The organism is Lysinibacillus sp. NPDC093692, assembly GCF_050280125.1.
Taxonomy (GTDB): Bacteria; Bacillota; Bacilli; order Bacillales_A; family Planococcaceae; genus Lysinibacillus.
This window is the reverse complement of the sequence record NZ_JBNNUW010000006.1, coordinates 114,576-229,918: the sequence shown is the minus strand read 5'-3', so window position 1 is coordinate 229,918 and position 115,343 is coordinate 114,576. Positions and strand designations below refer to the sequence as shown.

The following is a 115,343-nucleotide window of genomic DNA, read 5'->3' as shown; positions in this document are numbered from 1 at the left end:
CATACTGTAAGGCTATTTCGATAGCCTTCACTAATTCATCGCGATTTGTTGCCTTGCTAATTCCAACACTTGACCCTAAGTTTGCAGGTTTAACAAACATCGGCCAATCCAGTTTTTCTTCGCAACGAGCAAGGATAGCCTCCTGTTCATTAGCCCATTCACTACGAATGAAATACGTATATGGAACTTGTGGTAAGCCGGCAATTTCAAATAATTGTTTCATAACTACTTTATCCATGCCAGTTGCTGATGCTAACACACCATTTCCTACATACGGTAGATTTAGAACTTCAAGTAAACCTTGGACAGTACCATCTTCACCATTAGTACCATGAAGCAATGGGAAAATTGCGTCAAATTGTACGGATTTACCATCTTTATCAATTAAAAAATCTGTAATATTATTTTCTAAAATAGTGGCATTATCACCAAATTGTAATTCTTCAATTGTACTTGCAGGTTTTTTTAGACGCTCACCGCGGCGCCACTCCCCTTCAAGGGTAATGAAAATCGGATATACTTCATACTCCTCGAAATTCAAAGCTCCCGTGACTGCACATGCTGTCGATAATGACACCTCATGCTCGGCTGACTTTCCACCGTATAATAAACCGATTCTTTTTTTCATTTTTGTGCCCTCCACATACTTCTTGAGTACTATTAGTTTATCATGAAACGTCTTTATAAATGTCATCAATTTCGCCTTGCCGTAATTGTAGCTGACGCTTTGCTTTCGCTACATAAAACATTTGTAGCTGTCGCTACGTAAAACATCAAAACAATTACTGAATGACGTTAAAAATCTCACCGTAATTTTGACGGTGAGATTTAGTGTATATTCATTCTACGTACAAATGAATAGATCAATTATGCCTAGGCATAATTGCGTCAGGAATCAGCTTTGTACTTCGGCCTGCGTGACGCAGGTCAGTTAGTCGCTGAAAGAAGTTAAATAATATAAATCAATTCATCGTGCTCATTTTTCAAAATTGTACTTTTTAAATCATCCCATACCTCATCTGGATAGGAATACTCTGACAGATTGCGAATTTCGATACCATAAGCTACTTTAGGCTTTTCAATTCTATACAATGATAACAGTGCCCCATCTTTAGTAAAAGAACGATAAGCACGCAAAAATTCCGGTGAAATAGCAGGAATACTCGATTTCACCTTCCGTCGCCAAAAACCAGTGCTACGTTCCTTTTCACGAATCAAACTGTTCAAAACATTAGCAATGAGTAAATCGAAATCACTTAAATGGCGAAAATAAATTTTAGTCATTTTCTCTAAATCTGAAGAATAATAGACAAATCGATTTTGTAATTTATTAAAAAATGGCGAAGTAATCGGTTCCTTTTTATGACTTATGTAAAGCAGCTCTCCTTGTTCCATCGGTGTTAGTTGGTCTAGCCTCTTCTCATCCATAAAGTCTATCCAACATAATTCTTTGGATTCTGTAGCTTTTTTTACAAACTGAGGTACTTCCTCTTCTGATATATAATCGAACTGTGTATGCATATTAAAGGAACCATCTTCATAGGAATGTTTCAATAACAGTAAGTGATGCAGTGGTTCAAGTGCAGCCACAAATTGCGGGAATTTAAGCCCGCTAAAAACAACAAATTTATCGACCTCATTCATATGAACATAAATATGATACATAAAATCGTCAGCTGACTTCAATTTTTTAGCCACAACCATCACCCCATTCTTCACTATATTATAAAACTAAACTTGAATTTTTTGAAACATTTTATGTTAATAATCGTCATAACAATATTCACAGGCGTAAAAGTGTTTTTTACGTTATAATATGAATGTTAAAGATGCTATTGCATATGTTTTTTAACTACTCGGAATGAGCACATTTAGAACGAATATAATTCTATTCATTTCTTACAAATATTTGAGAGGATTCATCATATATATTTGGTAGTATATTGAATCGGAATTAATTTAAATCAAATTTACTCATTAAGAGATACTATTTTGATATAGGTGGCTTGTATGGAAAATAAACGAAATTTCGCGAATCGTTTTGACTGGACGCTCGCTTTTATACTACTTTGCTTTCTAGTCATAAGTTTGTTAGCCATTTCGTCGGCGCAAACATCAGGTCAGTACGGCATTAACTATGTTCCTTTACAATTGCGATGGTACGTCATTTGCTCAGTAATTATTGGAATAGTTATGTTTTTTGAACCTGACCAATATAAAAAATTGTCTTGGTATATGTACGGTGGAGGTATCTTCTTATTAGTACTGCTTATTTTCATGCCAGAAGGACCAGGACAAATCGGTGAAAAAATTAATGGTGCAAAAAGCTGGTTTAAAACACCTCTAGGAAATATTCAACCTTCTGAGTTTATGAAAACCTTTTACATTTTAGCACTTGCTCGACTTATTAGTAAGCATCACGAAGTTTATTCTTTTAAATCCTTAAAAACGGATTTCATATTGCTAGGTAAAATCATTGCTACACTATTACTACCTTTAGCTCTTATTCTGAAGCAGCCTGACCTTGGTTCAGCCTTAGTATTCTTCGCCATTACGGCTGCTGTTGTCATTGTAGCAGGTGTATCATGGAAAATTATTTTACCAACTTTTTTAGGTGGCGCTATAGTAGGTGGTTCTTTTTTATGGATGGCACTCTATATGCAAAGTTTTTTAGAGAACACATTCGGCTTAAGACCATATCAGTTTGCTCGAATCTATTCTTGGTTAGATCCGTATTCATATTCTTCTAGTGATGGATACCATTTAATTACTTCCTTGAATGCCATTGGTTCAGGTGAGATTTTCGGTAAAGGTTACCGCGGTCGTGAAGTTTACGTTGCCGAAAATCATACCGATTTTATTTTTACAGTTATCGGAGAAGAATGGGGTTTTATTGGTGCTAGTATCGTTATTTGTTTATTCTTTTTATTAATCTATCATTTAACAAAAACTACACTATTATTGAAAGATCCATTCTCAACATATGTATGTGCTGGTATTATTGCAATGATTACATTCCACGTACTTGAAAATATCGGTATGACTGTTCAGTTATTACCTATTACAGGTATTCCCCTACCGTTTATCAGTTATGGGGGAAGTTCATTGATGGGGAACGCTCTAGCCATCGGTCTTGTTTTCAGTATGCGTTTCCACTATCGTACTTACATGTTTACCACTCACGATGATGACGATTAATTGTGAATAAAAAAATGGGTAGCCTCATTAAGAGACTACCCATTTTTATTTGTAAAACGAGTTAAGCTTGAACTTGCGGTGTTTGCGTTGGTGGTGTGAGCACTTTTAAAAGTTCAAGTCGAGACTTTGTTACAGTGGCTGTTACACCCAACTTAGATAAATTCGAAACAATCTTTTTCAAATCTACTTCTTTTGTCATACATTCCACCTCAATCTTTCCTCGAATTTATATAACGTTTTATTTCCAAAAAAGTTTCATTTTTGCAAAGCGTATGATGTCTGACGAGTTAATCTCTTTCTATCATACCATTTAAATTTGCTTTAAAATTTTTCATTTTTGTTACAATGTAAATTTTTCCTCTTTTCAAACCATTTACCACTAAATAACAAAATTCAAACGCAATAAAATAAAATACCGATATACCCTCTAGTAGTATACCCTAGAAATAATTTAATACTCTATGCGACATTCGATACAAAAAATTAAAAATGGAATGAGTCCATTTAGTTACTTACGTTAGCTCGTCATTCTTTTTTTGTGTCAATATAATTCCATTGTTAACAGTTTGTCATTTTTTATACAGTGTTCAGCCTCTTTTCTCTACTGCACTCGCTCCTATTTTACAGCTGCCCTTAAGAAGTTGCCCAGCCTTCGCTATATAAAACCTTAGTATACACGTTAACAAAATATCCCCCCCTACTTTAGTAATGATCAAAGAAGTATTTAAGCTGTTTTATTCTTCCGCCTTCTTGTAATAACAATAATAAGAGAGGTAGAATATACATACTAAAATATTGTATGAAAGCAGGGGACTGTATGAAAAAGGCAATTTTATTATTAATGTCTGTCCAATTCCTCGTCTACCTTGGGTTTGGAATTATTATACCTGTCTTACCTGAGGTTATAGTTCAGCAAAGTTGGGATAATATACATGTAGGTGGCTTACTTACAGTGTATTCGCTCGCCAGTTTTTTCACTGCTCCTCTTTGGGGTATGCTGTCCGATAAGGTAGGTCGTAAGCAACTTATATTAATAGGTCTTGTAGGTTTTAGCTTAAGCTTTGTTATTTTTTCATTATTTATTAATAATTTAGTAATGTTATACATCTCACGCGTTGTTGGTGGTTTGTTCTCAGGAGCACTATATACAGCTGTAACAGGCTTTGTAGGAGATATGTCGAGTGAGGAGGATCGCAATAAATATATGGGTCTCATGGGCATGTCCATCGGGCTCGGTTTTATTTTTGGTCCAGCAATAGGTGGTATACTCGGACACTATAGCTTGCAACTACCCTTTATCGCTTCAGCAACACTAATTGCACTATTATTTATTTATGCAAGTTTCGTTTTAAAAGAACCTATAAAACGAAAAGATACAAATAAACGTGCCATTGTGCCAAAGGGTGCTACAAAAATGTTGCAGTACCGTGTACGTTATTTATTTATGTTCTCATTTTTAGTGACTTTTATGCTGGCAGGAGTGGAAGCGACTTTCCAGTTGTTCCAAATTGATCGAATTCAAATTACACCATTACAAATTGGTTATTTGTTCATGTTTAGTGGCTTTGTAGATGCAGCTATTCAAGGCGGTGTGGTTAGACGAATTAAAAACGGAAGCGAGACAAATTGGCTAATAGGTGCACAAATTGTCACAGCAATGGGTATGCTTTTATTCACTTTAACAGCTAACTTATTTATGGCCGGTTTAGCCCTCTGTGTTTTCACAGCAGGAAATGCACTCGCAAGAACATGTGTTGTATCTCTTTCAACTAAAGAATCTGGTGGTCAATACGGCACTGCCGCAGGTCTTTCCTATTCGATGGATAACCTAGGGCGCATTCTAGGTCCACTATTCTTCACTTGGCTATTTACTATGCATTCTAGTTTAGGCTATTATACTTCAGCAGCAATAGCCGTCGTTTCAATAAGTTTAATATTTATTTTTAAAGCATCAAATAAATCTTTACGACTTGAATAATTTGTTGATAAAAAGCCGTAACTTAATAGTAATTCAAAGCGTGGAAAACACATCAAGGAATATTGGAGCGGACTATCGGAGGGCTCTGCATGAACAAAATAACAAATTTTTTTCTTCCAAAAGAGCTAGAATCGTTTCGTTTTGAAATTGAAGAAACACTGATTTCAGCAATGATTATCACACCCTATAAGCGATCAACTACATTAACGGAAAGTAAATTTGCTGGAGAACCTTATTTACCATATTACCAGACGTATCCGAAAGATATTGCAGGTGAGCCTATGCGGCTATTAGCTCAAATTAACTTTGCAGAAATGCCACCTCTAAAGGATTTCCCATCTCAGGGTATTCTGCAATTTTTTATTTCATCTAATATTTTCGTGAATGCTGATCATTATCACGAAGATATTTTTCAGCAATTTTATAAAATACGTTTTTATCCTACCGTAAATTTTGAAGCAATACCCCCTAGTCAGGAGTTTTTAGCACAAGCAGCAGACGATCAGTTCCCTATTCGTCAGGAATTAGCATTACAATTTCAACCGATTCAAGAACCTGTTTCTGCTTTAGATTATCGAGCTTTACATTATTTACCTGACTTAATTCCTTCATCAGAAGATGTTGATTTACGGGAAATTTATTTACAACACTTCTTAGGGGCTGGAGCTAAAATTGGCGGTTACGCCTATTTTATAGAGGAAGATATCCGTCACGAATCACAGCTTCTTAAACGATATGATGTATTGTTACTCCAAATCGACTCTAATGATGAAATCGGTATTATGTGGGCAGATAGTGGTGTTGGAAAATTCTTCATTAACCAAGAAAAGCTCCTCCAAAAGGATTTCTCTGATATTTTATTTCAATGGGAGCATTACTAATCAGTTATCTTCATGCAGCAACAATTGTTTTTCTGTGCGAAAGCGTAGCGACAGCTACAATGTTTTTTCTGTGCGAAAGCAACGATACAAAACTATTTCAATACAATAAGGCAAAATGGATTTTGGATTACCTCGTTCTTATTTGGAGGTAATCCTTTTCCATGCTTACTAACCAAATTTCATCTCTTCTTTCCACTTATAAAGTAAGTTATACTAAGTGTATTGCACAAATATAGTAAAGGCAGGTGTAGGAATGAGTATTTTTACCGATGTTGGATATCTAGTACCTTTAATTATGTTTGTTAATATTTTGGCAGCAATGGTCATAATTTTTTTAGAGCGTAAAGATGCCACTTCTACATGGGCATGGATTCTCGTACTGTTTTTCATTCCATTAGGTGGGTTTATTTTATACTTGATGTTCGGGCGACAACTACGAAAAAAACATTTATTCCGTTGGGAAGGACGCAAGGATATCGGTATCGATAACCTCATTAGCTATCAGACAGAAGCGATTCGAGATAATACGTTCGAGTTTCGGATCGAAAATGCGGAAAATTATAAAGAAATGATTTACATGCATCTTAAAACAAATAATGCTGTATTAACGCAGGATAACCACATTGATATTTTTGAGGATGGCGCAAACAAATTTGAGCAGTTACTTGCAGATATTGATGCAGCAAAAGATCATATTCACATTCAATATTACATTTTCCGTTTAGATGACCTAGGTACACGCATTGTTAATGCACTTATTAAAAAGGCAAAGCAAGGAGTTAAGGTAAGAATCTTATATGATGAAATGGGCTCACGCAATGTTAAAAAACGCCATTTCAAAGAATTGCTTGCTGCAGGTGGAGAAGTCGAAGTATTTTTCCCATCCATTTTGCCACTTATAAACCCTCGTTTAAATTTTAGAAATCACCGAAAAATTGTTGTGATTGATGGTCGTATTGGTTATATTGGTGGTTTTAATGTTGGAGATGAGTACCTCGGTCTACAAAAAAAGTTTGGCTATTGGAGAGATACACATTTACGTATTGAAGGTAGTTCCGTCCATCCATTACAAACTCGCTTTTTACTTGATTGGAACCAAGCTTCTGCACAACAGAAAATGGGCTATTCAGATCGTTACTTCCCTGCTATTCCGAAAAAAGGCAATGTGGGCTTACAAATCGTGTCTAGTGGACCTGACTCTGACTGGGAACATATTAAAATAGGCTACTTAAAGCTTATTAATATGGCGAAAAAGTATATATATATCCAAACGCCATATTTCATCCCTGATGTTAGTTTTTTAGAGGCTATTAAAATTGCGACACTTTCAGGCATTGATGTAAGGATCATGATTCCAAATAAGCCTGATCATATGTTTGTTTATTGGGCTACATATTCATACGTAGGACAATTATTGCGTGCAGGAGCAAAAGTTTATATTTATGAAAAGGGCTTTATTCATGCTAAAGCAATTATTATTGACGATGAAGCATCTACTATCGGTACTGCAAACCTTGATGTACGCAGTTTCAGTTTGAATTTCGAAGTAAATGCCTTCATTTATGACTCAACGATTTCACATCAGCTTGCTGAGCTGTTTGAAAAGGATATTTTTGATTGCACTGAATTAACTTGGGAAATGTACCAAAATCGTTCCGCGTTAATTAAATTTAAAGAATCCATTTCACGCTTATTAACACCGATCTTGTAGAATGTAGAAAAGGAAGAGAGCTAGTTCGTATCATTACGAACAACTCTCTTCCCTTTTTTATTTCACACCTAGATATTCTTCTAGCGTTATATTTTGTTTTTTTATGTCTTTTGCTATGTCTACACCCACATAACGGTAGTGCCATGACTCATACATATAACCTGTGATGTCCTCTTTATTTTGGGGGAATCGTAAAATAAAACCATAGTCTTGAGCATGTGTAAATAACCATTGGCCTGCTGGTGTTTCACCGAATTCTTCAGTTAACCATAATTTATCTTTACCTACTTCCCCTATATCAAAAGCCAAACCGGTCTGATGTTCTGAATAACCAGGGCGAGCACTATAGCGATCAGCGGCAGCTTGCCCATCACGGTTTACATAGTTATTATATAATGTTGTTTGATATTCAAAAGATCGATAGCCACTAAAAGCTACTAAATCAAAACCTTGTTGTTTTGCAGCAGTAAGCATTTTATTTAGAGCTTGACGAGCCTCTGGACTTTCTTCAGGCGCAAAGGTAGATGGTAGCGGATATATTTTATTCGCTAATAAAATACCTTTAATATATGTCGGCTCAGTTGGTAATGTTTGATTTGGTATATAGCCATTTTCATCTACCTTCTGCTCAGGCTTCACCGGATTATCCGCTGTATTTTTCGGCTCTTCTTTTACAGGTGAATCTTTTTTAGTTGGTTCTGCTGCTTGTTGTTCATTTTCATCTGATGCATTACTTATCTGTTTATTTTTATAGTTATAAACTACGAAAATAGATGCGATAAGCGCCATCGAGATTAAAGCACCCAGGATGAGTGGAAAACGTTTCTTTTTCACTATTTTTTTACCCCTTTTAAAGTTATCCAGTACCACATGGTAGTATTCTCTTTCAAAGAATTTAGAAAGAACAGTCCTAGTAAGTACCGATACTATTTTGTACTATATTGGTATAGTCTCATTTTAGCACTGTTCACAATTTAGGGTGTAGATTTTCACCAATGATTTTCAAACTTCTTTCAGAGGGTGCCAAAACACCTGTACCTGTCGCTACTCTTTCGATACAAAAAACATTTGCTGAAAGAAGTTAAAGCCTCCGGCCGATCCCAGACACATTTATGCCGAGGCATAATTGATAAATTAGTCAGTGAGAATAATAATAAACACTACTATAGAAGCAATTGAGAAAAAGATTGCCATGTACTTCATCCATTTTGCTTCTTTTATATAACCTTGCTCTTTAAAACTTTTTGCTCTAAATCCATTCGATACGGCAAACATAATAGTCATTGCAAATACCGCAAAGTTAAAATTACCTAGGATAATAAATACGATAGCCGCGATACTAAAAATCGCGACTAGAATAGATGATAGCCACTTTGTATTCATCTTACTGTCCTCCTAAAAAAATCGAGGCTACATAGGCGCCTCGACAAATAATTTTATGAGTTTACTTTTTCCGGATGTTCCGAATAAAATTTTCGACCGATATATGTTTGAATAATCAATAATGCACCGCTGACCGACCAGTAAAGTGGTAGGGCTGCCATAGATGACATTGAGATAAAGACAATCATAATTGGTGAAATATAAATAAACATTTTCATTTGTGCTTTTTGTTGCTCTGGTACTGTCCATAATGATACACGTGCTTGAACTAAATAAACAATACCTGCGACAATTGTCATAGCGATATCAGGTGAACCTAAGCTAAACCATAAAAATTCATGTGTTTTCACATCTGTAGAATATAAGATAGAGAAATAAAGACCCATGATAATAGGCATTTGAATTAACATTGGTAAACAGCCCATGTTAAGTGGATTGATGCCATGTTTTTGATATAATGCCATCATTTCTTGCTGATGCTGCATTTGCTCTTCTTTTGTCTTAGCTTCCTTCATCTTTTTCTGAACAACTTCCATTTCAGGCTTAAACGCATCCATTTTCGTTTTCATCTTTTGTTGCTGACGGTAATTCTTTAACATAATCGGCATTAAAACTAAACGAATAAGAACCGTAATAGCGATAATCGCTAAACCATAGCTACCTGAAAAAATAGTGTTACCGAAAAATTCCAATAAAAATTCCATAGGTTTTACAAAGATACTATAGAAAAAACCTTCTTTGTTTTGCACAGCTTGACAGCCACTAAGAACAAAAACGGCAAGTCCAAGCATTGTAAACAGCTTCAAATTCCTCATTTTTTTCCACCTACTATTATTTATCAACTAAAATGAAGTATACATTATTGGGTCCATTATTATCAAATAGCAAGCATAAAAAAGATGCGAGCTTTAGCATCGCTAATACGTCCGCATCTATTTATTAATCTTTTTATGACTTTAAACGTTTTGAAGCTCTGATTCCGCCATCTCAAAACGATAAAACTCATGGTGTAGCTCGTCTCGGAAATGTTTAGGCGTTACCCCAGTATATTTTTTAAAGATGCGGGTAAAATAGCTTTGATTACAGAAATGGAATTGATCCGAAATAGAAGTTATACTTTTATTAGTGTGTCTAAGGTAGTACTGTGATTCCTCTACTCGACGAACATTTAGATATTCAACAAGTGTAATACCAACATGTTCTCTAAATATACGTGATAAGTGACTCGTACTTATATGAAAATTATTTGCGATGCTTTCCACTGTTAAGTCATTTTCCAATTCATCATTTATATACATTATTACTTTATTAACGGTCTGGTGACGAAAAGTCGGTTGCTTGCGATCTGCGATGAAGTAGACAAAAAAATCAATTAAATCATCAGCGAATTGTAAAAATTCTGCGTCTTTCATTTGATTTTCAATCATATCATTACAAGCAATGTTAAAAGCAAAAGCTTTTTTCGAAGGAACTTGATTGTCTAGCAATTTACGTGCAACAATTGACGACAAAACAGAAAAATAACTTCGAACAATTTTAATGACTTGTTTGCCAAAACGTATGGAAAGAATATCAATTAATTTATGCAAAGATTTCTTAGCCTTCGCAGATTCTAAATGGTAAATTTCAAATACTAATTTCGACTCAATATTAAAAAATTCTTCTACACCGATGTATTGGTTAATACTATCGATTTCCTGAAAGTATCTTTTGGATATCGTTTCTGACATAGAATGTTGATGTAATTGCATAATCTTCCCCATCTTTCCTCAGATTGCACGAATTGCTGTTACAATTCTTGACACCAATCTACTTATTTCAAAATAAGAAAATAGTATTTCCTTATCAATTGTACGAATTGAGTCATATTTCATATATTATATAATAAAAATAACCCAACTATACCATCAGTCACAAAAAAAAATAGACTATACAGTGAATTTTACCATATTCTGCGATTTCCTTTCAACCACATTTTGTCTTTCACTCTAGTTCTAATTTATCATATATGCATAGTAGAAACCTCGTAAACTTATGTCGCACAATTAAATTTTACCATATATATATCAAACTGAATTAGTAATTTTTTAAAATTTGTTACAAATTATGTAATGTTGTTTTACACCTAAATTTTTCATCAATCGACATTTCTCTTTTTTATTCCGAAATCTTCTCTATATAATTTATATGAATATGTAGTAAAATAGATGATAATACTATTTTTAAAAGTTTAGACGAGGTGTTAATAGTGGATCCAAAACAAATAGAAGAAATTATGGAGATTATTAAAGAGTTCTTTCCCGAGAATACTTCTATCGCAATCTCCGATACAAACGAATACTTGTACTACCAAGCAAGCAAAAAAGTGGATTTAAAGATCAAGCCTGGCGACCCAATTAAAGAAGGTTCAGCAGCTCATAAAGCGCTAAACTACGGACAAAAGATTAGCTCTTACATTGAGCCTGATGTATTTGGAGTAGCATATTACGGCATGAGTATTCCTTTAATGGAGGAAGGCGAAACTAAGGGTGCTATCACTGCAATCTTCCCACAAAAGCCATCAGCATTTTTAACGAACTACATTACTATTAAAATCGATGACTGCTGGTACCCAATCAAACATGATCAAGTTATTTATCTTGAAACACAGCTTCGAAAAACATTTGTTAAGACGATGAGTCGTGAAGGCTACCACCGCTTGAACCTAAGTGATCTTGAGCTATTTTTAGCACCTGACTCATTTATACGTTGTCACCGCTCTTATATCGTTAACATTGACTACATTGATGAAATTCAACCAGATTCTCATTCAACGTTTTTATTAATTATGAAAGACGGTACTCGTATTCCAGTTAGCCAACGCTACGCAAGTTACTTCCGTCGTTCTTTAGGTTTCTAATTTTTTATAAGTACAGCGAGCATTTTAATTGTTCGCTGTACTTTTTTTCTTACTGAAATTAAATGCTCTTCACCAACCAGTCGGAACGGAAATCAACCCCACATTATATTACTGAATTTTCAAAAGTAAAATCATCTAAAAACAATACACCTCTACATTAAAACGTTTTCTCTGTCGAAAATTCGTTTTTATGCTCATTTTTCCTGTTTTTACTCAATTTAATGCTATTTCTAAAGTAATTGTGACAATTTGGTGATAGTATTATTCAAATGGTTGGTGTCATACTACAACTAAATAAACAGAAAATTCTTACACGTTTTTTCTAGTTTTGTAATCGGTTTCCATAAAACTTTTTAGGGGAGGACTTTTTAATGGATGCAATTATTCAAAAACGCATAGGCTTAAAAGAACTTGAAAGTAAAATCGTTACTGCTGATGAAGCTGCAGCACTTATCTCAAACGGTGATGTAGTTGGTATGAGTGGATTCACTCGTGCGGGGGACGCAAAAGTTGTTCCTATGGCTTTAGTAGAGCGCGCTAAAAACGAAAAATTCAAAATTGATGTATATACAGGGGCTTCTTTAGGACCTGAAGTTGATAAATACTTAGCTGAAGCTGGTGTTATCCGCAAACGTGGACCATTCCAAGGAGATGCAGGTATTCGTAACTTAATTAACTCTGGGGATGTACTATATGTAGATGCTCACCTTTCACATAATGCTGAATTAGTTCGCCAAGGAATTATCGGACCAATTAAACATTTAATCCTTGAAGCTGTTGCTATTACAGAAGATGGCTTCATCATCCCAACAAATTCAGTTGGTAACTCACCTATCTTTGCTGAATACGCTGAGAATATTATTATCGAGTTAAATATCTCTCACCCAGAGGCTTTAGTAGGTATCCACGATATCTATGTACCAGCTGAGCAAGGTAAACGTGAAGCGATTCCAATGACTGATGCTATGCAACGCATTGGTGATATCGGTATCAAAGTTGATCCAGCTAAAATTAAAGCGATTGTTATTTCTGAAGAGCCTGATGCTCCTTCATTAATCGTACCACCAGATGAAGAAACACAAACAATGGCTAACATTTTATTAGACTTCTTCCGTGATGAAATTAAAGCGGGTCGCTTAACAAAACAATTAATGCCATTACAATCTGGTGTTGGTTCTGTTGCAAACGCTGTACTTGACGGCTTCGCTGATTCAGAATTTGAAGATTTAGTTGTTGCTTCTGAAGTACTTCAAGATGCTGTATTCAACTTAATTGATGCTGGTAAAGTTAAATTTGCTGCAGCTACTTCAATTACGCTGACTGAAGAATTACAGAAAAAAGTATACGGCAATTTAGAAAAATACGCTGATAAAATTTGCCTACGTACACAAGAAATTTCTAACCACCCAGAGCTTATCCGTCGTTTGGGTCTAATTTCAATCAACACTGCTCTAGAATTAGATATCTACGGTAACGTAAACTCAACTCACGTATCAGGTACTCGTATGATGAATGGTATCGGTGGTTCAGGTGACTTTGCACGTAACGCACGTCTAGGTATTTTTGTTACTAAATCATACGCAAAAGGCGGCGCTATCTCTTCAATCGTGCCAATGGTTTCTCACGTAGACCACACTGAACATGATGTTGATGTAATCGTAACTGAGCAAGGTATTGCTGACTTACGTGGTCTTGCACCACAAGAGCGTGTACCTTTAATTATCGAAAACTGTGCACACCCAGATTACAAAGAACAACTTTGGGATTACTATAACCGTGCTCTAGAAGCAACTGGCGGCCATCAAACACCTCATATTTTAGAGGAAGCACTTTCTTGGCACGTAAACCTTGCTAAAAACAAGACAATGAAAAAAGAAGTTTCTAAAGCTTAATTTTCATAATTCAGGAACGCCTCATTAAGTCAAAAAACTTATGAGGCGTTCTTTTTTTGTCGAAAATGGTATAATAAGAGTGATATTCATTCTCATTAACATATAATTTTGTATCGGAGGAGCTATGAAGAAACTTATTTATTTGATTATATTCTTTTCGTTTTTCGACCTATTTACTCAACTTCCTGTCATGAGTACATATGCAGAATCCTTAGGGGCATCAGCCTTCATTACCGGCCTAGCAGTAGGTATGTATTCCCTTTCCAATACATTTGGTAATGTTATCTCTGGTTTTTTAACAGATCGTAAAGGACCATTCGTTATTTTAATCCTAGGTCTCTTAACGACAGGCCTTTCACTATTCCTTTATAATTTTGTAGAAGATCCTATTATTCTATTAGTAGTCCGCTTTGTACATGGATTAGTTGCGGGCTTTATCGTTCCTGCTGCTTTCACATTTTTAGCGAATGCTACTGAGCAAGAAAAGAGAGGTAAGGGCAGTGCTATCTCTGGAGCATTTGTTGGTATCGCTGCAATAATCGGTCCTGCATTTAGCGGAATTTTAGCGAGCCGTACTAGCGTACCATTCGTTTTTAATATAACTGCATGCTTTATGCTCTTATTAGGGATACTTGCCTTCTTTTTACTAAAATCAAATCAAGTAAAAAAAGAAAAGTCTGCTCCAACTGCAAACATTCCCTTTTATGTACTTTTTAATAATCCAGGGACATTGAAAGCCTTCACCAGTGCATTCTTTTTAATGTTTTCTCAAGGAGTTATTGCCTATCTCCTTCCACTAAAAGTCCACTCTTTAGGCTTTGATTCACGTTTAAGTGGGACTTTGATGAGTACATTTGGCATTATTGCTGTTCTCATATTTATTTTGCCTACTAACCGTATTTTCGATAAGGTTGCTCCCATCAAAACATTATCACTTGGTATAGGTTTAATGGGGATCAGTCAATTATTAATTAGTCAGGCAGATTCAAGTACGTTACTTTATATTGCAATGGCTTGCTATGGAATCGGGTTTGGCTTCTTATTCCCATCAGTCAATTCACTTTTAATCGACTCTACGACGGCAGAAGTCCGCGGAAAAGCCTATGGTTATTTTTATGCCTTCTTCTCACTAGGAGTTGTCCTAGGTTCCTCATTACTCGGATGGCTCTCACTAGGTATTGTCAGTGGCTTTATATTTACCGGAATTGTATTATTAGTATTTGCAATGATCATCATATGTACACAAAAAAGACCTTCTCACGTAAAATGAGAAGGTTTTGTTGTTATTTCTCTTGTTCCTGAATTTCTCCATTAAAGTAATGGATACCTGTATGCCCTCCACCTTCAGCAACCATTTCATTTGAAGCTATTTTTGTTGGAGACGTTCCGGCTTCTGTCGCTACTTCAGTAGATATACGCTCTGTAATGTGTTCAGGCATCTCCATATTCGTTGTATTCAAATAAGATGCTACTTTAGATTTTGCATTATTAAACATACTCAATGCTTTATCTCGGTTTTCTTTTTTACTTAAATAAGATGCTGCTAATGTTAACCCTACTAGCATAACACCTGATCCTTTACGTTTCGCCATTATAAATCCCTCCCAAAAAAATAAAAACTAGCTCTGTAATATATCTTTTCCCTATTTTTTGAGGACTAAACATAATTTTTATATACGTTACAGCATATATAAAGAGAGAGTCATCTATTCCCCTTCGCTTCCATAATATAAACACATTTCTTAGTACATCTATATTTTTTCGCAAATAGTTAATTATTCTTCTACAAAATTTCATGGTAAGCATTTTTTTCATAATTACAATATTTTTGTGATTTTTTATGATTACAAAGGACAAGTAAAGGGAATTAATGAATTTATACTAATAACAGGAGAGTGATTATCATGAAAGATTTAGATTCAGTATATGATTGGGTAGACATGGCTTCCTTAGTAGGTGGAGCAGGCATCTTAACAATACTAATTTATAGTATTTTACTGTAAGGAGCTGCATGAATGGTCTATAAAAAATCAATTATGCCTTGGCGTAATTGCGGTTCAGAATCGGCTTTGTGCAAGCACAAAGCCGATTCTGTGACATCCTCCGGAGGATTTAACTTCTTTCAGTAAATGTTTTACAAAAACATTTACTGAAAGAAGTTAAAAGGCAATCCGCTTATTAATAAGCAGATTGCCTTATCTTTATTGTTTTACATCATTGTAAGCATCGGATTTTTCAAATGCTGCAACTACATAAGAACAAACCGCTTCCATTTTATTGCCCTGTTCACGTGCATACGCTGCGGCATGATCCAACAATTTTTTGGCCACCCCTTGGCCACGGAGCTTATCTGATACATATGTGTGATCCATGACCATTACTTGACCCTTTTGCTGCCATGTAATTTCCGCTAATCTTTCCCCTTCTTGCTCATAAACAAAAGCATGCTTTTTATCCGCTTGCTGTTGTAATTGAAATTCCATTTCTCACCACTCCTTTTTATCATAGTACCATAGCTTTTTATACTTTTACAAAGCTAGTGGGTGGCACTTTTAAAAAATATAAACCTTATAGAAAAATAAAAGAATCCGCTCACTTTCTCTAGCAATCAGGAGAAAATGTTGCAGATTCTTTTCTATCAATTTTGCCTTGGCGTAATTGCGTCCAGATTAATTAAACCATGATGCGATTGTATCCTTTAAATTAGCAAAGAAATTTTTCACACTTTCCCAGAATCCTTTATCTTCCATTATTGATCCAAATTTTTCTTTAATCGTACTGCTAATATCATCTAATTGTTCAGACCATTTACCAAAATCAATATCTAGTTTACTAATCTTGTTCATCAAATCAACTAGCAATTGACGGTCCTTATCACTTAAATTAATTTCAAGCTTGTTTAATTGCTCTTGCACAATCTTTTCAACTTCTTCTTTGGTCGCTGGCTTTGATTCTGCAATTTCTTTTTTGATTTCTGTTAGTAACTCTGCAACCTTGGCATCTTCCACTCCTGCCGATTGCGTAAGAGTAGTTGCTACTGATAGCTCGTCATTTGCAACATCTGTACGCTCAGTATCAAGCTTTTCACCTGTTGTTACTTCGTAAGCTTTATATATTCCCACAAGCGCTGAATGACCTGTTACTGCTTTAGGCGCAGCCACCTGTACTGTTGCATCTTCAATACCTGCAGTTAGCATGGCATTTGCATACATTTCAGATGTAACCTGTGTAATGTTTGATGGTGTAACAATTTCAATAACTAATCCTTCTCCTGCATTTTTACGCGTGATTTTGGCAGAAGAATACATACGAGAACTTGAATTACTATCTTTAATATATTTAGCTAAGTCTTGACCTGATACTGTTATTTCTTCAACTTCAGGCTCTTCGTTCACTTTTAATGACTTTTTAACAGACTCTTTTTCAGCCTCAGATAAGTTTGCACCATATACGACAATCGGTACTCCTAATTTTTCATCAATTGCTTTAGGTGGCGTATTATCAGCCGCAAAACCTGTTGCGGGTGCCATCACGCCAAAAACTAACATTGTCGCTGTTAGTATTTTTATCCACGTTTTTTTCAAATTGTGTGACCCCTTTCGTCCAAAAACTCATTTGGCCTGTAAAATACATGCCAATCAATTACTAAACAATTATTAGTACGAAAAAAAGACGAGAAGGTTTCAAAAGGCTCTCGTCATTTTCTTTAATTTCATTTAGTAGTCGTTCATACTCTTAGTGTAGAAGAATGTCCTCTACACTAAATTTCCTCTGTCCAACCATCCTGCTGTTTCACTTTACCAGCTTTCATAAGTGTACCTAACGCTCGTTTAAATGCACCTTTACTCATGTTAAACATTTCTTGAACTTCATCTGGTGAGGACTTATCGCCAAATGGCATTCTTCCTCCTACCTCTTGTAGGTAATTTAAAATTCTTTGCGCATCACCTGAAATACGCTCATGTTTACGTGGTAAAAGTGAACCATTCATCGTACCCTCATCTTTTACATCAATAATACGAACAACAACATCTTGTCCCAGACGAGGTTCTTCATTACGCTCTGATTCATGGACAAAGATACGGTACGGAATGTCTACACCTAATAAAAACGAGCCAACTGGTAATAAACGATATGGACGTGCCTTAATGTTTTTATTGTGCATGTCTTCAAATGCACCTTCATATAATTCCGAAATTTTTTCTTCAGTTGCCAAACGCCCAAATAAATCACCATTGCGATCTGTGCGCAATGTCATAAATAAATGGTCGCCTGGTGCTGGCCAAAGTTCGCTTATTGCAGGTAAATCTTCAGCTTTTACTAGCACCTCGCGTGAAGTACCGATATCTACAAAAGCCCCTTCACGCTCGACTACTTTTAGAACACGAGCCCAGCCATATTCCCCTTGTACGAAAGATGGGATAGCTGTTGTAGCTGCTAAATCACCACGACGATCTGCAAATAAAAATACTTCAAGGCGGTCACCTACTGCAAGTGGCTCTGTTACCTCTGAAGCATTTAAGGGCAGTTCGTCAACTCCATTTGTTAAGATCCATTTCGATGCTTGTTGCTCTAACACAGTTAATGTAACAACTTCACCTGATTTTAATTCGTTCATATTGTCTTCCTTTCCTTCTTACCATCATTTTCGCAAAAAAACTTATCCGCCGAAGGCTTTAACATCTGTAGCTGTCGCTTTGCTTTCGCTACAAAAGACATCTGTAGCTGTCGCTTTGCTTTCGCTACACAATCATTCGCTGATAGAAATTAAAAGTTATGATGGGTTTTAGATGCCTCTAGTTTTTTCGCGATGTCCGGATTTTCTTCCATTACCTGTACAAGATCCGCAATTCGATCGATTGAATTCCAACTTAAATGATGTTCGATACCTTCTACATCATTGTATATTCGCTCTTCATCTACACCAATGATTCGCAAAAATTGCTCTAGAAGCTCATGGCGCTGTACAAGACGTTTTCCAAGCTTTTCTCCTTTAGGTGTCAATGTAAGGCCACGGTATTTTTCATAAACTAAATAACCATCTTTATCTAATTTTTGAACCATTTTTGTAACAGAAGAAGGAAGAACAGATAATGCTTCAGCAATGTCAGACACACGAGCATACCCTTTATTAGTGATTAATAAATATATTTGTTCGATATGGTCCTCCATACTAGGTGTTGGCATATCCTATTCCCTCTCTTTCCTTTTCTTACTCTCTAGTTTACTACAAGCTTGCCTTAAAAGTTAACTGAAAATACATATGCCCGAAAAACAATACATGCGTAACATAAATTGCGCCTGGCAAAATTATTTGTTGCTGTCGCTTCGCTTTCGCACAAAAAACATTTGTGGCTGATTTTGCTTTTTATCATTCTAAATTTGTGTGAAATACTCGTTAAGTGAAGAAGTTGATTGGAGTGGAGGCTGGGCGACTCCTCGGGGATTAGCGATATAGAGGAACGAAGGCTAAAAGCATCACGTCCTGTGATAATGCCTTCGTGACCAATATCGGTGCTACAAAGCGCCCAGTCGGAACGGAATCAACCCTCGCTTTGCAAAAAACATACTCTATTGACATCTTCGTTGACCCAATAGTTTTTCAAAAACGTGAAGAACCAACTTCATATAGAAGTTGGTTCTTCCTTATGTCGAGGATACTTATTTACCACATGTAATGCATGAATAATCTCTTTATTGATCCGTTCGATATTTTCAGGAGTATTCATCACTTTGAATGCTTCATCTCGGGATTCCATAGATGTAACATACTTGCTTGGCAATACATTCAGTGTAAGTGCCACTGCGTCAAGTTCACAGATTTCACATTTACAAAATGTTTGATATTCCGGTCCTCGTAGTAGAAAACTTACTAAACCACGCACAATTTCCTCTGTAACATTTACTAAAATAGGATCTGACATATTCAAACCTTCGCCTCATTTATATTTAATTGTTACAATATTCCTGAAACCATAATAGCGTTAACAAAGTTTTTTTTCAAGAATCGCTAGTAATATCTATACCATTAATATCACTAGCTCCTCAGAATGACTTTTTTTCTATACACTTCCACCGGATTATATCTTATTTACCATTTCTTAGATTTGATTAATCGTAATGAATTCAACACAACTAGTAATGTAGCACCCATATCTGCAAAGATTGCAATCCATAATGTTAGCCATCCTGGGATAACAAGTAACAGGGCAACTAATTTTAGGGCTAGTGCAAATATAATGTTCTCTTTAATGATACGTAATGTTTTTCTACTTAAGCCAATTGTATACGGTAGCTTCGTTAAATCGTCGCTCATTAAAGCGATATCCGCAGTTTCCAGTGCTGCATCGGTGCCAGCGCCTCCCATTGCAATACCAACATCCGCTGCGGCAAGTGCAGGTGCATCATTGACACCATCTCCTACCATCGCCACTGCACCAAACTGTGCACGTAAATCTTTAATGGCCATTAATTTTTCTGCTGGTAATAAACTTGCTCTAACATCTGTCATATTTAAAGAAGTGGCAATTGCCTGTGCTGTTGGCTCTGCATCACCTGTTAGCATAACTTTATGCTTCACTTTTAAACCATTTAATTTATTTAAGACATCTTTACTTTCTTGACGTAATTGGTCAGCAATACCAATCATCCCAATAAACTGATCATTACTAACCGCTGCTACAACTGTTTTCCCCTGTTGTTGAAGTTTATGCACCTGTTCTTGTATCATTTCATCAACAGTTGTTAATGTAGCAATCCATTTTAAGCTTCCTACATAGATTATTTGACCGTCGACCGTCGCATAGGCACCCTTGCCTGTTACGGATTGAAAGTCTGTTGGTATAAACTCTGTCAAATCTTTCTCATGCAATGCCTGTAAAATAGCTTTAGCTAATGGGTGCTGGGATTGTTTTTCAACAGCTGCTACTAGCTGTAAAACATAATCTTCAGACATTTCCTGCGATGTTAAAATATCTGTTACAGCAGGTTGACCTTTTGTAAGTGTACCTGTTTTATCAAATGCAATTGCTTCAATATGACCAAGCTGCTCTAAATGAATACCACCTTTAATAAGAACACCTTGCCTAGCTGCGTTCCCGATTGCAGTAACAATAGCAACTGGTGTAGAAACGACTAATGCACATGGACACCCTACAACAAGGACCGCCAACCCTTGGTAAATCCAATGCTGCCAATCACCTATAAATAAAGGTGGTAGAACCGCTACAAGTAAAGCAACAAGCATAATTGCAGGCGTGTAATATTTCGCAAAGCGATCAACGAACTGCTGTGAAGGTGCTTTTTCTGCCTGTGCTTCTTCAACAAGATGAATGATTTTGGCAATTGTTGTGTCCTCTACTCGCTTTGTCACACGAACCTCTAAGGCTCCTTCTTCATTTAGTGTTCCTGCAAATACTTCGTCGTCGACTGTTTTACTGACTGGAATAGATTCACCAGTAATCGCTGCCTGATTCACCGCTGACAACCCACTCACTACAATTCCGTCCATAGCAATCTTCTGACCAGGTTTAACGATTAAAATGTCACCAATTTCAATCTCCTCAGTCGGTAGCTCCATCTCATGAAAATGCTCGCCATGTGCACGTTTTATCGTCGCTGTAGGAGGAGCTATATCCATGAGCTGACGAATCGATTGACGCGCTTTATCCATTGAATACGCCTCAAGCGCTTCACTTACTGCGAATAAAAAGACAACAACAGCCGCTTCTTCCCACTCCCCAATAATGGCTGCACCTATTACAGCAATAGTCATCAGCGTCTTCATATCAAATTCAAAGCGCGCTAGATTGCGGAAGCCCGTTTTAAAAATTCCAATTCCCCCAACTAGAATTGCGATAATAAACATCCCAATAGTTAGCGGGTCCGTTTCACCACGCATTGTTCCAAACATATATCCAAGCACTACGAATAACAAAGAGATTCCAGCTAATATATTTTCAGTTTTTCGATAAAAAGGTGTTGATTTTTCAATTGTTCTTGCCGTTGATTGGGATACTTTTATGCCATCGAAAGCACCTGCTTCTTCAAGTTGATCAGCGTTAATATCACCAATAACTGTTATTTTAGAAGCGCCGAAATTCACTTGTGCATCCTGAACCTCTGGAATAGCCTTCACGTTTTTTTCGAACTTTGCTGCACAGCTAGCACAGGATAAGTTTTGTAGCCTATATTCTTGTTTAGTTGGTGTCGCTGCCATTTCCAATCCCCTCTTTCACATGTTCGTAAGCAACCGTTACAATTTGATACACATGTTCATCAGCTAAAGAGTAGTACATTTGCTTTCCTTTTCGATATGACTTCGCTAAGTTATTATCTTTTAAATATCGTAAATGATGCGATGCTGTTGCTACTGACGAACCGATAATGGAGGCAACATCGCAAACACATAATTCATCTTCGACCGTTAAAGCATACGCAATTTTAAGTCTTGTTTCATCAGATAATGCCTTTAAAAACTTTGCTACTCTCGATAAATCTGGCATTTGCTGTTGTACTTTAATGACTGCTTCTTCATGGACACATGTTATTTCACATATTTCTTTTGGCATTTCTTCACCTCATTCAAATGTTTGTTTGATTGTTTTCACCATAACATAATATTCCATCATATTCAAACGAATATTTGAATGTAAATGATTTATATCACAAGTTGAAAAAATGTCTTTATATAAATTGCTAACTAATAAATATAAAAGTAAAAAAGCTATCACTCCAATGTGATAGCTTTGCATGTTATTGCGATAATGAAATTATGGTGACATATTAAACAAAGTTGAGATGAATAAGGCATGCTAAGCGGTTGATCTTCGTTCCGACTGAGCGACTCTTTGGGGATCAGCGATTTAGAGGAACGGAAATCACCCCCTCGCTTTGCCGAGAAACCATGTTGTCTTAATATAAAACCCTATAGATACTTATAGCCTCTTATCCTATTTTGCTTTTAATCGTAACGTTTTACCTTTAATATCATCTTTCCTCACATACGTTTGATGATAATCTCCATTAGCCCAATCCATTACTTGATCTTGATACCAAGCAGATTTTACATGTCCACTCTGTCCTGGACCCACGATATGATAAGCTGCGCTTAAATCACCGACATCTACTACAAAGCGCCATGATGCTCCGTGAGTAACATTTCCAGCTAAATCATTATCAGCAGCTTGAACAGTAACCTTCGAGCCTCCAATAGGAACCTTTTTAGCATTAAAATATGCCGCAAGAATTGGTGAAGCTTTACCTAATGTATGGTCAAAGGTAAGCTGATGGAAATCGCCCCACTTCCATTTCGAAGCATTTTTTCCGAATTGATCTTCTATTTGTGTGACAGTGAGCTCTAATGCCTTGTAAACAGTTGCATCTACTCCGCCCTGTTCCTCAATCCATATACTTTTCTTACCTGCATAAGCTGTACGTAAAAGCTGGTCTGTAATATTAAATTTCCCATACATTAATTCAAACATATCTTCTGGCATCTGATCTTTAAATAACACTTCTTGTAACTTCTCCATTAACGTATGGAACACTAATGGTGCACCAGAATCCTTTGCATCTACCATATCCCAATTCTCTAATAATTTTATAACATCTTTATATTTCCCATCTTTATCTTGTGCTTTTATCGATGGTAATAAATATGGTAGAAACTCACGAGCATATAGGTTGTGCTGATCCATTTGTAAATTCATCATATCTTCCACTGTTAACGAATCATTCGCCTCTAAAACTTCCTTAATGCGCTCAAAACGATAAGGCTGTGCCCAGAAATCTGTTATGTGATAAGGATATTCTTCCCCAATAACTTCATTATTTGCTGTCGCAATAAATCCTTCATCAGGATTTACTACAGTTGGGAGCTCATCCCACGGGATAAAGCCTTCCCATCCATAGTCACTAGAATCACCTGGTACTGGTAATTGCCCGTCTCCTTGTTTTCGAATTGGAATTTGACCATTCGCTTTATAAGCAATCGTACCGTCTTTTGATGCAAAGACAAAGTTTTGAGCCGGTGCCTTAAAATCCTCTAAAGCTTTTTCAAATCCATTCCAGGATTTCGCTTTATTGAAGCCTAGTATTGCACGTAGCTCTGTCGTTGGTTGCAGTGCCGTCCACTGCATCGAAAATTGTGCTGTAGGCTCAGTATCTTTAAAGGCTAAATCTGTCATGATTGGGCCGTGACGTGTGACTACAACTTCATAATCTACCGTTTCCCCGTCCTTTACCTTAATCGGTTCATCACGTACCTCCGCTTGCTCCCACTTGCCGTCATAGCGGAACTGTGTTGGATTATTCGGATTAGGCATTTCTATATATAAATCCTGTACATCAGGTCCAACATTCGTAACACCCCACGCAATGTTATCGTTGTGTCCTAAAATAATACCTGGAATACCCGCAAAGATTACGCCACTAACATTTTGCTCAGGAGATTGTAAATGCATTTGATACCAAATAGACGGTGTACTTAATCCTAAATGTGGATCATCCGCTAAAATCGGCGTACCATTTTTTGTTTTCTGCCCAGATACAACCCAGTTATTACTACCGTTAAATTCATTTGGCAACAGAACTGCATTAAAACGCCCTGCCACAGCTACTGGATTTTCTTTATTCGCCTCGATAATAGATGAAGCGTTTTTAGGATACTTTATAAATAATTCTTTAGCTTTTTCTTCATCAAAGTTTTGTAAAGCCCAATGTCGGAACGCAAGCGTATTCCAATTACCACCTAAGTCATAGGCCATATATTTACCAATAGTAAGAGAGTCTATAACGGACCAGTCCTCAGGTTCGTAACCTAGTAATGAGAATTCATAGCTTAATGTTTTATTTTTCTTTGCCTGTGCAATAAAAGCATTGACGCCATCTGTATACCACTCAAGTACCTGCCTGCTTTCTGGATCATAGGTACCTAATGATTTTTCAGCTGCATCCCGCAAGCTAAATGTTCGGAAAAATTTATCCGTATCAACAGTTGCCTCACCGATTATTTCCGACAAGCGACCGCTAGCTTGTCTTCGCGCTAAATCCATTTGAAACAGCCGATCCTGCGCTTGCACATAGCCTTGCGCACGATACAAGTCTGCATCTGTCTTAGCAAAAACATGGGGGATCCCCTTGTCATCCCTTGTGACAGTTACATCTTCATCTAGCACACTCAATGAAAGTTCTCCATCAATTACTGGTTTTGATTTATTCATAAACCAGGTAAATCCGATAAATGCGACAATAACTACTATAGCTAAACATCCCGCTATAGTCAGAAGCCATTTTTTCCATGTCAACTTTCTCACATCTCACCCCCCCCTTTTTGCAATATATTCTTTTACCTTTTAAAGATTCGAAGTTTAATGTTAATTGCTTTGCAGTATAAAAAAAATCGTATTTCCTTTTAGAAAATACGATTTTTTATGTTGTTGAAAAACTATTGTATCAGTAAAATTAAGTTGTCATTTTTTCTGTAAAATAAGGGGTTGATTTCCGTTCCGGCTGGGCGCTTTGTTGTTGCTGTCGCTTCGCTTTCGCACAGATAAACCATTTGTAGCTGCCGCTACGCTTTCACAAAGATTCCTTGACCATTTTATTTTTCATAGATACTAGTTATTAAGCTGTAATTCGATTGGACAATGATCACTGCCCATAATATGTGAATGAATACTCGCCACATTAATGTTGTTTTTTAGTCTCTCCGAAACAATAAAGTAGTCAATACGCCATCCGATATTGCGCTCGCGTACTTTATTCATATAGGACCACCATGTATAGTGATCTGTTGTATCTGGATACATATAGCGGAATGAATCTACAAAACCACTTGCCAATAGCTCCGTCATTTTTGCACGTTCTTCAAATGTAAAACCTGAATTACCATTATTCGATTTTGCATTTTTTAAGTCAATTTCCATATGTGCGACATTTAAATCACCACAGTAAACTATAGGTTTTTTGGAATCTAGTTCTTTTAAATAAAGCGCTAATCGATCCTCCCATTCTAAACGAAAAGGTAATCTAGCTAAATCACGTTGTGAATTTGGGGTATAAACATTCACTAAGTAAAAATCTTCATACTCAAGTGTAATAATTCTCCCCTCTTCCTGTGATTCATCCTCACCAACGCCATAACGTACTGAAATTGGTGTATGCTTTGTAAAAATAGCTGTACCTGAATAACCTTTCTTCTGTGCATAATTCCAATACTGCCCATATCCCTCAAGTGAGATTTCCACTTGTTCAGCCTGACACTTTGTTTCTTGAATACAGAAAAAATCTGCATCTACATGATTGAAAAAATCTAAAAACCCTTTACCTAAGCAGGCTCGAATTCCATTAACATTCCAAGATATAAACTTCATTTTCTGTTTTCACTCCTCAAAAAACGCCCTCCACCATTAGCGAAGGGCGTAGTATTCTATAAGTCGTCACCAACGATTTTTACTTCTGTTTCTAAATCGATGCCAAACTTTTCTTTAACTTCTCGTTGTACCATTTGAATTGTTGCAATATATTCAGTAGCCGTTGCATTACCTTTATTAACAATAAAGCCTGCATGCTTCGTTGATACCTCTGCATCACCAACGCCTTTTCCTTGTAAGCCACTATCTTGAATAAGCTTACCAGCAAAGTGACCAGGTGGGCGCTTAAAAACGCTCCCTGCAGATGGGTATTCTAACGGCTGCTTAGATTCTCGCTGAAACGTTAAATCAGCAATTTTTGCATCAATTTCTTCCTGTACACCTTTTGCTAATTGAAATTCGGATGATAATACATAGTATCCTTTCTTGGCAATGATACTTTGACGATAACCAAGTTCAAGATCTTCTTTTGATAGTATTAAAATTTCGCCTTCTTTTGTTAGCACTTTCGATGAAATAATAATATCCTTAATTTCACCGCCATATGCACCGGCATTCATTGCCATAGCCCCACCAACTGAGCCAGGAATACCACAAGCAAATTCAAAACCTGTTAAAGATGCTGCTGCTGCCAGTTTCGATACATCTTTTATAAGTGCACCACTTTGCGCATAAACATGGTCACCATTAATGCGAATTTCATCTAAAAACGAAAATGTAACAACGATCCCTCGATGACCGCCATCACGAACGACCATATTTGATCCATTACCTAACATTAATAAAGGTATATTATTTTTGTAAGCATAGCGAATAACCGTTGCTGCCTCTTCCTCTGTTTCAGCGAGAACGAAAACATCCGCTTTACCACCTAATTTTGTCATAGTATATTGCTGTAATGATTCATTCAACTTAATATTGGCCGGATTAACGCTCTGTGCTAAATCCGCCGCCCATTGTTCTTTTGTCATAAAAGCTAATTCCTTTCTAACGTCCTTTCTTACTCTACACTAGTATGGATTTAGAACCCTAATTTGACAAGTAAAAATGAAGGGTAATTTTTATCTCGCCTTAATAGGTAACGAGACTCTCCGTGCAGAGCCGATGAATAGGATAAAAAAAATTCATGGTCATTATATTACATATGTCCAATGTTTATCTACCCATCAGAAATTTCGAGATAGACTTCACACTTTTACAGCCAACTCGTTGCCCACAATTCGATATTGCGGATTGCTCCTTCTAGTGCCCAACCTTTATCCGTTAAAGAATATTCAACACGCACTGGTACTTCTGAATATACTTTTCTTTCAACAAGCCCTTCTTTTTCTAGCTCTTTTAAACGTTCGGATAATAAACGACCACTTACAGGTAATGCATTTTCAATCTCATTAAAGCGCTGTGGTCCATCTAATAATTGATATAAAATCAGCCCTGTCCAGCGTTTTCCAATTAAATCCATAGCTTTAGCTAAACGAGGACATAAATTTGACTCACTCATTTTTTTCACCTCTTATGTACTCTATTGTAACGATAATTTTTAAAAAAGTAAATTTGAAGTAACTTATTTACTACAAGTAATCTATTTACCTTTTCTTATTTGATTACTAAATGTAACTTGAAATGTTTTTTCATTTTTGGCATTATCTTTTGCTTTAACATCGTATCAAAGCTACTGATGGCATAAAAAATTAGCCACGGCTGCTCAATCAGAGCGTAGTCATGGTAGCTTATTATTTAATAAAAATGGCCACTTATTTCTATATAGATGCACATGATTTTATTATTATGACTATTCCCCTCTGTTAGAAGAAAAGTTACCGTACTGTAATGACTTTTAAGAAGCTTATTTTTTATATTTACAAAAATTTTATTTACGTCTACATATATTGAACAATTAGAAGATAAAAAGTTTGCTTTACATGGAAATTTAACTATTAAGGATCTAACAAAGCCCATCGATTGTTTTTACAACAGTATATACAGGGAACAGTGTAAATCCATGGGCGCAAGAAGAATGGATTCCTGATGAAGGCACAGATTGAATTTTATAATACTCTCCTAGAAACAGGTGGTGAATTGCCGTAGTGGATCTTGAAGTATTTCCTTTATAACAACTTCAAGCCAATATTTCGTAGAACGGAGGACTATGGTAGGGTTTGATGAATTCTCTTCAGGACACACTTTTATTTCAATGATGTTTTTTATCGTATTCGGTGTTATCGCATTTTCTATTATTAAAAGTACTTTACAATGGTCAAAAAACAACAATGAACCATTACTAACAGTACCCGCTAAAGCCGTAACAAAACGGTCTAATACTAGTGGAGGTTCTGGTAACTCTAGTGCACATACATCGTACTATGTCACGTTTGAAGTACAAAGTAGCGTTCGTCTAGAGATCAATTATGCCTCGGCATAATTGCGCCCGGAATCGGCTTTGTGCTTGCACAAAGAACTTCCTTCCGATTCTTTGACATCCGCCGGAGGCTTTAACTTATTTCAGCGGATGTTTGGACAACCGCTGAAATAAGTTAAAAATGAATGGTCGTGATTATGGACAGCTCACAGATGGTGACTTTGGCTTACTATCATTTCAAGGAACACGTTATCATGCATTTGAACGACAAAAAAGGAGAGCAGCGTTTAACAACGCCCTCTCCTTTTTAACATTTCATTATTACTTAATTAAATATTTACCAAAGCCGCCTTCAGTATCGCCTAAATATTCGATACTGCTACCTGCCGGAATGACTTTTTGTGCATCCTTTGCAGAATTGTAAATAACTTTTGTATTTGCTGGGAACGGTACAAATGACCAATTGTTATCCGCAGCAGGATTAATTGTTTTGTTTGTCATAATGTAGTCAATGACAGCTTGGCGATTTTCATAAGCATAGTTTGTTAAGTTAGAGCCATCTGCCTTTTTAAATGTAGCACCATAAGAACCACCAACACGGTAGTTGTTCGAAATGATAATAAATTCTTGTTTTAGATCGATTGGTTTACCGTTGTATTGCACGTTTTTAATACGATTTGCTTTTTCATCTAGTAAAATACCTCGACTATCATATTTCGCAGGTGATGTAACATCAATTTGATAAGTTAAGCCATCTAATACATCAAAATTGTAAGAACGTGCCTCTGGGTCAATAATATTTTGTTCTTTAGTTTGTTTTGGATCAATTGTTGCAAAAACACCAGCAGCCATTTCTAACCATTCAATAGCTTGCGCACCTGTTACTTTAATCGTTGCAAGCGTATTATCGTAATAATAGATGTCTGCCATATTTTTAATCGCTAGTGGACCTACAGGAATGTTTGTGTAATCTGCAGGGTTATTTCGAGATCCCGCTTTGAAAGGCGCACCAGCTGAAAGAAGCGGGATGTTTTCATCAGCAGTACCTTTTAATTCTTTTTCAATAAACCATTTTTGAGCTTGTGTCACAATTTGAATAGAAGGATCGTCTTGAACCATTGAGAAGTAGCTATGGATTGGTGCAGTTGTCTCACCAACAGGCTGACGAATATACTTTAACGTACCTTCATGCGCTTCTTTAATTACATTTAAAACTGTTTTAGATGGTTTTAGGCCTTCTTGTTTGATAGAACGGATAGAACCTTGTCCATCCTTCACAACCCATTTAGCGCCTTTTTGTTCTAGTTGTAAATCAATAACTCCAAGATAGCTACCATAGCTTCCTGCCATTACAGTTGGAACACCGTTAATTGTCCCTTTTTCTTGATCGACATTTTTCAGATTTTTATAGTCGCCTGGGAATGTCAAATGAGAGTGACCTGTAATTAAAGCATCGACACCTTTAATCTCAGAGATTTGGTACCCAACGTTTTCGTTACCTTTTTCGTAAGTATCTTCACCAATACCTGAATGTGAAAGTACTACAATTACGTCTGCACCTGCTTTTTGCATTTCTGGTACAACTTCTTTCACCGCTTCAACTGGTTCTTGCATTTCTACTTTGCCTGCTAAATGAATAGCATCCCATTCAACAATTTTCGTAGGTACAATCCCTGTAACACCCACTTTAAGCGTGTGCTTTTTACCTGTATTGTCTACTACCTCTTTATTAAGAATTACGTACGGTGTGTACATACGCTTTTTTGTTTTAGCGTCGTATGTGTTTGCATTTACGACTGGATATTTTGCATCATTTAATACTTCATCTAAAAACTTTAAACCATAGTTGAACTCGTGATTTCCTAAAGTTCCTCCATCATATTTCAGTGCATTTAGTGCTGCTATTGCTGGATGAACCTCACCTGGTTTCAAAGGATTCTCTAACGCTTTATAAGAGCCTAGTGGCGTTCCTTGAATTAAATCACCATTATCAAATAATAATGTATTTGGGTTCTCCTTACGAGCCTGTTCAATTAATGTAGCCGTGTTTGCTAGACCTACATCAGCTGATTCAGCATCTAAGAAATAATTGTAATTAGCAAGATTTGTATGAATATCTGTTGTTCCTAAAATTTGAAGATTTACTGTAGATGTTGATAATTTGTATTCGGCTACAAAGCGTTTAATAATACTTTGCATTTGCTCAGTTGTTACATAGGCACGCGGACGAATTGTGTTATCCCCAAAGCCTTGTAATAAGTTTGCTGCAACAGCATTTGCTAAATCTTGCTTATGTGCTTTAGCAATTTGATCCGCATCTTTAAACTTATCTAATACAGAAAGTGGTGCGTTATCTTTGGCTAATCCACGAGCAGAAATAACGAATGCTTGTTGTCGTGTCAATTTATCATTTGGACCAAACAACGTCGCCGTTTTACCTTTAATAAGATTCAGTTCCACTGCCTTTTCTACATACGGAGCTAACTCCTTAGAGATGTCAGTAAAGGCAGTTTTGGAACCATCCCCTAGCCCTACATTTAAGCTTTCTACTAATTCTTTCACGTAATCCCCGCGTGTCACATCGTTTGATGCAGCATTCGCAGATATTCCAAATGGTAATACCGCGAATAGAACGAGTAACATCGCTAAGAATTTAGTAATAAACTTTTTACCCATGGTAACAACCTCCTTATAAATCTAATATTTTCCTACGGTTTTTATTATATTATACTAATTAATAATTTAATTGAATAAATAGTCCCAATTGTATGTATTTTTAAACGAATAGCAAAACTCTTCTTCTGAAAATAATAGATTAATATCATTTATACAACCACATGTTAGTAAATGTAAATTCGAAGTACATGCAGAGTACCAATGGGTTAGACCTCCTTACCACTACCGTACCTCTATGAATAAAAAAAAGTTCTCTCAAATTAGAGAGAACTTTTTTTAAAAGAATTACTATATTTCCCTAATCAATACGCTAGAGAATAGTATTTATTATGCAGTTACAGTTTGTAAAGATTGAGCTACTTTTTTAACCGCTTCTAGGCCATTTGCAATAATTTCTTGCGCTTTATCTTGTGAAGCATTATGACCCTCAATGATAACCTCTTCGATAATTTCCATACCGAACATGCCAACAACATTTTTGATGTAGTTAACTGACATTTCCATTGGTTGTGCTTCAGGTGCAGAGTAGTAACCACCGCGAGCATTTAAAATAACTACTTTTTTGTCAGTCATTAAGCCTTCTAATTGACCGTTTTCATTATATTTAAATGTATAACCAGCCTGGAATACATAGTCAATGAAAGTTTGTAATTTCGCTGGGATTGTTAAGTTCCAAAGTGGGAAAGCAAATACGACAACATCAGCTGCAGTTAAAACATCCATAGCTTTTTGTTTTGCAGCTAAAAGACGTGATTCAATGTCAGTTAACGTTTCACCGTTTTGAACTTTACCAAAAGCATTGAAAAGATCTTGACCGAAATAAGGCATATCTTCTGCGAATACGTCAAAAGTCGTTACGTTGACACCTTGTACATTTTCCATAAATGTGTCGTACATTTTTGTTGAAATACCGTCTGGACGGTTGTTTGCTTTTACTACTAATACATTCATTATATAAATTCTCCCTTAAATTTCAAAGTTTAATATCTCGAATTCAAGATATATGAATATATTAAAAAACTTTGTGTAAAAAGTCAACGTTAGTATACTAAGACTTTTGACCGAAATGCGGATATTTCATAATATTCACACCATAACGAAGGGTTGATTTCCGTTCCGACTGGGTGCTTTGTAGCAGGATGTTGGTCACGAAGGCGTTATCACAGGACGTGATGCTCTTAGCATTAGTTCCTCTAAATCGCTAATCCCAAGGAGTTACCCAGTCGTAACGAAGGTCAATTTTTCCACATGATATGCGTTTTTGCACAGGTCATCCCTTTTTATAATTAGCTATTAAAGTATATATATTAGATATGAATAGACTTACTAATCTTATCAGCTCTTGATTTGCTCCAACAAAGTTAAAATTTACAGCTATCGTCCGTACAAACTCCACCGTCTCCTGAGCCTGCCATCTTTAATTCTGGTTGTAAGCCTTCTTCTTCGGCAACTTTACGTAAAGTTTCTTCAAATACTTCTTGAGGTTGTGCTCCAGAAATACCGTACTTACGATTTAATACAAAGAACGGTACCCCTCGTACGCCCAGTTGTAGCCCTTCTTGTATATCAGTCTCTACCTCTGTTTTAAAATCGTCGTTAGCAAGAACCTTTGCAACTTCTTCACGATTTAAACCTACTTGCTCGGCAATATCGATTAATACATCATCCTGACCAATTCGCTTTGCTTCAATAAAATAATTGTATAATAGTGCTTCAACAAGCGCTGAAACATCCCCTTGTTGTTCTGCCCATTTCACTAGCCGATGTGCTTTTAAAGTATTTTCTTCCATTGAATGATCAAAGTTATAATCTAGGCCAACTTCTTTTGCACGAGCCGCAACACCTTGCGTCATTTCTTTCGCTTTTTCTAGCGACATCCCATACTTTTTCGCCAATGCTTCATACGTAGACACATTTGTATCCACAGGTGTTGTTGGGTCAAGCTGATAGCTTTTATAAACGAGCTCTACCTGCCCTGCAAAACCAGTTTCCTCAATCGCTTGCTCTAATTGCTTTTTGCCAATATAACAAAACGGACATACATAATCTGACCAGATTTCAATTTTCATAGTTAGTCACGCTCCTTTTGCTACATTGTAGCGATAGTAATGATTACAAGGCAATTTTTATGCTTCATTGCATAATTTCTCAAATCAATCTACATACTGAACGTAAAAACAATGTGAGGGTTATGTATGACACAATCTCTTTGGCTCGGAACAATTGATCCCGTCTCCTTACCATCCCTTCCTGCATCAACAACTTGTGATGTATGTATTATTGGCGGAGGCTTGACGGGACTATATACAGCATATGTCTTAGCAAAATCAGGTGTAGATGTAGTCTTACTTGAGGCAAATTCCCATATCGGTCATGGTACGACTGGTCATTCAACAGGAAAACTAACTGCACAGCATAGCTTAGTTTATGCCAACCTTATTGAAAAACTTTCTGTAGATGAAGCGAGGCTTTATTATCAGCTCAATCAAATAGCTGTAGAAAAAGCATTACAGCTACTCCCTAAAGAAAGTATTCAACAAGTAGATTCATTGCTTTATTGCCAAACAAAAGAAGGCTACGCCCAATTATTAAAAGAATGGAATGCCTATAAAGTATTAAATATTAAGGCGAAAATCACTACTGACACAGAGCTTCCCTTTCCAATTACAAAAGCACTCAGCATGTCCCAGCAAGCACAAATTCATCCTGTAGAAGTGTGTAATTTCCTTGTAAAAGAAGCATTATCAATGGGCGCAAAAATCTATACAAATACCCGTGTTCAGCAATTAAACATACCACAAAATAGCTTACATACCGCAAATGACATGTCGGTTCAATACAACAAGCTTATTTTATGCTCACACTATCCAATCGAAGCCTTTAGAGGACTACATCTTTTCAAACTTTCTAACAGTCGCTCCTATATGGTTGCTGGTAAAATTACTGATACACTACAAGGTCAATACTTATGTGTAGATAATCCTACACGCTCTATTCGAACAGCTACCATTAACGATGAGCATTATTTAGTATTAGGTGGCGCTAATCATATTGCAGGTGAAACAACCAATACCCAGCCCTATTATGATGCTATTCAAAATGAAATGAAGGCTCACTTCGATCAGGATTCTATCTATCGCTGGTCTGCGCAGGACATCGAAACACCTGATATGGTCCCGTATGTTGGCAGGATTACACCGTCCTTGCCTAATGTTTTCATTGCAACTGGCTATCGAAAATGGGGCATTTCCAATTCTTTTGTAGCCGGAGATCTATTATCCTCCTTAATAACAGGTGCTGGGAATGAAGATGGCGCCATTCCTCTTTATTCACCAACACGTACGAAATTTGGTGCTCAATTTATGCAGATGCTAAAGGTAGGAGGTTTTGTAGCCAAAGAATTCCTAACAGGTTATGTGAAACATGCAAATACACCAACTTGCACGCATTTAGGTTGTAAAACAAAATGGAATGAAGCCGATGAAACTTGGGATTGCCCTTGTCACGGCTCTCGCTTTAATGCCAAAGGGGAAGTTCTTGAAGGTCCTGCTGTGCACCCTTTAAAGCTAGATTAATAAATGCGTTAAAACGCTCGTTTACATCAGCAAGCGTTGGAGAGCCCACAGCAAAAGCATTCCTATAATTTCCTTAACAATAAAAAAGAGGTTGCCTATTCCGAGGCAACCTCTTTTTCATTATTTCAATGCATCAGTTAAAACTGGGACGATTTGTTTTTTACGAGATACAACACCCGGTAAAAGAACGCGATTATTCACAAGCTCTGCGCCGAATCCTTTTGCTGCAGCCTCTGCTACTTGTCCAATTGCAACAGCAGTTGAATCATTGTTTAATATATCCGTTACAACAAAGAAGAATAAATCTAAACCATTTTCCGCTACATTTTTATTTAATAAATTTTCTAATTCCTCTTGGCGGCCAAGTACATCGTTAATGTCGACAGCATTTACTTGGGCCACTACAGATTTATATTCACCGAATTGGAATTCTTTCGCATCTAATGATAAAAGATCTTCTAATGATTTATCTGAAAGATCAGCACCTGCTTTAAGCATTGCTAATCCATATTCCGTGGCATCAACACCTGCAATTTTCGCTAGCTCTTCACCAGCTTGTACATCTTGCTCAGTGCAAGTTGGAGATTTGAATAATAATGTATCAGAAACGATGGCTGAAAACATTAAACCAGCAATGTTTGCAGGAACTGCTACGCCATGTTCTTTGAAGATTTTATTTAAAATCGTAGCCGTACAACCTACAGGTTCAGCTCGGTAGTATAGTGGGTCAGCTGTTTGGAAGTTTGCAATACGGTGATGATCAATCACTTCTGTAATTTGTACTTCTTCGATTCCGTCAGCAGATTGTTGGAATTCATTGTGGTCTACAAGGATTACCTTCTCCGCTTCTCCAGCTACTGATGAAATTAATCGAGGTGCCTCAAAGCCAAATTTATCTAAAGCAAATTGTGTTTCATTATTTACTTCACCAAGGCGTACCGCTTCAGCATCAACACCAATTTGCTGTTTTAAATATGCATATACAATAGCAGATGTAATTGTGTCTGTATCTGGATTTTTATGACCAAAAACTAAAACTTTACTCATTAAATTAATTCCTCCTAAATGGCAATAACATTTATAGTTTATTTTATCATACCTTATGAACAAACATGTTATAAAGTGAAAGTTTATCTATAAAGGGTCTACTGCCAATATACATCCAAAATCCCCCGTTTTAGGATAACCATACTATCATGTATTACTTACTTTTCCTATACATGCTAGAGTTAGGCTTTTTTAGTTCAGGAAAGAAGGCTAAACGCATGACGAAAAATACCTTTTTATAACATTTATAGATTATTATTAAATATAATATATTTATCTGTTAATAACACCCTATTTATAACATTTAATAATAAAAATACATAGTTTATAAAAAATATTTACTATAAATAGATATATAGTTGTGTTTTCGTATTTATGAAAACGTAATTTTATGCTATCATCAGGTAGTCTATATTTTTTAGGATATACAGGAAATGGGGATTACAATGACAAAGAAGATGGAAAAAAAGTATATTCCTTTAGCAAATTATTTTGAAGTAGCTTTACAACAAGAAATTACTTTATCATTTAGCGAACTCGAAAATATTATGGGACAAGCCTTGCCAAATGCAGCTTACTTAAATAGGAGCTGGTGGAAAAAAACAAAGCCCCCTCTCTCTCACTATTTGTCATGGACAAATGCAGGCTATTATGTCATGGATGTTAAGCTCGGTACCAGTGTAACTTTCTCGCGTACACAAATGAAGACTACGAGTAATGTTTCTACAAATGACGATAACCCACCTGCATACATAATTCGAGCAATTGAAGCATCTGACGCCCGATCATTTATTCATTTGCAAGAAGAAATTTTCCAACAAACTGACTTCATGTATAATATGGAAAACGAATTAGACCTTACAGTTCAACAACTTCGAAAAGATTTGGTCTATTGGAAACAATTGAAGAACCGTACGATTTTATGTTGTATAGTAAACGGCATTTTTGCTGGCTATGCCGTTATTCATGGATATAAACATTCTAAAGCTAAACATGTTGCATCAGTTCATCTAGCTGTTAAGGAGGAGCATCAGCGACAAGGTATCGGCTCAGCGCTGATGGAAGCAGTAGAACGTTGGTCTATACAGCGAGATATTTCACGCTTAGAAGTATCTGTCATGGAGCATAATGATTGTGCTTTAAATTTGTTCAAAAAATTAGGTTTTCAGCAAGAAGGCATCCGACAAAATGCCATTAAATTAAATGATACCTTTATTAACGAATATAGTTTAAGCAAAATTTTATAAGCTTCTTTTTCAAGGATGTCTAAAACTTATTTGGACATCTTTTTTTATGTGTAGCGTTGTAAAATGATTAGAAAACTTGCTTTTCTCTTACTGCATCTAAAAATAACAAATTATTTTCTACTTGTTCATAGGATTGTTGATATTTCTCATATTGTGCCTTGTCCTGGCTGACCATTTCTTCAATTAGCGCATGTAAAAAAGAGAACAATACTGGAATAACGTCCAATGTAGATTGCTTTTTTAGACCAAGTGTAAATAATGCACTTGCAAATTCCCGAATAGAAGAAAACGCAGAACCAGTAATGGCAATAATTCTTGCCTTTTTCTTCTTAGCAATTTCTACAATCGTTTGAATGTCATTTGAATGCTTGTCCCATGAAAAAACAATTAATGTCGTTTGTTCACTCATACTGTTAATTTGCTGTACAAGATCATCGGATTCTGAGCGAAGCTGTTTCACGTTTGGACGTAACGTTTTCATTGTATACGCTAACCAGTTTGCAATGGACGCAGCTTGACGAGTACCTAAAATATAAACGTTCTCTGCTTCGTGCATCCATTTAGAACTTTTTTGGAGCATATGATCATTTATCAAATGAATCGTATCTTGAATATTTTGTATATCACGTTGCATAACCTTACCAAAACTCGAAATATTAATCTTATTTGATGGATATGTAAGTTGAAGACTCTCATGACCATTTTGAGTCATTAAATAGCTTCTAATTTTGTCTTGTAGTTCTACATAGCCCGATAAATCCATCGCATAACAAAAACGAATCACTGTCGATTCACTAACATTTGCCTGTCTCCCTACTTCTGCTGCTCCATTACTAATTACAACTGTATGGTTATTCATTACAAACTGTGCAACTTTACGCTGTCCCTTCGACAGCCTAACAAATTTACTTTCTATTTCTTCATTAATACTCATTTCTAACAACCTTTCTTTCAATGAAATTATCACGAATGGAGATTGTTCCTACTGACTCTAAATTCGGTTAAAAATACAGTATCACGATTACAATCTGAATACAATGACTTTTCTGAAAAATCTTTAACACTTTAACTTGCTAATGTGGCAGTTTCATAAAATTGTTCTACCCTTAAGGTTTTTGATGAATTGATTCTAACAGATTTTTAAAAATATTTGAATAAAAATTAATATTCTCTAATTTTTATGTAATAAAATTATAAAAAATGTCTTGGACTAGACAATCGCCCATCCAAGACATGATTATTTTTTAATCTAATTCCATTTGTTTTGTTTCTTGTCCTAAGAAAATTACCCCAACAACTCCGATAATAATCGCTCCGCAGAAAATCGCGAAGATGAAGCCGATATCATAGCCTGCCGTTAATAAAATTCCTACTAACAAAGGGCCAAAAATACCACCGATACGGCCAACCGCTGCTGCCATTCCTGCACCTGTTCCACGAATAATTGCTGGATACTGCTCTGGTGTATAAGCATAGAGTGCACCCCATGCTCCTAAGTTAAAGAACGATAAAAACATTCCTGATGTTAATAGTACTACCATCGTTTCGGCATTACCAAAAATGAAAGCACTTACAGCTGTACCAATTAAATAGGAAATAAGTACAAACTTCCGTCCAAATTTTTCTATAAACCATGCAGCTGTAAAATAACCTGGTAGCTGTGCAAGCGTCATAATGAGAACATATTTAAAGCTCGTAATCATATCAAACCCTTTACTAACCATGACACTTGGTAGCCATAAAAACATACCGTAATACGAGAAAACAACCGTAAACCATAACACCCATAACATAAGTGTCGAGCGTACATATTTTTTCGACCATACTTCTTGAATATTTTGCACAACACTACGTTTTTTAGACTCTGCCTTTACTACAAATTGAGGTGAATCTGGTAAGTGCCAACGAAGATAAATTGCATATACTGCTGGAATTGCCGTTAACAATAAAGCAATACGCCATCCCCAGGTTGGAATAACAAAATACGAAATCAGTGCAGCGATTAACCACCCTGCTGCCCAGAAGCTTTCCAGTAAAACAACCACTCGCCCACGTTCTTTTGCTTCTACACTCTCAGAAACTAGCGTCGATGCGACTGGCAATTCGCCCCCTAGTCCCATGCCTACTAAAAAGCGTAGTGCCATAAAAGCAAATAATGTAGTTGTAAATGCCGATAAGCCACTTGCAATCGAAAATAAAACGAGCGTCCACATAAAAATTTGCTTACGTCCTACTTTATCGGCAAGCACACCGAATATAAGAGCTCCTACAGCCATCCCGATTGAATTGATGCTACCTATCCAACCAGCTTGACTTGGTGTTAATCCCCAATCAACTGCTAACGCAGCAATAACGAATGATAATATCCCTACATCCATAGCATCGAAAAGCCAGCCAACGCCTGCTACCCTTAAAAGCTTATTTCGAGAAATAGATTGTTGAACCTTATTTGTTGTAACAGTATTTGTCGTCATTTCAACCACCTGTCTTTACACTTGACTTTACATCGCTAGTTTACTATACAGTTATTTCAAGAAAGTGACAAGCAAAAATTCAAATTACCGAATTGTTTCGACAATTTCTCGAATTCTATTGAAAACATAGGGCCATTTGCGTTAAAATGTCTTTTATACAAAAACAACTGTTCTTCCTATAAGAACAAAAGGAGATCGTAACGTTATGTGGAAAGGCCTAATCGAGGAATATAAACAATTTTTACCCGTAACAGAAAGTACACCTGCTCTAACTTTAAACGAAGGCAATACGCCTCTTATACATTTAGTAAATTTATCTAAGAAACTTGGCATTGAACTTTACGGAAAGATCGAAGGTGCAAATCCAACAGGTTCATTTAAAGACCGTGGCATGGTGTTTGCCGTTGCTAAAGCAATTGAAGAAGGTAGCAAATGTGTTATTTGTGCTTCAACAGGTAACACTTCAGCTGCAGCGGCAGCTTATGCAACACGTGCTGGAATCCAATCCATAGTCGTGATCCCTAAAGGGAAAGTTGCCCTAGGTAAGCTAGCACAAGCGACAATGTATGGTGCAAAGATTATCGAAATCGACGGTAACTTTGATGATGCTTTAAACATCGTTCGTCAAGTAAGTGAAACAACTCCAGTGGCACTTGTAAACTCTGTAAATCCATACCGCATCGAGGGGCAAAAAACAGCATCATTTGAAATTGTAGATGCTTTAGGAGCCGCTCCAGATTATCTTTGTATCCCTGTTGGTAACGCAGGTAACATTACTGCGTATTGGAAGGGCTTTAAAGAATATGATGCAGAAAAGGGCTCTGGCTTACCTAAGATGTTTGGCTTTGAAGCTGAAGGTGCAGCAGCAATTGTAAACGGTGAACCTATTGCTAATCCTGAGACAGTGGCAACAGCTATTCGTATCGGTAATCCCGCAAGCTGGAAATTTGCAGAAGCAGCTCGCGATGAATCAGGTGGAATTATTGACTCGGTGACAGACGAAGAAATTTTAGCTGCTTACAAATTAATTGCAGGCACTGAAGGAATTTTTGTTGAGCCAGGTTCAGCTGCATCATTAGCAGGCGTTATTAAATCAGTTGAAAATGGCAAAATTGCGAAGGGCTCTAAAGTTGTTACGATTTTCACTGGTAATGGCTTAAAAGATCCTGATACTGCTATGAATATCTCGACTGTAGATGTTGTCTCACTTAAAAATGATGAGGAAGAAATTCGAAAATACATCGAGGGCGTACTATGAGTAACATGTGGCAAATCTCAGTTCCTGGGAGCACTGCCAATCTAGGCTCCGGCTTTGATTCAATAGGGCTTGGCTTGTCTCTTTACTTAAAGTTAACCGTGTCTTTACAGGATAGTTGGGAAATTATCCACCTCGATGATAATGGTCCTAAAGAGTTTGAGCTAGAAGAGCACTTACTATACGTGATTGCCAAAAAAATTGCAGACCAATACGGTAAGCAGCTACCCGCTTGCCGTGTTGAAATGGCAAGTGAACTCCCATTAGCCCGCGGTTTGGGGAGCAGTGCAGCTGTCATCGTTGCAGGAATTGAACTAGTTAACCAAGTATGTGATCTAGGCTTAACTGTTCAGGATAAACTCGATTTATCCTCACAAATCGAAGGGCATCCAGACAATGCAACAGCCTCGGTATTAGGAGGATTAACAATTTCCTCAATGGATGAAAATGGCGTTGTTGATACATTTCATGTTAATGATATAGAAACTTCCTTTGTTGTGTATGTACCAGATGTCGAACTAAAAACAAGTGAGGCTCGTTCTGTGTTACCAGAGCAATTTGACCGTGCATACGCAGTGAGAGCCTCTGCAAATGCAAATATGCTAGCAGCTTCATTAATGGTTCGTAATTATGAGCATGCAGGTCGTTATATGGAAGCTGATTTATTTCATGAACCTTTCCGTGCCCAATTAATCCCACAATATAAAGAAATCCGTGCATCCGCCAAGGCTAATGGGGCATTTGGAACAGCTTTAAGTGGGGCGGGACCAACAATGATTTCTATCATCCCTACAGCTATTGCGCATAATTTTGTAAATGCGATGAAAAATCAATTTCCAGAGCATCAAATTATCTTAACAAAAGCCGATGAACATGGTGTACAAGTGAAATTTAAACGTCTACTGCAAAAGTAGACGTTTTTTCTTGGAAGGGGGAAGTAGCTTGAAACCAATTATTTTCTGTGATTTTGATGGTACTATTACAGAAACAGATAATATCGTCTCACTAATGACTCAATTCGTTCCAGAGGAATCTGAAAAAATTGCTTCGGCAATGATGGAACAAACTATTACCTTTAAAGATGGCATTTCAGCAATGTTCGAGCTATTATCGACTAAACAAAAGGATGATGTTATCCACTATTTATTAGATACAGCCATTATACGTAAGGGCTTTGGTGATTTCGTTCGTTTTGCACAAGAGAAGCATATTCCGTTTTATATTGTTAGTGGAGGTGTAGACTTTTTCATTGAGCCACTGTTAGAAAAGTACGGTCCATTTTCTGGAATATATTGTAATAGTGCTGATTTTTCCGGACAGCAAATTAAACTCGTCTTTCCAAACGGCTGTGATGAAGAATGTACGAAATTTGAGACACAGGGCTGCGGTTGTTGCAAGCCAAGCGTTATGCGACAGGTTGCACAGGGCAATCATTTTAAAATCGTGATTGGAGATTCACTCTCTGATTTTGAGGCTGCCAAACAGGCAGATTTAGTACTTGCTAGGGATCATCTTATTAAACGCTGTAAAGACCTTCATCTTCCTTATGAGCCATTTGAAACATTCTATGATTGCTTAGAAATTGTAAAAAAGCTTATGGAAGCAGACAAGGCTGTTTCTTTATAAAAGGTTAAAGAAATAAGGGCGGTATGTTCAAAGATACCGCCCTTATTTCTATATAACAATAGGAGCCTTCTTAATTAGACGGCTCCCATTTCAATTTTATAATTTATTTTTTGCTTTAAAAATTCTCTTTCGACGTTCGTACCAAAAAACACAAATGACAAACCACGTATACCCCATACTCCATCCGGCCAATACATCAGAAGCAAAATGACGGGCTCCGGCAACTCGAGACAAACCAATAAGCACAGTTAAAACAACTGCCCCAAGCCAAAGTAATGCCTTACGTCCCCTGCTATTGTTCTCCGAAAAAACATAAGCAATTGTAAATAAATACAAGATACCGGTCATAGAATGTCCAGATGGAAAGCTAAAGGATGTTAATTGTTCTTCAATCTCCGGTCTTGGTCGTTGTACCCATTTTTTCAATAATTGATTAAGTACATTCCCACCTGCGATTGTTAACAAAACAAATAGTATGCCTCGGTTATTTTTCACCTTCCATGCTAAATACACTATTAAGACGATAGCGACAGATACTACAAATACCGGTTCTCCTATATAGTGAAAAAATTCTACAAAACGGTTACCGAAAAATAAATCAGCCATTTTTGTATCAAAAGTACTGATTATTTCACTTTGAAAAGTACCTCGTAACACAAAAAAGATAATGAGCGTTAATACCGCTAAAGGATAAGCCCATTTTTTCATTTATTACTTCACCTCAAAACTATATGCTACTATCATATTTTTCACATCATATCATATTTAAGCTTGCCTGAGGTAATTTGCTCTTTATCCCGCATTAAGGGGCAGTATAATTTACAAAATCAACTGCCCCTTAATGCCCGGTTTCTAACCTACCTTATTCCCTCTTTCTTGTGGTATGACAAAGGATCTTCCTTCTGCTTTATTAAAATAATTTGAGAGAGCTAATGCAACGACAAATAAGATTGCAACGATAGGTATTATTTTTCTAAACAAAATATGCACTTCCTCATTTTCGATTTGAATTATTTTAATAACACTGGATCGAATAACCAATCCTTCGGTCCAAAGTTTTTATCCTTCTCTCCTCTTACCTCACGGGATATATTATTTTTAATAATTAGTTCTCTAAACTTTCTACTGAACAAAGTTTTTCGGTATAAATATCTTCCGTCATGGCTCCATTCAGCCGAGAGGAATATATCGTTTTTTATATTGGTTAAGTCTTCGCGATGATAAATATCAGGACCATTGATTACCCCACTTAATCCGCAACGACATGGTGGCTGCTCTGTTGCAAAATACAATTTAACTCTTTCAGTGCTAGATTCAGGCAATACTTGTGTCGGTATAATTTGAAAAGCTTTCCGCTTCCCTTCTTTCGGTCCTTGATGGATAACCTCTAAAAGTTCAAAACCTTTAATATCTTCTTGTTTCATTAATGTCGCTAATTCCTGTGAAGCTACCCAATATCCGCTCACATGAACTAGATGACGATCTTTCATTTCCGTTGTATCTATCACTAATGGTGAAAGTTGTTCTTTTTCCATAAGTCCACAATGCTGGCAATGGGTGCTTATAGAAAATAAAGTTCCTTTATCATCTATAAACATATCAGGGGAGTTACCTGCCGAATTTAAGGTAAACAGTGAAGCTTGCTCATATTCGCTATCTGAAAAGTCAAAGTAAAAGCGTTCCCCAATAGAAACAATTCCTAATTCATGTTCCAATGATTTATATAGTGCCGCGACATGTTCGTATGTTACATCATCATTTAATGTAAAAATAGGATTAAATGATGCCTTTAAATTTCTCTTTCTTATTTCAGGCGCACCGACGAAAATACCATAGCGATTATAAACTTTAATGACTTGATCTTGACTAGATTCATCTATAGAAAATAAATTTTCAAGTTCTACTTTCAAAATACACGCCTACCTTTATATAAAGTTTTATGGTGAAGTATGTTGACTGGCTAGTAACTTTAAAAAAATCTACAATCTCTACTTTATTCTTAGATAACTAGGCTTTTATCGAAATCTTATATTATCGTATTACTTACTATAACAAATCTACTTAACCACGATTAACTTAAGCGTACCAGTACTTAGACCGATATTTCAACGTTGGATTTACGCCAATTTTTTGGCGGTCTTTGCCCCTATTTTTGGCGTGATTTGGCGGACATACAAAAACACCGCCAAAATTTGGCGGTGTTGCATAAAAAATATAGATAATCAGACTTATAGTTTAGGTATAATTAACTAAGTTAAATTACGGTATTTTAATACCACCTAAACTCTCCCTTTTTATTGAAAAATCTACCAGAAGGAATGATTATAACATACAGACAATCTATAGTAAATTCATTCTTTCTGCAAGATTCACAGCGTCTGTCCGTGAATCTACATTCAATAAAGAAAATAGCTGCGTTAAATATCTTTCAGTTGTTCGCTGAGGAATATTTAATTCTATGGCAATCGCTTTATTCGTATGTCCTTCTGCAATCAATCTTAAAATTTTCTTTTCTTTTTCATTTAAGTGTATATCAAGTTTTGCATCCTGCAATTTAAATTTATTATCGAGAAAATCCAAGAAATTTTGAGGTAACACAATTTCACCATTTGCAATGGCTCGAACAGTTCGTAAAATTTGCTCCTTAGACGCTGTTTTAGCTAAAATCCCTTCTATTTTCCGCTCTAAAATAAGTGGATAATAATCAGTAATATCATCACCAGTATAAAGGATAATTGAAGCATTTGACTGGATAGCTTTAATGTTACGTGCTAAATGTATACCATTCTCTAATGGCATATTTATATCAATTAAGTAGATATCATACGGTTTGTTTTTAATTCTCTGTATGACATGAGTCGCATCGCTTTCTGTATCAACTATAATATCTTCGTTTTCTTGAAATAAATTTTTCGTTCCCTCTAACACAATAGGGTGATCATCCACTATAAGCATCGTAATCAAGTGTATCACTTCCTTCTTTTACTGTAATTCTAATAAACATTCCTTCATTAACCTGTGAATCGATGTAAAACTGTCCGTTAAAGGCCTTTACACGCTCTTGCATACCTTGAATTCCCATTGACTCTCCGACAGTAATATCATCAACATTACAGCCTAACCCATCATCCTTATAGATGATTTCAAAACCATCGTCCATTTCCTGTAAACGTATTTCAACTGTTGTTGCATAGGAATGTTTTAAAGCATTGTTGAGTAATTCTTGAAATAGTCGATAAATCATTAAATTCATACGCTCATCCTCTAAATAAAGGCGATCTATCGTATAAATTAATTCAAAACTAGCTCTTTCTATTACTTTACGAATTAACTTTTCTAACGCAGCGTTTAGCCCTAATGTATCTAATAATGGAGGTTTTAAATTTTCGCAATAAGCCCTTAAATCATGTAAAGATGTAATCATCTGCTGATGAATTTTATCAAGTTTTTGCTGGATATCAGTTGTATCCTTCGCATTGACTAGGACATCAACCTCTCGGGCAATATGGAGCTGCTCTTGCAAATTGGTATCATGTAATTCTTGAGCTAATTGATATTTTTCCTCTTCAAATCTTAACCATAATAATTTGCTTAACCAAGGTAATTGACTATCATCTGCTTGCCTCATATGCCTTAGTTCCTCTAACAGCTCTTCTACCATCTTTGTATTTTCAATAAAATTATTTACATATAATAAAAGCAATTCAAGCCATAGAAGCTCTTCATCTTTTAAATGAATCGAATTTTTATGTTCCAATACTAAGGCTCTTTTATAATGAGCATCTTGATGGAGGAAGGCTAAGTAGACTTTGTCGATTCTCCGTATTTCTCCTAGTTTCAAATCCTCTATTAGCGCTGGATTAATTGAAAGCCTTCCCTCAACCGTTGAAGTAAATTGACTTGTGTCATAGTTATAAGTTAATACAAATACATTCTCTAACTCAAGATGTAATGAAACCTCTTGTGCAAACTTCTTTAGAAGCTCATCTATTTTAATCGTTTTACCAATCCTATCGACAGCCGTGTATAGCTGATGTATATAATCCCCTTTTGTCGAAAATAAAATTTTTCGTTTTCGATAATCTACCTTCTCTTTTATGTAAAAAAGGACAACTAACGATGTAAAAGTAAAGAGAGAAACACCTGATATTACGGGTATAGTTAAATATTTTCCTGCAATGCAATACAAACCAACTATAAACCATAAAGTAAATATTAATGCAAAGATTCCATAATAACGAAGTCTTGTAATATGGTATTCAATATCAAATAATCGTTCTGCTACCTGTGTAAAGATAAAGCTAAATGGAATAAGTAATAAAAATAAAGAGCTGACTTCACCTGAAAGAATATACGTATCAAAAAAAATGCTAGGGAGTGCATATAAAAAAAGGAATGGCAAAAACGGTATCATTATACTACTTAACAATACTTTCAACTGAGGTGATTTGTATTTGAAATAGCTTAGTAATAAAATACTAAGAATAATAATAAGGAGAATGAAGAAAAGGACTAACACTACGTCAGAAAGTAAAATGTAATAAGCAGGATAGAAAGTGCAAATGCAGCCCAGTGAAAAAGCGATTACAGGGAATACATAAAAGTATTTGATATTGTTTGTAAACAGCCAATTTATTTTTACAAATGAATAATAATCTCTTAAAAAATGTAATAATATAGCTAAACACAATACCATACTACTACGATTTACTATTATCCCAATTCCATTCACTCTACTAGATACTCCGCTGCTTACATAAGCCAATGAAACAGTTAACATAAAAAAAATAAGTAAGTTAGTAAGCTTTATACTTTTTTGATTGAAATATATATATATGGTAATGAATAGAGTTAGTAAATAATAACAAAATGGAAATAGTAATAAATAGTAAAATTGGTGAGGGATATCTGAATGGTTAATATGTATATCTTTTATTTCTCCATTTGGCTTCATTATGGTTATTTTATCAGCAGTTACTATCATAGATTTATATTTCAATTGATGTAGATGATCCATCGGCACATCATCTACTCTTAAAATAACATCAGATGGTGAAATATTTCTCCATCCCGCCCAGTCTTTGTAAAAAGGTTGCGTTACTCCCCACTCGCCATTCTCTTTTTCTATCTCAATTTCTAATAATGGCCCGCTATAACCCACATATATCAGATAAGAACCAATCATTAAATAGAGCATTATAGCAGGCCAAACTAACTTGCTACTCAACGATTTTATTTCCACGATCCACTTTCCAACTCTACTTCACTATTAAACGCATCTAAAATTGCTTTTTGCTCTATAGGCGAAACTCCAATTAATGAGGCTTTTTGTGCTTTTAATAGAGAAACTAGTTCTGGGTTATTTTCTAGATATTGAATTACATTTATCATGCATATAACTCCTCATTTCAATAGTTTTTTTAAGTAGTCTTTACCTAAATCGTTTATTGCCATGTTTTCAAGATTATCTAATGCTTTAAACTTGTAAACATTTTTAATAGTAATTGCATAACGTATCGCACCACCATTTGTCAACTCGTTTTCCATAGCATTATTATCTAAAAATGCATCTATATCGTCATTATAATAGCTTATCACAGACTTTGAAACATCATTTTTCTGTGATAAAAGATAAATAATAGGCAATGAGTATCTTTTATTAAGCAAATCATTTTTAGATCCCCAAGTTTTTAAACTTTGAATATCGTTTTTAATTTGTTGGATAATACCTATGTATTTCCCATACTCTTTAACATCAGAAGATGTCTCACCTTTTGCAAGTACTTCACCAATTAAGCAACCCATTGCTGTTAAAGAACCTGACTTTTGTTCAATCATTTGTAAATATGATTGCTCATCCCTACAAGTATTAAGTAAATCTAGTTGCTGACCATTTATACTTCGTAATGCATAATCATCAAGTATTTGAATAGCTGCACTTTTGTGTTCAAAGGAAGTCTCACGTATTGTTTTAGAAGCCATCACTAGCATAGCTAACGCAACATTTAATGATAATTCAGGTGTTTTAGTCCAACTGTAGTCTGAATCCTTGTCCTGCAAGTCATCGATGATATCAAACGATAAAATTAAAAGTTCAATAGCTGCGGCAACTTTATAGATGTCCTCGTTCAAACAATCTGCAAATGCTTCGTAATGCCAATAACATAGCTTACCAAATGAATAGCCAACTGCCTTTTTTTCTTCCTTAAAAATCTTTAGCATCGACCGTAGTTCATGACCTATCAATAACTCGTTTTCAATTAGAATATCCAATGCTTCATTAATTTTTCCGTCAAGCTCCTGCAATAGTCCTCTCCCCCCACAAGTATGTTATTAAATAGTATACATATTAATGGGAAATAATACTAGATATTAAACCCATAAGGGAATATTTTACATAAAATCATGGCAGAAATACCGCCAAAAAGTGGCGGTATTATATTATTGACCGCCATTTTTTGGCGTAAACCCACCATTGAAATGGCGTCCTTATCGATGATACGCTTAAATAGGGTAAGATTTTAAGATCATTTGCATCTGTTCGATTTAATCAAGTTAAATAGTTTATTTCCAAATATCAGAAAGAGAATTGAGACCATTTGCCATGTACTGAAGAGAAGGCTAGGCAACTCCATCATGATGAACAGCTAGGAATCATTTAAATCTATTAACAGGAAATACTCGAAACACAGGGAGTGATTGAAATGAAAAATGACGTAAATGAAAATGTTTTAATACTTACAGCTAATTTCTCCTGTACAATTTCAGTGACCGAAGAGGAAATCACGATTAAAAAACCTTCGAAAGAACAGCAATGTATAGAGCAAATAATTGTTGATGCCGAGCAACAAGCTTATAAAGAAACATTAGCAGAGTATAAAAGCAAATCTACATTTTCAAATTTTATTTGCAATATTCCTGGATTTGAGGATACTTTTCAGCAAAAGCTAGACGCTTTTATTGAACAATATGGAATTAAAAGAGTATCTGAAGAAAATCAGTCTATACCGCCTTTAGTAAGTCCATTTACCTCTGGATTAAACATACATACACCTATAATCTATACGTTACCAAGCTTTTATATTATAAATGCTAGAGGCAATTGCTCTAGCACTTCTATTAGAAATGCTACTGTCGGCTTGCCTGTTTATCGCTATAATTCAGAAATAGAAATGTCCTCTTTAGGGAAATATAATACTGCTGTAAAGGAAGCTAATTGTGCACCCAAACATTTTACCGAGGTCTCCATTAGTGATACTGATATTTCTTTTAATATTACGACAGCATTTAATGCATGGAATAAAGCGTCCATTAAGCATTAAGAAATGGGTATGGCACAGTTATAAATTTGTGCCTCCCTTCTTCCTTATGCGTCATTTCAATGCTTCTATTCATCGCTTAATTTTTTTATCCGCCACCCCGACTTCTTTTAGTCTAGTTAGCCATTCTTTCCTTCGCTCTCTGTCACTTTGCCTACCTATTGTTTTTTCTACGAGACCTTACATATTCATATAAAAAAAGGTGCCTCAAATGACTTTGAGACACCTCTAAAATATTAACCTTTTACATAATAAACTTCTTGTCCGCTTTCGATGATGTGATCAGGCTTCGGTTTACCAGCATTTGCTTTATGACCAGCAATATGCTCCGGACTTTTCTCCCAATTTTTCCATGCTTCTTCTGATTCCCAACGAACCACAATTAACACTTCTTCATCACCACGTCGTACTTTTTTCAAAAGTACTTGCTTATCAATAAAGCCTGGCTGTTGTTCAAGTAATGTTGGACCATCTTTTTTAGCACCAAAACGTTCAACTACTTTATCGGAATTCCCTTCCGTAACGACAATACGTTTAATTTGTACAAACATATTATTTAAACGCCTTTAGAACATCTTCAATTTTTTGAGTTTCAGAAGTTAAACCGCCATTAGCAAGATACCAAGTTTCTGGATTTAAGTAGAACACTTTTCCGTTTTTCACAGCTTTTGTTGCTCCAACGATTTCGTTTTCAATTGCAGCTTTTGTACCAGATTCACCGTTTGGATTTCTAACTGCATCGCTATCAACTACGAATAAAACATCTGGGTTTGTGTCACGTACATATTCAAAGCTTACATTATCACCATGTGTAGCTGCTTTAATAGTTTCATCAGCAGCTTTCACACCGTAAATATCATGAATTACACCAAAACGTGAACCTGTACCATAAGCAGATAGTGCACCTTCGCCACCTAATACGATTAAAGCTTTATCTTCCGATTTAGCAGTCTTTGCTTTAATTTCTTCTACTTTTGCTTCATATGCAGTAATTGCATCAGCGACTTCCTTTTCTTTACCAAAAATCTTACCAGCTAATTCTGTGTTTGTTTTGAATGATTCTAAGAAATTAGTATAGTCAGTCCCAACATATACTGTCGGTGCAATTTTAGATAATTCATCGTAAGCTGCTGCTTGACGACCAGAAATGAAAATAACGTCTGGATTCATTTCAGAGATTGCTTCAAAATCAGGCTCTTTTAAAGCACCAACATTTACGTATGATTTATCAGCATATTTGCTTAAGTATTTTGGAAGTGATTTTTGTGAAACACCTGCAACTTTAACACCTAAAACATCTAAAGTATCAAGGAAACCATAATCAAATACAACAACTTTTTCTGGCACTTTATCAAGAGTTACCTCTTTAAAAGTATCTTCGCCACTTGTACTACCTGGAATTGTAATTGGATAAGCTGTAGCTTCTTCCTTTTGCGTCTCAGAAGGTTTGTTATCAGTTGAAGAATCTTTCTCTTCTTTTTTTGCTTCGTCTTTAGAACCGCAAGCTGCTAATACTAATAGCATCATCGCCATTAATACAGTTAGTAATTTCCAATTTTTCATTGTAAAATTGCTCCTTTAAATTTAATTTATAGATAATAGATGGTTATCCCATCTTTACTATTTCTAAGAGTTGAAATACACACAAATGCGACAGCCATTCTGTTCTTGGACAGGAATATCCATATCGTAGATTTCCTTAAGAGCATCAGGACTGATGATGTCATTTGTTGGACCGTCTTTGACAACACGTCCATTTTTTAATGCAACAATATGATCAGAGTAGACGGAAGCAAAGTTAATATCGTGTAAAACGATGACAACTGTTTTCCCTAGCTCATCAACGAGCTTACGCAAAATCTTCATAATTTGCACAGAGTGCTTCATGTCTAAATTATTGAGTGGCTCATCAAGTAAAATATAGTCTGTGTCCTGTGCAATAACCATAGCGATAAATGCACGTTGACGTTGACCACCGGATAATTCATCCAAATAATTGTGCTGAATATCCTCTAAATTCATATATTGAATTGCTTCATCTACTTTTAGCTCATCCTCATGCTTTAAATTTCCTTTTGAATAAGGGAAGCGACCAAATGAAACAAGCTCACGAATTGTTAGGCGTACATTCATATAGTTTGACTGTTTTAAAATGGATACACGCTTCGCAAAATCATCCGATTTCCAACGACTTACATCTGATTCATCGAGTAATACTTCTCCAGTATCTGCATTAAGTAAACGGCTTACCATTGAAAGCAATGTTGATTTACCTGCACCATTTGGTCCAATAAAAGACGTAATTTTCCCTGGTACAACGTTAACACTGACATCTTGAATGACCGGTTTTTTTCCAAAAAACTTAGAGATTTCTTTTACTTGGATCATCCTGCAGACCTACTTTCCTTCAATAATATGTAGATGAAGTATACGCCACCTACGAAGTTTATAATAACGCTTAGTGTTGTATCGAAATTAAAAATACGTTCGACCATCCACTGTCCACCGACTAAAGCTACAATACTCATTACACATGAACCTGCTATTACCACAGAGTGCTTGTACGTCTTGAAAAATTGATACGATAAATTTGCTACGATTAAGCCAAAAAACGTAATAGGCCCAACAAGAGCTGTAGACACGGCTATTAACACCGAAGACAATATGAGCATACGCTGCACAAGCTTGTCATATGGTACCCCTAGGTTAATAGCTGTATCCCGACCAAGAGACATTACGTCTAATTGGTTCATATGACGCCAGCCATAAATAAAGGTAATGATGATGACAACAGCTGCAAGCCATACTAAATCCGAATTGACATTGTTGAAGCTTGCAAACATTTTACTTTGTAAGCTTAAAAATTCATTCGGGTCTATTAATACTTGGAAAAACGTAGTTACGCTTCCTAAAAATGTTCCGACAATCATACCGACAAGCAGTAAGAAATAAATCGGGCGCTTTCCTTCCTTGAACAATACACGATAAAAAATTAACGCAAAGATAACCATAGCTGAAACAGCTAATAAGAAATTATATTTAGCATTAATGACGAATACCGACATAGAGCCGAAGAAGTAAAAGATAAACGTTTGAACCAACATATATAATGCATCAAGCCCCATTACACTTGGCGTTAAAATACGGTTATGTGTAATCGTTTGGAAGACCACTGTTGAATAAGCAATCGCAATTCCCGTTAACGACATAGCAAACACTTTAATGAGGCGGCGCGGGAGTGCATAATGATAATTACCATTAAGTCCATAAAGTACATACAGTAAAATAGATGCTACGGCCAAACCTAGTAAAATCAACATTTTTGTACGGTTACGCATATGCTTTCCCCCTAAACAACATAATTAGGAAGATTGCACTTCCGATGACACCGACAGTCATACTAATCGGAATTTCATAAGGGAAAATCAGTACACGCCCTATAATGTCGCAGAATAATAAGAAAGACATTCCTAGTAGTGCGGTATGAGGCAATGTCTTAGCAAGATTATCCCCTTTGAACAGCGAAATTATATTTGGAATGATTAAACCAAGGAACGGAATCACACCAACTGTTAGGACCACCGTCGTTGCAATAAGTGCTACTAACACTAAACCTAAATTCACAATGAATTTATAGGAAAGACCAAGATTTTTTGCAAAATCCTCACCCATTCCTGCCACTGTAAAGCGGTTCGCATAAATGTAAGCTAATATAAGCACGGGTACACTTATGTATAAAAGCTCATAACGACCTTTCATCATTAATGAGAAATCTCCTTGTAACCATGCAGAAATGTTTTGGATAATATCCGCCTTATACGCAAAGAACGTTGTAATTGAAGAAAGGATATTCCCAAACATTAAGCCAATAAGTGGTATAAAAATCGCATCTTTAAACTTGATTCGATTTAATATTTGCATAAACAATAATGTGCCGGCTAAAGCAAATAGGAAAGCGAAGGAAATTTTTTGAAAATACGTGACGTTTGTGAAAAACATCATCGAAATTAGAACCCCCAACTTCGTAGCATCTAATGTACCTGCTGTCGTTGGTGACACGAACTTATTCCTACTTAAGCTTTGCATAATTAAACCAGCAATACTCATACCTGCACCTGCTAACAAAATTGCTACAAGTCTCGGTATACGACTAATAATAAATAGTCTAGTTTCTTCTGATTCGAAGTCTAATAGATCACTCGGTTTAATATCAACTACTCCGATAAATAGCGAAACTATAGACAGCACAACAGTTGCTGTTAAAAGATATCTTTTTTTCATTGTAATCCCCGGTAGATTCATTTTTGCTCGTATTAATCATTGAAAATGATTATCATTACTCACGATTCTCATTATAAGCTCGTTTCCATTCTCAGTCAACCTTCCATTGAGAATTATTCTCGTTTTATTTGAGAATCTTTAATAGAACGAGCATTCTTAACGGAATTCCTACTTTTTTTGGTTCCTCAAAGTTAAATATTTCTACTTTTTTGACACAATAAAAAGGTAATTGAGAATAAAATACTAATTTTTTCTCAATCACCTTTTAAATCAATTAATAATTACGTCCGGAGGCTTTTGGCCAACAAATGTCTTTTGTGCGGAAGCGCAGCGGGAGCAACAACACCAACAACATGATGTTGGTCACTCAGTCGTGCGTTGTTATTGCTTTCGCTACATAAAACATTCGCTGAAAGAAATTATGCTATTCGTCGAACGCCTTTGAGCCACGCAAAAACAATTAAAATGATTAATATAAAACCGACATACCCCATCACTGCATAAAGCTTGGCTACAAGCGTCGTAAAGCCAGCGAGACTTGCTAAAAAGCCCAATGCGCCGATAAAAAAGGCAGTAACCTTAAAACTAACCTTATTAGGTTTTAAAAACCTTACCATAAATGAATAGAACATCCCTACCGCTGTATTATAAATCATCCCTAATAAGGAAAAAGACATCAACAGACCAACTAGAGGATGAATTTCATTTGCTAAAGCTAGCATCGGTATATCTATGCCAACGATTACATTCATTTTGGCAAGAAGGGATAGGTTAATAAGAAGAATTAAAGCTCCAAGCAAAACCCCACCAATAATGCCTCCCATCCCCGCCACCTTCTCATTGCGAATAGATCCACACATAACAGTTAAAAGAGAAAAACACACACCGATATTAAAAGACGTGTACAGTAAAGCTGTAGTCCACCAGCTTTTAGTACTCACTTGTGCTTGTTGTGCGATAACAGCTTGTTCGACAAAGGTCAAATCCATCGTAGCTATTGAATAGACAGCTATGATCGAGACAATGGCTAGCAGATAGGGTGTAGCAAAAGCAATAATGTTTATAATACTCTTCACATTCATCATAACCGTTGCTATAGTCAGTACAATCATACAAATGCTCCCTAGCCAAACCGGCAGTCCAAACATTTGATGAAACGTAGCACCTGCTCCAGCAAACATGATTACTGCTACACCAAATAAGAAAAGGGACAGTAAATAATCCATCACAAAGCCTACAGTATTACCTGAAATTTGATAAATTAAATCCTTGTGCGATGTCGTACGTAACCTTGAGCTAATTTGTGCAATGCACATTCCTACTAAAGCAAATCCAAATGTCGCAATAAGAGCACCATATATCCCATGAAAGCCATAGCTCGTAAAATAAAGTACGATTTCCTGTCCTGATGCAAATCCCGCACCGACGATAATTCCTACATAGGCACCACCGATTTGCAAACTTTTTTTCAATCAGTTCTCTCCCTGTTTATCCTATTATCGGAATCATCACCAAAGCGTGTGGTGATGAACCTATTATTGATAGACCTTTCTGCTGATTGTTAGCTTATCGATTACCTTTATATTAGGTGTATATCCAATACCAATTGACTGTGGCACACGAATATAACCATCCTCTACAATTACTTCAGGTGTAATGATATCCTCATACCAATAATGACTTGAGCCCGCAGTATCCCCTGGTAGCACAAAATTAGCGAGCGATGTTAATGCAATATTATGCGCTCGTCCGATTCCTGCCTCTAACATGCCACCACACCAAACAGGAATTTTATTTTCCTTACATAAATCATGAATTCTTCTTGCTTCTGTTAAACCGCCTACACGTCCTATTTTAATATTGATAACACCACAGCTACCTAGCTCTATCGCTTTTCGAGCATCTTCATAGGAAGTGATGCTTTCATCTAAACAAATAGGCGTTTTTATCTTTCGCTGTAGCTTAGCATGATCGACAATATCATCTACAGCTAAAGGTTGCTCAATCATTAATAAATTAAATGCATCAAGTTGCTGTAATACATCCATATCGTTCAATGTATAGGCTGAATTAGCATCTACCATTAATGGCAGATCCGGCATTTCAGCTCGTATAGCACGAATAACTTCTACATCGTGACCAGGCTTAATTTTCATTTTTACTCGTTTATAGCCTTTATTTACATGGCTTTTTAACAGCTCTATTAATGCTTCGGTGGAAGATTGAATACCTACGCTAACGCCTACCTCTATTTGTTCCTTATGTCCACCTAATGCTTTTGCAAGTGATTGTTTCGTTTGTTGAGCATAAATATCCCATATAGCCCCTTCAATAGAGGACTTCGCCATGCAGTTACGACGAATAGAGGAAAACAAAGCACTAACTTCATCTGGATGCCCAACCTCTTTATGTAACAAGATAGGTATCAAGAAGTCTTCAAGCATATGCCATGTTGTTTTTAATGTCTCCTCTGTATACCAAGGCGCTACAAAGGCAACAGCTTCTCCCCATCCTACAGTTCCTGATTGATCTTTCGCTTCTATAAGTAAGAATTCCTTTTCATCAATTGTGCCAAAACTCGTTGTAAACGGTGATTTCATTGGCATTTTTATATGTCTAACTGTAATCTGTTCTAGTTTCACAAAATTTCACTCCTTATCCTTATTATAAAGCTAATAAGGAGCGTCTGACTAATAGATAGCTATGGACATATTCTTTGTGTTTTTTCATTCGAACGATTGCATAATCTTGTTCAAATAATGTCGTTAAAATAGTACGAACTTTATAACGCCAATCTTCTGCAAGCTTAGGACTTTCCACTTTCATCTTTTGTAAATATTGAGGTATGGGCAATAAATAAGCGTCTTTATAAAATAATTGCTCTCGCTGAAATTCACCTTCAATATCGAGCACTGGTAAGCCATCTACCGTTAAAGACCACGGTACTACTTCTTCGGCTCCCTCTTCCAGTTCATCTAATGAATCTTCCACTCGATCGCGTTCAATCCACCATTCTACGACAATTCGATCTGAAGGTAGCCCATCGTTAAAATCATCCCTGAGCGGACCATAATAATCATTTTCATACTGAAGACTAAAGGAATTGAGCTTCAAAAACGATAAATTAGCCATACATGCTTCTAGTGGATCAAATAGCCAAATCACAAGCTGAAACCCATGTTCTTTTGCATATTCCTGTTGGGCATGCTTTAATAATTCACCTACACCTTGTTCACGATATGTTTTTTCCACACCAATCATGTGTGAGTGTAAATACATTTTTCCATGTCCAAAGCCAACAAAGCAGTAGTTAAAGCCAATCAGCTTTTCGTCTAAATACGCCCCAAGTACTAATCCACCATTTTGTACAGCCGCTAACAATTGATGAGAGGGAATAGCCTGACTCCCCCAAATACTTTCGTTTAAAATTTGCACTTCTGCAACCTCTGTAGGTGTCATTACTTTTTGAATACGCACACTCTCTAACATTATGCTGACCCCTCCTTTGTATTCCCTGACTCCAATGCTAACAATACCGCTCTTGTAAGAATTTCAACTCCAGTTACTAACCTTGCCTGCTTAAATTTCATCTTTGGATGATGTAGTCCTGGTGCTAGTCCACAGCCTAGACCTAACATCGTAGATTTTAAATGTGGGCGTTGGACAGCATAATGATGAAAATCTTCTCCTCCAGGTGTATGAACTGGCCTTCTTAAATTCGACACCCCTGTTGCTTGCACGATTGCTTTCTCCATAAGAGATTGAGCAGTTGAGTCTACTTCAGCAGCTACTACATTTGCCACTGTACGTAATTCAATCTGCACTTTATGCAACAGCTTGGAAGAATCTATAACCCTTTTTACTCCCTGTACAAGTGCATCCATCACATCATTTTGTTGAGCTCGTATATCAATGGTGAACGCTGCACTCCCAGGAATAATATTGCCGGATTCTCCTCCTGCATGAAATTTAGTCATCTTAATTGATACAGGAACCATCGGATCTGTATGAATAGTTCGTAAATCTTCAATAATAGTTGCTCCTACTTCAATGGCATTCACGCCAAGATGCGGTCTAGCAGCATGGGCATCTTCTCCAATGATTTCTCCTTCTAATAATCGGGAAGCTCCATGGTGCAACGCGGCACAATATGTACCGTCTTCAAGCTCATGGACAGGTCTTACATGGACACCAAATAAAAAGTCTAAATCATCAATGACTCCTTCCTTTAAAACAGAGAAAGCACCTGTACCTTTCTCTTCTGCTGGTTGAAAAATTACACGAATTGTACCGTTGAATGATGGAGCAAGCTCTTTCAAAAGTAAGAGAGCACCGATTGCCATCGTCATATGTCCATCATGGCCACAGGAGTGATTCGCACGAAATTCACCATCTACTTCCTGCCATAACGCATCCATGTCCGTACGTAAACCGACTTTAGGTTGACCATTCCCTACATCAACATAAAGCCCTGTACTGTTTTTAAAGCGTATTGGTGAAAAACCTTCACGAGTTAGTAAATCGAAAATATAATTTGTTGTTTCTACCTCTTGCCAGCTTATTTCTGGATTCGCGTGCAAGTACGTGAAAATCTCCATTAATCTTGGCCTCAAACGATTCAAAGCTTCCTTCATAGCATCCAACCCCTTAAATTATCATACTATTAAGATTATTATAAATGAAAATAAAAACTTTTCTACACAGAAACGTCCCGCCTCCAGCAAATTAACTACATGCTACAGCTTTTCACATTCAGATTGTAGAAAGCTTTCCATATTGAATCCTAAAAAGTGGGGACGTTGTTAACCGCCTTTTATCCATTTTTTAATTAGAAGATGCTGATTTCCACCAAGGGCTACTATTAGTTAAAAATACGCTTATATTAATTGATCTTCGTTACGGTTGGGCGACTCCTTGGGGATCAGCGATAAAGGAACGAAGGCTAAAACCATCACGTCCTGCGATAACGCCTTCGTGACCAACATCCTGCTGCTGCCGCTACGTTAGCACTACGCTTTCGCGCAAAAAACATCTGTTGGCTCGAGACCCTGCAGCGAAGCGAAGCGGCTCATCGGACGCCCCCAGGAAGCTCTGCTCTGTGCGAAAGCGAAGCGGCAGCGACAAATGTTTTAACTGTACGAAAGCGAAGCGGCAGCGACAAAGCGCCCAGCCGGAACGGAAATCAACCTCACGTTATGTGGTAAGCAAAGTATCAAAGGTAATATTTCTTAATACAAAAAAATGCAAGTACAGTTATTTGAATAACTGTACTTGCATCTTTTGATTAATTAATACCTCGCATAGCTTTTGAAATAATTGGCGAAAGTACTAATATTATGATCCCGAAAACAATTGCTAATGAGCCTAAGAAACCGAAGTATGTGAATTCACTTACCACTTCATAGACTTTTACAAGTTGTGCGTTGATCGCTTGCGCTGCTGCGCTTGTTAAAAACCAAAGTGACATCGTTTGTGCAGCAAAAGCCTTTGGAGCCAATTTTGTAGTAACTGACAACCCTACTGGCGATAATAATAACTCCCCAACTACAACTAAAAAGAATGATAATACTAACCACCACGGACTTACTAAATCTGTACCACCAGATAAATACGCTGGAAGCATCATCACTAAGAATGACAATCCTGCAAAGAATAATGCATAAGCGAATTTACGCGGTGTAGATGGTTGCTTATCTCCCCACTTCATCCATAACATGGCAAATAACGGAGCCATTGTAACGACGAATAAAGGGTTTAATGATTGGAACCAAGAAGATGGAATATGAAAACCACCAATATCCAATCGTGTACGACTATCTGCATACGTTGCTAAAATAGTCGCCCCTTGTTCTTGGATTGCCCAAAACATTACAGCCGATAAAAACAAAGGAATATAAGCGAGCACGCGAGACTTCTCGTCCTTCGTTGTTTTCTCACTGCGATACATATAAATAAAGTACACCGTTGGAATTATAATACCTAGCGCCGTAATAATTAAACCAAAAACATTCACTGTTAGTACGCCAGTTTTGATACCAATTGCCCCAGCAATAATAATAAGTAGCGCTAAAATCCCAAATCGTGTAAAGACTTTTTTCCGTTCTTCAGGCAGTAACGGGTTGTTTACCTGTAACCCTGCTAACCCTAAATATTTTTTTCCTGTTAATTTAAAAATAATTAAACCAAATAACATCCCTATCCCTGCTACACCAAAGCCTAGGTGGAAATTATACTGTTGTCCAATTGTTCCGACAATTAATGGTGCAAGGAATGATCCCATGTTAATGCTCATATAGAAAATTGAAAAACCTGCATCACGACGACTATCTGTATCAGCATACATGTCTCCGACAATGCTTGAAACGTTCGGTTTTAATAAGCCTGTCCCAATGACAATAAAGAACATTGAAACAAATAAAATGCTTGCGCCACCAGGTAACGCTAGCAGGAAATGTCCAATCATAATGAACACGCCACCATAGAAAATAGTCCTACGTGTACCTAGTATTCGGTCAGCAATCCAACCACCGATAATCCCTGACATGTAAACCAATGATCCGTAGATAGCCATAATTGAGTTCGCTAGTCCACGATCTAGGCCTAAGCCGCCTTCATGCAATTCATAATACATAAAGAAAATCAGAATTGCTCGCATACCGTAGTATGAGAATCGTTCCCAAAATTCTGTAAAAAATAATGTAAAGAGCCCTTTAGGGTGTCCGACAAAGCCGTTTTGAGGGACGGATTTTACAATTTCATCTTTAGTAGACATAAAAATATCCTCTCCCGATTTCATTATTCAGTAATAATATTATTACCCAATTTTAAGGATAAAAACTATATTTCATCATACTAAAGTGTTTTAAAAACTTTTTCAAGAGTTTTAAAAAATGTTGGAATTTTACACCTTTTCTTTAAATTCAGACTCGTTTTACTATAATTATAGCAAACCTGTTGCTATCCCTGAATTTTTCTACTCTTTAATATCTACTAATTTATAAACATCTACAAAATTATTCTAAAATATTTTATAATCAGAGTATTTACTTTATTAACAAATAGGCTAGTATTATCTAAAATTTAATCCACAATGATATAAATTCGCTTTTTCTTTTGCAACAAAAAAACACGCTAGAAACACGAAGTGCTTCTAACATGTTTTTAGAACATGTTTGTGATCAACTAATTACATATTGTTGGAATTTTGCATAATCCGCTTCTTTTGCCTCTATTGTTAACAGCGTGCCATTTTCTTCATACGCTGTTTCATAGACAGAGGCATGTTCATTTAAATAAGAGACGATATTCCCCTGCTCATACGGAATGAGCATTTTACATGTTATATAATCAGAGAAAATATGCTGACGAATCATTTGCAATAATTCCTCTAATCCAGTCCCTTCCTTCGCTGAAATCCAAATATTATCACCGCTGATCACAGGGTATGGGACGTTTGCTATATCAGCTTTATTATACACATAAATTGTCGGAATCCCTTCAACGCCAACTGCTTTAAGCGTTTCATTTGTTACATCCATCATAAAGCCGTGCTCAGAATTGGAAACATCCACAACATGTAATAATAAGTCGGCATCACGAGCCTCTTCTAGAGTTGAACGGAATGCTTTCACTAGGTGATGCGGTAATTTGCTAACGAAACCAACTGTATCTGTTAATAGGAATGTCTTCTTATCAGGTAATTCTATTTGACGGACAGATGTTTCAAGTGTGGCAAAAAGCATATCCTTCTCAAACACTTGTTTATGATCTTCCTGCCCTATTTTCGTAAGTAGCTGATTCATAATGGTTGACTTACCAGCGTTCGTATAGCCAACAATGGAAACGACAGGGACGGCATTTTTACGTCGTTGTTTACGCTGCGTCTCTCGTTGCTCCTTCACATGCTCTAGGTCCTTCTTAATTTTCGCAATTTGATCCTCAATTTTACGACGGTCTAGCTCGAGCTTTGTCTCACCGGCACCACGGTTTTTAAAGCCACCTCCAGTGCCGCCACCTTGACGACTGAGAGAAGCATGCAAACCAACCAAACGAGGTAACATATATTGCAATTGCGCTAACTCAACTTGCAGCTGTGCTTCACTTGTTTTCGCACGACGTCCAAAAATATCTAAAATCAACATGGTTCTATCAATAACCTTTGTTTCTAAATCGCGCTCTAAATTACGGATTTGCGAAGGTGATAATTCATCATTAAAAATTACTAAATTCGCTTGTACTTCATCATAAAAGTTTTTTATTTCTTCAATTTTCCCTGTTCCAACATAATGAGATGGCGTAACTCGCTCTAAATTTTGTGTAACAATGCCAGCTACTTCAACATTTAAAGCTTCAGCTAAATTTTTTAGCTCCTCCATTGAATAATCAAAATGCTCATCATTCCGTAAATTCACACCAACTAAAATAGCTTTTTCTACCAATACATCAACTTCTTTAATTCTATCCATCCACAAACCTCCCACCAATGCCTTGATGCTACTACGACAAATTTTCTTCATCTTACCATATAATGTCCAAATTCGTGTTGTTTAGTAGTTATCTTATCTTTATTAACATGTATATCAAAAAAATGCGCCTTCTATACAAAAGGCGCACTACATTCATTTACTTACGTTCTTCTTTTAACAATACTTCAGTACGATTGAACTCGTCTTCAATATCTTTATTCGGTTTATATGTCACGATGCTGACAATCACCGCAACAATTAAGCATACGAAGAAGCCTGGAACAATCTCATATAACGATTCAGATAAGACCTTTATTTTCCCCCAAACGAAGGCGGTTGCAGCACCTGCTATCATCCCACTGAGAGCTCCGTAATTCGTTAATTTTCTCCAATATAGAGACAGCAATATTACTGGGCCGAATGCTGCACCAAAGCCAGCCCAAGCAAAGCCTACTAGGCCTAAAATAGAACTATCTGGATTCCATGCTAAAATCGCTGCGATAATAGCTACAACTAAAACAGCGAGACGGCCAACAAAGACATAATGCTTATCATCTGCTGTTTTATTAAATATAGCTTTGTAAATATCTTCTACAAGCGCTGACGAAGTAACAATTAATTGTGATGAAATCGTACTCATAACCGCAGCTAAAATGGCAGCTAGCATTATACCTGCAATAAACGGATGGAATAGGATTTGGCCAAGTACAATAAATACTGTCTCAGCGTCCTTTAACTCACCTGCATTTTGTTCATAATACGCCACACCTACCAAAGCTGTTGCAATCGCTCCGAACAAGCTTAACATCATCCAGCCAATACCGATACGACGAGCCTGTTTTGTTTCTTTAACCGAGCTTATTGCCATAAACCGTACGATAATATGTGGTTGTCCAAAATAACCTAGTCCCCATGCAAGTGATGAAATAATTGCCGCAGCAGTTGCAGTTGCTGGTAATAAGCTTAGATGTTCAGGATTTACAGCTTTAATAGAAGCTATTGTGTCTCCAATTCCACCTGTTAAAAACAAGCCAAATAACGGTACAGAAATAAGTGCAACAAACATAATTAGACCCTGTAAAAAGTCTGTATAACTAACCGCTAAAAACCCTCCAAACAATGTGTATGCCACAACAACAGCAGATACAATCAATAAACCAGTATGGTATTCATAGCCAAATGAACTATCAAAAAACTTGCCACCTGCAACCATTCCCGAAGAAACATAAAATGTAAAAAAGATTAAAATAATAATACCTGACGCAATTCTTATTAGCTTTGTGTTGTCACGTAAACGATTATCTAAATAACTCGGAATAGTAATTGAGTCATTAGCAACTTGTGTATATACACGTAGTCTCGGTGCTACAAGTAACCAATTCAAATAGGCACCAATCGTTAAGCCAATAGCAATCCAGGCCTCAACAATTCCAGATAAATAGATCGCACCCGGTAAACCCATTAACAGCCAGCCAGACATATCTGCTGCACCTGCACTTAGCGCTGTGACAGCAGGGCCTAGAGAACGCCCACCGAGCATGTAATCGGTTAAATTAGATGTTTTAACAAATGCATACCAGCCGATTCCTAGCATAGCTATCATATAAATGATAATTGAAAGTAATTGATACATGTTTGCAGACATATTTTTCCCCCTTATTTCCCCATGAATCTTTTTATTAAAAATTCTCTATATTTAAAATACCACAAACTTACAAGATAACCTATAATTATTCAAAGAGCGAATTCTAAAATTTATAATAGCAATGCAAATCACAAAGTATGTTAAACTAGTGCCATCTATAACACGATAAAGAAGGCGAAATGTATGACATTTGAAGAAATGAAAGCTCAGCTTATAGAGCAGATTTTACAACAGCAACTTGTTACTGCGACAATCAGTCAACCACGTATGAAATCAAACGAAGTAAAACGTATAAAGCTAAAACCTTTATTATTGAAGGATACTTACCATATACAAGTTGAATATCAATTTGAACGTATTTTAAAGCATGAAAATGTTTTATTAGAAGATTTCCCTGAGAAGTTAGAAGCATTTTTTAACGATTACCGCCAAGCACATATTGATTTTATTGATGAAAAAATACAAGTGCAGCTATCAAAAAAGAACAAAGTACTATGGAAATCTGATAAGTCCTCAACGCCAAAGCAAGTTAATTTAGCGCATAATCGCAAGAAAAACTATTTACTACCAGAGGATAAGCCATATCCATTTTTAATTCGTCTTGGCGTACAAACGGAAGAAGGAAAAATAAAAAAACAAAAATACGATAAGTTTAAACAAATCAACCGCTTCATCGAATTTATTGATGATGCATTAACATATTTACCAAAAGATCGTCAGGTTCGTATTTTAGATTTCGGTTCAGGCAAATCCTATTTAACATTCGCCTTATACCATTATTTAAAAATCGAAAAAGGCTTAGACATTCGTGTCACTGGTTTGGATTTAAAGAAGGAAGTCATCGAAGAATGCTCACAAATCGCACAAGATTTAGGCTATGAACAACTCGAATTTCTAGTAGGAGATATTAATGATTACAATGATGAGTCTGCCGTGGATATGGTAGTAACTCTACATGCTTGTGACGTTGCCACTGATATGGCATTAGCACGCGCTGTAAAATGGGGAGCAAGCGTTATTTTAAGCGTCCCTTGTTGCCAGCATGAGCTAAATCGCCAGCTTCATACACCAGCTCTTGATATCATGCTTCAGCATGGTCTCGTACGCGAGCGTTTTTCAGCGCTTGCAACGGACGCAATCCGAGCAGAAATTCTATCACTTGTGGGCTATGAGGCACAACTGCTGGAGTTTATCGATATGGAAAACACACCAAAAAACATTTTAATAAGAGCTTATCATACCGGCAAAAAGCCAAGCTCTGAACAGCGCGCTAGCTACGATGCGTTTTTAAAGTTACTAAATGCCAAGCCGTTTTTAGCGAATGAGTTACAAGCTTACCTATAAAATGTCGAGGTATTTGAGAGTGAAGTGCGGGTATTCGCTCCTTCCGCGGGTATATCATCGCGGGGCGCGGGTATTCGTCTTCCTTCCGCGGGTATTTCATCGCCAAGCGCGGGTATTCGTCCTCCTTCCGCGGGTATTTCATCGCCAAGCGCGGGTATTCGTCCTCCTTCCGCGGGTATATCATCGCGGGGCGCGGGTATTCGCTCTTCTTCCGCGGGTATTTCATCGCAAGTGCGGGTATTCGTCCTCCTTCCGCGGGTATTTCTGAATTTTCTTAAGCACAACATTAAAAAGGCGGTCCAATAACTTTTGGACCGCCCTTTCTATTATAGTTCTTGTCGTAAAGCTTGAATAACGTCAATTTTTGTGGCCTTTCGTGCTGGACGATAGCCAGAAATCATCGCTACACCAACACTAATCGCTGCAGCAATAATAACGAGCTGCCAAGGAATAAGAGAAAATGTAATGTCACTTTTACTAAATGCCTCTTCCCCTGTTGCAGCTTCTAGAATTACAGGCAGTGCAGCATTTGCTACGAAGCTAATAATATATGAAATAACTACAGCTATTAAAGTCCCAATAACACCAATGAACGTACTTTCCATTAAGAACAATCGTTGAATAAGCTTTGGACTTGCTCCGATCGCCTTTAAAACACCTATTTCACGAGTACGCTCCGTAACTGCCATTGTCATTGTATTGAAAATGCCAATCGAGGCGATCAAGACAGCAATTGTTCCTACAAAAATTAAGCCGATTTTTAAAACTAGGAAAAATACATTCATTTGATCCAACTTCTCAGTCACCGAATAAACGTTATAGCCATAGTCTTTTAGTTTGTCTAATATCGGTTTTACATTTTCCATACTATCAGCGAAAATATTGAATTCTGAATGAAACATGTCATCCTCATTAACAGTACCCGTTGCTGCTAAATTAGTTGCTAGCGTAGGCTTTTGCTCTGTATCCATATAAATAGAGTTATTGACCATCCAATCATAAGAAGGCTTCTTCATAACACCGACAATCGTATACTTTATTTTCTCTCCCTCTTCTGCACCATCAGAATGCGGCATTAATGCCAATTCGATTTCTTTACCAATTAATGAGTCCTTATACCCTTCCTCACTACCATTATAAAACGTGCCTTCCGCTTCAGCTTTTTTACTTTTCTCTTCAATAATTTTGCGCTCGGCATCATTTATTAATGTTTGAGCAAAATGATAACCTACTACGATTTCGTTTGGCTTTGTTGGATACTTCCCTTTCGCAAGCTTGCCATTTACTTGCTCAAAATCTTGCATATTCGCAACGTATACATCAGATAGTGTATCGCGACCTTCAAAAAATGAATGTCCGGATGCATTGACAGTAATCGTTTCAAGTACTGTTTTCACATGTTCTATACTTTTTATTTCATGGATTTGTTCCTCTGTAAATTGATCATTACCAAACACTTGAATCTTCGTAATATTTTCATCCGATAATATTTCATTACGTATGGAATCCTGCAGCCCAAACCCAACTGATGCGAGGACAATCAAAAATGCACAACCCATCGTTGCGGCTAGTACTGTCATAAACACACGTAATTTATTTTTCTTTATATGCTGTGTAACAAAATCTATTTGATCTTTAAATAACATGTTATGCTTCCTCCTTTACAAGTTCCCCGTCGTACATGCGGAAACGTCGATGTGCTATCGTTGCTACTTCCTCGTCATGAGTAATGATGACGAATGTTAAACCAAGCTCACGGTTTAGACTTTGAATGAGCAGCAATATATCTTGCTCTGTTTCTGAGTCAAGACTTCCTGTCGGCTCATCTGCTAGCAGAATAGGTGGATTTGTAATTAAGGCTCTCGCAATACTAACTCGTTGTTGCTGACCACCCGATAATTCATTCGGGTAATGGTCTGCTACCTCCGTTAAACCAACCTTGTCCATTAATATTTTCACCTTTTCAGTACGCATTGCTTTCTTGATACCTTGTAACTTCAATGGTAGTTCTATGTTTTCAGACGCCGTTAAGCCTGGCATCAGTTGAAAGTTTTGAAAGATAAATCCGAAATGTTGCAAGCGAAAGGCTGCACTTTCTACTTCAGTAAAATTAGCTGCTTCTTTACCGTTTACCTTAATAGACCCTTGTTCAGATTTCATAAATCCAGCTAGTATTTGTAATAAGGTAGATTTACCGGAGCCACTTTTACCAACAATTGCGACAATCTCTCCTTTTTTCACCTCAAAGTTGACACCTTTTAATACCGGAACCTGTTTTTCCTTGCCTTTCTTTCCAATTAAAAATGTATGTTGTAAGTTTTCGACTTGAATCATTTTCAAATAAACACCCTTTCACATTCTTTAAACCCATCACCATAACGTGTGGTTGATTTCCGTTCCGACTGGCGCTTTCCTGGAGGCGTCCGATGAGCCGCTTCGCTTCGTTCCGGGGTCTCGGGCCAATAGGATGTTGGTCACGACGGCGTTATCACAGGGCGTGATGGTTTTAGCCTTCGTTCCTCTATCGCTGATCCCCAAGGAGTCGCCCAGCCTCCACTCCAATCAACTTATATACATGGATATGTTTTTAACAAATATCATCCTAAATATATGGTGATGAGTAATTCTTTCTCCATTGTAGACAAGAATTCTTAATAAAGTTGAAGGATAAAAATGAAGATATTCTTAAGAAAAGAGAAAACTATGAGCAAAACAACCCCTTTACATTCCCTTTACAATTCTGACATATAAGTTATTCAAAATTTTACGTCTCCATAGCTTTCTTTTGTATTAAACAGAAAGTATAAATCCTTATAAAACCTATATTTAAAGCGTTTTCCTGTATTAATAAAAACAAATACAGAAGTTCCATTATTATTTTGTGAGCAAATTGTATATTACAGAATTGTAAAGTTTTATGGAGAATAGAAAAAAATTATGTAGATAAATTAAAGATTTTGTTATGATAGTAAAGTTTAGAGGCCAATTTATTTATATCCAGGAGGATTCGATTTACATGCTTAACTCAAAAAAACAAGACCCTTTCTTTATAGCTTTGCATAAAATTGCTGAAAATATGAGAGAGGCCGTACATTACGCAAATGATTTTCGTATTAACAGTGTAGCTGACTTAAAAGAGATTAGCATTACTATGAAAAATTACGAAACAGCTGGTGATAAGCTTATTCACGAACTAATCGTGATGCTAAACAAATCATTTATGACACCTATCGAGCGCGAAGACATTCTAGAATTTGCAATTCGTATGGACGACGTGTTAGATGGTACGGAGCATTGTATCGCTCATTTTGAAATGTTCTCTCTAACAGAAGTTGATGAATCAATGCGTACTTTCTTAGGCTATATTTCAAAAAGTGCTGATGAAATTGTGAAAGCAACAGAAGAGTTAAAGAAAAAGAATCTTATTGGCATGCGCCCACACGCAATTCTTATTAAGGACTATGAACGTGAATGTGATGAAGTACAACGTTCGTCTATTAAACAACTATTTTTAAATGAAAAAGATCCGATTCGACTTATTAAATATAAAGATATATATGAACAACTTGAAGATATCGCTGATCATTGCCAAAACGTTGCAAATACTATGGAAACAATTATCATGCGTAACGCGTAATTAGGAGATGGGCACTTACAATGAACACAATCATTATTCTAACCGTACTGGTCGTTATCTTTGCCCTAACATTTGACTTTATCAATGGCTTCCATGATACAGCAAATGCTATTGCAACTTCGGTTTCCACTAGAGCGTTGAAACCTCGCGTAGCTATCATGATGGCTGCAGTGATGAACTTTATCGGAGCTATTACTTTCGTCGGTGTTGCAAAGGCTTTAACAAAAGATATTGTAGATCCATTCGCTTTAAATGCCTTTAATGGAGATACAACTGGTTCAGTCGTTATTTTAGCAGCATTAATCTCCGCTATTATTTGGAACTTACTAACGTGGTATTTCGGTATTCCATCGAGTTCTTCACACACTCTGATTGGCTCCATTGCTGGTGCAGCAGTTGCATCTGCTGGCTTCGACGTTCTAAACTATGGCGGTTTCACTAAAATCATTATGGCCTTAGTGCTATCACCAATCCTTGCGATTTGCGCCGGCTTTATTATGATGACACTGTTTAAATTATTGTTTAAAAACTTAAATTTATATCGCACGAATAAAGGTTTCCGTACGATGCAAATTTTCACTGCCGCCATTCAATCTTTTACACATGGTACAAACGATGCACAAAAGGCAATGGGGATTATGACGATGGCGTTAATCGCCGGTGGTTTGTATACAGGAGATGAAATTCCTTTCTGGATACGAGCTGCAGCAGCAACTGCAATGGGGCTTGGTACTTCTATCGGTGGCTATAAAATTATTAAAACAGTCGGCGGTAAAATTATGAAAATCCGTCCAGTAAACGGAGTTGCAGCAGATTTAGCATCTGCGTCTGTTATCTTCGGTGCTACATTAATTCATTTACCAGTTTCTACAACACACGTTATTTCTTCCTCTATCATGGGTGTCGGCTCTGCACAACGTGTACGTGGCGTAAACTGGGGGATGGCGCGTAAAATCGTCACTACTTGGATTATTACAATGCCAATTTCTGCAGTTATGGCAGCTACGATTTACTTTTTATTATCGTTATTCTTTTAACTTCTTCCCACCTCTATAGATGGTGAGATAAATGCGGATTTCACGGAATTATGCCAAGGCATAATTGATTTTGATCGCATACTAAGACTCCTGTTCCTTATTAGGGACAGGAGTCTTTATATTATTACACGACAAAATGTGACACATCCTTTACACTATTTTAAAAGGGGGACAGTACCTAATATGAAAACTTTTTCAGCTTTTATAACGGCCCACGCTAAAGCTATCGTAGCCTTATGGTTCGTCATTTTCATTTCCATGGCTATGTTTGCTATACAACTTCCAAGTAAACTTCATGGCGACGGTTTCTTCGTGAAAGGAGATCATACCTACGTAACAAATGAGCTTGCCAAAACATTTGATTTACCTTCCGAGACAATTTTGGTCGTCTTCAATCCAGCAGACGATAAGAAAATTCAAGATACATTAAAAAAGTTGGAAAAAATTAAGGAGATTCATTCAATCCAGTCACCACTCGATGATGCTTCTTTACAAAAGAATGGTATAGCTTATGCCATGATTCATCTTAAAAATAATATTGATCAGCTACCGGATGTTGTGAAAGACATTCGTACATTAATAGAGGATGACGGTGTGAGCATTACTGGCGGACCTGTTATTTCAGCAGACATCAATACGGCCAGTCAAAAGGATTTAGCGTCAGCAGAGGCAATAGGCTTACCAATCGCTATCATAGTGCTATTACTAGCTTTCGGTACTGTCGTAGCCTCCATCTTACCTATCATTATTGGTGTTGTTACTGTTGTCACTGCGTTTGGAATTTTGACTTTGTTTAGTGGTAATGTCAATTTATCAATTTTTGTATTAAATATAGTACCCATGCTTGGACTTGCATTAAGCATCGATTTTGCCTTGTTATTTATTAACCGCTATCGCGAAGAACGTGCTCACACATCCATTGTACAAGCCATTCAAACGTCTATACAGACAGCTGGCCGTTCAATCATCTTTTCTGCAGCTTGTGTCATGATCGGCTTAGGTGCCATGATTGTCATTGACGTCGAGATTTTTCATAATATCGCTTTAGGAGGCGCAATTGTTGTATTTCTTGCAGTACTTTCCGGCTTAACCTTGCTACCTGCTACGATGATGTTATTAGGAGATCGCATTAATAAATGGCGCCTATTACGTGTAAAATCCGGTGGTACAAATCGTTGGCGTGGTTTTGCCGGCTTTGTCATGAAACATCCTGTTGCCATCGTTATTGCTGCTTTAATATTACTAGGCATTGGCATGATTCCATTGAAGGATATTAAACTTACAATTCCTCAGGTGGATTCATTACCGGCTAAATATGAGGCACGTGCTGCTTATGATCAGCTAGATGAGACGTTTGGACTTGGTGATACCTCAACATTATATTTATTGGCAGAACGTAAAGATGGTTGGGAAGATAATAAGGCAAGAAAGCTTATTTACACTATTCAAGAAAAGTTGCTTGATGACCCATTAGTAAATCATGTTTCAACCATTTATACGACGGCTAACATTAAGTCACCTGAGGAGCTGACTGCTTCTTTGAAGACTCCACAAGTGGCCGAACAAATAGAACCAATTCTAAATACGTTTACTAAAGATAAACAACTCTTTATCCCAATTACATTGGATGCATCCGGTTCATCCACTACCGCTCAAGAATTTGCTCGAACATGGAAAGATAAAGATTTAGGTGTCGATTTTGCGCTCGGAGGTCATGCGAAATTCAATCAAGAGATTTTCGATGAAATTGCTAGTAAAATTTTCTTGGCTGTATCTATTATTATCGTTTCAACGTTCTTTATTTTAATGGTCGCTTTCCGCTCTATTTTAATCCCACTGAAAGCGATTATTATGAATATCATTGGACTTTCATCAGCCTTCGGTATTCTCGTCTATATTTTCCAATATGGACATTTGGGCATTGAAGCCGGTACGATTGTCCTTATTATCCCAGTAATTGTATTTTGTCTTGTCTTCGGCTTAAGTATGGACTATGAAGTCTTTTTAATATCTCGCATTCAAGAGGAATATCAAAAAGGAGCGGATAATACACGTGCCACGATTGACGGTCTAACTTCTACAAGTCGTATCATTACGTCAGCAGCGCTTATTATGATTGTTATAACAGGGGCATTTGCTTTTACAGATGTGATGCCTGTGAAGCAAATTGGGGTTGGTATAGCTATTGCGGTCGCCATCGATGCAACTATTATTCGCCTCATGCTTGTTCCTAGTCTTATGAAGCTCTTTGGGGACTGGAATTGGTGGCTACCCTTTGCGAAGAAACAGAAATAAACAGACAACAATTTTGCCTCGGCATCCGAAATCGGCTTTGTGTTCGGACACCCGCTGAAAGAAATTAAAAAAATCCGCTCCCTCACTCAAAGGTTGCGGATTTTTTCTTATTTTGAATAAATACGGTCGTACCATTCTTTTGCAGCTTCTACCTCAGGCATTGTTAGCTGATGACCATAATTAAACCATACAGTTGTCACATCGGCCCCAGCTGACGTTAAAAGCGCCTCTAAATCTTCAGATTCCTGAGCAGTACACATTGGATCATTCGTTCCAGCACCGATAAAGACAGGGGTTGAAGAAAGTGTAGGCAATTTAATATCGCGTCTAGGAACCATTGGATGATGCAGTATTGCACCTGCTAGAGCATCCTCATAATGGAATAATAGGCTAGCAGCAATATTCGCGCCATTAGAATAGCCGATAGCAACAACTCGATTACGGTCAAAGCCATACTGCTGCGCTGCTTCTAATAAAAAGTCATTTAATTCCTTCGTACGGAAAATTAAATCCTCTATATCAAAAACACCTTCCGCTAATCTACGGAAAAAGCGTGGCATACCATTTTCAAGGACATTTCCACGGACACTTAAAATACTTGCTGTTTCATCAATTTCCTTCGCAAGGCCAATTAAGCTTTGTTCATTTCCACCTGTACCGTGTAACAGTAAAAAAATTGGTTTTGTTTCATCTGTTCCTTTATGAAAAACGTGCTGCATTTACAGTCCACCTCTCGATTATCTTGAATTCGAGATAATTGTAGCCTGTGGCAAAATTAAATTCAAGCTCTTTGACTTATTTATTTCGCGATTTTCACTATTTGGCTGTTCCTTATGATCTTTATAAAACTTTGTGATCGTAAATACTGAAAATAAACAAGCAGCTAGAACAACAACAATAACTATTCCCACTATTTTTTTCCCATTCATTCGTTTCGTATCCCCCGAATTACTTATTTCTTTTTACGAAAACCTTCTTCTAGTAAATATTCTTTCGCAGCATCGTGTGTACCAAAGGCTTCTTCTAAGTTTTCTCCATGATAAATATTCCACGAACGTTGCTCAAAGGCTAGCATTAATTGAGCACCTTCACGATTTTGCCATAGCTCTTCAATCGGCTCTTGCTCCTCTGCTTCTTCCGATAAATATTGAATGGCATCTTCAATAATTTCACGAAGTTGTTGTTCATCGTAGTCACGAATGTTTACTAGGCCTTTATCACTTGCTTCTTTCTCGTAGCGCAATAAATCACCGACAAATACGAAGCCGTTGCCATTTGGGTGTAGTTTTTCCACAACAATTGTCTTTTCATAAAGGCTATCCATAAAGTGATAATTTACGCGTTTCAATGAAATTTCCTTCTTTGTCAGTTCAGGAAATGAGTCGATGATGGCTTGCTTTTGTTCAAATGTTAGCATATAAAAATGCTCCTTTTCTATTCAATATCTCTTTTAGTATAACTTATTCTTCCTGTTATATTGAAGTAAAATAGGCAGTACTAAAAGTAAAGTTTCATGTCCATAACGTGTGGATTGATTGTTTAGGTTAATTTCCGTTCCGATTGGGTGCTTTCCTAGGGGCAGTGGCAGATGTTTTTTGCGCGAAAGCGTAGTGCCAACGTAGCGGCAGCGGTAGATGTTTTTTGCGCGAAAGCGTAGCGGCAGCGGTACCGAAGTAGGTCATGAAGATCAACTTATATACATGGCATACTCTTTAACAAAATTGATGATGAGACAAGAAATCAGAGTCTAATGATTTTTCCTATAAAGGCAAAAAATCCGCTTAAACTTCCTATGAAAAAAGCACGAGCACAATGATGTTGCTCATACCTTATTCACGGAGAGCGAAGCGGATTTACCTTATACAATTATGCTAGAATTCCTATGAAGGTTTTTCAGACACCCCACAAATTCATAACATTTTATCTTTTACAAACTGAATAACATGTGCAACGTATAGTTCCCGGTAAGGGACAAATTGCGCAGTACTAACAGGACGCACAATTTTCGCTCGTTGACCATCAGGGAAATATTCATAGCCTTCAATATTTAAAGTAGCTGTTTCTCCTAAAAAGAATGCCTCGGCCTCGTCAAGCTTTGCTCGAACGACCCCTGATACTTCCTCATACTGCAGGTTAAATGATTCCCAATCATGTTTGAATGGATATATAAAAACATGGCAAAATTCATTGTCAATCATGTTTTCTGAAACGATACTACAAGATGTCATGCCCATTTTAACTACTTCGTGTACGTCAACATCGAGTCCTAGCTCTTCCTTTACTTCGCGAATTCCTGACTCGACTGTCTCTACAGCTAATAAATGCCCCGCTGCTGTAATATCAAGCAAACCAGGATAGTCCTTTTTTTGTGCACTACGGATTTGGAAATAGATATAGTCCTCATTGACAAGCCAACAGTGGAATGTTTCATGCCATAGTCCTTTTTCATGTACCTCTGCTCTCGTTGCTGTCCCAATCTGTTCATGCTGTTCATTAAAAACTTTCACAATTTCTTGTTCCATTTTTTCCGACTCCTATACCGACTTCGTAGCCTTTTTCTTAATCACGTTCCGTTCATCATAAATATTGGATGCGATTACTTTTAATACTGCATAAAACGGTACAGCAATGATAATACCGATAAAGCCTGCAATATTACCTGCTGCTAAAATAACTGTAATAACGGTTAACGGATGGATATCGAGTGTTTTCCCCATTACATTAGGCGTTATAAAGTTACTATCAATTTGCTGTGCCACTAGTGTGACAACAGACACCCATATAACCAACACTGGATCCTGAACAACAGCCACGATCAGCGCTGGTGTAAAGGCAATCCATGGTCCTATAAACGGAATCATATTCATAAAGAAAGCAAATATAACAAGAAGCAATGAATATTCTAAACCTATAATTAAATATCCGACATACATAATAAGTGCAAGTAAAAAACTAATTTGTAGCTGTCCTTGTATGTAGCTACGTAAAACACTATCAATTTCACTTAACGTTTTCTTCACCCATTCACGGCGTTCACCACTAAAATATTTATAAATTGATGGTGCAAATTTTTCATGATCCTTCAACATAAATATAAAGAAAAACGGAATTAGAATAGCTAATAAAGAAACTGAAACCACTGATTGTAAAAGTGATACTAGTCCTTTACTTGCCGCAAAAGCAATATCCTGCACATAGTCCGCCATATTGTCGATAAGATCTTTTAACTGTGGCGGGAAATTATCCCTGTTTCTCAATACATAATCAGCTGCATCTTGAATACTAGCACTAATCTGCGGTACATTTTTCACTAAATTATTTACCTGTACGGCAATCGGATTACCAACGATCCACCCAAAGCTACCGACAAGCGCGATTAATCCAACGACGATCGTTAAAATGCTCGCCCATCTCGGCCATTTACGCTTCTCTAAAAATCTCTGAATCGGCTCTGTAACATAATACAAAACACCGCCCAGTAATAAAGGTACAAAAATAGCCTTTAAGATAATTACAAGCGGCGAAAAAATCCAATGAATCTCTATAAAATATTTAATGACTAATAGGGTAAGTAAAATCCCTACGCCTACTTGAAACCAAACTTTCCTCGTCACTTTAATTCACTTCCTTTTATCTCAGTTACTGAAAATACTACTTATATATTAACCATTTCGCAAGTATCCTATTAATTATTGTCTAAATATGAGAGTTTATCAATTATGCCTCGGCATAATTGTAGCTGCCGCTTTGCTTTCGCTACAAAAGACATTTGCTGAAAATAGTTAACACAAAAAAATTGCAACCCTCCAATGGGCAATCTCGCAAGCCCCTCAAATGCCAAAGCATCCGAGGAGGCTCATACGTTTTGCCTTCCACAGGAGTGTCGCAAATTTCCACAATGTAATAGTTTATAATTTTGTATCGTCTACTGAATTTAAGTAATCTTCAATATCGCCAATGACCGATTCAACACAGCCGTCCTCAAATGGTGAAATTAAGCCAGCTTCTTTTACAAGCTTCGTAAAGGACATAGAACCACCTAAATTACATAAATGAGTATAGTCCTTCCAGGCAGCTTCAAATTCTTCACGTGAACGTTTCCAGAACTGGAATGCACAAATTTGCGCTAACGTGTAATCAATGTAATAGAACGGACTTGCATAAATATGTGCCTGACGTTGCCATACACCACCCGCTTCTAGATAACTATTATGATCATAGTCACGGTGTGGTAAATATGTCTCTTCAATTTTTTTCCACGCAACTTTACGTTCAGCTGGTGTCATATTCGGATTTTCATAAATCACATGCTGGAACTCATCAACTGCAACACCGTAAGGAAGGAATAATAAGCCACTGCTTAAGTGTGTGAACTTATATTTTTCTGTGTCTTCCTTAAAGAATAGCTCCATCCATGGCCATGTGAAAAACTCCATACTCATCGAATGAATTTCACAAGATTCATAAGTTGGCCATAAATATTCTGGGATTCCGATGTCACGGCTTGAATAAACTTGGAAAGCATGTCCCGCTTCATGTGTTAACACATCGATATCACCTGAAGTACCATTAAAGTTCGAGAAGATAAATGGAGAGTGATAGTTTTCGATAAACGTACAATAACCGCCACTCTCTTTACCTTTCTTCGCCACTAAGTCCATTAATTCATGGTCAATCATAAAGTTGAAGAATTCACCCGTCTCAGGTGATAGCTCCTCATACATTTTTTTACCGTTCGCAACAATCCATTCTGGATCGCCTTTTGGTGTCGCATTTCCTGATACAAAGTTGAATGCTTCATCATAGAACTTAAATTCAGAAATACCAATACGCTTTGCCTGGCGCTCATATAACTTAGTTGCAATAGGTACGATTAAATCACGAACTTGGTCACGGAATTTCTTCACCATATCTGCATTATAGTCAATGCGATTCATTCGAACATAGCCTAGCTCGACATAGTTTTTATAACCTAATTTAACAGCGATTTCATGGCGCACTTTGACAAGTTCATCATATAGTCGATCAAATTCCTCTTCATGGCCAGCAAAAAAGCCAAAGCGTGCATCCGTTGCCGCCTTACGCATTTCACGATCAGTAGACTCTGCATACGGACCAAGCTGGGCGAGCGTTAATGTTTCACCATTAAAGTCAATTTGCGCAGAGGCAACAAGCTTATTATATTCTGAAACGAGCTTGTTCTCCTTTTGCATTAGATCAATGACTGCTGGTGAAAAACCTTTAATTTGATAGGTTGCTAAATCAAATAATTGCTGGCCCCATTTTTCTTCTAACTGCTCACGGAATGGTGAAGCGATTAGTGCTTTATAATATTCTGTTGTTACCTCTTCTAACTCAGGTCCAACCTCATCATAATAATCGCGTTCTGCGTGATAGAATTCATCATTCGTATCAATCGAAGCACGAATATACACCAGGTTCGCCATCGTGGCATAGTCATTACTCAATCCGTTTAATTTCTCAATTATTTCACTTTGCTCGTACATCGTTTTCGCATTTTTAAATTCGTCAATTAAAGATAATTGTTGCTCTTTCATTGCCTCAACTTTAGGACGGCTGTATTCATAGTCTTTAAATGTTTTCATAAAGTCCCCTCTTTCTGTCATATACCCCGTTATATTTCTATTATATGCCAAATCTATAGTATTAAGAAATAAATTAATAGCCAAATACATATGTTTTTAATAGTGCGGCCCTTTCCCGTAGCGTTAACTTCAATTCCACCGATTTTGGCGTTTTTGCCGCAACTACATCTACCTCAAAACCTAAAGTCTCCGCTAAATATTTTGCACGCTTTAAATGAAAATCATTAGAGACTATCGTGATTTTCTTAGTTTCTTTAGGCAAAAGTTCTTTACTAAATAATAAGTTCTCATAAGTTGAAGTAGATTGGTCTTCCACTACTATTCTATTCGTATCAATACCATTGTCCTGTAAGTATTTAAGCATGACTGAAGCCTCTGTCCGATCTTCATCTTCCCCTTTTCCACCTGACACGATCACTTTTACACGAGGATACTTTTTCAAATACTTTACTGCCTCTTCTAATCTATTTTTCAAAGAAAGCGATGGAATTCCACCCGGTTTTACCTTTGCTCCCAGGACAATCATGTATGTAGCTGTTCCGTTTGCAGCTGGCTGGACACCCTGTTTCATCTCCTCGCCGAGCCAAATATAAACAACACTACCCATAGCAAGCAATATAACCCCTAACCTTATTACCCATTTCTTCACAATTGACCCCCCCTTACCTTTTATTAACGTTTAGGCAAAAAAAAGGATGCTTGTACTGAAATTGCTGTACAAACATCCTAATTGATTATCTTAATATAAAGCGCTTAATAGAATCCTGTAACGCTGTTATTTCATCTGTTAAATCATTGGAAGATTCACTAACAACCTGAATGGCACGCTGTTGTTCATCAACGGATGCCGTAACTTCCTCTGATGCAGCAGCATTTTTCTCACTAATCATCGCAATACTTTCGATAGATTGCATAATGTTATTTTTTGAGCCATTCAAATATTCTACCCCAGTAGTCATTTCCTTAATAATAGAAATGATCTCTTCTACGGCCAATTCTATTTCCTTAAAGGATGACTCTGTTATGGCCACCGAATCATTTTGCTGACGAACAATGACGTTTGTTTTCTTCATCTCATCATTCACTAAATTAGTTTCACTTTCAATTCCCTTTAAGGTTGTACGCACTCGCTCTGTTGCTACAGATGTTTGATCCGCTAACTTACGTACCTCCTCAGCAACAACTGCAAAGCCTTTGCCATGCTCCCCAGCTCTAGCCGCCTCTATCGATGCATTCAATGCAAGTAGATTCGTCTGATCAGAAATCTCCGTAATCGTACCGACAATGCCTTCAATTTCCCTAACTTTCACAATTAAGCTATTAAATACAGCCTGGACATTATTAATCACTTCTGAAGACTCGTGTGATGTCTCTTTTAAGTTCTTTAAATTTAAAAGCCCGTCTTGATTTGATTGCTTCATATTTTGAGATGCATCTAGCATTACTTCATTTTTGTCATGCAATAATTCAATCTGTTGCGCAAAATCAATTGCTGTTCTATTCGTATCCTCTGCCTCTGAAGCTTGCATTGATGCGCCGTTTGAAACCTCATTTATCGCTTTTACTATTTCATCTCCATAAGCGTTTGTTTCCTCTGCCACAGATGTTAAATTTGACGATGTCGATTGAATTTCTACAATAGCTTCCTCTACATCTGTAATTAATGTTTTCAGTTGATCAACCATTTCATTAAAGCCTTCATTTAACTGACCGATCTCATCTGAACGTTGTAGATTTTCAATTTCTACAGTTAAATTCCCTTTGGCTACTTCACGTACACGTTTCGATAATTTTCGCACTGGTAAAGCTAAATGTCTTGAAACCATTATGACAACTATAGTACCTATAATGATGGCACCTAATAATGTAATACCAATAACGAATAATAATGAATTAGCCCCTTCATTAAAGTCTTGCATATATGTACCCGATACTATAATCCATCCCCAATTTGGATCCTTTGCAGAATAAATTATTTTATCAGCTAATACATCTTGCCCTGGTAGCTCAAACTCATATTTGGTATATCCCCCACCGGCAAGTGCTTTTTCGGTTACTTCCCGAATAAAGTAATTTCCGCTACTATCTTGATCGTTCCATAGGTTATCCCCTTCTCGAGTCGGATGGGTTGTTAATGTCCCTTTATCATCTAAAACATATAGATAACCATACTCCCCCAAGTCTCCAGGATAATTAATTGGCCTCTTTCCTTCACTATCCTTCGGTCCTAGAAATGCCTCCCGCACTTTCTCCTGTGCAACTTCTAAAGGAACTTCGCCCCTTTTAACACTCTCATTTGCTAACTCGATTAATTGCAAAGAAGATTCAACACTATTTTTAATAACTTGTTCACCAATATCATCCAGACCTTTTTTTGCTTTGCTATAGCTAACTAGGCCTATCACTAAGCTAGGGATAATTAATAATGCTAGTGAAATGATAATTAGTTTCCCCTGTATCGAACGTGAAAACTTCATGCTTTAGCCCCCCTTTTCTCCTCTTTCACTATGACTATCAATCTATATTATGTTATTATTCAGAATTTTTCACAATGGGTAAAACGTAATTTATGTTTGAATTCTTCGCCTTTTTACGAAAATATGCTTGATAGCTTAACGTGGGGGGGATTTCCATTGCTACTGGACCTATTTCCGGCGGCGTCCAGCCTTCACTCCAAATCTAACAAATATGATTCCAAACTTTTAATGACAAGCTTCAAATATGCATAATAGATAAAAAAACTATCTTTCTACAAGGATATGCCTTATAGAAAAATAGTTTTTTGATTTTTACCATCATTAAAATGTTTAGACACTATCTTAGTTCTCGCCTATGATATGATTTTAATCCAAATTACTAATGCTATTAAAGTAGTGAAAAGGGTTGGGATTGTTAAAATAATACCTATTTTCAAATACTGAACCCAGCCAATCTTTATTCCTTTTTGCTTCAGTATATGGAGCCATAACAATGTTGCGAGTGAGCCAATCGGCGTCATTTTAGGACCTAGATTTGTGCCGATGACATTTGCATAAATAAGCCCTTCTTTCATAATTCCAGTTGCACTAGTTTCAGCAATAGCTAATGCATCAATCATTACAGTTGGTAGGTTATTCATAATAGCTGACAAAATCGCTGCTACAAACCCCATCGTAATTGTCGCTACCATCAATCCTTGCTGTATAGCGTGCTCTAATAGACTTGCCAGCAATCCGGTCATTCCTACATTTTTCAAGCCGTAAACAACCACATACATACCGATAGAAAAGAACACAATATTCCACGGTGCCCCTTTCACAACTCTCTTTGTATCTACAGTATGGCTACGTCGGGCTAGTAGGAAAAAGATAGCTGCTACTCCACATAAAATAAATGACACTGGAATTTTGAAAACCTCACTCGTTAAGAAACCAACTAATAGAATGGCTATAACATACCATGATAATAAAAATAATCTCGAATCACGAATTGCAAGCTTTGGATTATCAACTGCCTCGAGTGAATATTCTTTTGGAATTGCACGGCGAAAGACAATATAAAGCACAACTATACTTGCTAGTAAAGAAACTAAATTCGGTATCAGCATATGTAGGGCATATTCCATAAATCCAATACCGAAATAGTCTGCCGACACAATATTTGTTAAATTGCTAATGACTAACGGTAAGGATGTTGTGTCCGCAATAAACCCACTTGCAATAATAAATGGAAAGATCATTTTATCGGTTAAATTCAATTTACGGATCATTGCGAGAACAATTGGTGTTAGTATTAAAGCTGCACCATCATTTGCAAATAATGCTGAAACAATAGCACCTAGACAGCAAAGGTAAATGAATAAGCGTATACCACTTCCCTTTGCCACTCGTGCTATATGTAGGGCAGACCATTCAAAGAATCCTATTTCGTCTAGAATAAGTGAAATAAAAATAATTCCTATAAACGAGAACGTTGCATTCCAAACAATCCCCGTCACCTCGACAACATCTTGCCAGGTAACAACTCCGAGCATTAATGCAATTGCAGCACCAAAACAAGCAGACCAGCCGATCGATATTTTACGCGGCTGCACTATTACAAAAAATAAAGTTATTAAAAATATTGCAATCGCTAAAAGAGCTTGCACAGTTTTCCTCCCTAAATCAATTATGCCTCCGGCGGAAGTTTGGACACCCGATGAAGTTAAAAACCAGTAGCTTTATTCGCTACTGGTTTCATATGTTTATATTATTCACCTAAATCTGCATTATGGTAAACGTTTTGAACATCCTCTAAATCTTCTAATGCATCAATTAATTTTTCAAATTTCGCAATGTCGTCACCAGCTAATGCTACTTCTGTTTGTGGAAGCATTGAAAGCTCTGCTACTGTAAATTCTTGAATGCCTGCTGCTTTTAGTGCTTCTTGTGCAGCAAAGAATTGATCTGGCTCTGCATAAATAATGACAGTCTCGTCTTCTTCAAGAATATCACGAGCATCAACATCTGCTTCCATTAAAATTTCAAGAACTTCATCTGCTGATTTACCTTCTAAACCGATAACCGCTGTTGAATCAAACATGTAGGCAACAGAACCACTGACACCCATATTCCCATTATTTTTACCAAATGCTGCACGTACATCAGAAGCTGTACGATTAACATTATTCGTTAAAGCATCAACGATTAACATAGTGCCTGCTGGTCCGAAACCTTCATAACGTAATTCGTCGAAGTTTTCATCGCCGCCACCCTTCGCTTTATCAATTGCTTTTTCAATAATATGTTTAGGAACACTGTATGTTTTTGCACGTTCTAGAACAACTTTAAGGGCACGATTTGATTCAGGATCTGGCTCGCCTGATTTAGCTGCCACATAAATTTCGCGTCCAAATTTTGCATTGATACGGCTTGTGCTTTGGTCTTTAGACGCTTTCTTTTCTTTAATATTGTTCCACTTACGACCCATTGTTTCCACTCTCTTTCAAATTATAAGTTGTTTATCAATTACGCCTTGGCGTAATTGCGTCCGGATTTTGAATTGTGATTTCGTATCTTTACTCTGAAAATAATAACACAAATGATGCTTACAAAGCTATATATGCCAATGTTTAAGGTAACTTTATTAAGTCATTAATTGCAAAAAATTGTTTCACTTAGAGCACTCTACAAATGTTTTTCCACTTTGATTTTTTCTAATAATGCCTGACAGCCTTCTAAAACTAAATCATAGGTTTCTTGGAAATCTCCTGTATAGTAAGGATCAGGCACGTCTTTTCGATGATCAGTTAAATCTAAAAAGCGAAAGATCTTTGTGGAATCCGGATTCCCTAGCATCGTTTGGATATTACGTATATTGCTTTCATCCATGCCAATAATGTAATCAAAATTTTCAAAGTCAGCCTTTTGTAATTGTCGACCTTGCATCCCTTTCGTTGAGATGCCATATTCTTTTAGCTTACCTTGCGTTCCTCTGTGAGGAGGATCTCCAATATGCCAAGAGCTTGTTGCAGCCGAATCCACCTCGACTTTATGACTCAAATGCTCTTTCACTACCAAATCACGCATGACCGCTTCAGCCATTGGTGATCGACATATATTCCCCAAACATACAAAAAGTACTCGAATCATTTTTATGTCCTCCTACAATCAATCTCATCTTGGCGTATCGTAGTTGTCGCTACAGTAAACACTTGCTAAATGTAGATAAAGCACTCAAAATCAACCGATTCTGAGTGCCTTCTAAGTTATCCCACATTACTGGCAGTATGCTACTACTTCAAAGGAATGTGAAGATTTTAGTTTGTGTTCTTCACACAGAGGGTTCACCTCTGAATGGTGTTTCACTTTATTTCTTTTCTGCTGCAACTCGCTTCTCTAATTCTTCAGTTAATGCTATTAATTCATGCTCAAGGTGATTTGTAAATTCCTCGCGCCCTTCTTTACCTTTACCCGTTACGTAAAATGGCTCGCCATAAATTAGATAACCTTTACCACGCTTAAAGACATCACCAGCATTACGCGCACCAATATAAGCTGCTGGTACAATTTGCGCTTTGGCTAACTGAGCTATTGTAATTGCACCTTGCTTTAAATCTGTACCTTCCGCATTTCGCGTACCAGATGGGAATATCCCAACCACTTTCCCCTCTTTCAATAGCTGCGAAGGGATTTTAATAACACTTGGGCCTGGATTATCACGGTCAACCGGAAAGGCATTTAAACGCTCTATAAGCCAGCCAAGACCCTTTATATCAAACAATTGCTTTTTAGCCATAAAGTGAATCTCTCGAGGGCATACTGCAACACCAAGATTTAAAATATCAACATAGCCCGTGTGTGTACACGCAATAATAAACCCACCTTCCTTCGGTAAGTTTTGCTCTTCATATACACGCGCTTTCGAGCCTGTTAATTTTAAGATTACTTTTACAACATTTGCTATAAATTTATACACTGTTTTCATTCCTACCTTATTCAATAGTTATCCCCATTGTAATCGAAAAGACCAGTATACTGCAATTACAGATGAAAATATCTAGACTCTTCCCACTAATACATCAACATCAATCGTAATTTCATTTAACAGGATATTGGATCCTTCTTTCTTATGCCAGCCCATTGGTGTCATTTCCAGCAGTGCTGGTACAAGCTCTTTAGCTAGCGGTACCGTATATGTAATACGTTCTACGCTAACATCGGTAAAGCTTTCTTTAAACCGAGCAACTATTTGTTCATTCGAATACGACTCTTTAGTAGAATCCGCATATAATTGCGCTCGAAGCTCATGTAAGTATCCACTTTGAGGTACAACCTTAACAACACAACCATTGTGAGTTAATAGTCGTTTAAATTCTTCATAATTGGCCGGCGATAAAATATTTAATATGGCATCGAAGCTCGATCTTGCAAATGGACTTTTCGCTAAATCACCAACACACCACATTTGCTCTGGATAATGTCGAGATGCAGCAAGGATGCCTTCCTTCGCTATATCAATACCAATTCCTATACCATGTTTCTTTACCATAATACGAGCTAAATGTGAACCTTCACCACATCCTGTATCAAGTACGGTTTCTGCATTAGCAATTAGCTCTCCGATTTTATCTTCTACTACATCATAAATACCACTATCAATAACCGCTTTTCGAGATTCAAAAAGCTCTTTATTGTACTTAGAAACGGCACCATGTGTCAGCATATTGATGTAGCCCTGTTTGGCAATATCAAAAGAATGATTTGAGGAACATACTAATCTACCTTGCTCAAAAACATCCATTGATTCCTGACAAATTGGACAAGCAAAAAGCTTTATATTTTTATCCATTAACGCTGCCCCTGCAGCTCTTTTAGAAAGTGCCCCCATTAATTTTCCTCCTTCGGTTCTGTAGGTGAAACAAGTGCAAAACGCTCCCACTTACGACTTTTCCATCTAAAGTATACGATAATAGCTCGCATCCATTCATCTACCGCAATTGCTAACCAAATACCTACTAGCCCCCAATGTAAAACGAATACAAACAAGTATCCGAGCGGGAGACTCATACATACCATTGATAAGAAACCAATTTTCACTGGAAATCTTGCATCCCCTGAGGCACGCAATGAGTTAATAACTACAATATTCATTGTTCGCCCTGTTTCAAGGAGAATACTTAATGCTAGGACAGATGCTCCGATGGCAATTACCTCTGGATTATCTGTAAAAACGTGCATAAGTTGCTTACGGAATATCGTTACAACTGCAACCATAGTGATTGTAAAAGCAAAAGCTGCGCGTACACTCGTCCAAAGCTGATGATAAGCTTGATCCTTTTTACCAGCACCGACGCTTCGTCCAATAATTATAGCCGTACCTGTTCCGATGGCAATCGCAAATAAATACGTAAACATCGAAATATTCATGGCATATTGTCTCGCCGCAAGTGTCTCTGTGCCTAAGTAAGTTGCATAATAAAGGAAGACAATCTGACAAAACTGATAAAGCACCTGCTCAAATGCTGACGGTAAGCCTATATTTAATATTTTTTGAACATATTCCTTTGAATACTCGAAATAATATTTTAGCTTCATTCTTACTTCCATGACTTGATACAACAGCCAGAAAAACACAAGAACTGCCAAACCACGGCTTACCACTGAGGAAATAGCTGCACCTTTTACACCTAACTCCGGTAATCCTAAGTTACCAAAGATTAAACCATAGTTTAAGACAACGTGTAGCACATTCATACCTAGTGATACATACATCGTTTGCTTTGTCCATCCGTGTACACGGATAATTGCTGCTAAAGCGTTTATAATAGCCTGTAAAAAAATAAAGCTTCCGATGATTACCAAGTAGCTTTGAGCGTATTTAAGCACTTCCCCTTGCAAGTTCATCATGGTCATTAAATGACTTGAAAAGAAGAAAAATAAGATACTCATCATTAGTCCAACAACCAAATTCATCGTAACTGCTAAAGCGGAAATCTTCGCAGCCTCAAAAAATCGCCTTGAACCTAAATATTGAGATACAACAATGGAAGCACCGTTACCAACTACCTCAAGTATTAAAATTGCAATATGAATATATTGATTGGCTGCACCAACTCCTGATACAGCATTATCTGATAAAGCACTGAGCATAAAAGTATCGGCTAGTCCCATTAACATAAATAAAAATACTTCTAAAAATATCGGCCATGTCAAATGGAATAAACTTAACCTATCTGTCTCTTTAATATCACTTTCTTTTAATATATCTGCCAATACTTTTCACTTCTCCTAATCGTTTCGTAAAGATTTTCACATGCTGTCCAACTTTCAACTACCTTCTTTACCATCTATACAGATAAATTACTGCCCAATCAATTATGCCTCGGTATAATTACGTCTGGAATCGGCTTTGTGCTTAGGGCTGCAAATGTTTTTTGTGCGAAAGCGCAGCGACAGCAACAACACGAGGGCCGACACGATGTCGGTCATTTCGGTAATGCCACAGGACGTGGCGTTTTTAGGCTGAGTTCCTATATTTCAACGGGTGTTTGGACAACCGCTGAAAGAAGTTAAAAATATATAGTATCTTATCATAGATTTTTAGGCTGTAAAGAATTTTTATAATGAAACACCTAATTGCGCCTCGGCATAATGCTTCCATAAGCTTTTTGGCCAATATGAATTAAAAGATTATGCAAAGATAATACAATACACAAAAAATCCCTCTCACAATTTTATGTGAAAGGGTTTCTTATCATAATAAACAATAGTCCTGCAATTGCTTACGTTTTTCAGTTGTTAACCCAAACTCTTCCTCTAAAAAAGCTGTCTTAGAGCCATATCGGCTATCCATTGCATCAAATGCTGCCTGCAAATAGTCTTCACGGGCAGACATTAAGGCATAAAATTGCTGTAATTCTTGATCGCTATAATCTTGCTGAATGGTTAGAGCCATTCGTTCGACTAAGGAACGTAAATGTACATTTGTATCTAAATAATCCTCCATGATCGTTTCCTCAGGGACATCTAAAGCAAGTAAAATTAGCGCACTGCCAATACCTGTTCGATCCTTCCCGACTGCACAATGATGAACAAGCCCTAAATTTTCAGGTTGTTGAATCGTTGCTATTAACTCTTTGAATGAGGCATTATTAAAAGGCATTTGTGCATAAAATTCTCTAAACATCTCCGGGCTTACAACCTTATAAAAATCTTTTCCACCAGAGTTTGTAGGCATCTCAAAAGCATGATTTCCTTTAGCTGGTATTTGAATATACTTGGCATACGGGAATATCGGATTAGGATTATTTTGAGCCTCATGGTTGTCTCGATAATCAAAAATTGTTTTCACACCTAGCGTTTCAAAGCGCTCTTTATCTGATTTCGTCATTTTACCAAGTGCGGCTGAACGATAAATCAAACCATTCTTAACAGCACGCCCATCTCTTGACTTATAACCACCCATATCCCGAAAATTATTAACTGCCTCAAACGGAATAATATTCATATCAAACTGTTTCACTCACTGCACCCCTCCCTGTTAGCAAGCATACTTATCTCTATTTTATAGAACAATTCGATATAATACTAATTTTCGCATTAGGGAATGTCGTACACTACTTAGAGCAACAAGGGGATTTATTTGAGTGTTTCTTTATTTGGGTGGAGCAGTTATCCTTTTTATTCATCAAAAAAAGCTGCCCTTGATAAAGGACAGCTCCAAAATACTATTTTTCAATATCAATTATTTAAATAACTCAGGATATACTGCTTTCGCGATTAACTCAACAGCTTCGCCAATACGTGGACCTGGACGGTTTGAGATATCATTATCTATAGAATAAACAGCTTTATTTTTAATGGCCGTGATTGAATTCCATCCATCACGAGAAAGAATTTCTCCCGTTGAGTCATTGCCTACTGTTGTTAAAATGACTTCTGGATTTTTCGCAATGACATCTTCCTCAGATACCATTGCCCAGCTTTTAAGTTCAACAAAAACGTTGTTAACGTTTGCAGCATTTAAAATCTCTTGTTGGAATGTATCAGAACCAGCTGTATAGATGTCTGGCTTTGGACTAATTTCTAAATAGATATTTTTTGGTTCTTTCACATCTTTAACTTTTGCTTGGACATCTGCAATTTTAGATTTAATATCTTCATTTAACTTTTCGCCTTTATCTTTGATGCCCATAGCTGCTGAGACTTGTTCGATATCCCCATAAACATCATCAAATGATTTAGCTGATTGAATGGCAAACACTTTAATACCCGCATCTTCGAGACCTTTTAAGGCATTTAAATTTTCTTCATCGTCTCCAGTTGTATAGGCAATAACGACGTCTGGCTTTAACGCTAAAATACGCTCACTATTGAATATTGTAGAATCAGAAACACGCTCAATTTTTTGAGCTTCTTCTGGATACGAATCATACTCAGTCGCACCAACTATTTTATCACCCACACCTAGCGCAAATAAAATCTCTGTATTACTCGGTTTTAATGAAACAATAGTTTTAGGTACTGCATTAAACTCTACTTCTACACCACGGTCATCCTTAACTTTATAGCTAGTAGTTTTCTCAACTTGTTGATCTTCTTTAGAAACAGTATCTTTATTTGTATCCTCTTTCGTGCCACAGCCAACTAATACAAGTGCCAACATCAACACAGAAAGCCATTGTAGCTTAAACATTTTCTTCATTTCATTGATTCTCCTTTTTCTTTTTCATCGGGTATGACTTACTAATAAACGGTATTTCAGCAATACCTGCATGCTGATTCATATAGACAGCCATTACAAAAAATACATTGGCTAGCAATCCTAAATAATCAAAGAGAATAGCTGGTACTTCGCGTTCTTCAGATACTTTGTGCAAAACACGGTATGATTTTTTTGCCTCACTACGACATAAATGTAATGCAGAAGCTGCCTCTGTTCCTTGGGGTAATACAAAGTTTTGTATTTCCTCTTTAACATGACTAACATAGAAATCATAGCGATCACTAAGCCAAGTCAAATCATCTTCAGTTACAGCTAATTTGCCTCGGACTGAGCCATTTACATGGTAAGCCATTGGCAAAATGGCAAGTAAATCATCTGCTACTACCTCTACCGTTTCTTTTTTAACCGCCGCCAATGCTACACCAATATGTGTTGTTAGGCTATCCGTTCGAATTTCAAAATCTACTGTAGATGCCTTTTCACGCATAAATGGATAACAAGAATAACGTGCATCTTTTTTCAAATCTAAGTCCCCGCTTTCCTTCGTGAAAAATTCTTACCTTATTAACACCTCGTCTTACATCAGGTGAACTATAAGCGCATAAAAAAAACGTTGTTCCCACTCCTAAGGAAACAACGAAAAATAGCATAAATAGTGTCACATAAATACGACATAGCCTATGTATTTGCCGCATATTCTCCTAGCTTCCGAAGAGTTATCTATACGTTCAAACAAAGGTCGGTCTCCTGGCTTGTACAGTTCACTACATTCATAAAAAACCTTCCCATCGGATAATTCGACAGTGGTATATCTTTATGACTTCTGTACTTACAGTTGCGGAAACAGCTCCGGTTTTTCACCGAATTCCCGATTATGCTATAGTTCAGCACCTTTATTCTGCAAGAATTATTCACTTGTTATGCAGTTTATCATAGATTGATAGGAAAAAATAGCTGTGGAATTTAGAATAAACAACGATGGATAAAAATCATGCAGGTATTACCGTATGCACGCGGATATATTCACTCTCCCATTGGGTATTCATCCTGCTCGTGCAAATATTTGTTATGCCTTATAAGTTAAAGCATTTTATTTTTTATAATGAAAGGATTTTCAAAAAATAGCCATTTTCATAACTTTCATCGGATGGCATTTTTATATTTCTTTTTGGATTTAACATCTTTCTCTTCCTCAATTAAACGCTGTGCAATTTCTAGTAGCTTTGGGTCATTTGTTGTATCGAATAGCTTTTTAAAGGATACAATAATATCATAGCGTATTAATGTCGGGTGCTTTTCGTCTAAGCACGTTTGATATCTTTTAGCCAAATATGATACGACTAAATCTCTTTGTACCTGCCCCGCTAAGCCTATTTTCCAAATTGCCTGTAAAGTATGCCTCACAGTGACTGTTTCTTCATCATACGTTACTGCCCAAATCTTTAAGAAGTCCTCTAACACTCTTTCTTCAGGATCGCTTTTTGCTGCCAGTGCGCATAAAAATTGTGCAGCACTTGCACGTACATGTCCATTTTTGTATGTAAGAGTTTGAACTAATTGTTCCCAAACTGAATAGGTCCAATCAACTGGTTCCTGCATAATTTTCATTAATTCTTCGTATGATTTGTATTGAATATCACGGTCACGCTCTGTTAAATTACTAAAAAGTTGCAAAATCTCTTTTTCCATGATTCATCCCTACCTTTATTGTTTCAGAACGTAAAAAATAGTGTACTTGTAAGTGTTATCTCATTTACCATCATGCGTTACTTTGCTACTACAAATTAAAAGTCTCATATAATTGTAATTTCAGAGCAAGATCCCAATCGTATATTTCAAAATTATCAGAAATGGCGTTCAATATGCAAGAATCTTTTCTTTTAGCTATATGAAGACAGAGGAATACTCGTTAGGATTATTATTGGAGTTATCTCACGATTGAGTCAAAGCGAAATACGCAATAACGAAAAATTGATGCTAATTCTTTTTTCGGCTGTATTATCATTTTTATAACTGGGGCTATAGTTATAAATATATCAACTTATGTAAATTTATTCATTACAAAAGTTATTTTACTCATTATTGACCGAGTAGTCGAGCCTAAACTAATGAATAACATTATGCGTTTGCCTAATAGGTTTAGTCGTAGAATCTTAACTATAGTTTAAACAGTTGATAATTTCCAGTACCGTCAAATAATAAAAAAAGGTTACCCTTGTAATTTCTTTTACAAAGATAACCTTTTCGCTATTTTAATCGTCTATATAATAGTACGGCTTATTAAATACGACCGAAGCCTACTAAATATTGATTCCACCAATCAAGTGATTCAATGACAACACCTTTATTTTGAGCATCAATCATTGTGTTGTTTCCTAAGTAAATACCTACATGCGCTATACCTGAACCATAGCTGAAGAATACTAGGTCACCTACACGTGCTTCACTTGCTGAAATACGTTGTGTTGCTAAATATTGTTGTGATGCTGTACGTGGTAAATTTACACCCGCTTGTTTGTAAGACCATTGTACAAGACCAGAACAGTCAAATCCTGTTGATGGGTTACTACCGCCCCAAACATAGCTACGACCTAAGAATTGTTTCGCAACTGAAATAGCATCACCTGAAGATGCAGTGCCTGCTCCTGAACCAACAACCACTTTTTGTGATGATTTTTCATTGTTAGCTTTGCCATTATTATTATCATTGCTATTGCCATTATCGTTAGTGTTAGCATTGTTGTTTGTTGCTTGTACAACTGGAGTAGCTGCTTGAAGTGCACGTAAACGAGCTGCCTCTTCCTCTGCTGCTTTACGTTCTGCTTCTAAACGCTCTTCTTCTTGTTTCGTTGCAATTTGTGCTTTTAATGCAAGAGATTTCGCTTCATTTTCAGCTTTTTTTACTTCCATTTCGCTTTCCTTCTCTTGAAGCTCTTGGAATTGCTTTTGAAGCTCTTTTTGTTTTTCATCTAATGTTGTTTTTTGTTTTTCTAAGCTAGCCTTATCTGCTTCTTGTTGATCTACTAATTCTTGGTCAGCATCCATTAATGTTTTTACCGCTACGACACGGTCCATTAAATCTGCAAAACTTTTTGATTCTAGAACAGCGTTTAAATAAATACCTACAGTATTATCTTGTGCTTGGTATGCAGCCATACGGTCACTTAAAATCGCTGAACGTTGTTCAATACGTTTTTTAGTATCTACAATATTTGCATCAACTTCTTTAATGTCTGCCTGTACTTTGTTAAATACTTTTACTTTTTCTTCGATCTCTTTTTCTAGGCTTTTTAGCTCTTCTTGTAGCTTTTTAACCTCTGTATCTATTTTAGCTTTCTTATCAATCATTTGTTGAGATGTTTCTTCTGCGTGCACTTGAGTTGGTTGAACTGTATTAAATAATAAGCCGCCCGCTAGTGCTAATGCTAGCACCATCGACTTACGCCATTTATTGCGTTTACCCACGTTATTCTTTCCCTTCACTAGTCAATTTCGTTCGTAGAATTTTAATGTAATCATTGGAACGATTTCTTTTATTTATTCTTATATTTTATTAGCCTTTTAAAGTTTAGCACTATTAGCATAACTTTTATACTATTTCACGCCTTTTTAATGGTTTAGTAAAACTCGCAACATTCTTGTAATATTTACGTAATTCCCGATAAATTCTACAAAATTACGTTTTATTCTACATATCAACGTTTTTAACTACTTTACCCATAGTCCCACTCTCTGTTTTGTAATGCTTTTGTAATATTTCTAGAAAACATTTTTAACATAAAAAAAGGTAAGGGAACATTTTCCCCTACCTACAAATAATGTGTAACCATAAACAAAGGTTAATTTCTCTCCAAGTTGACGCTTCTATTGCTTCATGGAACGAAGCGCTTGGATAGAAAGCCGTACTAACAGAATGGCACAGAGAAATAACCCTAAGTATGCTGCTGTATTTAAATAGATCGCATACGTGTCATGAATAAATTGTGAAATGGCTAAAAGTGCTACAGAAATAATGCCAAAGGTAATACCAACGAGAAGTAAGACGAAACGGGAAAATAGATTGGTAATAAAACGAGCATTATCCTCATCTGAAAAAACATCGTGATGTAAGATGATTTTCCCACTTTCTACCCGTTGAATAAGCTGGTCAACTCGTCTTGGCATTTTGCGCAATGTCGGAAGAAGCATGGATAATTCTTCTTGCAAACGTTCCTTTGTTGCCGTCGGTTCTTTAAATGGCTTCAGGAAGGATGCCCGCATATATGCGGATGAAAAATCTCTCGCTTCTGTAAAAATATCAAAGCTTGGGTCAATTACCCGTAGTGTGCCATCCAATGTTACTAAGGAACGCAGTGCTAAACCTACTGCGGGATAGAAAGCAAGACCAAAATCACGAACAACTGTAAATAACGCATGTATCAATTCCTCTGTTGGAATCCGATCCACGTAAGAGATTTTCAAGAGAATTTGATCTATGGCTTGCTCCATTTTTGCACGATCTGCATGGCCCGAATTTTCAACCAATAGTGTTAGGCCATCGTATAAAACACTTGCATCATTTAGCTGAATTCCCATTAAAAATAGCTTTAAGCCCTCTTGTTGTGTAGCTCCCAAACGGCCAACCGCTCCAAAATCAAGCAGTATTGGTGTGCCATCCGTCTCATCAATATGAATATTCCCCGGATGTGGGTCTGCATGGAATATACCAGAAAGCAACATCTGCTCAAAGAAGGAATATAAAACAGTCCGTGCAAACTGCTTACGATCACATTCAAATCGGTTAAATTCAGCTGCAGCATTTGCAACACTTTTTCCTCGAGCATATTCCATGACAATAATATTTTCATTACAATATTCCGTATAGATTTTAGGGATTCGAACTTTATAATCGCTTTTGGCAAGCGCCTTCGTCACCTGCAATGTATTGCGAGCCTCAATATCTAAATGGATTTCCTCGCGTAATCCATCTGCAAATCCTTTTGCAAGCTCTCGAAAACCAAGTGACTCAGCCCATGTAGACTTGTTCGAAAGCCAATTAGCGAATTCCTCCAAAATGTCGAGGTCGTCTCGCATAATCCCCTTCACTTCTGGACGCAGTAGCTTTACCACGACTTCATCAAAATTTTTCAATCGTGCCTTATGTACTTGTCCAATGGATGCTGCCGCAATAGGCTCCATTTGAAAGTTTGCGAATATTTCATTCATAGGCTTCGGAAGTGAAACTTCTAAAATTTGTGTTACCTGTTCTGACGGTAAAGGCTTCACACTATCTTGTAGCCTCTCTAACTCGGCAATAAAGATAGGCGAAAATAGTTCCTTACGAGTAGAAAGTACCTGACCAAATTTAATGAATATCCCACCACATTGCTCCAAAGTTACTCTTAAAGCAATGGCAAGCTCTTTTTCATTTTCACGTTGTCTTGCGTATTTTATCGTTTGAACAACGCCATTTGTCACTGCTATTCTCAATACATGACGCAAGCGCTTTTGTTGTCGCCAGTAGCTTCGAAGGCGCATAAATAAATTTTTTTGCCCATTACGATGATCTGTAGCCCTAATACCGCTTGAATCGAAAAGCTCAAAAACGAGATAGAGCAGCATCGAAATTAGTAGCATGCTACCAATCCAAATAAGTGTGCTGACCTCCGTCACTGTTTGCATCATCGGTTCGTATAAAAAATCTGTATGACGTAAATAGGTATACCAATAAACGAAGGACGTTAGCGTCACACTAATGACTACAGAAAGAACCCTACGTCTGAAATTAATGTTTGAACCAATTAATCGGCCACTGACAAAATAAATAAGTCCTGATACAACAATGATTTGGATTAAAAATTTCAAAAAAATCAACAGCGTCACCTCCGATACTACTTCCTAATACTGCTAGTATAACAAATGTAAGGCTCATCATCATAACGCAGGGGTCACTTCCGTCCCTTAGAAGGCTCTGATTTCCGCTACATGCTACTTGCTTTGTCGCTGTCGCACAGATAAAACAGTTGCTGTCGCTGCGTTAGCACTACGCTTTCGCATGGAAAACATTCGCTCCGTGCAGGGTCTCGTCTGTCTCGCTTTCCCGCGGGAGTCGAGTAGCCCTACGCTACAATCAGTTAAAATCGTCATATTTTACTGTTATCCCCAAAATTTTGTCTATTTGTTTATTTCTTTAGTATTTATCCACTTACAATGATTTTTACTCAGTAATTTTTGTTGATAAAATACCTAAAGGGGTATATAATCCACTTAAAGCAATATTTATCCACAGTTTTATTCATTATCAACACAATAAAAATCTTGATTTATCCACAACATACCCATGTATGTATACTACAAGAAAAGGATGTGCTTACACATGAGTAAAAAATTTTTAGTTGTCGGTGGTGTCGCAGGCGGTGCCTCGACCGCTGCACGTATCCGCCGCCTCGACGAACAGGCAGAGATTATAATGTTTGAAAAAGGACCGAACGTTTCATTTTCCAATTGCTCTTTACCATTTCACCTTAGTGGAATCGTTGATAACAGCGACAAATTAATCTTAATGACACCCCAAGCCTTTCAAACAAAATACAAGATTGAAGCACGTGTTAATCAAGAAGTTTTACATATTAATCGAAAAGATAAAAGCATTACTGTAAAGGATTTAACCACTGACACTGAGTACGAAGAAAGCTACGATACATTAGTGTTATCTCCTGGCGCAAGTCCAATTGTTCCAAACTTGGACGGAGTTCATTCTTCACACGTTTTTACCGTTCGTAATGTCGTGGATATCGACCGTTTAAACCGGTATATCCAAAGCGATGACATACAAGATATCGCTGTTATTGGTGGCGGATTTATAGGCGTGGAGGTTGCAGAAAATTTACGACTTGCCGGCTTTAATGTCTCACTCGTTGAGTTTAGTCAACAAATCATGACGCCATTTGACTATGATATGGCACAAATATTACACAAAGAAATGATGGATAAAGGAATTAATGTCATCGTCAATGACGGCCTAGCTAAGGTTACGGCAGATTATGTAGAATTGAATTCCGGTAAACAATTGAAAGCACAGGCTGTTGTATTAGCTATTGGCGTTCGTCCCGAAACCTCTTTAGCGAAAGAAGCCGGACTGGCAATAGGCGAACTTGGCGGTATTCAAGTTGATGCTAATTACACAACATCCGATCCTTCTATATACGCTGTGGGCGATGCTATAGAAGTATTCCATCAACTAACCCATAAACAAACTCGCCTGGCACTAGCAGGTCCAGCGCAACGACAAGCACGAGCAGCAGCTAATCATATGTACAATATACCTCAACAAAACAAAGGAGTTATCGGCTCTTCAAGTGTGCAAATTTTCGATTACACGTGTGCCACAACGGGCTTAAATGAAAAAACAGCGCTCGCACACGGCTTCCAAGCAAAAAGCGTGTACTTGATTGCACCAGACAAAGTTGGTTTAATGCCGAATAGTAATCCACTTCATTTTAAACTTGTTTACGAAGTGCCAACTGGGAAGATTCTCGGCGCACAGGCGATCGGAAAAGGCAATGCCGACAAACGCATCGACGTTATAGCAACTATGATAACAATGAAAGGCACATTAGAAGACTTGAAAGAGCTAGAGCTATCCTATTCTCCAATGTTTAGCACTGCACGTGACGTTGTTAATTTAGCTGCACTCGTTGCCCAAAACCAGTTATATGGTCATTATAAACAAGTAAAAGTTGACGAAGTTAGAGGTCTCGTTGAAAATAACGCTTATTTCTTAGACGTCCGCGAAATAAATGAATTTGAGAATGGTCATCTCATTCATGCGAATAATATTCCGTTAAGCGAGCTCCGCGAACGTTTGGATGAGATTCCACAAGATAGACCAGTTTACGTACATTGCCGATCTGGCCAACGAAGCTACAATGCTGTAATGACCCTCCAGAACAACGGTTTTTCTAATGTATTTAATGTCGCCGGCTCCTTCCTCGGTATTTGCTTGTATGAATATTTCACAGATGTAACAACTAACAGAGATAAAATTGTCACGGCCTACAATTTTAAATAACACAAAAGGGATGCCACTAGTTTGCAGCATCCCTTTTCTTTTTAATTAGTAGAAAGTACTTTCTCCCAATTTATTGTCCCATTTTTAACTTGATCCCGTTTTTCTTTATTCATAATATCATTTGGACGTCCGCCCTTTGGCCAATCTTTATTATGATTTCCCCATTCAGGTCGATCCTGCGATAAAATAAAGGCTGCTAAATCAGCGGAATCTTGATCTGTCAAAGTACCAGCTGCACCAACTGGCATATTATGTTGAATATAGCCAGCCATTTTCGACATCCTTGCCATACCCGCTCCGTCATTGAATGATTTTTCACCCCATAATGCAGGACCTGTATTAGCACCATTACCTGAGCCATCTGCCGCGTGGCACGCGATACAAGACTGAGCATACACTTCCTCACCGTTCTTAACATCCGGTATAGGAATGTCCTTCATATTACTTGTACCTACCCACTCACGCTCTGCCCCGATAGGTACACCTTCTGAAATATAAGAGAAGTACGAGACCATCGCTTCCAACTCTTTGCTATTCATGTCAAATTTCTTACCGTTCATACTACGAACCATGCAACCATTAATACGCTCCTCAATCGTTACAATATCACCAGAGCGCGCGATATATTGGGGATAATCCGCCATAACACCTACTAGTGACGAAACTCGCTCATCGTAACCTGCCCCCGCATGACAGCTTGTGCAAGACAATTGATTCCCAACATATTCTTCTGCAGCAACATGTGTATTATTGACAAGCTCATAACCATATAATATTGCTTCCTTCATAGGTCCATCCGGCACTTCTTCAATACTTGGTGGCGCATAGACAACTGACTGAGCAGCTGCTGTTGTTTGTACTTTTGTTTGTACAGCGGCTTCTTTGCTTTCTGCATCCCCTAAAATTTTGTCGCTAATGGCTGCTCCTACAAAAAGTGTACCTGCTAACAGCACTGTTCCCGCTACTCCTGCTACTATAGGTTTCATCTATAATACCCCCCTTTGTATAATCACCTATATTTTAGCAAAACAGCATCTTTTTCGATGTGACTTTTCTCACACCACACGCAAATAGAATCATTTTGAGGATAAAATTATGAAATTCGTTGTTCTATAACACATCAAACAAGACTTAATACCTCTTGCAGTATGTACTATTTCCTAAATTTGTAGCCGACGCTTTACTTTCGTACAGTTCAACATTTTCGAATGAATATAAAAATGCCGAGCACAGCATTGTACCCGACATTTTAGCATTCTACTATAATTTACATTCACCACCAACGCAAATAGCTTCACCATCACCTACCATCTTTAACACCGGCCGAATACCTGCTATCTCCGCCGCCTGATGCAATGTTCGTACGAAAACTTCATTTGGTTCTGCCCCTTTAATACCGTAACGATTTTCAAAAACAAAGAACGGAACACTTTCTACACCTAGCTGTTGAGCATCATATCGATCTCTGTCTAAAGCTTCACTGAAGTCAGTTGATGCCAGAATACCCTTTGCTATTTCAACATCTAAGTTTATATTTTCTATGACTTTTAACAAGAACATATCATCGTTTAAGTCTTTTCCCTCCGTAAAATAACCATTCATAAGCTCTTCCGTGTAGACCGACTCTTTACCAAACTGTCGTGTCCATTTTGCTAATCGATGAGCTTTTTCAGTATGCGCTGTTTTCATATCATCAAAATTGTAATGCAATCCAACCTCTTTGGCCCGCTTTGCTATACCCTTAGTAAGTTCCTTCACTTCTTCTATCGAGGAGTCAAATTTTTCAGCCATACCCCCATATACAGTTGGTGCATCTATCTTGGGTGTATCTGGTCCAATTTGATATGCTTTGTATTCAATTTCTACCTGCCCCACATAACCTGCCGAGTCAATGGCGCGTTCCAATTCTCTTTTGCCAATGTAGCAGAACGGACATGTGAAATCCGAGAAAATCTCAATTTTCATTTACTACAGCCTCCTACAATATATCTATCCAAATTTTAATGGCAGTTGCTAAAATGAGCACCGCTAAAATAGTTTGTAAAACTTTTGTGTTTAATTTTTTTCCTGCTTTTGCACCTAGTGGAGCCGCTATTAAACTAGCTACAATCATAATGAAAGCAGGATAATAATCAACTTGTCCCGTCATTAATTTCCCAATTGTACCACCTATTGAGGATATAAAAGTAATAGCAAGGCTTGTAGCGATTGTCATACGCGTCGGTATACCTAGCACTACTAGCATTATAGGTACTAACAAGAAGCCACCAGCTGCCCCAACAATTCCCGATCCAATACCAACAACGAATGCTAATATGGCCGCGATCGGTTTATTGAACGTTACCTCATCCAACGGCTTATCGTCAATTTGTTTCTTAGGAATAAACATCATCACTGCAGCAATCAACGCCAATACACCATAAACGACGTTAACCCCTGCTTCAGATAAAAACTGGGAGCCATAACTACCAACGAAACTTCCTGCTAATATGGCACCCCCCATATAAATAATCAGCGATTTATTTAAATAACCACCTTTACGATATGCCCATACCCCAGCAATAGAGGCAAAAAACACTTGTACCGCACTAATCCCCGATACCTCATGTGCTGAAAATGCTGCAAAACCAAGTAAAGGCGGGATATATAATAACATTGGATATTTTATAATCGATCCGCCAATTCCTAGCATTCCCGATACATACGAACCTACAAAGCCAATCAAAAATATTGTAATAATCCATGCTAAATCCATCTTTTTTTCCTTCTTTCTGGTCACTGGCGCCTCAATGGCATTGTCATATCAATTGAAAGGAGGGCTGTTCTAAACTTCTAATAGAAGAGACAACCCTCACCCGTTTTAAGCTTTTTGAATAGAGAATGTAATGACACCAGCGTCTTCAGATTTGTCTAAAATTGTATGACCGCCAGCTTTTGCCCAAGCAGGGATATCCGCAAGAGCCCCCTTATCTGTTACTTGAACCTCTAAAATTTCACCCGAAGTCAATGTATCCATAGCTTTCTTTGTTTTCACTATAGGCATCGGGCAAGATAAGCCCTTTGCATCTAGTTGTAAAGTTGATTTCATATTTTTCTCCTTTGAATCAGCAAAGCTTGTAAGCGATTTTGCCGGTTCCTTTTGTTTTTTCACGACTTTACGAAGGATGAGCGCCTTCGCTTCGCGGTATTTACATGCTATAACCATGCATGCGTACTCATTACATTTAACCATCTTTTATAAACAGACTATCGAACTGCGCAACGATTTGGACCGATTTCCATCTCTGTCTGCTCATCCTGCGTCGGCGTAATCTTACCCATATTTACTTGACGAATTTCTTGATATGCATTTGGCTGCGGAGGCAGATGCTCCGTTACGACACTTCGGAATTCCGCTTCATCTTTAATATTTAAGCCGTGATTTTCGGCAAATAATTGTCCAAGATGCTTCGCTACAGTTCCGTCTTCATTTAGTTCATCAATCATCATAAAATGAGCTGGTAAAACAATCAGATCATCCGATAATTCTCTGTATCGCTTGTAAAGTGTTTCACGCAAATCACCAACCCAATCTTCTGCAAGACCCGCTAAATCAGGGCGTCCAATTGAATCAATGAATAAAATATCACCAGTTAATAAATACTTGTTATCCACAATAAATGACGTTGAACCAATTGTATGACCAGGTGAATAAATCGCTCCTACGTCAATTCGAGAGGCGCCTACTTGGACAGTTGTGCCGTCAAGTAACGGTGTATAATCAAATACAACTTCTTCTGCATCCTTCGGCGGTAAATAATACGTAGCACCAGTAGTTGCAGCTATATGACGCCCACCAGAAATATGATCAGCATGCAAATGTGTATCGAACACATATTTAATGTTTACGTTTTTCTCTTCCGCAAAGCTTGAGAATGCTTCAGTAAAACGTACAGCGTCAATAATCGCCGCTTCACCTTCAGAGATGACCATATAAGAAAGGCAGCCCTTCCCTAAACGTACAAATTGATAAAGCTCACCACCCCCCGTTAAATCTCCAACTTTAATCGGCTCTAAATATTCACTCCACGTTTTCATTCCACCAGCTAAATAAGCAACCGTACGACCCGCTTCTGATAACATCTCAGCTATCATCAGTGATGACCCTTCTTTCGCACAAACGACTAACACATCTTTATTAGCTGGAATCTCCGGTAAAATATCCTCCACGCCATCTAGTAGCTCAAAATACGGAATATTAAGGTATTCAAATTTACGGCCATCAATTTTCCAATCTTCGAATGCATCCGCATTTCGAACATCTAAAATAAATAATTCTTCATTATTAATTACTTTTTTCGCTACTTCTGCTGCACTCCATTTTAAAACCGACACTTTGATTACCCCCAGAGGTATTATTTTGTTGTTTTTTTAGCGGAAAGGATTGTCCTCTCCGCCTATATAGTGAGTCATTTATATTAATTAGAACGTTAATGACGGTGCTGCATCTTTTGCAAACTCTAAGAACGTCACAGCTCCCCCAACTTCAATGCCTTCAATAAAGTCATCTGTCGTTAAACCCATTACATCCATAGTCATTTGACACGCGATCAACTTAACACCTAATTCCTGCGCCATTTCCACTAATTGCGGAATTGCGGGTACATTAGCTTTAGCAAACCCTTCTGCAAAATGCTCCGCTCCCGCAGGCATAGGTAATGCATGCATTCCTTGCTTATGGATTAAATTTAATCCTTCGAATGTAAAGAAGATCGCTACTTCTTTCTCTGTAGCTGCCGCTGCCGTTGCAATATTGAACACCTTATATGCATCGAAAAGACCACCGTTACTTGCAATTATCGCTACTTTATTTGACATAATAAATTCCTCCTAAATATGTTTTGTTAAATGTCCCATCCAGGAAGTCATCCCTGGTAGAACGTTAAATACTTTTGTAAAACCATGTGCCGCCATCTTTTTAGCAGCTAAATCACTGCGCTTCCCAGTTCGACAAACGACATAAATTTCTTGCTCTTTATCAAGTTCAGAAAGGCGTCCCTCTAGCTCACCCATCGGAATTGACTTTGCTCCCTCGATATGACCAAAAGTAAACTCTGCCTCCTCGCGAACATCGAGAATAAGTCCTTCTCTTGCCATTGCCTCTTTTAACTCAATTGTATGTTCAAAAGTTTGCTCATCTATCGTGTCGTCTGAGCATTTACGAATATAATGTTTAAGCACACTTTCTTCTTCCACTGTCCCAACATATTGATGACCCACAGATTCAGCCCACGCAGCAATATCCGCCTTCGAACCCTTATCTGTTGCTGATACTTCTAAAATTTGACCATCTACTAAATCAGCCATCGCCTTTTTCGTTTTAACAATTGGCATAGGACAAGAAAGCCCCTTGGCATCCAGCTGAAAATCTGCCTTAATACTCATAACATCCTCCCTCATACCTGTATAGGTATTATTTTAGATCAAATATACCTCGGCATAATTGCGTCCAGAATCGGCTTTGTGCATGCACAAAGAACTCCTTTCCGATTCCGTGACATCCGCCGGAAGCTTTAGGCCAACACGACGTTGGTAACTCAGTCGTTGCCACAGGACGTGGCGTTCTTAGACTGAGTTCCTATATTTCAGCGGGTCGCTGAAAGAAGTTAAAAAAATATAGCGGGTGCATCCTCTTATTTTACTTCACCATTCCAAGCAAGCATGCCACCAACCATATTACATACATCGAAGCCTTGACTTTCTAAAAACTGAGTAGCACTACCACTACGACCACCTGATCGACAGACCATAACATATGGTTCATTTTTATTTAGCTCATGCATACGAAATTCAAGTAAGCCAAGCGGGATATGAATAATGCCAGGAATGTGTCCTGACTCCACTTCATCTACTTCACGTACGTCGATTAAATTTATTGCCTGCCCTTGCTCTACAGCTTGTTGTACTTCCATTACTGAAATTTCCTTCATACTATTCTCCTCCTAATACGCGCTCATGCCTCCACGGACATTTGTCACACGCTCAAACCCTTGTTTCTTCAGCTGTTTACATGCCCGACTACTGCGCATGCCACTTTGGCAAATGACAACGATCTCTTTGTCCTTCGGTAACTTTTCAAAGCTAGAACCGAGCGGAACATTTTTGAACTGCGGAATATTTCGCCCCTTATATTCGGCTGGTGTCCGCACATCAACAAAAACTTTATCCTTATCATTTAGAATATTTTTCAATTGCGCCGCTGAAATTGACTGCACCCCTTTCGTTGGCTTCATTCGCCAAACAAAAAATGCTATAACAACAGCAAGTATAATCCATGTTTCCAAGTAATATCGCCTCCAACTTAATACTGTTAAGGGTATATAAAATCTATCTACTTTTAACGACTAAATCCATTGCTTCTTGGATGGCGTTATTCATTTTCCCCGCATCCCCTTCAGCAGTCGTTACACACTCCAATAAATTTTCACTAACGATTACTCCAATAGTTCGATCAACCGCAGAACGCACGGCAGATAGCTGTGTAATCACATCTTTACAGTTTTTTTCTTCTTCCATCATGCGTAAAACACCACGCAATTGACCTTCTATTCGCTTTACTCGATTAGCTGTTTTTGCATCGTAAGCCATACTGTTCACTCCTCCTTTCAAAACGATTGATTGAACTTGCTTACGAGATTCATGATATACCCCATTAGGTATATTGTCAACATGAAAGCTCTAATTTTTTCTTAAACGTCATTTCCATGTTATACCCCTTCTGTATCAACGTTTTACCCCGTTAATCTCAAGTAGTTATCTACACCTCCCTTTAATTTTTCATAAAAAAAAGCGAGAAATCCGACGATGCTATCATCGAATTTCTCGCTTTTTTAAACTTTAAATTATTTCTTTTTAATCGTAATTGTCCAAGCCGCATCGCCAACTTGCTCATACTCCGTTACCTCGTGCCCTTCTTCAGCTGCCCAACGAGGAATGGATTCTGTACCTTGTGTACAATCAAATTGCACTTCTAATTCATCGCCTGAATTTAAGCCTTTGATCGCTTCTTTTGCCTCTACTAAAGGAAATGGACAAACCATTCCCATAACTTCTAATATTTTTTTCATATGAAAGCACTCCTTTTTTATGCGGGTATTATTTCTGTAGCTTGCTTAGCTTTTTTACTTGGTCGAACGAATACAAAGTAAGATGCAGTCCATGTACCTAAAATCATAAACCCTAATGAGATCCATCCTTGCCAAGTCATCATCGCTGTCATCACCAATCCATTACCAATTGAGCATCCTCCTGCTAAACCTGCACCGAACCCCATCATAAGTCCACCACATAAGCTGTTAATCGCCGTTTTTGTATCTGGAATACGAAATCTAAATTCGCCACTCATTTTTGCTGCGAATAATGATCCTAAGAAAATACCTAGCACTAGGAAAACACCCCAGTTGATGAAGCTAATTTGTCCTGTCACCAAAAACTGCAAAATATTAGCAGAAGGTGTTGTAACGCCTAACCCACCTATGCGTCCAGTAGCAACACTTAACGGCCACGCTAAAGTTGCAATCACACCAATAAGTGTTGCAGTTATAAATGGATGCCAACGTTTTTCAAATAAAATATGTGCTAATCCCGTTTTTTTCGGCTTTAACCCTGGGATTTTCACTCGTGGCTTCTTTAGCTCACGGTAAATGATAAATGTAACGACTACTACAAAAATCGTAATAATCAACCAGTTATTTACGCCAATTGTCTCGGCAATAGAATTACTTTCAATTTTCGTTTCTTTAATAGCCGTATCCATCGGCAACAATACGCCTGATTTCATCATTGCTGCTACAAGCATATAACCAGCTAATGCAATCCAGCTGCCAAGTAAACCTTCTCCTGCCCGATACCAAGTACCTGTTGCACAACCACCTGCGAAAATAATGCCAATTCCAAAAATAAACGAACCAACAATAACAGCTACGATCGGTAGCGAACCAGCACTGAATTCAAATACCTTTAAACTAATTAAGGTATATACACCCACACTTTGGATTGCTATTGCAATAAGTAATGCGTAAAACATACGGTTATCTTTTGTTAAATACATATCGCGGAATCCGCCAGTTAAGCAAAAACGACCACGTTGCATAACAAATCCAAGTAAAGCTCCGCAAATAAGTCCCGTAATAACCATTTGAACCATCCGTCATTCCCCTTCCAATACCTTAGTATTCTTATAGGGTATAATACCACTTGTTTTACTATGAATTCAATTACTTTTTTTACTATTTTAAATACAATGACTTTTTTCATATTTGCGCAACAAAAACCCCTTGCTACAAGTGCAGAAAACTGCTTCTTATAACAAGGGGTCAGATTTTTATTTATTTGGCTAACTGCATTGCTGGACCAAAGAATTCATAATGAATTTTTTCGTCTTTCACGCCAATCTCATGTAAATTTTCAATGATTGCTTCCATAAAGCCAACCGGTCCACATACGTAAACATCTGCATTATCGGCTACTTTTTCGGCTAACAATTCTTTTGAGACTTTCTTATTTTCATCCGAATAAAACGCTGTGTATGTTGCATTTGGTAGCACATTTACTTTCTTTTTGATGTCATCGCTAAATGCTACAACTTTTTCATTGCGCGCACACTGGATAAAGCTCACTTCGTTTGTCGCATCATCTGTTAGTGATTGCAGCATACTATTCAATGGTGTTACACCGATACCACCGCTTATAAACGTAATAGGAGTAGAAGTTTCTTCTAAGACAAATAGCCCTGCTGGAACACTTACATCCACTAAATCTCCCACTTCTAATACGTCATGAATAAAGTTAGATACTTTACCATTTGGCATATGATCACTTTCACGTTTCACTGAAATACGGTAGCCGTCTTCTGCACTTGCTTGCGAAAGCGTATACTGACGGTTCATTAAATACTGTTCGCCTGGTACTTTCACACGGATACTGATATATTGACCCGGCTCATAAGCTGGTAGAGACGAACCGTCTTCATTTTCAAAGTAGATAGATGTAACAAGATCACTTTCTACTACTTTTTTCGCCACTTTCAGTTGTTTAAATAAGCGCCAACCGCCATTACGCTCAGCTTTTTGATATAGCTCTTCTTCTACTTGAATGAAGATATCTGCAATGACGCCATATGCTTCAGCCCAAGCATTAATAATATCATCTGTTGCTGCATCACCAAGCACTTCTTTAATAGCTTTTAATAAGTTTTCTCCAACAATTGGATAGTGCTCAGGTAAAATACCTAAACTACGGTGTTTATGAGCAATTAACATCACCGCTGGTAAAATAGCTTCTAAATTTTCAATATGAACCGCAGCAGCATAAACTGTGTTTGCTAATGCTGTTTGCTGGCGACCTTTTTCTTGGTTTGTATGGTTGAAAATATTTAATAATTCCGGATGAGCTTGAAACATATTTTTGTAAAACGTTTTAGTAATCTCCACTCCATGAACTTCTAATACAGGAACTGTCGCTTTAATAATTTGTACTGTTTCTTGTTTTAACATATCGCATACCATCCTTTCGTGATTACAATATAACGCTATCAATTCCTTAAAGCAATATGTAAAATACATCTTTAACAAAATGGACATAATTAATGTATTTTAAATACATCTTTAAAAAAGTATTGAATTTATTATACTTCAATGTAAAAATGCTATAATTATTTTGAACTATAGAAAGTAGGGTGTTCTTATGCGCTTAACTTTATACACCGATTATTCTCTTCGAACACTCATTTATTTGGGTGCAAAGGATGAAGGCCAATTATCAACTATCCAAGAAATTTCTGACGCTTACAATATATCGAAAAACCATTTAATGAAGGTGACACATCAACTTGGATTATTGGGCTATATTGAAACGATTCGAGGACGAGGTGGAGGAATTCGCCTAGCGATTGATCCAAAAACCATTACAATTGGAGAAATCGTGCGTCATACAGAAGAGGATTTTCATCTTGTCGAATGCTTTGACAAAGAAAATAATCTATGCAAAATTGCACCAGAATGTCAGCTGAAAGGCGTATTATATGAAGCATTACAAGCTTATTTATCAGTCTTAGATCGCTATACGCTTGATGATTTTTTACATTCAAAAGAAAAGTTGATGGCACTGTTGCTTGGCGAATAAAAATACCCGCACAACTCAAGTTGGACGGGTATTTCTTATGTCTATATTGTTTTACAATGCCCTTGAAAAGAAAATCATATCTAGTGCACGAATTCCATTTTCATAGATTGGCTCTGGATAATTACTGAAAAAATCTTTTTCAATTGCTTCCATACGAAAGCCTGCTTTTTGATAGAATGCAATATTATCAATACTAGAATTCGCAGTTCCAACTATTATCGTTTGATACCCTTGTGTTTGACAAAGTGTAGTTATTTGACGAAGCGCTTCTTTTCCAAGCCCTTTACCTTGATACTTCGGTACGATCGCAATATTTTTTAATTCTACTGTCTTATCAGATTGTTCTAGAAGTAACGCCACACCCGCTAACTGCTCGCCACATTTAATCTCAAATAATTCACCGTCATTTAAATATTTCCGAACAGCTTCTTCACTTTCATCGGCCAATAACAATTGTGGTAAATAGTCTTCTCTCGCACCTTCCACTTTCTTTAAAGATGTACGATATTGGACAAAATCTTCGCGCTCAAAAACATTTAAAACACAAGGCTGCTTTTCCTTGACCTCTAACCATGAATGCTCCTTCGGAAAATCATTTTCAACTCCGAGTCGAATAAAAGGCAATTTTTCCTGTGCCTTTTGTGAGCGAATATTGACCCTTCGAGCTCCTGCAAAAACATACTTTAACCCTAACTCAAAAAATGCAATATCTAAAATGGCAATTTTAGATTGAAGATTATAGCCTTTACCCCAAAATTCATAGCCTAGCCATGAGCCAATATGACAGCTCTTTTTATTGTGATCAATAAACATTAACGCCGTTACACCAATCAGTTGCCCTTCCTCATCTAAGATAACACGAGGAACTGTCTTTCCTGCCTCTTCGTCCACACACTCACGTTTAATAAAATTAATCGTATCTTCCACTTTTCCAGCAGGTAACCCTAGTGCATCTCGAACCTGTGGCATGGAAGACAGTGCATGCATTGCTTCAGCATATTTTATAGCGTGTCTCACTAAAGTTACGGCCATATTCTATTCTCCTTTTAATATGATCTCGCCTTACGCATTGGATTTTTGTATCATCCTCTAATGGCTTAAAGCTTATTCCTAAATTTAATTATATGTTAGTTGCCAAGATACACCGAAACGATCCTGAATCCAGGCAAATTTCTTTGAGAACCCATAATTATCTAGCGGCATTAACGCCTGTCCACCCTCTAAAATTTGAGCAACCAGACTGTCGATTTCATCTATAGACTCACATTCCACAAAGATAGAGGTTGACGGTGTAAATGTAAAGTTATGTTGTATCACACTATCATTCACCATTATTTTCAAACCTTTTAAATGAAGGACAGCCATTGCAACCTGTTGTGAGTCTTCCATATAAGTTAAGCTTTCTACTTGTAACTCTGAAAACCATTGTTGATATTGCTGGATAGCTTCATTGGCTTGTCCTTGAAACATTAAAAACGTAGTGGCACTTTTCATTTATTTAACTCCCCTTCATATTTTGTAATCCATTGTGCTGGTGTCATTTTCGAAACAAGCTCTCCTATTAATTCATACGGAATATTTTTAGTGTTTGTAAAACGAATACAGCTTTTCCCCATATTAAGCTTTGTCGGAACTCGTTTCGCATATTCCTCTTGGAACCACGAGAGTAACGCTTGATCTGCATAAATGCCCATATGATAAACCGCAATATGACGTTTTTGTGCAGCAAGACTTATAAAGGGTAAAGGAGTATTCGGTGTACAATGGTAGCCCTTCGGATAAGTAGATAACGGGACAACATAGCTTATCATGTCATAATTCATATTTTCTTCAAAACCCTCTGGTAAATTGCTTTCTACGACATCTACAAGTTTAGCAAAACCTTCCTGCCATTTTTTATCTACTTGCTCAATATAAGTGTTTTTCATACTCTGTCCCCTTTTCAACATAGTATTGGTGTATATCTTTATAGAAGACTCATTCCATAACGTAGAATTGATTCCGTTCCGGCTGGGCGCTTTCCTGGGGGGCGTTCGATGAGCCGCTTCACTCGCTTTGCTCGCTCCAGGGTCTCATCTGTAACGCTTATCCCCGAGGAGTCGCCCAGCCTCCACTCCAATCTACTTATATGTATGAAATACGTTTTACAAAATGTCATCTCAAACTTCCGATGATGGATCAATTTATTAGAAATGATTTGTATGGCAAATTACCATAACGCTGAATTGATTTCATATGTGTAATAAATATCATCCCTAATTTTTAATAATGAGCCAATAGCCAATTAGAAGACATTGATTTCCGTTTTAATCGCTAAGCTACGAGCTAGGCTAATCATAGGATTGCCAATTAGCACGAATATAGCATCATTTAAAATAATCAATAAAACCTCTTTGTTATTTATGCTTTTCCTTCTGCTTTTGCTTTTCGGTATAATTCCTTTGTTTTGTAGCCTAGTCTAATAATTTCACGCATCTCCTCCAAGCGCGCTACCTGCGTCTCTTCCTTTTTCGCACTATAAATATATCGGGCCCAATCTTTTTGATAGCCCGGTGTTAATCCATCATAAAATGTTAAATCATCCGTATTTTCCGCAAGTGAATCACGCAATTGAGGAATCATGCCCTCATAGTCGCTTACGCATTGACTACTCGCTGTCTTCTTCTTGCCACGGCTTTTGCCATCTCTTTTTATGCTTAATATTGAAAATGTCTCATCTAAAGACATAAGACTCGCAAATTTATAATCACTGCCAACAATGTATTTTTCATCGTCTACTTGAATAGCCGGGAAGATTTCATCGCGATGAATAAACTGTTCATACTTCTTATTCCCCTTTTTCGGATACACAAAAAATAAATAGCCTTGCTCCACGAGAGTGTTTAACTTTATTTCATTTTGTAAGTACGTTACCATTTCATCAATAGTAAATACAAAGGTAATGATTCGATCATGAGGTGTATTCCCCGATTGGGGTATTCCCTCTAGCAACATATCCTGCGGCTGATTATGAATAGCAATGGACAATTCATCTTTAAGTTTAAATTTCTTTTGCATAGTTTTGACACCTCTTTTACAGATCAATTCAATTTTCTCTTAGTTTTGATAGTATAGCTGATTTAATGAAAAATTCGTACAAAAAAAACGCTCAAATTTTCTCGAGCGTTTCGTTTACATTGAAATAAGCTATTTTATTTTGGTAGTCGCTACTATACCTTTAATTATCGGAATGGCTGTTCCAATTATCACTATCGGCAGGAACCACCAGCCAAGATTCTCTACCTCACCAAGTGCAATGCGTACCATTTGGAAGGATATAGCTGCAAATAAAATGAGACAAAGGTTTTTCACTTCATTTAATATTTTTCGGCTATTCAAATAAAAAGCCTCAACATTACTTTCATTTAAGCGTGCTGGGTAATTATGCGTATGCGGAACCCTTTCGAGGAACCCTAGAAAAATCCATAGAAGTAGTCCAATAAACGGAAGGATAAATAATTCTATTTTGGAACCCCAGCGATCAACTTCTCCTGCTCCGTTAAAATGTCCTGGAATCTCCTCAGGTAGGTTGCCCCACATAGCCAAAATATAAAGGATGGACAGAACAAATAATCCACCACCGATATAGTCCAAAATTTTTTCATATGATGTTTTCGGCAATTTCAAAACAGGTCTATACATCTTCCCACATCCTTGCTTATCCCTTTACCATTTCTACGTTACTACAGTTCATTTAGTTTCAAATTTGCGCAAATTGTCTTAATTGTTTGCGATATATACATAACTATCCGCTTCCACTAACAGTAAAACGGCACTTTATTCTACCTTTTTTATCATTTTATCTACAACTTACGTCCTTACTCTTCTTATTCAATATAGTAGAAATTCTCATAATACTTTGTAAAATTAATATAATCTGATATAAATGGTATATACATATTTCATTTTTTTGTAACATTTCTACTAAATTACTGAGAAAGGAAACGACAACTATGCGATTTACTATCTATAAAAAGTTAACACTCGGTTTTTTTATTGTAATTTTAGTATTGATTGGCACCATCGGATTAAATTTTAAACAGCTTAATTCCGTAAACAAGACATATCGCGTGTTACTTGAAGAACAAACAACAAAATCTATTAGTATACAAGAGCTCCGCGCAATTGCTAAACAGGAAATTGTAAATATGAGAGGCTATCTATTACTTGGAGACAAGCAAAATTTTCAAAGTAATACGGCGTCCCGTGAAGAATTTAAAAAGAAATATGATGAATTAATGGCATCGTTCGATTCTCAAAAATCAATCGAATTATTAGAGGCAATCAATAAAAGCGAGCAAGATGTCCAACAGTTCGCAGATCGCATGTTTTCATTAAAGGCCGATGGAGAAACAGAACAATATGTAAAGCTTGATAGCACACAGGGCCGCCTAATTATTAAACAATTCGACGAACGTGTAGCTAACCTTGCAAACTATCAAGATGAATATATAAAAGAAAAAATCGCTGCTACATCAAAAGAAATACAATCTATTAAATTCCAAATGATTATTCTCGGCGTGTTTGCCGTTGTCATTAGTCTGATAATTGCTATGATCATGGGAAGCCTTATTTCCCGCCCTATCAGAGGAATGGCAAAGACCGCGAAAAAAATTGCTGGGGGCGATTTAACAGCTGAGCAAATTCAAATTAAGAATCGTGATGAAGTAGGCGATTTAGCACTTGCCTTTAATCAAATGGCGGCAAACTTAAAGGATCTTATTACAAATGTACGTCATAACACTGTACAAGTAAGTGGTTCTGCAGCTGAGCTAACAGCAAGTGCTGAACAAACTATTCAAGCGACAGAACAAATCACTTCCTCTATACAAGAAGTAGCAAGCGGCTCCGAAGCTCAAGGTAAAAATGCTACTGAAAGTTCGGTAGCTATGAAAACTATGACAAAAGGCATTCAACAATTGGCTGTGACTACAGCTGCTGTTTCAGAGCTTGCTATAGAGACAAATACGGAAGCGAATAAAGGAAATGAATCACTTCACCGTGTTATTACACAGATGGACACCATCAATTCAGCGGTTTTAGAATCTGCTGGCGTTGTGAAAGATTTAGAAAACCATTCTGTTGAAATCGGAAATATTATTAGCCTCATTACAGATATTGCAGAGCAAACAAATTTACTAGCATTGAATGCTGCAATTGAGGCAGCACGTGCAGGAGATCATGGTCGAGGCTTTGCAGTAGTTGCGAATGAAGTAAAAAAATTAGCGGAGCAATCCAAGCGATCTGCTGAACAAATTTCAACTTTGATTTCAGAAATCCAACAGAATACACACCACGCCGTAGCTGTTATGGATACTGGTACACAAGAGGTTCAAGTAGGTATGCAAGTTGTCAAAGTAGCGGAGGAAGGCTTCTCAAAAATCGTTGAACTGACTGAGCATGTATCCAAACAAATTCAAGAAGCAACGACAGTTTCAGAGGAAATGTCATCAAGCGCTGAGCAAATTTACGCATCCTTTGATGAAATTGCAACAATCGCACAGATGTCTTCTTCCAATCTACAAAATGTAGCTTCTGCTTCCGAGGAACAGCTAGCAACTATTGAAGAAGTGGCCGCTTCCGCTGCTACACTATCAAACATGGCCGAGGAATTACAAACACAGGTTTCACGCTTTAAGGTTGAATAAAAATGATAAGAGTAGACACTCAGCAATGATTAACACAGCAACCCTTAAACCAGATTTATTAACGAATTAATAATATTAATTTCAAGATTATCAAAATCAAGACTTGTTGATTTTCAAACATGTTTAGATATCTATTTCATTGACTAATTAACTTTTTAATAAAAAGATCCTCCAAAACTGTATTTGTATACAATTTGGGAGGATCTTTATTTTTTCTCCCAGCTGCCTAGGATCTTCTTTTTAAAAACGAAAATAATATAGCTAATATGAAAAGAACAAATGGTGTTAGTCCAATATATTTAAAAGAATTTTTTGCTCCTAATAAAAAATAAAACGCTAAAGGCAAAAATGTAATTGTACTTATCAGCATATAAACCCAAGACTTTTTTTTAATACCTACTATTAATGTGACACCAGAAATGAAAAAAGAGAGCTGCCAAAGGAACGAAATTGTGTTAGAATCTGCCATATAATCTTCTCCTTTTTATCATCGTCCTATATGAAAATTGGACTTTGATTATCCCTAAATGGTATCTATCGATGTCATTCATTTATATGTACAGGATTCTTCAATTTACAAGAGATTCCCAGCATGGGAATCTAATCAATTAAAGCCTCTTCCTTGTACTTTTCATTTAACACACTTAACATCTTAATTATTGCCGTCTCCTCACTCGGTACTTGTAAGGACGCAAGCTCACGTACTTTATGTTCCCCTACACAAACGCTTTCTTTTGCCTTTGCAAACATGGACGCATCATTCGTATCATTACCAAATGCGATAAATTCACCTTCAGCGATACCTAACTTCGTTAAACCATTCCATTTATTTATGCCACTCGGGCTCATATCTACAATATTTTCAGATGTATGTTCATATAACGAGATTGGTAGTTTTTTTAGTTTACCTACTATTTCATTACGTTGCTCTCCAGGGAATAATACAACTTTCACTATATCCTTCAACTCTTGCAACGAAACATTTTTCGCAAGTTTTAATGGATCTAAATTTTGATAAATTGGATGCGTCTCACTACCTGTATATGCATAATCCCAATCACCGTCTATTAAATACGGCAATCCAAATGCTGAAATGATGTTTTGAATCTCTTCTATAATTTTTGCTTCAAATGCTGTTACCTCAATAGTTTCTCCGTTCTGTGCAACAAATGCACCATTTCCCCCTACCATTGAAAATTTTCGCATTGTCTCAGGTAATACTGGTAGTAAATCACGAATCGGACGAGCGGATGCAAAAATGATTTCATGTCCGTTTTCGATGCAAGCTTCTAAAGCATTAGTAACTCCCTCACTTAATGGTTGACCCTTAAAGCAAATCGTACCGTCTAAATCAAATACAAATTTCATTGTCACGCCCTCTTTCTAAACTATTAATTACCCATTTATTATCTCATAAATATTTACATTTATTGTAGAAATAATAATGATTATTATAATAACGCGGGGTTGATTTCCGTTACGGCTGGGCGCTTTGTTGCTGCCGCTTCGCTTTCGCACAGTTAAAACATTTGTTGCTGCCGCTTCGCTTTCGCACAGTTAAAACATTTGTTGCTGCCGCTTCGCTTTCGCACAGTTAAAACATTTGTTGCTGTCGCTTCGCTTTCGCACAGTTAAAACATTTGTTGCTGTCGCTTCGCTTTCGCACAGTTAAAACATTTGTTGCTGTCGCTTCGCTTTCGCGTAGAGCAGAGCTTCCTGGGGGCGTCCGATGAGCCGCTTGGGGCAACAAATGTTTTCTGTGCGAAAGCGTAGTGCTAACGTAGCGGCAGCGACAGGATGTGATCCTTTTAGCCTTCGTTCCTCTATATCGCTGATCCCCAAGGAGTTGCCCACCACAACAAGACAGAAAAGAAATAATTTTTAGAATATTATTGACAAATCAGAAATATCGCAGTATGATTGCTTTCAACAACACATTATTGTAGGCCAAGATTGGAAATAGTAGAAATGCAAGTGTACTTGTAGAGAGTCGGTGGTTGGTGCAAACCGATAGACACACATTTCGAACTCGTCCATGAGCCACTCCCTGAACTCTA

106 protein-coding genes, 1 riboswitch and 1 other annotated feature (2 of these 108 cut by a window edge) are annotated in these 115,343 nt (G+C 37.1%); of the genes, 21 read left to right on the top strand and 85 right to left on the bottom strand.

Annotation, left to right across the window (positions count from 1 at the left end):
- Together ACQKN4_RS09310 and ACQKN4_RS09305 are read right to left on the bottom strand one after the other, a co-directional pair.
- On the bottom strand, positions 1-628 hold the 5' portion of the coding sequence (locus ACQKN4_RS09310) for a D-alanine--D-alanine ligase (protein ID WP_427483489.1). Its footprint begins 452 nt before the window's first position; 628 of the gene's 1,080 nt are visible here — the first part of the coding sequence; it begins with the start codon at positions 626-628; its stop codon lies off the left edge, out of view.
- Between the two features lie 320 nt (positions 629-948).
- On the bottom strand, positions 949-1,704 hold the full coding sequence (locus ACQKN4_RS09305; RefSeq protein WP_079562531.1) for a hypothetical protein: 756 nt from the start codon (positions 1,702-1,704) through the stop codon (positions 949-951).
- A gap of 306 nt (positions 1,705-2,010) precedes the next feature.
- On the opposite strand from ACQKN4_RS09305, the gene ACQKN4_RS09300 reads away from it, so the two are divergent.
- Positions 2,011-3,198: an FtsW/RodA/SpoVE family cell cycle protein gene (locus ACQKN4_RS09300; protein WP_079562530.1), complete on the top strand. Its 1,188-nt coding sequence runs from the start codon at positions 2,011-2,013 to the stop codon at positions 3,196-3,198.
- Positions 3,199-3,259: 61 nt separating this feature from the next.
- Here ACQKN4_RS09300 and ACQKN4_RS09295 read toward each other — a convergent pair whose 3' ends face one another.
- The gene (locus tag ACQKN4_RS09295; protein ID WP_004232019.1) at positions 3,260-3,397 is read right to left on the bottom strand and encodes an Lmo0850 family protein; all 138 of its coding nucleotides are present in this window, start codon (positions 3,395-3,397) and stop codon (positions 3,260-3,262) included.
- Between the two features lie 618 nt (positions 3,398-4,015).
- Here ACQKN4_RS09295 and ACQKN4_RS09290 point away from each other — a divergent pair.
- From ACQKN4_RS09290 to cls, 3 genes are all read left to right on the top strand, one after another.
- Positions 4,016-5,176 (top strand): MFS transporter, encoded by a 1,161-nt coding sequence (locus ACQKN4_RS09290; protein WP_427483487.1) that lies wholly within the window; start codon positions 4,016-4,018, stop codon positions 5,174-5,176.
- An 89-nt stretch (positions 5,177-5,265) separates the two neighbouring features.
- A complete protein-coding gene (locus ACQKN4_RS09285) occupies positions 5,266-6,057 on the top strand; it encodes a YwqG family protein (RefSeq protein WP_427483485.1) in 792 nt (263 codons plus the stop codon).
- Between the two features lie 253 nt (positions 6,058-6,310).
- Positions 6,311-7,768 carry a cardiolipin synthase gene (gene cls / locus ACQKN4_RS09280; RefSeq protein WP_427483483.1) on the top strand — a complete coding sequence of 486 codons (1,458 nt, stop codon included), beginning with the start codon at positions 6,311-6,313 and terminating at the stop codon, positions 7,766-7,768.
- A gap of 57 nt (positions 7,769-7,825) precedes the next feature.
- On the opposite strand, the gene ACQKN4_RS09275 is transcribed toward cls, so the two are convergent.
- The 4 genes from ACQKN4_RS09275 to ACQKN4_RS09260 form a co-directional block, all read right to left on the bottom strand.
- Entirely contained in the window at positions 7,826-8,602 is a 777-nt protein-coding gene (locus ACQKN4_RS09275; protein WP_427483481.1) for a M15 family metallopeptidase, read from the bottom strand.
- A gap of 300 nt (positions 8,603-8,902) precedes the next feature.
- Entirely contained in the window at positions 8,903-9,151 is a 249-nt protein-coding gene (locus ACQKN4_RS09270; protein ID WP_079562525.1) for a hypothetical protein, read from the bottom strand.
- A gap of 53 nt (positions 9,152-9,204) precedes the next feature.
- A complete protein-coding gene (gene yidC, locus ACQKN4_RS09265) occupies positions 9,205-9,966 on the bottom strand; it encodes a membrane protein insertase YidC (protein ID WP_079562524.1) in 762 nt (253 codons plus the stop codon).
- 141 nt (positions 9,967-10,107) lie between these two features.
- Positions 10,108-10,902, bottom strand: coding sequence for a helix-turn-helix transcriptional regulator (locus ACQKN4_RS09260; RefSeq protein ID WP_079562523.1), 795 nt, complete (start codon positions 10,900-10,902; stop codon positions 10,108-10,110).
- Positions 10,903-11,399: 497 nt separating this feature from the next.
- Between ACQKN4_RS09260 and ACQKN4_RS09255 the strand changes: the two genes are divergently transcribed.
- The 3 genes from ACQKN4_RS09255 (at position 11,400) to ACQKN4_RS09245 (ending at position 15,212) form a co-directional block, all read left to right on the top strand.
- A complete protein-coding gene (locus ACQKN4_RS09255) occupies positions 11,400-12,050 on the top strand; it encodes a LytTR family DNA-binding domain-containing protein (RefSeq protein ID WP_049663393.1) in 651 nt (216 codons plus the stop codon).
- 371 nt (positions 12,051-12,421) lie between these two features.
- Positions 12,422-13,942: a succinate CoA transferase gene (locus ACQKN4_RS09250; protein ID WP_079562522.1), complete on the top strand. Its 1,521-nt coding sequence runs from the start codon at positions 12,422-12,424 to the stop codon at positions 13,940-13,942.
- Positions 13,943-14,066: 124 nt separating this feature from the next.
- Entirely contained in the window at positions 14,067-15,212 is a 1,146-nt protein-coding gene (locus ACQKN4_RS09245; protein ID WP_079562521.1) for an MFS transporter, read from the top strand.
- Positions 15,213-15,225: 13 nt separating this feature from the next.
- Here the strand turns inward: ACQKN4_RS09245 and ACQKN4_RS09240 are convergent, their stop codons facing one another.
- The 12 genes from ACQKN4_RS09240 to ACQKN4_RS09185 all read right to left on the bottom strand — a co-directional run bounded on the left by ACQKN4_RS09240 (position 15,226) and on the right by ACQKN4_RS09185 (position 27,817).
- Positions 15,226-15,534 carry a hypothetical protein gene (locus ACQKN4_RS09240; protein ID WP_079562520.1) on the bottom strand — a complete coding sequence of 103 codons (309 nt, stop codon included), beginning with the start codon at positions 15,532-15,534 and terminating at the stop codon, positions 15,226-15,228.
- Positions 15,535-16,143: 609 nt separating this feature from the next.
- Positions 16,144-16,425 carry a GNAT family N-acetyltransferase gene (locus ACQKN4_RS09235; protein WP_079562519.1) on the bottom strand — a complete coding sequence of 94 codons (282 nt, stop codon included), beginning with the start codon at positions 16,423-16,425 and terminating at the stop codon, positions 16,144-16,146.
- 186 nt (positions 16,426-16,611) lie between these two features.
- Positions 16,612-17,526, bottom strand: coding sequence for a DUF1002 domain-containing protein (locus tag ACQKN4_RS09230; protein WP_079562518.1), 915 nt, complete (start codon positions 17,524-17,526; stop codon positions 16,612-16,614).
- Between the two features lie 176 nt (positions 17,527-17,702).
- Positions 17,703-18,560 (bottom strand): CvfB family protein, encoded by an 858-nt coding sequence (locus ACQKN4_RS09225; protein ID WP_079562517.1) that lies wholly within the window; start codon positions 18,558-18,560, stop codon positions 17,703-17,705.
- Positions 18,561-18,709: 149 nt separating this feature from the next.
- The gene (gene mntR / locus ACQKN4_RS09220; RefSeq protein ID WP_079562516.1) at positions 18,710-19,129 is read right to left on the bottom strand and encodes a transcriptional regulator MntR; all 420 of its coding nucleotides are present in this window, start codon (positions 19,127-19,129) and stop codon (positions 18,710-18,712) included.
- 437 nt (positions 19,130-19,566) lie between these two features.
- The gene (locus ACQKN4_RS09215; RefSeq protein ID WP_368483752.1) at positions 19,567-19,866 is read right to left on the bottom strand and encodes a late competence development ComFB family protein; all 300 of its coding nucleotides are present in this window, start codon (positions 19,864-19,866) and stop codon (positions 19,567-19,569) included.
- A gap of 167 nt (positions 19,867-20,033) precedes the next feature.
- Positions 20,034-22,160: a heavy metal translocating P-type ATPase gene (locus tag ACQKN4_RS09210; protein ID WP_079562514.1), complete on the bottom strand. Its 2,127-nt coding sequence runs from the start codon at positions 22,158-22,160 to the stop codon at positions 20,034-20,036.
- Positions 22,141-22,512 (bottom strand): ArsR/SmtB family transcription factor, encoded by a 372-nt coding sequence (locus ACQKN4_RS09205; protein ID WP_079562513.1) that lies wholly within the window; start codon positions 22,510-22,512, stop codon positions 22,141-22,143. The genes ACQKN4_RS09210 and ACQKN4_RS09205 overlap by 20 nt, the downstream gene beginning before the upstream one ends.
- A 381-nt stretch (positions 22,513-22,893) precedes the next feature.
- Positions 22,894-25,257 (bottom strand): penicillin acylase family protein, encoded by a 2,364-nt coding sequence (locus ACQKN4_RS09200; RefSeq protein ID WP_427483476.1) that lies wholly within the window; start codon positions 25,255-25,257, stop codon positions 22,894-22,896.
- Positions 25,258-25,560: 303 nt separating this feature from the next.
- Positions 25,561-26,316, bottom strand: a complete 756-nt coding sequence (locus ACQKN4_RS09195; protein WP_079562511.1) for an exodeoxyribonuclease III — start codon at positions 26,314-26,316, stop codon at positions 25,561-25,563.
- Between the two features lie 56 nt (positions 26,317-26,372).
- A complete protein-coding gene (gene murB / locus ACQKN4_RS09190) occupies positions 26,373-27,287 on the bottom strand; it encodes a UDP-N-acetylmuramate dehydrogenase (protein WP_079562510.1) in 915 nt (304 codons plus the stop codon).
- A gap of 224 nt (positions 27,288-27,511) precedes the next feature.
- The gene (locus ACQKN4_RS09185; protein WP_079562509.1) at positions 27,512-27,817 is read right to left on the bottom strand and encodes a winged helix-turn-helix transcriptional regulator; all 306 of its coding nucleotides are present in this window, start codon (positions 27,815-27,817) and stop codon (positions 27,512-27,514) included.
- A 693-nt stretch (positions 27,818-28,510) separates the two neighbouring features.
- On the opposite strand from ACQKN4_RS09185, the gene ACQKN4_RS09180 reads away from it, so the two are divergent.
- Positions 28,511-28,738 carry a DUF2500 domain-containing protein gene (locus tag ACQKN4_RS09180; RefSeq protein WP_427483473.1) on the top strand — a complete coding sequence of 76 codons (228 nt, stop codon included), beginning with the start codon at positions 28,511-28,513 and terminating at the stop codon, positions 28,736-28,738.
- Between the two features lie 258 nt (positions 28,739-28,996).
- On the opposite strand, the gene ACQKN4_RS09175 is transcribed toward ACQKN4_RS09180, so the two are convergent.
- The 3 genes from ACQKN4_RS09175 to ACQKN4_RS09165 form a co-directional block, all read right to left on the bottom strand.
- Positions 28,997-31,351 carry a bifunctional 2',3'-cyclic-nucleotide 2'-phosphodiesterase/3'-nucleotidase gene (locus ACQKN4_RS09175; RefSeq protein WP_427483471.1) on the bottom strand — a complete coding sequence of 785 codons (2,355 nt, stop codon included), beginning with the start codon at positions 31,349-31,351 and terminating at the stop codon, positions 28,997-28,999.
- Positions 31,352-31,678: 327 nt separating this feature from the next.
- The gene (locus tag ACQKN4_RS09170) at positions 31,679-32,302 is read right to left on the bottom strand and encodes an FMN-dependent NADH-azoreductase (RefSeq protein ID WP_079562506.1); all 624 of its coding nucleotides are present in this window, start codon (positions 32,300-32,302) and stop codon (positions 31,679-31,681) included.
- Positions 32,303-32,712: 410 nt separating this feature from the next.
- Positions 32,713-33,420, bottom strand: a complete 708-nt coding sequence (locus ACQKN4_RS09165; RefSeq protein ID WP_427483469.1) for a DsbA family oxidoreductase — start codon at positions 33,418-33,420, stop codon at positions 32,713-32,715.
- A gap of 126 nt (positions 33,421-33,546) precedes the next feature.
- On the opposite strand from ACQKN4_RS09165, the gene ACQKN4_RS09160 reads away from it, so the two are divergent.
- Positions 33,547-34,926 carry an FAD-dependent oxidoreductase gene (locus tag ACQKN4_RS09160; RefSeq protein ID WP_427483467.1) on the top strand — a complete coding sequence of 460 codons (1,380 nt, stop codon included), beginning with the start codon at positions 33,547-33,549 and terminating at the stop codon, positions 34,924-34,926.
- 120 nt (positions 34,927-35,046) lie between these two features.
- On the opposite strand, the gene ACQKN4_RS09155 is transcribed toward ACQKN4_RS09160, so the two are convergent.
- Positions 35,047-35,973, bottom strand: a complete 927-nt coding sequence (locus ACQKN4_RS09155) for a manganese-dependent inorganic pyrophosphatase (protein ID WP_427483465.1) — start codon at positions 35,971-35,973, stop codon at positions 35,047-35,049.
- Positions 35,974-36,419: 446 nt separating this feature from the next.
- Here ACQKN4_RS09155 and ACQKN4_RS09150 point away from each other — a divergent pair, with 446 nt between their 5' ends.
- The gene (locus ACQKN4_RS09150; RefSeq protein WP_240518317.1) at positions 36,420-37,220 is read left to right on the top strand and encodes a GNAT family N-acetyltransferase; all 801 of its coding nucleotides are present in this window, start codon (positions 36,420-36,422) and stop codon (positions 37,218-37,220) included.
- A 67-nt stretch (positions 37,221-37,287) separates the two neighbouring features.
- Here the strand turns inward: ACQKN4_RS09150 and ACQKN4_RS09145 are convergent, their stop codons facing one another.
- Positions 37,288-38,154, bottom strand: coding sequence for a MurR/RpiR family transcriptional regulator (locus ACQKN4_RS09145; RefSeq protein ID WP_427483463.1), 867 nt, complete (start codon positions 38,152-38,154; stop codon positions 37,288-37,290).
- Between the two features lie 310 nt (positions 38,155-38,464).
- The gene (locus tag ACQKN4_RS09140) at positions 38,465-39,694 is read right to left on the bottom strand and encodes an MFS transporter (protein WP_079562500.1); all 1,230 of its coding nucleotides are present in this window, start codon (positions 39,692-39,694) and stop codon (positions 38,465-38,467) included.
- Between the two features lie 205 nt (positions 39,695-39,899).
- Here ACQKN4_RS09140 and thrC point away from each other — a divergent pair, with 205 nt between their 5' ends.
- Genes thrC through ACQKN4_RS09125 form a run of 3 tightly spaced genes read left to right on the top strand, consistent with a single transcriptional unit; the run spans position 39,900 to position 42,575 of the window.
- Positions 39,900-40,952, top strand: coding sequence for a threonine synthase (gene thrC, locus ACQKN4_RS09135; protein ID WP_427483461.1), 1,053 nt, complete (start codon positions 39,900-39,902; stop codon positions 40,950-40,952).
- Positions 40,949-41,863: a homoserine kinase gene (thrB, locus tag ACQKN4_RS09130; protein ID WP_427483459.1), complete on the top strand. Its 915-nt coding sequence runs from the start codon at positions 40,949-40,951 to the stop codon at positions 41,861-41,863. Before thrC ends, thrB begins: the two co-directional genes overlap by 4 nt.
- 28 nt (positions 41,864-41,891) lie before the next feature.
- Positions 41,892-42,575 (top strand): MtnX-like HAD-IB family phosphatase, encoded by a 684-nt coding sequence (locus tag ACQKN4_RS09125; protein ID WP_427483457.1) that lies wholly within the window; start codon positions 41,892-41,894, stop codon positions 42,573-42,575.
- A 96-nt stretch (positions 42,576-42,671) separates the two neighbouring features.
- On the opposite strand, the gene ACQKN4_RS09120 is transcribed toward ACQKN4_RS09125, so the two are convergent.
- From ACQKN4_RS09120 to ACQKN4_RS09095, 6 genes are all read right to left on the bottom strand, one after another.
- The gene (locus ACQKN4_RS09120) at positions 42,672-43,283 is read right to left on the bottom strand and encodes a phosphatase PAP2 family protein (RefSeq protein ID WP_079562496.1); all 612 of its coding nucleotides are present in this window, start codon (positions 43,281-43,283) and stop codon (positions 42,672-42,674) included.
- Positions 43,284-43,585: 302 nt separating this feature from the next.
- The gene (locus ACQKN4_RS09115) at positions 43,586-44,485 is read right to left on the bottom strand and encodes a hypothetical protein (protein ID WP_427483456.1); all 900 of its coding nucleotides are present in this window, start codon (positions 44,483-44,485) and stop codon (positions 43,586-43,588) included.
- Positions 44,486-44,915: 430 nt separating this feature from the next.
- Positions 44,916-45,530, bottom strand: coding sequence for a response regulator transcription factor (locus ACQKN4_RS09110; RefSeq protein WP_240518319.1), 615 nt, complete (start codon positions 45,528-45,530; stop codon positions 44,916-44,918).
- A complete protein-coding gene (locus tag ACQKN4_RS09105) occupies positions 45,514-47,760 on the bottom strand; it encodes a sensor histidine kinase (protein ID WP_427483511.1) in 2,247 nt (748 codons plus the stop codon). The genes ACQKN4_RS09110 and ACQKN4_RS09105 overlap by 17 nt, the downstream gene beginning before the upstream one ends.
- Positions 47,761-47,807: 47 nt before the next feature.
- The gene (comX, locus tag ACQKN4_RS09100; protein ID WP_427483454.1) at positions 47,808-47,966 is read right to left on the bottom strand and encodes a competence pheromone ComX; all 159 of its coding nucleotides are present in this window, start codon (positions 47,964-47,966) and stop codon (positions 47,808-47,810) included.
- 12 nt (positions 47,967-47,978) lie between these two features.
- A complete protein-coding gene (locus ACQKN4_RS09095; RefSeq protein WP_427483453.1) occupies positions 47,979-48,881 on the bottom strand; it encodes a polyprenyl synthetase family protein in 903 nt (300 codons plus the stop codon).
- 398 nt (positions 48,882-49,279) lie between these two features.
- Here ACQKN4_RS09095 and ACQKN4_RS09090 point away from each other — a divergent pair, with 398 nt between their 5' ends.
- Entirely contained in the window at positions 49,280-49,897 is a 618-nt protein-coding gene (locus tag ACQKN4_RS09090; RefSeq protein WP_079562490.1) for a hypothetical protein, read from the top strand.
- A gap of 233 nt (positions 49,898-50,130) precedes the next feature.
- Here ACQKN4_RS09090 and ACQKN4_RS09085 read toward each other — a convergent pair whose 3' ends face one another.
- The 12 genes from ACQKN4_RS09085 to putP form a co-directional block, all read right to left on the bottom strand.
- Entirely contained in the window at positions 50,131-50,445 is a 315-nt protein-coding gene (locus ACQKN4_RS09085) for an antibiotic biosynthesis monooxygenase family protein (protein ID WP_079562489.1), read from the bottom strand.
- A gap of 1 nt (position 50,446) precedes the next feature.
- On the bottom strand, positions 50,447-51,457 hold the full coding sequence (locus ACQKN4_RS09080) for a siderophore ABC transporter substrate-binding protein (protein ID WP_427483451.1): 1,011 nt from the start codon (positions 51,455-51,457) through the stop codon (positions 50,447-50,449).
- A gap of 63 nt (positions 51,458-51,520) precedes the next feature.
- Entirely contained in the window at positions 51,521-52,282 is a 762-nt protein-coding gene (locus ACQKN4_RS09075; RefSeq protein WP_427483449.1) for an ABC transporter ATP-binding protein, read from the bottom strand.
- The gene (locus tag ACQKN4_RS09070; RefSeq protein ID WP_427483448.1) at positions 52,279-53,232 is read right to left on the bottom strand and encodes an iron chelate uptake ABC transporter family permease subunit; all 954 of its coding nucleotides are present in this window, start codon (positions 53,230-53,232) and stop codon (positions 52,279-52,281) included. The genes ACQKN4_RS09075 and ACQKN4_RS09070 overlap by 4 nt, the downstream gene beginning before the upstream one ends.
- Positions 53,225-54,175, bottom strand: a complete 951-nt coding sequence (locus tag ACQKN4_RS09065; protein WP_079562485.1) for an ABC transporter permease — start codon at positions 54,173-54,175, stop codon at positions 53,225-53,227. The genes ACQKN4_RS09070 and ACQKN4_RS09065 overlap by 8 nt, the downstream gene beginning before the upstream one ends.
- 419 nt (positions 54,176-54,594) lie before the next feature.
- Entirely contained in the window at positions 54,595-55,647 is a 1,053-nt protein-coding gene (locus tag ACQKN4_RS09060) for a YkvI family membrane protein (protein ID WP_079562484.1), read from the bottom strand.
- Positions 55,648-55,710: 63 nt separating this feature from the next.
- The gene (menC, locus tag ACQKN4_RS09055) at positions 55,711-56,817 is read right to left on the bottom strand and encodes an o-succinylbenzoate synthase (protein ID WP_427483446.1); all 1,107 of its coding nucleotides are present in this window, start codon (positions 56,815-56,817) and stop codon (positions 55,711-55,713) included.
- 22 nt (positions 56,818-56,839) lie between these two features.
- On the bottom strand, positions 56,840-57,664 hold the full coding sequence (locus tag ACQKN4_RS09050; RefSeq protein ID WP_079562482.1) for a GNAT family N-acetyltransferase: 825 nt from the start codon (positions 57,662-57,664) through the stop codon (positions 56,840-56,842).
- Complete coding sequence (locus tag ACQKN4_RS09045) at positions 57,664-58,809, bottom strand: M20 peptidase aminoacylase family protein (protein ID WP_079562481.1); 1,146 nt, start codon at positions 58,807-58,809, stop codon at positions 57,664-57,666. Before ACQKN4_RS09045 ends, ACQKN4_RS09050 begins: the two co-directional genes overlap by 1 nt.
- A gap of 650 nt (positions 58,810-59,459) precedes the next feature.
- The gene (locus ACQKN4_RS09040; RefSeq protein WP_079562480.1) at positions 59,460-60,947 is read right to left on the bottom strand and encodes a peptide MFS transporter; all 1,488 of its coding nucleotides are present in this window, start codon (positions 60,945-60,947) and stop codon (positions 59,460-59,462) included.
- A 406-nt stretch (positions 60,948-61,353) separates the two neighbouring features.
- A complete protein-coding gene (gene hflX / locus ACQKN4_RS09035) occupies positions 61,354-62,640 on the bottom strand; it encodes a GTPase HflX (protein ID WP_079562479.1) in 1,287 nt (428 codons plus the stop codon).
- A 157-nt stretch (positions 62,641-62,797) separates the two neighbouring features.
- Positions 62,798-64,285 carry a sodium/proline symporter PutP gene (putP, locus tag ACQKN4_RS09030; RefSeq protein ID WP_427483443.1) on the bottom strand — a complete coding sequence of 496 codons (1,488 nt, stop codon included), beginning with the start codon at positions 64,283-64,285 and terminating at the stop codon, positions 62,798-62,800.
- Between the two features lie 183 nt (positions 64,286-64,468).
- On the opposite strand from putP, the gene ACQKN4_RS09025 reads away from it, so the two are divergent.
- Positions 64,469-65,629, top strand: a complete 1,161-nt coding sequence (locus tag ACQKN4_RS09025) for a class I SAM-dependent methyltransferase (RefSeq protein ID WP_427483441.1) — start codon at positions 64,469-64,471, stop codon at positions 65,627-65,629.
- A gap of 326 nt (positions 65,630-65,955) precedes the next feature.
- Here ACQKN4_RS09025 and ACQKN4_RS09020 read toward each other — a convergent pair whose 3' ends face one another.
- Both ACQKN4_RS09020 and ACQKN4_RS09015 read right to left on the bottom strand, forming a co-directional pair.
- Positions 65,956-67,275 (bottom strand): ABC transporter permease, encoded by a 1,320-nt coding sequence (locus ACQKN4_RS09020; RefSeq protein WP_427483439.1) that lies wholly within the window; start codon positions 67,273-67,275, stop codon positions 65,956-65,958.
- A gap of 1 nt (position 67,276) precedes the next feature.
- A complete protein-coding gene (locus ACQKN4_RS09015; protein ID WP_079562475.1) occupies positions 67,277-67,963 on the bottom strand; it encodes an ABC transporter ATP-binding protein in 687 nt (228 codons plus the stop codon).
- A 682-nt stretch (positions 67,964-68,645) separates the two neighbouring features.
- On the opposite strand from ACQKN4_RS09015, the gene ACQKN4_RS09010 reads away from it, so the two are divergent.
- From ACQKN4_RS09010 to ACQKN4_RS09000, 3 genes are all read left to right on the top strand, one after another.
- Positions 68,646-69,266, top strand: a complete 621-nt coding sequence (locus ACQKN4_RS09010; protein ID WP_079562474.1) for a DUF47 domain-containing protein — start codon at positions 68,646-68,648, stop codon at positions 69,264-69,266.
- Positions 69,267-69,286: 20 nt separating this feature from the next.
- Entirely contained in the window at positions 69,287-70,303 is a 1,017-nt protein-coding gene (locus tag ACQKN4_RS09005) for an inorganic phosphate transporter (RefSeq protein WP_427483437.1), read from the top strand.
- A 183-nt stretch (positions 70,304-70,486) separates the two neighbouring features.
- Entirely contained in the window at positions 70,487-72,598 is a 2,112-nt protein-coding gene (locus tag ACQKN4_RS09000; RefSeq protein ID WP_427483435.1) for an MMPL family transporter, read from the top strand.
- Positions 72,599-72,705: 107 nt separating this feature from the next.
- On the opposite strand, the gene ACQKN4_RS08995 is transcribed toward ACQKN4_RS09000, so the two are convergent.
- The 20 genes from ACQKN4_RS08995 to ACQKN4_RS08900 form a co-directional block, all read right to left on the bottom strand.
- Positions 72,706-73,317 (bottom strand): alpha/beta hydrolase, encoded by a 612-nt coding sequence (locus tag ACQKN4_RS08995; RefSeq protein WP_079562471.1) that lies wholly within the window; start codon positions 73,315-73,317, stop codon positions 72,706-72,708.
- Between the two features lie 18 nt (positions 73,318-73,335).
- Positions 73,336-73,509 (bottom strand): hypothetical protein, encoded by a 174-nt coding sequence (locus ACQKN4_RS08990; RefSeq protein WP_427483433.1) that lies wholly within the window; start codon positions 73,507-73,509, stop codon positions 73,336-73,338.
- Positions 73,510-73,550: 41 nt separating this feature from the next.
- Complete coding sequence (locus ACQKN4_RS08985) at positions 73,551-74,015, bottom strand: hypothetical protein (RefSeq protein ID WP_427483431.1); 465 nt, start codon at positions 74,013-74,015, stop codon at positions 73,551-73,553.
- A gap of 493 nt (positions 74,016-74,508) precedes the next feature.
- Positions 74,509-75,120 (bottom strand): NUDIX hydrolase, encoded by a 612-nt coding sequence (locus ACQKN4_RS08980; RefSeq protein WP_427483429.1) that lies wholly within the window; start codon positions 75,118-75,120, stop codon positions 74,509-74,511.
- A 12-nt stretch (positions 75,121-75,132) separates the two neighbouring features.
- The gene (locus ACQKN4_RS08975) at positions 75,133-76,212 is read right to left on the bottom strand and encodes an AI-2E family transporter (RefSeq protein WP_427483427.1); all 1,080 of its coding nucleotides are present in this window, start codon (positions 76,210-76,212) and stop codon (positions 75,133-75,135) included.
- Between the two features lie 294 nt (positions 76,213-76,506).
- Positions 76,507-78,204 (bottom strand): M3 family oligoendopeptidase, encoded by a 1,698-nt coding sequence (locus tag ACQKN4_RS08970; RefSeq protein ID WP_079562466.1) that lies wholly within the window; start codon positions 78,202-78,204, stop codon positions 76,507-76,509.
- A 73-nt stretch (positions 78,205-78,277) separates the two neighbouring features.
- On the bottom strand, positions 78,278-78,853 hold the full coding sequence (locus ACQKN4_RS08965; RefSeq protein WP_427483426.1) for a YdcF family protein: 576 nt from the start codon (positions 78,851-78,853) through the stop codon (positions 78,278-78,280).
- Between the two features lie 85 nt (positions 78,854-78,938).
- Positions 78,939-80,681: a methyl-accepting chemotaxis protein gene (locus ACQKN4_RS08960; protein WP_079562465.1), complete on the bottom strand. Its 1,743-nt coding sequence runs from the start codon at positions 80,679-80,681 to the stop codon at positions 78,939-78,941.
- Positions 80,682-81,034: 353 nt separating this feature from the next.
- Complete coding sequence (locus ACQKN4_RS08955) at positions 81,035-82,330, bottom strand: arsenic transporter (RefSeq protein ID WP_079562464.1); 1,296 nt, start codon at positions 82,328-82,330, stop codon at positions 81,035-81,037.
- Positions 82,331-82,431: 101 nt separating this feature from the next.
- Entirely contained in the window at positions 82,432-83,151 is a 720-nt protein-coding gene (locus tag ACQKN4_RS08950) for a YebC/PmpR family DNA-binding transcriptional regulator (protein WP_427483423.1), read from the bottom strand.
- A gap of 197 nt (positions 83,152-83,348) precedes the next feature.
- On the bottom strand, positions 83,349-83,813 hold the full coding sequence (locus tag ACQKN4_RS08945; protein WP_427483421.1) for a low molecular weight protein-tyrosine-phosphatase: 465 nt from the start codon (positions 83,811-83,813) through the stop codon (positions 83,349-83,351).
- 217 nt (positions 83,814-84,030) lie between these two features.
- Positions 84,031-84,639 (bottom strand): lysophospholipid acyltransferase family protein, encoded by a 609-nt coding sequence (locus tag ACQKN4_RS08940; protein WP_079562550.1) that lies wholly within the window; start codon positions 84,637-84,639, stop codon positions 84,031-84,033.
- An 81-nt stretch (positions 84,640-84,720) separates the two neighbouring features.
- On the bottom strand, positions 84,721-85,551 hold the full coding sequence (locus ACQKN4_RS08935) for a putative RNA methyltransferase (RefSeq protein WP_079562461.1): 831 nt from the start codon (positions 85,549-85,551) through the stop codon (positions 84,721-84,723).
- Positions 85,551-86,927 (bottom strand): MATE family efflux transporter, encoded by a 1,377-nt coding sequence (locus ACQKN4_RS08930; protein ID WP_427483509.1) that lies wholly within the window; start codon positions 86,925-86,927, stop codon positions 85,551-85,553. The genes ACQKN4_RS08935 and ACQKN4_RS08930 overlap by 1 nt, the downstream gene beginning before the upstream one ends.
- Before the next feature lie 490 nt (positions 86,928-87,417).
- Entirely contained in the window at positions 87,418-88,185 is a 768-nt protein-coding gene (locus ACQKN4_RS08925; protein ID WP_427483419.1) for a tyrosine-protein phosphatase, read from the bottom strand.
- Between the two features lie 222 nt (positions 88,186-88,407).
- Positions 88,408-89,367 (bottom strand): ABC transporter substrate-binding protein, encoded by a 960-nt coding sequence (locus ACQKN4_RS08920; protein WP_079562459.1) that lies wholly within the window; start codon positions 89,365-89,367, stop codon positions 88,408-88,410.
- A gap of 1 nt (position 89,368) precedes the next feature.
- A complete protein-coding gene (locus ACQKN4_RS08915) occupies positions 89,369-89,911 on the bottom strand; it encodes an ATP:cob(I)alamin adenosyltransferase (protein ID WP_197143822.1) in 543 nt (180 codons plus the stop codon).
- A gap of 197 nt (positions 89,912-90,108) precedes the next feature.
- A riboswitch (cobalamin riboswitch) is annotated at positions 90,109-90,298 on the bottom strand.
- Positions 90,299-90,528: 230 nt separating this feature from the next.
- Complete coding sequence (locus tag ACQKN4_RS08910; protein WP_079562458.1) at positions 90,529-91,077, bottom strand: hypothetical protein; 549 nt, start codon at positions 91,075-91,077, stop codon at positions 90,529-90,531.
- A gap of 591 nt (positions 91,078-91,668) precedes the next feature.
- A complete protein-coding gene (locus ACQKN4_RS08905; RefSeq protein ID WP_427483416.1) occupies positions 91,669-92,871 on the bottom strand; it encodes an NlpC/P60 family protein in 1,203 nt (400 codons plus the stop codon).
- Positions 92,872-93,252: 381 nt separating this feature from the next.
- Positions 93,253-95,241, bottom strand: coding sequence for an ABC1 kinase family protein (locus ACQKN4_RS08900; protein ID WP_427483414.1), 1,989 nt, complete (start codon positions 95,239-95,241; stop codon positions 93,253-93,255).
- 502 nt (positions 95,242-95,743) lie between these two features.
- Between ACQKN4_RS08900 and ACQKN4_RS08895 the strand changes: the two genes are divergently transcribed.
- Positions 95,744-97,438: an FAD-dependent oxidoreductase gene (locus tag ACQKN4_RS08895; RefSeq protein WP_427483412.1), complete on the top strand. Its 1,695-nt coding sequence runs from the start codon at positions 95,744-95,746 to the stop codon at positions 97,436-97,438.
- Positions 97,439-97,479: 41 nt separating this feature from the next.
- Here ACQKN4_RS08895 and ACQKN4_RS08890 read toward each other — a convergent pair whose 3' ends face one another.
- The 13 genes from ACQKN4_RS08890 to hmpA all read right to left on the bottom strand — a co-directional run bounded on the left by ACQKN4_RS08890 (position 97,480) and on the right by hmpA (position 106,971).
- Positions 97,480-98,424 (bottom strand): c-type cytochrome, encoded by a 945-nt coding sequence (locus ACQKN4_RS08890; protein ID WP_427483410.1) that lies wholly within the window; start codon positions 98,422-98,424, stop codon positions 97,480-97,482.
- A 274-nt stretch (positions 98,425-98,698) separates the two neighbouring features.
- A complete protein-coding gene (locus ACQKN4_RS08885; RefSeq protein ID WP_079562219.1) occupies positions 98,699-99,403 on the bottom strand; it encodes a DsbA family oxidoreductase in 705 nt (234 codons plus the stop codon).
- A 13-nt stretch (positions 99,404-99,416) separates the two neighbouring features.
- A complete protein-coding gene (locus ACQKN4_RS08880) occupies positions 99,417-100,193 on the bottom strand; it encodes a sulfite exporter TauE/SafE family protein (RefSeq protein WP_079562218.1) in 777 nt (258 codons plus the stop codon).
- Between the two features lie 105 nt (positions 100,194-100,298).
- Positions 100,299-100,526, bottom strand: coding sequence for a sulfurtransferase TusA family protein (locus ACQKN4_RS08875; protein ID WP_079562231.1), 228 nt, complete (start codon positions 100,524-100,526; stop codon positions 100,299-100,301).
- A gap of 158 nt (positions 100,527-100,684) precedes the next feature.
- Positions 100,685-101,812: an MBL fold metallo-hydrolase gene (locus tag ACQKN4_RS08870; RefSeq protein ID WP_427483408.1), complete on the bottom strand. Its 1,128-nt coding sequence runs from the start codon at positions 101,810-101,812 to the stop codon at positions 100,685-100,687.
- A gap of 87 nt (positions 101,813-101,899) precedes the next feature.
- Positions 101,900-102,295 carry a DsrE/DsrF/DrsH-like family protein gene (locus ACQKN4_RS08865; RefSeq protein ID WP_079562216.1) on the bottom strand — a complete coding sequence of 132 codons (396 nt, stop codon included), beginning with the start codon at positions 102,293-102,295 and terminating at the stop codon, positions 101,900-101,902.
- Positions 102,296-102,307: 12 nt separating this feature from the next.
- Positions 102,308-102,862 (bottom strand): sulfurtransferase TusA family protein, encoded by a 555-nt coding sequence (locus ACQKN4_RS08860; RefSeq protein WP_427483406.1) that lies wholly within the window; start codon positions 102,860-102,862, stop codon positions 102,308-102,310.
- Between the two features lie 248 nt (positions 102,863-103,110).
- Positions 103,111-103,407 (bottom strand): rhodanese-like domain-containing protein, encoded by a 297-nt coding sequence (locus ACQKN4_RS08855; protein ID WP_079562214.1) that lies wholly within the window; start codon positions 103,405-103,407, stop codon positions 103,111-103,113.
- Between the two features lie 12 nt (positions 103,408-103,419).
- Entirely contained in the window at positions 103,420-103,761 is a 342-nt protein-coding gene (locus ACQKN4_RS08850) for a rhodanese-like domain-containing protein (protein ID WP_079562213.1), read from the bottom strand.
- Between the two features lie 43 nt (positions 103,762-103,804).
- Positions 103,805-104,065 (bottom strand): metal-sensitive transcriptional regulator, encoded by a 261-nt coding sequence (locus tag ACQKN4_RS08845; protein WP_349659363.1) that lies wholly within the window; start codon positions 104,063-104,065, stop codon positions 103,805-103,807.
- 254 nt (positions 104,066-104,319) lie between these two features.
- The gene (locus tag ACQKN4_RS08840; protein ID WP_079562211.1) at positions 104,320-104,544 is read right to left on the bottom strand and encodes a sulfurtransferase TusA family protein; all 225 of its coding nucleotides are present in this window, start codon (positions 104,542-104,544) and stop codon (positions 104,320-104,322) included.
- Between the two features lie 17 nt (positions 104,545-104,561).
- Positions 104,562-105,623 (bottom strand): YeeE/YedE thiosulfate transporter family protein, encoded by a 1,062-nt coding sequence (locus ACQKN4_RS08835; RefSeq protein ID WP_427483402.1) that lies wholly within the window; start codon positions 105,621-105,623, stop codon positions 104,562-104,564.
- Positions 105,624-105,804: 181 nt separating this feature from the next.
- The gene (gene hmpA / locus ACQKN4_RS08830; protein WP_427483400.1) at positions 105,805-106,971 is read right to left on the bottom strand and encodes an NO-inducible flavohemoprotein; all 1,167 of its coding nucleotides are present in this window, start codon (positions 106,969-106,971) and stop codon (positions 105,805-105,807) included.
- 190 nt (positions 106,972-107,161) lie between these two features.
- Between hmpA and ACQKN4_RS08825 the strand changes: the two genes are divergently transcribed.
- Complete coding sequence (locus ACQKN4_RS08825) at positions 107,162-107,599, top strand: Rrf2 family transcriptional regulator (RefSeq protein WP_079562208.1); 438 nt, start codon at positions 107,162-107,164, stop codon at positions 107,597-107,599.
- A 51-nt stretch (positions 107,600-107,650) separates the two neighbouring features.
- Here ACQKN4_RS08825 and ACQKN4_RS08820 read toward each other — a convergent pair whose 3' ends face one another.
- From ACQKN4_RS08820 to ACQKN4_RS08800, 5 genes are all read right to left on the bottom strand, one after another.
- Entirely contained in the window at positions 107,651-108,631 is a 981-nt protein-coding gene (locus tag ACQKN4_RS08820; RefSeq protein ID WP_427483398.1) for a GNAT family N-acetyltransferase, read from the bottom strand.
- 84 nt (positions 108,632-108,715) lie between these two features.
- The gene (locus ACQKN4_RS08815) at positions 108,716-109,093 is read right to left on the bottom strand and encodes a VOC family protein (RefSeq protein ID WP_197143839.1); all 378 of its coding nucleotides are present in this window, start codon (positions 109,091-109,093) and stop codon (positions 108,716-108,718) included.
- Positions 109,090-109,527, bottom strand: coding sequence for a DUF1801 domain-containing protein (locus tag ACQKN4_RS08810; protein ID WP_427483397.1), 438 nt, complete (start codon positions 109,525-109,527; stop codon positions 109,090-109,092). Before ACQKN4_RS08810 ends, ACQKN4_RS08815 begins: the two co-directional genes overlap by 4 nt.
- A gap of 472 nt (positions 109,528-109,999) precedes the next feature.
- Positions 110,000-110,656: a YdeI/OmpD-associated family protein gene (locus ACQKN4_RS08805; protein WP_427483395.1), complete on the bottom strand. Its 657-nt coding sequence runs from the start codon at positions 110,654-110,656 to the stop codon at positions 110,000-110,002.
- A 129-nt stretch (positions 110,657-110,785) separates the two neighbouring features.
- Entirely contained in the window at positions 110,786-111,280 is a 495-nt protein-coding gene (locus tag ACQKN4_RS08800; protein WP_427483393.1) for a DUF1648 domain-containing protein, read from the bottom strand.
- Positions 111,281-111,591: 311 nt separating this feature from the next.
- On the opposite strand from ACQKN4_RS08800, the gene ACQKN4_RS08795 reads away from it, so the two are divergent.
- Complete coding sequence (locus ACQKN4_RS08795; protein ID WP_427483392.1) at positions 111,592-113,286, top strand: methyl-accepting chemotaxis protein; 1,695 nt, start codon at positions 111,592-111,594, stop codon at positions 113,284-113,286.
- 226 nt (positions 113,287-113,512) lie between these two features.
- On the opposite strand, the gene ACQKN4_RS08790 is transcribed toward ACQKN4_RS08795, so the two are convergent.
- Together ACQKN4_RS08790 and ACQKN4_RS08785 are read right to left on the bottom strand one after the other, a co-directional pair.
- Positions 113,513-113,755, bottom strand: a complete 243-nt coding sequence (locus tag ACQKN4_RS08790) for a hypothetical protein (protein ID WP_427483390.1) — start codon at positions 113,753-113,755, stop codon at positions 113,513-113,515.
- Positions 113,756-113,886: 131 nt separating this feature from the next.
- Positions 113,887-114,654 carry an HAD-IIB family hydrolase gene (locus ACQKN4_RS08785; RefSeq protein ID WP_079562201.1) on the bottom strand — a complete coding sequence of 256 codons (768 nt, stop codon included), beginning with the start codon at positions 114,652-114,654 and terminating at the stop codon, positions 113,887-113,889.
- Between the two features lie 572 nt (positions 114,655-115,226).
- Positions 115,227-115,343: a binding site (T-box leader), on the top strand; it runs 121 nt beyond the window's last position.

Bases quoted from the DNA above. Each gene is read 5' to 3' on its own strand.
- ACQKN4_RS09305 (WP_079562531.1), bottom strand. From the start codon at position 1,704: ATGGTTGTGGCTAAAAAATTGAAGTCAGCTGACGATTTTATGTATCAT.
- ACQKN4_RS09300 (WP_079562530.1), top strand. From the start codon at position 2,011: ATGGAAAATAAACGAAATTTCGCGAATCGTTTTGACTGGACGCTCGCT.
- ACQKN4_RS09295 (WP_004232019.1), bottom strand. From the start codon at position 3,397: ATGACAAAAGAAGTAGATTTGAAAAAGATTGTTTCGAATTTATCTAAG.
- ACQKN4_RS09290 (WP_427483487.1), top strand. From the start codon at position 4,016: ATGAAAAAGGCAATTTTATTATTAATGTCTGTCCAATTCCTCGTCTAC.
- ACQKN4_RS09285 (WP_427483485.1), top strand. From the start codon at position 5,266: ATGAACAAAATAACAAATTTTTTTCTTCCAAAAGAGCTAGAATCGTTT.
- cls (WP_427483483.1), top strand. From the start codon at position 6,311: ATGAGTATTTTTACCGATGTTGGATATCTAGTACCTTTAATTATGTTT.
- ACQKN4_RS09270 (WP_079562525.1), bottom strand. From the start codon at position 9,151: ATGAATACAAAGTGGCTATCATCTATTCTAGTCGCGATTTTTAGTATC.
- yidC (WP_079562524.1), bottom strand. From the start codon at position 9,966: ATGAGGAATTTGAAGCTGTTTACAATGCTTGGACTTGCCGTTTTTGTT.
- ACQKN4_RS09260 (WP_079562523.1), bottom strand. From the start codon at position 10,902: ATGCAATTACATCAACATTCTATGTCAGAAACGATATCCAAAAGATAC.
- ACQKN4_RS09250 (WP_079562522.1), top strand. From the start codon at position 12,422: ATGGATGCAATTATTCAAAAACGCATAGGCTTAAAAGAACTTGAAAGT.
- ACQKN4_RS09245 (WP_079562521.1), top strand. From the start codon at position 14,067: ATGAAGAAACTTATTTATTTGATTATATTCTTTTCGTTTTTCGACCTA.
- ACQKN4_RS09240 (WP_079562520.1), bottom strand. From the start codon at position 15,534: ATGGCGAAACGTAAAGGATCAGGTGTTATGCTAGTAGGGTTAACATTA.
- ACQKN4_RS09235 (WP_079562519.1), bottom strand. From the start codon at position 16,425: ATGGAATTTCAATTACAACAGCAAGCGGATAAAAAGCATGCTTTTGTT.
- ACQKN4_RS09225 (WP_079562517.1), bottom strand. From the start codon at position 18,560: ATGAACGAATTAAAATCAGGTGAAGTTGTTACATTAACTGTGTTAGAG.
- mntR (WP_079562516.1), bottom strand. From the start codon at position 19,129: ATGCCAACACCTAGTATGGAGGACCATATCGAACAAATATATTTATTA.
- ACQKN4_RS09215 (WP_368483752.1), bottom strand. From the start codon at position 19,866: ATGTCAGATCCTATTTTAGTAAATGTTACAGAGGAAATTGTGCGTGGT.
- ACQKN4_RS09210 (WP_079562514.1), bottom strand. From the start codon at position 22,160: ATGGCAGCGACACCAACTAAACAAGAATATAGGCTACAAAACTTATCC.
- ACQKN4_RS09205 (WP_079562513.1), bottom strand. From the start codon at position 22,512: ATGCCAAAAGAAATATGTGAAATAACATGTGTCCATGAAGAAGCAGTC.
- ACQKN4_RS09195 (WP_079562511.1), bottom strand. From the start codon at position 26,316: ATGAAGTTTATATCTTGGAATGTTAATGGAATTCGAGCCTGCTTAGGT.
- murB (WP_079562510.1), bottom strand. From the start codon at position 27,287: ATGACAAAAGAACAATGGGCGGCGGATTTAGCACAGAGCGTTAATCCG.
- ACQKN4_RS09185 (WP_079562509.1), bottom strand. From the start codon at position 27,817: ATGAGTGAGTCAAATTTATGTCCTCGTTTAGCTAAAGCTATGGATTTA.
- ACQKN4_RS09180 (WP_427483473.1), top strand. From the start codon at position 28,511: ATGATGTTTTTTATCGTATTCGGTGTTATCGCATTTTCTATTATTAAA.
- ACQKN4_RS09175 (WP_427483471.1), bottom strand. From the start codon at position 31,351: ATGGGTAAAAAGTTTATTACTAAATTCTTAGCGATGTTACTCGTTCTA.
- ACQKN4_RS09170 (WP_079562506.1), bottom strand. From the start codon at position 32,302: ATGAATGTATTAGTAGTAAAAGCAAACAACCGTCCAGACGGTATTTCA.
- ACQKN4_RS09165 (WP_427483469.1), bottom strand. From the start codon at position 33,420: ATGAAAATTGAAATCTGGTCAGATTATGTATGTCCGTTTTGTTATATT.
- ACQKN4_RS09160 (WP_427483467.1), top strand. From the start codon at position 33,547: ATGACACAATCTCTTTGGCTCGGAACAATTGATCCCGTCTCCTTACCA.
- ACQKN4_RS09155 (WP_427483465.1), bottom strand. From the start codon at position 35,973: ATGAGTAAAGTTTTAGTTTTTGGTCATAAAAATCCAGATACAGACACA.
- ACQKN4_RS09150 (WP_240518317.1), top strand. From the start codon at position 36,420: ATGACAAAGAAGATGGAAAAAAAGTATATTCCTTTAGCAAATTATTTT.
- ACQKN4_RS09145 (WP_427483463.1), bottom strand. From the start codon at position 38,154: ATGAGTATTAATGAAGAAATAGAAAGTAAATTTGTTAGGCTGTCGAAG.
- ACQKN4_RS09140 (WP_079562500.1), bottom strand. From the start codon at position 39,694: ATGACGACAAATACTGTTACAACAAATAAGGTTCAACAATCTATTTCT.
- thrC (WP_427483461.1), top strand. From the start codon at position 39,900: ATGTGGAAAGGCCTAATCGAGGAATATAAACAATTTTTACCCGTAACA.
- thrB (WP_427483459.1), top strand. From the start codon at position 40,949: ATGAGTAACATGTGGCAAATCTCAGTTCCTGGGAGCACTGCCAATCTA.
- ACQKN4_RS09120 (WP_079562496.1), bottom strand. From the start codon at position 43,283: ATGAAAAAATGGGCTTATCCTTTAGCGGTATTAACGCTCATTATCTTT.
- ACQKN4_RS09110 (WP_240518319.1), bottom strand. From the start codon at position 45,530: ATGCTTATAGTGGATGATCACCCTATTGTGTTAGAGGGAACGAAAAAT.
- ACQKN4_RS09105 (WP_427483511.1), bottom strand. From the start codon at position 47,760: ATGATTGGTTCTTATCTGATATATGTGGGTTATAGCGGGCCATTATTA.
- comX (WP_427483454.1), bottom strand. From the start codon at position 47,966: ATGATAAATGTAATTCAATATCTAGAAAATAACCCAGAACTAGTTTCT.
- ACQKN4_RS09090 (WP_079562490.1), top strand. From the start codon at position 49,280: ATGAAAAATGACGTAAATGAAAATGTTTTAATACTTACAGCTAATTTC.
- ACQKN4_RS09085 (WP_079562489.1), bottom strand. From the start codon at position 50,445: ATGTTTGTACAAATTAAACGTATTGTCGTTACGGAAGGGAATTCCGAT.
- ACQKN4_RS09080 (WP_427483451.1), bottom strand. From the start codon at position 51,457: ATGAAAAATTGGAAATTACTAACTGTATTAATGGCGATGATGCTATTA.
- ACQKN4_RS09075 (WP_427483449.1), bottom strand. From the start codon at position 52,282: ATGATCCAAGTAAAAGAAATCTCTAAGTTTTTTGGAAAAAAACCGGTC.
- ACQKN4_RS09070 (WP_427483448.1), bottom strand. From the start codon at position 53,232: ATGCGTAACCGTACAAAAATGTTGATTTTACTAGGTTTGGCCGTAGCA.
- ACQKN4_RS09065 (WP_079562485.1), bottom strand. From the start codon at position 54,175: ATGAAAAAAAGATATCTTTTAACAGCAACTGTTGTGCTGTCTATAGTT.
- ACQKN4_RS09050 (WP_079562482.1), bottom strand. From the start codon at position 57,664: ATGTTAGAGAGTGTGCGTATTCAAAAAGTAATGACACCTACAGAGGTT.
- ACQKN4_RS09045 (WP_079562481.1), bottom strand. From the start codon at position 58,809: ATGAAGGAAGCTTTGAATCGTTTGAGGCCAAGATTAATGGAGATTTTC.
- ACQKN4_RS09040 (WP_079562480.1), bottom strand. From the start codon at position 60,947: ATGTCTACTAAAGATGAAATTGTAAAATCCGTCCCTCAAAACGGCTTT.
- hflX (WP_079562479.1), bottom strand. From the start codon at position 62,640: ATGGATAGAATTAAAGAAGTTGATGTATTGGTAGAAAAAGCTATTTTA.
- putP (WP_427483443.1), bottom strand. From the start codon at position 64,285: ATGTCTGCAAACATGTATCAATTACTTTCAATTATCATTTATATGATA.
- ACQKN4_RS09025 (WP_427483441.1), top strand. From the start codon at position 64,469: ATGACATTTGAAGAAATGAAAGCTCAGCTTATAGAGCAGATTTTACAA.
- ACQKN4_RS09020 (WP_427483439.1), bottom strand. From the start codon at position 67,275: ATGTTATTTAAAGATCAAATAGATTTTGTTACACAGCATATAAAGAAA.
- ACQKN4_RS09015 (WP_079562475.1), bottom strand. From the start codon at position 67,963: ATGATTCAAGTCGAAAACTTACAACATACATTTTTAATTGGAAAGAAA.
- ACQKN4_RS09010 (WP_079562474.1), top strand. From the start codon at position 68,646: ATGCTTAACTCAAAAAAACAAGACCCTTTCTTTATAGCTTTGCATAAA.
- ACQKN4_RS09005 (WP_427483437.1), top strand. From the start codon at position 69,287: ATGAACACAATCATTATTCTAACCGTACTGGTCGTTATCTTTGCCCTA.
- ACQKN4_RS09000 (WP_427483435.1), top strand. From the start codon at position 70,487: ATGAAAACTTTTTCAGCTTTTATAACGGCCCACGCTAAAGCTATCGTA.
- ACQKN4_RS08995 (WP_079562471.1), bottom strand. From the start codon at position 73,317: ATGCAGCACGTTTTTCATAAAGGAACAGATGAAACAAAACCAATTTTT.
- ACQKN4_RS08985 (WP_427483431.1), bottom strand. From the start codon at position 74,015: ATGCTAACATTTGAACAAAAGCAAGCCATCATCGACTCATTTCCTGAA.
- ACQKN4_RS08980 (WP_427483429.1), bottom strand. From the start codon at position 75,120: ATGGAACAAGAAATTGTGAAAGTTTTTAATGAACAGCATGAACAGATT.
- ACQKN4_RS08970 (WP_079562466.1), bottom strand. From the start codon at position 78,204: ATGAAAACATTTAAAGACTATGAATACAGCCGTCCTAAAGTTGAGGCA.
- ACQKN4_RS08960 (WP_079562465.1), bottom strand. From the start codon at position 80,681: ATGAAGTTTTCACGTTCGATACAGGGGAAACTAATTATCATTTCACTA.
- ACQKN4_RS08950 (WP_427483423.1), bottom strand. From the start codon at position 83,151: ATGGGTCGTAAGTGGAACAATATTAAAGAAAAGAAAGCGTCTAAAGAC.
- ACQKN4_RS08945 (WP_427483421.1), bottom strand. From the start codon at position 83,813: ATGATTCGAGTACTTTTTGTATGTTTGGGGAATATATGTCGATCACCA.
- ACQKN4_RS08935 (WP_079562461.1), bottom strand. From the start codon at position 85,551: ATGGGGGCACTTTCTAAAAGAGCTGCAGGGGCAGCGTTAATGGATAAA.
- ACQKN4_RS08920 (WP_079562459.1), bottom strand. From the start codon at position 89,367: ATGAAGAAAATGTTTAAGCTACAATGGCTTTCTGTGTTGATGTTGGCA.
- ACQKN4_RS08910 (WP_079562458.1), bottom strand. From the start codon at position 91,077: ATGGAAAAAGAGATTTTGCAACTTTTTAGTAATTTAACAGAGCGTGAC.
- ACQKN4_RS08895 (WP_427483412.1), top strand. From the start codon at position 95,744: ATGAGTAAAAAATTTTTAGTTGTCGGTGGTGTCGCAGGCGGTGCCTCG.
- ACQKN4_RS08890 (WP_427483410.1), bottom strand. From the start codon at position 98,424: ATGAAACCTATAGTAGCAGGAGTAGCGGGAACAGTGCTGTTAGCAGGT.
- ACQKN4_RS08885 (WP_079562219.1), bottom strand. From the start codon at position 99,403: ATGAAAATTGAGATTTTCTCGGATTTCACATGTCCGTTCTGCTACATT.
- ACQKN4_RS08880 (WP_079562218.1), bottom strand. From the start codon at position 100,193: ATGGATTTAGCATGGATTATTACAATATTTTTGATTGGCTTTGTAGGT.
- ACQKN4_RS08875 (WP_079562231.1), bottom strand. From the start codon at position 100,526: ATGAAATCAACTTTACAACTAGATGCAAAGGGCTTATCTTGCCCGATG.
- ACQKN4_RS08865 (WP_079562216.1), bottom strand. From the start codon at position 102,295: ATGTCAAATAAAGTAGCGATAATTGCAAGTAACGGTGGTCTTTTCGAT.
- ACQKN4_RS08860 (WP_427483406.1), bottom strand. From the start codon at position 102,862: ATGAGTATTAAGGCAGATTTTCAGCTGGATGCCAAGGGGCTTTCTTGT.
- ACQKN4_RS08855 (WP_079562214.1), bottom strand. From the start codon at position 103,407: ATGAAGGAAATTTCAGTAATGGAAGTACAACAAGCTGTAGAGCAAGGG.
- ACQKN4_RS08845 (WP_349659363.1), bottom strand. From the start codon at position 104,065: ATGGCTTACGATGCAAAAACAGCTAATCGAGTAAAGCGAATAGAAGGT.
- ACQKN4_RS08840 (WP_079562211.1), bottom strand. From the start codon at position 104,544: ATGAAAAAAATATTAGAAGTTATGGGAATGGTTTGTCCATTTCCTTTA.
- ACQKN4_RS08835 (WP_427483402.1), bottom strand. From the start codon at position 105,623: ATGGTTCAAATGGTTATTACGGGACTTATTTGCGGAGCTTTACTTGGA.
- hmpA (WP_427483400.1), bottom strand. From the start codon at position 106,971: ATGTTAAAACAAGAAACAGTACAAATTATTAAAGCGACAGTTCCTGTA.
- ACQKN4_RS08825 (WP_079562208.1), top strand. From the start codon at position 107,162: ATGCGCTTAACTTTATACACCGATTATTCTCTTCGAACACTCATTTAT.
- ACQKN4_RS08820 (WP_427483398.1), bottom strand. From the start codon at position 108,631: ATGGCCGTAACTTTAGTGAGACACGCTATAAAATATGCTGAAGCAATG.
- ACQKN4_RS08815 (WP_197143839.1), bottom strand. From the start codon at position 109,093: ATGAAAAGTGCCACTACGTTTTTAATGTTTCAAGGACAAGCCAATGAA.
- ACQKN4_RS08810 (WP_427483397.1), bottom strand. From the start codon at position 109,527: ATGAAAAACACTTATATTGAGCAAGTAGATAAAAAATGGCAGGAAGGT.
- ACQKN4_RS08805 (WP_427483395.1), bottom strand. From the start codon at position 110,656: ATGCAAAAGAAATTTAAACTTAAAGATGAATTGTCCATTGCTATTCAT.
- ACQKN4_RS08800 (WP_427483393.1), bottom strand. From the start codon at position 111,280: ATGTATAGACCTGTTTTGAAATTGCCGAAAACATCATATGAAAAAATT.
- ACQKN4_RS08795 (WP_427483392.1), top strand. From the start codon at position 111,592: ATGCGATTTACTATCTATAAAAAGTTAACACTCGGTTTTTTTATTGTA.
- ACQKN4_RS08790 (WP_427483390.1), bottom strand. From the start codon at position 113,755: ATGGCAGATTCTAACACAATTTCGTTCCTTTGGCAGCTCTCTTTTTTC.
- ACQKN4_RS08785 (WP_079562201.1), bottom strand. From the start codon at position 114,654: ATGAAATTTGTATTTGATTTAGACGGTACGATTTGCTTTAAGGGTCAA.